Source organism: Biostraticola tofi, assembly GCF_004343195.1.
GTDB classification, from domain to species: domain Bacteria; phylum Pseudomonadota; class Gammaproteobacteria; order Enterobacterales; family Enterobacteriaceae; genus Biostraticola; species Biostraticola tofi.
Genome location: NZ_SMCR01000013.1, coordinates 1 through 88,706 on the forward strand (window position 1 = coordinate 1; position 88,706 = coordinate 88,706).

The following is an 88,706-nucleotide window of genomic DNA, read 5'->3' on the forward strand; positions in this document are numbered from 1 at the left end:
TATCTGTTCAGAACACTGTCAGAAGTCCGCGTGCTAACAGAAGACTGGCGCACAGAATATAACGAAGAACGCCCGCATAGCTCACTGGGTGATATCCCACCTGTTATCTATGCGAGGGAAAAACTGGCCGGAGATCCTCATTGGCGGTGGTACTAAAAACCGGAGGGACTACAGGGGTAAGTAAGGCAATGCTTTGGCTTACAATAGATTTTCAGATAAATAGGAGAAAATTATGTCAATTATAATGGATATTATTTCCGTTGTTGGTTCTGGAGTTTCGATATCGGGTATAACTCTCAAAGATCTAATCAAAAAAAATCCTAACAAAATTGAAATTGAAAGATACATAAAATTTCTTGAGCCAAAAAAAGTTTTAACATCACCATTTGATGATGAGATTCTTCCCGCAGTAATTAAAAGTTTAGAGGAAATAAAGAAAGAAACGGAAGGTTTTCGTCTGAAATGCAATGATGACTCAGTTTCATTAGTTCTTTTACATTTAATTTTGATTATGAGTGAAGAACTTATGAATCTGTATAAGCTTTCCAGCCTTAGTGATGGTAATGTAAAAATGTATAAAAGTTTGCAAAGGGTTAGGGTCAAGTTTGCGCAAGCACTTGCTATGCTCTGCAGCGCATATGATATCGATATAACTCATTCTGCACTTTCAACATTCATATTGGATTTGGGCTACAAACATCGTAGCTAATCAGCTAAGGAGGCACTATAAATGGAAACTTATAGTGCCTCCTTAGAGAGATTTTTTAGATTGTTCTATCGGTTTTCTAATTGAAATGGATTAATCCGTAATCGCCTCTAAGTTCATTATCAACAAGCTTGAAGTTCTCCATTTCTCTTTCAAGCCAGTAAGACTCCTCTATATGTTCGAGTAATATTATTTGAAAACCACCATGAGATTTCATTTTTTCAATAAAGGAATTAATCTCATTGAGAGCTGCATCAAGGCTTGCAAAATCATCAGTTTTTCTCCCACCAGTGCTGAAATATGGGGTGCTTGGTTGATCTATTACTAAAAATCTTGGAACCCATCGTACATTTCTTTCTCTTACTAACTCATGGAGTGCAAGAAAATAAGCTACATGTACATACATGTAGTTAGAGGCACTCCCTATATCGATCATTTTCTCTACTTGATTTTTATTGACTAAGTCTAGAGTTTTTTTCCCTTTATTAACTATTGGAGTTGCATCCTCAAATCCTTTAAGAGGCATCCTTGAAAGGGTTTGTTTAATTTTGTCATTAAGTAAACTCAGCGTATATTCTTTAAATATATTATTGTCTTTTACTTTACCCTCTAATTCATCTATTTTACTTGTTATACTCTCTATGCTTTCAGTGTAGTCATGCTTAGGTATAACATCAACTCTTTTGACTTCAGAACTTAGCTCACCAATGAAACGATATAAAGCACTTGGGGTTATGTTTTCATTACTGAGCAAGCTTAGTTTTTTACTTAGCAATGATATTTTTGATTCTATTTCTTTTTTCTTTTCATGAGTCTTAGAGATAAGCGAGTTTTTACCTTTCTGTGCTATAGCCTTTTTTATTTCTAAACTTTGATTCAAAAGTGATTTTACAATAGAATAAATGTTTTCTGTATATATAATATTATTGTAATTATCATCTAAATATTTGGCGATCAATAATGAGTCTTGGTTTTCTTTCAAGAATTTTTTATATTCTGTGCTTGTTTCAATATAGTCATTGATATCTGAAAGTTCTTTATTTAAAGTGAAATATTCTTTTTCTAATCTTATTCTTTCGTTAATCTCCGGGATTTCATTTATATCTTTGTAACTAATAATCGTTTTTAAATGATCAAGTTTATCACCTACCGTAGGCTCTTGATTATTACTTCTCGCTAAACCAAGATGATATGCTCTATCATAAAGAGATTCTATTTCATTCTCAAAGTTAACATAGGAATCCTTACTTGCTGATTGTTTATATTCAATTCGCGCAAGGTTTCTTTGTAGTTCCTCCAGCCGAGTTCTCATTATCATTGTTTCGGCATGTTCACTCCCCAGTGCCATATCAAAAGTTCGGTCAATGCGTTCTCTTGTTTTTAAATCGGAAATTTTCGAGTAAAGGTGCTCAGAAGATGTCAGTGTGGTTTGATCTATGAAGCAATGGGGAATGAAGTATCTATATGAGATCTTTGAACCTTGTTGAATAAATCTACCACCATATGGGATTTTTAGAGAGCTATTAATACCAAATTCATAATTTAAATGTTCTTTCAAAACGTTTTTCTTTAAATTATTAATCGGAGTTTCAGGAATTTCTCCATTTTTATCAAAATAAACGAAATCGTCTTCTTCATAGTGTGTGGCTTTTCTACAAATAGTATGATATTTACCATTTAAATTGAATCTAATGCCATACCAGTTGACAAAATTGTCTACATTTGTTTTAGATATTCCATCAGATGACGAAGATAATAAACAGTAATCAATAATAGACAATATTGATGATTTTCCTTTACCTGAGTCACCAGTTATAACATTTACTTTGTTTTCTTCAAGTTCAAAATTTCGTAAGGTTTTATTTGTTTGCCATATTAATATATTTGTAATCTGCATTATAATCTCACTCCACAAATATCGTATATATTGTGTGGTTCATCTAACATTAAATGTGCAATATTTAAAGATGCGGCCTGTATCTTTACAGCTCTCTTTCCAATAACAGTGACTGCATCATCAGAGATCAATTTTTTTCTAAAAATTAAGTGACCTTCAACTAATTCTGCTATACCATTTTCTATACATAGAGAAACACAGTTTATCGAAGATGGTAAGAAGTTATAATATCTTTTATTTGCAGCTACTAATAGTTCGGGTTTTGTTAATAATATATCTTGAAGAGATGTAATATTAGTTCTCTTGTGTGCTAAGTAATCTAAACTTCTTTTATGAAAAATTATTGGCAAAACTATCATGGCTTTACTTAATGCCATTTCATGTGTTATTGATAACACTTCTTGTATGGAAAAAACACCCAATAACTCATTATTATATATTTTCATTTATAGATAGACTCCCAATGTTGAAGCCATCCAATTGTTGGTTTATCTGACAATAGCAAAAATGTTCCAGTAGCCATAGACCTTGGCAATTTGTTATTTTCAAGTAAAATATCACATTTAACTGCCAATCCAGCATAAAGAGATAGAGCTATATTTTGATGTTCCTCATTTATTTCTGTATAACAAGTTCTCATATATGCTGTTAAATGCTGAGATTGCCATTCATCAAACGCTTTTTGATATATTAATTTTTCTTCATGTGCAGTCAAGTCACCAATACTCTGTAATTCTTGAATGAAAGCATCAGTTTTCGCCATTTCATTGATGTATTTGACGATTGCATCAACATTCAAATCCAAATCTTGAAGCTGTTTATAGGAGATTTTAGACTCAACATTGGTTGGATATGCGGATTCAAATTCATAGTATTGATCAAAGTTGTTGATGCAGTTTCTGGATATTTGGATGATTCTATCTACCGCAAGTTTATTTCGTAAATCATCATAGCTTATATTTATTTTAGTGTGATTTTTTACCAATGTATATTTGTATTCAAAAAATGCCCCTGATATATCATGAAAAACATCTGATATTTTATCTTCAGGAATAGCAAATGTTTTGAGCAAGGTCTTTATTTGTTCTATTATGCGATCTTCACCATGCTGAAAACTTATGCTATTAAATAATAGTTTTAAAATACCCTCGGGGACGGCGTTAATAGTAGAGATATATTTGTAAAGATCATCATTATGATTTTTGTGCTCTTGAAATATTATTTTTATTTCATCTATTATCTTCTGTATATTCTTAGTGTCGCTGGCTAAGAGTTGAACTAAACCACTTTCTAAGGTAATCCCTTTATTAGTATAAAAAATAAGACTAATATCTTTGTCGTCTATTATTTTTATCGCCTCTGACCAATTATATAAGGTTTTCCATAAATCAATATCTTTATTTGTTATGTTAGACTTGTTAATTGAATGCTTGACTTGGATAAAGGTTTTTTGTCCTTCAATATTCTCCAGATGGAGATCGTCATAGACTTCTATTCCTATGTTTTCCCCTGGTTTAAGTTCTAAGGCATGTTTTAGAGCAACATAATCTTGATAGGTAAAACCTATCGAATTTTTATCGGCATTTGTTTTTTCAAAGAAATCCATATGATAGCCCACTGAGGAAACAAGCAAAGAATGAATAAAAAAACATCAGTAAATTATTTTCACCATATCAAACACTAAAAGCATATGGAAGCACCCGTATCATAGTTTAGTTATATAACTTTATGTTTTTATACTGGTTTTATATACATATCATGCTTTGCATAACAGAAGGAGGGTATAGCTACTAAGCATTCTGATGTAACATCGGAATTTAAAAATGATATAAGGGGCACAATAAGGATACGGGCAATTTCAAGCCATCCCTGGCTTTCTTGCTAACTCCCAATGTTAGTCAGGCAGCAATAGCTTTAAATTTTTGAGCAGTGACGTAATCACCCCACCACTGCATAAGAACCATTCGTTCAGCAAGATACTCCGCACGATTATACGCTGCGATGATTTCATCTTTTTTCGAGTGGGCAAGAGCTGCTTCAAGAACTTCGGTTCTGAACTTACCGGACTCTTCTGCTGCTGTTCTTGCAATGGAACGCATACCGTGCGCTACCAGTTCGCCACCAAACCCCATACGGATGATCGCTGCATTAGCTGTTTGTTCATGCATATGGCTAAGAGGAGCTTTTATGCTGGGGAAAATCCACTCCCCGTGCCTACTGATTGGTTCCATTGATTTGAGTATTCGTATGGCCTCTTTGCTCAGTGGAACCTTATGGGGATTTTTCATCTTCATGAACTCTGCGGGAATGTTCCACATACCATTATCAATATCTATATCCACCCATCTGACACGAACAGCTTCGCCCGGACGAACCCAGGTCAACAATTGCCATTCTATCAGCATACGTGTTTCCAGACGGACTGAGGCATTAGCTAAGGAAGCCATAAATCTTGGCAGTTCGCTGGGGGGAAGGGCAGGCATATTTTGCTTTTTGGGCTTACTGAAACGTTGACCGAGATTGTCAGCAGGGTTGAACTCAATGAGTTCCTCAGTAGCTGCATAGCGGAAAATTTCATTTAGTCGTGAAATAATTCGCCGTAGGGTTTCCAGAACACCACGCTGCTCAATAGGATCAAGATGCTGCTTTAGTAGCTTAGGGCGTATTTCTTTGATTGGGACGTTCCCTAGACCGGGAAAGATGTTCCGTTCAAGGCTACGCCAGATATCTTCGGCATGGTCTTTTGAGATGCCAGAGGTCTTTACCTTCTCATCTAACCACTTCCGAGCAACGGCTTGTAGCGTATGTTCAGTAGCATCCTTTAATGCATTAGCTTTATAGCTGTTATGGACTTGTGGATCGATGCCGTTGGCAAGCAAGTATAGATATTCATCACGTAAAGCTCTTGATCTTGCCAATGTAAGGTGCGGATAGGTCCCAAGACTCATTTCTGTGCGCTTTTTAGTCACTGGCACTGCATACCTGAAATACCAGTTTTTCTTGCCACCCTTAGAGAGGGGAGCAATTCGTAGAGTCAAGCCCTCACCGTCAAATAAGTTGATTTCTTTGTCCGAAGGTTTGGTGCTTTTGATTTCAGTATCCGTGAGTTTTTTGCGAGTTTTGCCATTTTGGGACCCTCAAGTTTTGGACCCTTTGCGTTGGGTCCCAAAAAGGGTGCCATAACGAGTAGCTTCTAGCAATTCTCGGTAGACTAATATAGACGTAAAAAAGCCCGCAAGGCTGGTTCCAAGCGGGCTTAGTAGATTTTACTAGACTTCGGTAAAACAGAATTTGGTGGAGCTGGCGGGATTTGAACCCGCGTCCGGAATTTCTACATCCTCGGTACTACATGCTTAGTCCAATCATTACATTCGCCTGGCAGCTGCGGATGGACACGCTACTGACAAACTAGCCTGATTGAGTTTAACGCTTCAGCCCCAGGCAGGACATCCACGCGATCTCTTTTGGGTTTGACCTCTCTTGATCCCCGTCCTAAGAGCGGAGGCTAGGGAGAGAGGGAGCGTTCAGTTTCTTAGGCTGATTAAGCTGCTAAAGCAGCACGTTCGAATTGCGAGTCGTTTGCAATTATTTTTTTTGAGGCTTTTTACGAGGCCAGCCTCACCTCGGCATGCACCTTGGGTTTCGTCAATCCCGTCGAATCCAGAATCAGCCCCAAGTTGTTAATTTCATTATAGCAAACTAAGCACATCACGGCAAATGCTAACGGTTGGCGTGTTTCATGATGCGTTCTTTGCTGACCTGCCATTCCCGATCTTTGATGTCGGTACGTTTGTCGAACTCTTTCTTACCTTTGGCTACGCCAATTTTGACCTTGACCCAGGCATTTTTCCAGTAAAGCGACAGGGCAACGACGGTATAGCCGTCACGGTTGACGCGACCAAACAGCGTAGCCAGCTCACGCTGGTTAAGCAGCAATTTGCGGGTCCGCATGGGTTCGCAGACAACATGTGATGATGCCACGGTCAGCGGCTGGAAAGTGGCGCCGAACAGATAGGCCTCACCGTCTTTGAGCACCACGTAGCTGTCACTGATGTTGGCTTTGCCAGCACGGAGTGATTTGACTTCCCATCCCTGCAAAGAGAGTCCGGCTTCATACTCTTGCTCGATGAAATATTCATGCCGGGCACGTTTGTTTTGAGCAATGGTGGCCGAACCGGGTTTGTGTGCTTTTTTCTTTGTCATAATGCGAAATATTATACAGTTATGTGGTGGAAATTAAATGGTTTCATCACTTAGTCGGTCAAATTTCGGCAGTTATGCGCCAAACAGCACAGAACAGCATTTTTATCTCAACACATATAAATGATAATATTAGTCAGTACAGACAAGACAGGACAGCTTATGCCCCATATTAATCGCTCCGCATTGGTACCTTACAGTTCGGAGCAAATGTTCGCTTTGGTCAATGACATTGGTTCCTACCCTGAATTTATACCTGGCTGCACTGCCAGCCGGGTGCTGGGCAAGGAGGGCAATGAACTGACCGCCCAGATGGCGGTGTCCAAGGCGGGCATCAGTAAAACGTTTACTACCCGCAATGTCATCACTGACAACCAAAGTATTGTCATGCGACTGGTAGAAGGCCCATTTCAATCTTTTGCCGGCGGCTGGCGTTTTACCACCCTAAGCCCTGAAGCCTGCAAGGTTGAATTCGATTTAACCTTCGAATTTAAAAATAAACTGATTGAGCTAGCCTTCGGGCACATCTTCAAAGAAATGGCCAACAGCATGGTCCAGGCGTTTACCCAACGGGCCAAAGAGGTCTACAGTGCCTGAGATCCACGTTGAGGTGGTCTATGCCTTGCCCGAGAAACAGTATTTACGCAAAGTGGTGCTGGAGGAGGGGAGTACGCTGGAACAGGCTATCAAAGCCTCAGGGCTGCTAACTCAACGCCGCGACATCAGTTTGGCAACCAATAAGGTCGGGATCTTCAGTCGCCCGGCCAAACTCGAAGACCAGGTGAATGACGGTGACCGGGTGGAAATTTATCGCCCGCTGCTGGTCGATCCCAAAGAGCTTCGACGTCAGCGCGCCGAGCGCACCAAAAAATAAGGCTGTGAAGCGAAATCTACCGCTGTCGGTATGTTTCCCTGCTTTTCAGTTGGTGCAGCGGGCCTGCACCCCAGTTAAGGCCTTCGCTGAGTTAAAACGATACCATGCTGCGTACACACCATATCGTTTTTCCTGCCTCATCGACCGGCATACCGCTTGGTTAAACCGTCAATCAGCTGTCAGACTTGGCGTTTAGCGCACCTTTATTATCGATATGAATCAAAGTATCACTGCTGTCAAAGGTCAACGTAAGGGTCTGCTGGGAAATGGCTTCGTGGCCCGGTTGGCGGCGGAAAACGTAATACCAGGTATTTGAGCCAAAGGGATCCTGCAGCATTGACGTGCCGAGTGTATAGGCCACCTGTTGCTTATTCATGCCCGTATGGATCTTGGATACGTCAGCGGCGGTAAGGTAGTTGCCCTGATTAATATCCGGACGATAGACCACTCTTTCAAACATAGAACAACCGGCAGTCAGCATAAGTAGAACGGCAGCAGCAGCAGTCAACGTCTTACAGCTCATAATAATCACATTCCTTTTAGGCATAGGATGCCGATGATAATAGACCTTGCGGGCGTTTGGAACCTCTACAAGGCTGATCTATGACCTCAGGAAGGTAAAAAAGTTGGCCTTTTTTATGCGGCAAGCAAATCCCGGGCGTTTGCCAGGGTGTTTCTGGTCACCTCAGATCCGCCCAACAGCCGCGCCAGCTCTTGCAGGCGCGCTTTTCTGTCCAGCGGATGCATTTCGGTTTCGGTCACATTGCCGTCGGTATTTTTACTGACAAAAAAATGATGATGACCTGAACCGGCTACCTGGGGTAAATGGGTGACACACATCACCTGAGTGGATTCGCCCAACTGGCGCAGCATCCTTCCCACAGTGGCTGCAGTCGGGCCGCTGATACCCACATCCACTTCATCGAATATCAACGCCGGGGTGTCCATTTTTCGCGCGGTGATCATCTGTATCGCCAGCGCAATACGTGAAAGTTCACCCCCTGAGGCCACCTTCGCCAACGGCTGTAGCGGTTGGCCGGGGTTGGTGGTGACCAGGAACTCAACACGACTGGCGCCTTCTGCATTCAGCTGATCGGGCGTAAAGCGGGTATTAATCGCCAATTGTCCATGAGGCAGAGAGAGTTCGTGCATGCTGCGGGTAATAAGGCTCGCCAGCTCATTACCGTGTTCCACGCGTTTGTCATGAAGTTCGCGGGCGACCGACATCGCCTCAAGGCGATAGCGCTCTACCGCTTGGGAAAGCGAGTCAGAGTCTGTGTCGTGCTTATCAAGCAGTTGCTGTTCGGCCAGCAGTTGCTGATGGAACTGGTGCAATTCTTCAGGGCGCACGTGGTGCTTGCGCGCCAGGCTGATATGGCGCGACAGCCGCTGCTCCAGTTCGGATAACCGCACGGGGTCCAGATCAATGCCGTCGCTGTAGTGGCGTAATTCGTCACTGGCCTCGCTGAGCTGAATGGAGGCTTCCTCAAGCAGGGCCATGATGCCGGACAAGCCCGGGTCCAGGCTGACCAGCTCGGTGACGCGCGATTTAAGGGCATGAGTCAGGCTGAGCAGGTTGTGGTCGTCACCCTCGCTGAGCATGTCCATGGCCTGGCGGGTCATAGAGATAAGTTGTCCGCTGTTGGCCAGGCGTTTATATTCCAGGTCGACCTGCTCGTATTCCTCCGCCACCGGGGCAAACTCGTTCAGTTCTTTGAGCTGATACTGCAGCAATTCCCGGCGAGCTTCACGCTCTGCGGCATGCTGACGAAATGAGGCCAGTTCAACGCAGCTCTGATGCCATTGGCTGTAGGAGGCAGCCATTTTCGCCAGCAGCGGTTTTTCGTCGGCATAGGCATCCAGCAGGTTTTTCTGGTGATCGGGCCGCAACAGCATCTGATGGGCGTGCTGACCGTGAATCTGGATAAGGAACTGGCCCAGTTCACGCAACTGGGATAATGGGACCGGCGTGCCGTTAATAAAACCGCGGGAGCGGCCGTCATGGCCGACCACCCGCCTTAGCAGGCATTCCTGTCCGTTATCAAGCTCATTTTCAACCAGCCATTGGCCGGCCAGCGGAGCGTCATTAAGGGCGAAACGCGCACAGATATCGGCCCTCGCTGCGCCAGGCCTGACCATGCTGGCTTCAGCCCGGCTGCCAAGGCACAGCCCGAGCGCATCGATGGCGATGGATTTGCCCGCGCCGGTTTCGCCGGTGATAACGCTCATACCCGTCTGAAAATCGATGATTAACTCGCGTACAATAGCAAAATTCGCAATGGTAAGTTGAGCCAGCATGATGAGTTTCCTGTATATAAAAACAGAGGTGTTCTTATCACCAGTATAAACTGGTTTTTTATACAGTAAAGCGGCTCGGCCCGATTTTCAGAATAATTTTTTCGACCATCCCAGTTTTGAACTTAAGGTATTGAAATAGTTGTAATCATGGGGGTGTACCAGCTCAAGATGATAATCACTGCGGCGAATGAATATTTCCTCACCTTCCTGAATAGGCAGCGCGATCTGGCTGTCGCAGCTGATTTCGAGGTCGGCGGTCACCTGGGAAAACCTGAGCCGGATGGTGCTGTTGCCGCTTATCACCAAGGGCCTGGAGGAGAGGGTATGGGGAAACATCGGCACCAGGGCGATGGCATCTATGGTTGGCATCAGTATCGGACCACCCGCTGACAATGAATATGCCGTCGAGCCGGTGGGCGTGGCGATAATCAGTCCATCCGAACGCTGGGAAAAGGCGAACCGATCGTCGATATAGACCTCGAATTCGATCATATGAGCCACTTTGCCCGGATGCAGCACCACTTCATTAATCGCCGTACTGAGCCTGCCGCAGACGCCTTCACGGCAGACTTGCGCTTCCAGCAGGAAGCGCTGTTCGCAGCGGTATTCGCCGTTGAGCACGTCAGAAAGCTGCTGCAGGGCCGAGTCCGGGTCCAGGTCGGTCAGAAAACCGAGATTGCCGCGGTTAATGCCGATGACTTTAATATTGTAGCGCGCCAGAATACGCGCCGCTCCCAGCATATTTCCGTCACCGCCGACCACCACCGCCAGATCGGCACGCTGGCCGATATCCGCCAGGCTGCCGGTGTTGGCCTCGGTCAGGTCCAGATCACGTGCTATTTGATGCTCCAGAATGACTGTATGCCCTTTCTCGCTAAGCCAGTGAAAGAGCATTTCATGGGTGGCCAGTGCATTAGGGTGGCGTGGATGCCCAACGATGCCGATAGTTTGAAAGGGTTTATTCATTGATTGTGGATCCTCGCCATGTTTTGCAGGCTTCATTATGTGCCATCCCTTGAATCCCTGCCATTGATCCCCATAATAAGCGGACTAGCAAGAATAATGCTAAACCGCGGAGATAACTCATGATGAGTAGTAAAGAACAGAAGTCCCCTGACGAGCAAGTCTCAACTGAGAATGAAATGGAACGAGGGCAGCAAGCGGAAGCCGCACCTGAGACGGCAGAAGTCGTGGATCCTCGTGATGAGCGTATCGCTGAACTAGAAGCTTCCTTGGCCGAGCTGCAGCAGCGCGAACGTGACAGTTTGTTGCGCGCCAAGGCCGAGATGGAAAATGTTCGCCGCCGTGCTGAACTGGATCGTGAGAAAGCCCACAAGTTCGCGTTGGAAAAATTTGCCGGAGAACTGTTACCGGTCATTGATAACCTGGAGCGTGGTCTGGAAATGGCGGACCGTGCGAATAGCGAATTGACCGGCACTATTGAAGGGATTGAGCTGACGCTTAAATCATTGCTGGATGCAGTACGCAAATTTGGTATTGAAGTGGTCGGGGATATTAATGTGCCTTTCAATCCTGAAGTCCACCAGGCCATGACCATGCTGGAATCTGATGAACATCAGCCTAATCATGTCATGATGGTGATGCAAAAGGGCTATACCCTTAACGGCAGGTTGTTGCGCCCTGCCATGGTTGCGGTATCCAAAGCCAAATCCTGACGGATGTTTTAAAGCCATTTTTTTGCGCCGGGAACCCCCTTCCCGGCGCTTTTTAGCCAGTCCGCCCCTAGCGTGCTCATCAAACCAGGTTGGGCGTCAAGTAATAGCTCTGCTGGCGTGATGTTGACTGTTAAGCCTGACCATAACCACGACTTGAAACCAAAGCATGCGACCATGCTGAGACTCTCGCCAGACTTCTGCAGGGTTCACACTGCCGATGCTCTCACTAGGACCGCAGCACCGGCTGCCAGTCTATCGGCATTTTGCCCTGCTGCGTCAGTAACTGATTAGTCTGGGAAAAATGCTTACAGCCTAAAAAGCCGCGATGCGCCGATAAGGGCGACGGGTGCGGGGCCTTGAGTACATGGTGACGATTGGCGTCAATGATGCTGCCCTTTTTCTGGGCATGCGATCCCCACAGCAGGAACACCACCCCCTCTTGGCGCCGGTTAATCACCTCTATCACTTTATCGGTAAATTTTTCCCAGCCCAGACTGGCATGGGAATGGGCGGCACCCGCCTCGACGGTTAACACGGTATTGAGCAGTAGCACGCCCTGTTCGGCCCAGCTTTGCAGGCAACCATGGCTAGGGCGGGTAAAACCGTCAATATCACTGGCAAGCTCTTTATAGATATTGGCCAGCGAAGGAGGGGCGGGAATACCGGGTCGCACCGAAAAAGACAATCCATGGGCCTGATTAGGACCGTGATAGGGATCCTGACCAAGAATAACCACATTGACGTTGCCCAGCTCAGTATAGCGGAACGCATTGAACACCTCTTTTTGCGGCGGATAGACCGTTTTTCCTGCTGCGCGTTCTGCCGCCACAAAGGCCAGCGTATCCTGAAAATAGGGCTGTTGTTTCTCTTCAGCCAGGGCATCGCGCCAGGTAAGGCTCTGCGTCATGATTCACGCTCCATGTTTGTATTTAAAGTATAAGCTTACTTGCATCGACGGCCAGACGAAACGATTTCCGACGTGATAGTCGAATGTAAAATATTTTGATATTTTCAAAAAAAAGTAGATTTACGTGATCTGACTTATATTTATAAAATTGATGTAAAACAAAAAGATGCTGTCTTAAGTCTGTTATAGACCTTCTGTTTATTGATTTTAATCAAGGAATGCTGGCCCGTTGGCTGGTATATAAACAAGTAAGCACAATGGTTTTACCAACTATCCAGTCTGCTGCCATACAGTCAGCTCACGGTACTGGACTAGTGATGGACGTCATTTTAACGGAGGCATTTATGATTATCGGTACTCAAATCACCAAAGCAGACAACAGTGCGCTGGTTAATTCTTTCTGGCTGCTGGACAAGAGCAAAGAAGAAGCTCGTTGCCTGTGCGCTGTTGCCGGTTACGCGGATGACCAGATTGTTTCGCTGCGCGATCTGGGCAATATCGAATACCGTGAAATCCCGCTTGAGCAGAAAGAAGTGGTTCGGGTTGAAGGTGGCCAGCATTTGAATGTCAATGTGCTCAGCCGTGAAACGCTGGAAGACGCTGTCGCCAATCCGGAAAAATACCCGCAATTGACCATCCGCGTCTCAGGTTATGCAGTGCGCTTCAACTCGCTGACCCCAGAACAGCAACGCGATGTGATTACCCGTACTTTCACTGAAAGCATGTAATTCATCGTTTTGAAACGCTGGATAGCGAAAAGGGAGCCTGGGCTCCCTTTTTTTTATTGGCTAATCTCAAAAGCAGCGGCAAATCCAGCTGCTCTGGTTTGGCTCACCGGCTGCCAGATTGTGCAATGCTCAAGCGCTGAATGAAATTAAGCCATATTCCTTATCGTGCCATTACCCCTTCACCACGAAGATAAAGTCAAATAAATCAATGCTTAAAAAGCATCCATTCTTTCTTGATGCTGCTATCCGCCGGAATCCAGACAAAGACGTACTGGGAAATAAGCCTTTGACATGGTTTGCATTCCTAGATGCCTATAATTCCCAAAAAAGTCACGTGGTCATCCCTCTTTAGGCACAATAATAGCGTGTCACTGCTGTTTTAATCATCACCCTTGCCTGAGGGGGGTGCCGCCGAAGTTGCGACCGCCGCCGTTTTGCCTGTGCGGCGCTTACCGATATTTTTCTTGTCGCGCAGACGCACCTTAACCTTCGGCTTATCTTTATCGAGTTTCTCTTCTTTTTTCTCTTTACGCTTGGCCAGTACTTTCTTCGATGGCTTGCCGGTGACTTTGGCGGATGGAGCACGGGTTTCCGGGCGCAGGGTATCGATGACGCGCGGTTTCAGCGGTTCGTTCAGATAACGGCTGATTTTTCCCAGCAACAGATGGTCATGGGATTCGACCAGAGAAATAGCCGACCCTTTTCTGCCGGCGCGGGCAGTACGCCCGATACGGTGCAGGTAAACATCAGCGGTGGTCGGCAGGTCATAGTTGATGACGTGGCTGACATCATCGATATCCAGACCGCGGGCGGCGACGTCGGTTGCGACCAGCACGTTCATTCGCCCATCATTCATGCGCTTGATGGCTTCGTTACGCTTCGCCTGGACCATTTCTCCCTCCAGGTAGCAGGAATTGATCCCTGCTTCGCGCAGCCAGCCTACCAGTTCATGGACGCGCTCGCGCTTGCGCACGAAGACGATGGTTTTGGTGACGTCCGTTTGCTTGAGTAAATGGCAAAGCAGCGCCGTTTTATGAGCCAGGTCATCGGCACGGTAATACCACTGGACGATTTTTTTACGTTCTCGGCGAGAAGGGGTAGCATCAATCTCAACCGGATCATTGAGCAGGCGCTCTGAGAAATCCTTGACCGCATTCCCTTCCAGGGTGGCAGAAAACAGCAGCGTCTGCTTGCGCCAGCGAGTTTCGGCGGCGATCTGCTCAACATCCTGAGCAAAGCCCATATCCAGCATACGGTCAGCTTCATCAAGAATCAGCGTTTCGACCGCCCGGCAGTCAAAGTTTTCTTCTTTGATGTATTGCAGTAAGCGGCCAGTGGTGGCGACGACAATATCCTGATTATCGCTGAATACCACCGCATGGTTCATGTAAGCCACACCGCCGGTAATGGTCGCGATATCCAGATGGGTATGCGCGGCCAGTTCTTTAGCTTGCTCTGCGACCTGCATAGCCAGTTCACGCGTCGGGGTAACGATCAGCACGCGTGGCGGGCCTGATTTCTTGCGCGGGAAATCGAGCAGGTGCTGGAGCACCGGCAGCAGATAGGCTGCGGTCTTGCCGGTACCGGTAGGTGCCGAACCCAACACGTCACGTCCTTCCATCGCCGGCGGGATGGCCTCGGCCTGAATGGCGGTAGGTCGTTCGTAGCCTTTGTCGCGCAGCGCGTCGAGCAGGCTTTCGTGTAGATCAAGTTCGGTGAAAAGGGTTACAGTCATGGGCTACCTCTGGTTGGGGCGCAGATTATAGACGGATCCGCCACATTGTTCATCTGTTTCCGTCTTTGGGCTGGCTTTCGTCCGGCGGTGGTTTGACATAAAGTACCGCGATCATACCAGGAGATGCTAATGCCGATGGATACACCGCTCGATAAAAGCCGGATGCGCGCCGGCGGATTTACCTTCAGGAAATTCTTTGTCGCCCATGATCGCTGTGCAATGAAAGTGGGAACCGATGGCGTTTTGCTCGGAGCCTGGGCACCGATAAACGGTGTCTCGCGTGTTCTGGATATAGGTACCGGCAGCGGTCTGGTGGCGCTAATGCTTGCTCAGCGACTTGCCGAGGCAACCGTCGAGCATGCCCGGCGCAAGTCACTATCTGCTGATGTTGACCCGCCAACCGCCGCAGAAAATAGGGATTCAACCGGCGCTGGCCTGCCGCTCCAGCCGCGGGTAGTCATTCATGGGGTGGAACTGGTCCAGGCCGCTGCCGCCCAGGCGGCGGAAAACATCAAGGCCAGTCCCTGGTCGTCTTCCATGAGAATAATCAACCAAGACATCGTCGCCTATGCGCGGGACGTGGCGGCCCGCTATGATCTGATTGTCTGCAATCCGCCCTATTTCCCGCCTGGCGTGCCCTGTGGTACAGAACAACGCGACCAGGCCCGCTACACTGCCAGTCTGGACCACCAGAGCCTGCTGGCCGCCGCCTGGCGCCTACTGACGCCGGCCGGCCATCTGGCGCTGGTGCTGCCGGAGGCGATTGCTGACCGCATAATCAGTCTGGCCGCCCGTCAGGGTCTGCACCTGCGCGCCCGCTGTCGGGTGAGCGAGAATCAGCGCAAGCCTGCCCACCGAGCGCTATTGCTGTTTTCCCGCGCCCCAGGTGAGATGACTGAAACCAGCCTGGTACTGCGCGATAGCGATAATCGCTATTCGGCGGACTTTCGTCGCTTGACCGGAATGTTCTATCTGGCGCACTAGCCAGAAAACAGAGCGTGCAGGCTTTGCCCAGAGAGCAGAGCGTACAGGCTTTGCCCAGAGAGCACAGCGTACAGGCTTTGCCCAGAGAGAGCACAGCGTGCCGGCTTTGCCCAGACAGCAGAGCTACAGGCTCTGCATTCAACCACTGGCGTTAAGTGCCTAACGGGCCTGCCTGCCGATAGGCGACGGCTTTATGGCGCCAGAATGGTCGGGGTCGGATTCTGCAGCATACCCGGATAGTCCAGAGTGTAGTGCAGTCCGCGGCTCTCTTTGCGCTGCATTGCACTTTTGACGATCAGTTCGGCTACCAGGGTCAGGTTGCGCACCTCTAGCAGGTTATTGGAAATCCGGAAATTTGAGTAATACTCATTGATTTCCTTCTGCAACAGATTGATGCGGCCAAGCGCGCGCTCCAGGCGCTTGGTGGTACGGACAATGCCGACATAGTCCCACATGAATAACCGCAGTTCATGCCAGTTATGTTGCAGAACCACTTCTTCGTCTGAATCTTCAACCCGACTTTCGTCCCAGGCGGGCAGGCAAGGGACTGAATCGACCGATGGCAGCCTGGCGACGATATCCTCTGCTGCCGACCAGCCATAGACCAGGCATTCGAGCAGGGAATTCGACGCCAGCCGATTGGCGCCGTGCAGGCCGGTATAGCTGACCTCGCCAATCGCATAGAGGCCGGCCAGATCGGTCCGACCCTGCTGGTCGACCATCACGCCGCCACAGGTGTAATGAGCCGCCGGCACTATCGGAATGGGCTGGCGGGTCAGATCAATATCCAGTGTGAGCAATTTCTGGTAAATGGTGGGAAAGTGATGGCGGATAAAATCCGCCGGCTTGTGGCTGATATCCAGATACATACAGTCAGCCCCGAGCCGCTTCATTTCATGGTCAATAGCGCGGGCAACGATGTCACGGGGGGCCAGCTCGCCGCGTTCATCGAAGTCCGGCATAAAACGGCTGCCGTCAGGCCGTTTAAGATGGGCGCCTTCACCGCGCAGCGCTTCGGTCAGCAGAAAGTTGCGAGCCTGGGGATGGAAAAGGCAAGTCGGATGAAACTGATTGAATTCAAGATTGGCAACCCTGCAGCCGGCTCTCCAGGCCATGGCGATACCATCGCCTGATGAAATATCCGGGTTAGTGGTGTACTGGTAGACTTTTGAACTGCCGCCTGTGGCGATAACCACCGATTTTGCCCGGCAGGTTTCGACCCGTTCCTTTTCGCGATTCCAGATATAGGCGCCGACCACACGTCGGGGACCACTGCGACCGATTTTATCAGAGGTAATCAGGTCTACCGCATTACAGCGCTCCATGACAGAGATAGCGGGATGACGGGCGATCTGGCTTACCAGGGTGGTTTCTACTTCACGACCGGTGGCATCAGCCGCATGCAGGATCCGTCGATGGCTGTGCCCTCCCTCGCGAGTCAGGTGATAACGATCATCAGAAGCTACACCGCTTTCGGTATCAAACAGCACCCCTTGATCGATAAGCCATTGGACACAGTGGCGGGCATTGCCGGCGATAAATTCGACCGCCTGGCGATCGCAAAGGCCGGCGCCGGCCACCAGAGTATCGTCAACATGGGAGGCAATGCTGTCTCCCTCGTCGAATACCGCGGCAATGCCGCCCTGGGCATAAAACGTAGAACCTTCGTTAAGAGGACCTTTGCTCAAAACCATAACGCTGCAGTGGCCGGCCAGGCGAAGCGCCAATGACAGACCGGCCGCACCGCTGCCGATGACCAGCACATCGGTGACGTATTCGGTAGACGTTTGCATAGAAAAGGGCGTTTTCCGGCAAATTGGGAAGTGTTTTTCGATATTAACACCCTATTATTTATGACTGAAACATTAATTAGTGATTTTCCGGCTGCGGTATTTACGCTTGTTTACTGACATTAGCCCTGATTCACGCTACCCTGCCCACATTATCCGGAAAGTAAGATAATCGTGGGCCGGCACGCATTTGAAAGCATTTTGCACCATTATTATGTGTTTATACGATAGTCTGACAGCCGCCTGGCTCTGATGCCGGGAAGCGCCCGTGATCGTTATCTACCCCCATAACAAAAAAAGAGGCGGTACGGAACTGTATGGTTAGCGCGAAGTCGAATCGGGAGCTTGCTCAAGATAGTGGAGTAGTGGCTGGCGGTACTATTTTTTGCATGGAGTTTGATTTGAGGAGAATTTACCTCGGATGAGCGAGCAGTTAACGGATCAGGTGCTGGTTGAACGTGTCCAGAAAGGTGACCAGAAAGCTTTCAACTTACTGGTTGTCCGTTACCAGCACAAAGTGGCGAGCCTGGTATCGCGCTACGTTCCTCAAGGGGACGTTCCGGATGTGGTCCAGGAGTCCTTTATAAAAGCCTATCGCGCTTTGGCGTCCTTTCGAGGAGACAGCGCGTTTTATACCTGGCTTTATCGTATTGCGGTCAATACGGCGAAAAATTATCTGGTGGCTCAGGGGCGACGCCCTCCATCCAGCGATGTTGACGCCAATGACGCAGAAAACTACGAAAGTGCAGGGGCATTGAAAGAAATTTCGAACCCTGAGAATTTAATGTTGTCTGAAGAGTTGCGACAGGTAGTGTTCCGCACTATTGAAGGGCTCCCTGAGGATTTGCGTATGGCAATTACGCTTCGGGAGCTTGATGGTTTAAGCTATGAAGAGATAGCGGCCATTATGGATTGCCCTGTGGGAACGGTGAGGTCACGTATCTTCCGTGCGCGAGAAGCTATTGACTCTAAAATTCAACCGCTTATTCAGAGATGACCAAGCGGCAGGAGAAGGTATCCAGGCATGTATAATGAAAAGCTTTCCGCTCTGATGGACGGCGAGTCGTTCGATAACGAACTGCTCAACCATTTATCCAGAGATGCTGATTTGCAGCAAAGCTGGCAAAGTTATCACCTTATCCGCGACACGATGCGCGGAGATATCGGTGAAACTCTCCATCTCAATATTGCCGATCGTGTCGCCGCAGCCATAGCTCAGGAACCGGTTCGTCTGGTCCCCGGCTCGGTTAAGGAATCTCAGCCGCAACCCGAAACCTGGCAAAAATTGCCGTTCTGGCACCGGGCGCGCCCTTTCGCGGCTCACCTGACTCAGATTGGCGTTGCGGCTTGCGTATCGCTGGCGGTGATTGTGGGCGTTCAGCATTATAATCAGCCGGTATCCAACGGTAGCGAACAGCCGGAGTCGCCGGTGTTTAACACGCTGCCGATGATGGGCCAGGCTTCCCCGGTCAGTTTGGGGATCCCCTCCGCCAATACCGGTGTTGACAACGGATTGCAGCAGCAGCAGGTTCAGGAACAGCGTAAACGTATCAACGCCATTCTCCAGGATTACGAACTGCAGCGACGTCTACATTCGGACCAGCTACAGTTCGATAGCCATGAAACTCAACAGGCTGCTGTTCAGGTACCCGGAACCCAATCATTGGGGACACAGCCGCAGTAATGAAGCCTAATTGGTATGCTGTATGCTTGATGGCGGGCAGCCTGCTGTATTCAGCGGCAGTGCCTGCCAAGACCACCGCCTCTGGCGTGCTGCTCCAACAGATGGGCCATGCCACTCAGACGCTCAATTATGAACTGTCGTTCATAAGCCTGACCCGACAGGGTGTTGATTCGCTGCGCTACCGCCATGTGATGCTTGATAAGCTTAAGCTGGCCCAGTTGCTGCAGATGGATGGCCCGCGCCGTGAAATAGTCCAGCGCAATAATGAAATCAGCTATTTTGAAGCAGGCATCGAACCCTTCACGCTCTCAGGCGACCATATCGTTGATTCTCTCCCATCCGTTGTATATGCCGATTTTGAGCGCCTGGCCGACTATTACGATTTTATTCCGGTGGGGCGCACCCGCATATCCGATCGTCTGTGCGATGTCGTCAGGATCGTCTCCCGGGATGGCACGCGGTATGGCTATATTGTGTGGATTGATGCCGCCTCCAGGCTGCCCTTACGGGTGGATTTACTGGATCGCGACGGTGAATCGCTGGAGCAGTTCAGGGTCATTTCATTCAGTGTCGATAATCAGGTGCAGGCTCAGATGCAGGGGCTGGAAAATGTCGGTCTGCCCCCGTTGCTCAGCGTGCCGACTTCGACGGTGGCGAACTTCGACTGGACCGTTGGCTGGCTGCCGGCGGGCGTGACCGAGGCCTCGCGCAGTCAGCGTACGCTGCCTGGCATAAATGTACCTATCGAAGCCAGGCTGTATACCGATGGTTTATTCAGTTTTTCCGTGAATATCAGCCAGTCCGGCAGCAGCGTCGGTGAGCGATTTATCCGCACCGGAAGACGTACCATCCATACCGAAACGCGTAACGACAAGGAAATTACCGTCGTTGGCGAACTGCCGCCGGCGACCGCCAAGCGTATCGCCGACAGTATCGTCTTCAAGGCGTCGCGATGATAAAGGAATGGGCAACCGTCATCTCCTGGCACCAGGGGATTGCAGAATTGCGCTGCGAAAAGCCCGCAGGCGGTTGCGGCAGCTGTTCCCAACGTGATGGATGCGGGTCTCGGGTTTTAAATGACATGGGATCGGACACGCAGCATCTGTTAAGGGTTAAATGCCCTCAGCCATTGGCACCGGGCCAACGGGTTGAGGTGGGCATACCCGAAGCCAGCCTGATTCGCTCGGCATTGCTGGTTTATATGCTGCCGCTGGTCTGTATGCTGTTGCTAGCCGCAGTGATGCAAGGGATCTACAGCACTGACTCCGCAGCCATCACCGGAGGCCTGGCTGGCGTTGTGGGTGGCTTCCTGCTGGCGCATCTGGCCGCCGCACAACTTGCCCATAAACCGGCTTATCAGCCGGTAATCCTCCAAATAGCCATCACCTCCTGCTGATAAACTCACTATCGAACAAGCTGACTTAACGGTTTCTGCCACTCCCTGGGTGCTGCGGTTGTTGATTCGATAGTAGGCTTACGCTGCGTTACATAAAGCCAAGCCGATGAAATACCGCCCACGCAGCCATCAGGCGGGGGATCCGTTAATAATAATCGGTTGCCTTTCTCATGTAATCAGACGTTTTTATAAGGATGCAGTCTTCTGTGGACTATTCCTTGGTAGTAAGAACACCATCTCCAACGACGGTAACATTCATTAGTTTATTGATTTTTATTTGTTCAGCCATGCCCTTTACCGACCATGGCGTTGCCAAAGAGATATTGCCGACTTCATCGAAGCGCTGTGTTTTTGTGAAGGCGTAATATGCAGCGTCGGTAAGGGACGCTGATGCTCCCGAAAAGGCCCTGGTTGACCACTCAACGGTGAGAACATCAGAGATGTTTGCATGATTCAGCAGGCAACGCTGCGTAAAAAGTGATGAGGGTCAGCGCAAAGGATAGGCAATGGCGGCGGTCGGCTTTACCCAGACGGCAATCCCTCAATATTACCCGATCTTACAAAACGGAGTTATGTGCTGACTTTCACGCGGCGCGCAGACAGTGTAAGATGCGCCCCATGCTATGTGGGTAGTTTTGGTTTTATGTCCATTACGATTTCCACCGATTAAAACGCAAGCGCTTGATCCGAGAAAAAATAATTAAATGAAACACATAAGAAATTTTTCTATTATTGCCCATATCGACCACGGTAAGTCGACTCTCTCTGATCGGCTGATTCAGACCTGCGGTGGCCTCAGCGAACGTGAAATGGCGGCTCAGGTTCTGGACTCGATGGATCTTGAACGCGAACGTGGCATTACCATCAAGGCCCAGAGCGTGACCCTGGACTATAAAGCCAATGACGGCCAGGTCTATCAGCTGAATTTCATCGACACCCCCGGTCATGTGGACTTCTCCTATGAGGTTTCGCGCTCGCTGGCGGCCTGTGAAGGCGCGCTGCTGGTGGTGGATGCCGGGCAGGGCGTGGAAGCCCAGACGCTGGCCAACTGCTACACCGCCATGGAAATGAATCTGGAAGTGGTGCCGGTACTGAATAAAATCGATTTACCGGCGGCGGAGCCCGATCGGGTTGCCGAGGAAATCGAAGACATCGTCGGCATTGACGCCACCGATGCAGTGCGTTGCTCTGCCAAGACCGGCGTAGGCGTACCAGAGGTGCTTGAACGCCTGGTTCGTGATATTCCACCGCCCGCCGGTGACCCCGCGGCGCCACTGCAGGCGCTGATTATTGATTCCTGGTTCGATAATTATCTCGGCGTGGTCTCACTCATCCGCGTCAAGAATGGCACCTTGCGTAAAGGTGACAAAGTAAAAGTAATGAGTACCGGGCAGAGCTATAACGCCGACCGTCTGGGGATCTTCACCCCCAAGCGTGTCGATCGCGATATCCTCAACTGCGGCGAAGTCGGCTGGCTGGTCTGCGCCATCAAGGATATCCTCGGTGCCCCGGTAGGCGATACCTTGACGCTGCTGCGTCAGCCGGCTGAAAAAGCCTTACCCGGTTTCAAAAAGGTCAAACCGCAGGTATACGCTGGCCTGTTTCCGGTAAGCTCAGATGATTATGAGGCATTTCGCGATGCGCTTGGCAAACTGAGCCTTAATGACGCTTCGCTGTTCTATGAACCGGAAAGCTCGACCGCGCTGGGCTTTGGTTTTCGCTGCGGCTTCCTCGGCCTGCTGCACATGGAAATCATTCAGGAGCGGCTGGAGCGTGAATACGATCTGGACCTTATTACCACAGCGCCTACGGTTATCTATGAAGTGCAGACCACCGACAATGAGGTCATTCATGTCGACAGCCCGTCCAAATTGCCGGCGCTGAACAACATTGAAGAGCTGCGCGAACCGATCGCCGAATGCCATATGCTGCTGCCGCAAGAGTTCCTGGGCAACGTGATTACCCTATGTATCGAAAAACGCGGCGTTCAGACCAATATGGTCTATCACGGCAATCAGGTGGCGCTGACCTATGATATTCCGATGGCGGAAGTGGTACTTGATTTCTTCGATCGCTTGAAATCAACTTCACGCGGCTATGCCTCGCTCGATTACAGCTTTAAGCGTTTTCAGGCATCCGACATGGTGCGGGTAGACATTCTTATCAATGGCGACCGGGTCGATGCCTTGGCACTGATTACCCACCGGGACAACTCGCAGACGCGCGGACGTGAAATCGTCGAGAAAATGCAGGAGCTGATTCCTCGCCAGCAGTTTGATATCGCTATTCAGGCGGCGATCGGCAACCATATCATTGCCCGTTCCACCGTAAAGCAATTGCGCAAAAATGTGTTGGCCAAATGCTATGGTGGTGATGTCAGTCGTAAGAAAAAACTGTTGCAGAAACAGAAAGATGGTAAGAAACGCATGAAGCAGGTAGGCAACGTCGAGCTCCCTCAGGAAGCGTTCCTGGCTATTCTGCACGTCGGTAAAGACAGCAAATAAGTCTGAGGAGTTTGCATGGCTAATATGTTTGCCCTGATCCTGGCAATAGCTACCTTGGTCACCGGTATAATCTGGTGCCTGGATCGATTTAAACTGGCTCCCGCCCGCCGAGCCAGACTGGCGCAGTCTGCTGCAGCCGATGGCACACCAGCCAAGGCCGGACAGCCTGGTTGGGTGGAAACCGGCGCCTCGATTTTCCCGGTATTGGCACTGGTATTCATCGTACGCTCGTTTATTTACGAGCCGTTCCAGATCCCATCGGGATCGATGATGCCGACACTGCTGGTCGGTGATTTTATTCTGGTGGAGAAATTCGCTTATGGCATCAAGGATCCGATCACCCAGACAACGCTGATTGAAACCGGCCATCCCAAGCGTGGCGATGTGGTAGTATTCAAATATCCGCCCAATCCGAAGCTTGATTATATCAAGCGCGTCGTAGGTCTGCCGGGGGATCGGGTAAGCTATGATCCGGTCGCCAAGCGGGTTACGGTGCAGCCAGGCTGCAGCAATGGACAGGATTGCTCGACAGCGTTGCCGATCACTTACAGCGACATTATGCCGGGCGAGTTCGTTCAGACCTTCAACTCTACCGGCAACGGTGAAGCCACCAGCGGTTTCCTCCAGGTCGCACCAGGCGTCAGCATCGATGGCGGCACCCGCCTGCTTGAGCGTCGTGAAAACCTGGGCAGTGTGGCCCATCGTATTCTGATGGTTCCTGGTCAGCAGGATCAGATTGGCATCTATTATCAGCAGCCGGATCAACAGCTGGCTGAATGGATTGTGCCTCAGGGGGAGTATTTCATGATGGGCGATAACCGGGATAACAGCGCGGACAGTCGCTACTGGGGATTTGTGCCCGAAAGAAACCTGGTGGGCAAAGCGACCGCTATATGGATGAGCTTTGAGAAGCAGGAAGGCGAATGGCCGACCGGCGTTCGTTTAAGCAGAATTGGTGGAATACATTAATTCGTTTTTAAAGCGAAGCATTATTATGTTTCCCGTTGTAGAATATCATTATTGGCAAAAAGACAGGCTCCCGCATCGGGAGCCACTGCACACGAAACGGTGCTGGGCGACACTATAACGCCTCAGTTCTGTTCCGTATGCTGCAGTTATTTTGACGCACGGTTAAGTTATTGGTAACGCATGAATCCCATCTTAATTACTAGGCTCCAGAAAAAACTGGGCTACACTTTTCAGCAGCATGAGCTTCTGTTACAGGCGCTGACACACCGAAGCGCCAGCAGTAAACATAATGAAAGGCTGGAATTCCTGGGTGATTCAATACTAAGTTATGTGATCGCCAATGCCCTGTACCAGCGGTTCCCCAAAGTCGATGAAGGTGATATGAGCCGGATGCGCGCCACCCTGGTCCGTGGAAATACTCTGGCGGAAATGGCCAGGGAATTTGAACTGGGCGAATGTCTGCGACTTGGGCCGGGCGAGTTGAAGAGCGGTGGTTTTCGCCGTGAGTCGATTCTGGCTGACACCGTGGAAGCATTGATAGGCGGTATCTTTCTGGACAGCAGTATCGACAATGTCGAGCGGCTGATCCTCAATTGGTATCGCAGCCGCCTGGATGAAATCAGTCCCGGGGACAAACAAAAGGATCCTAAAACCCGTCTGCAGGAGTATCTGCAGGGGCGTCATTTGCCGCTACCCACCTACCTGGTCGTACAGGTTCGGGGTGAGGCTCATGATCAGGAATTTACTATTCACTGCCAGGTTAGTGGCTTTCCGGAACCCGTACTGGGCAATGGTTCAAGCCGTCGCAAAGCCGAACAGGCAGCCGCCGAACAGGCGCTGAAAATTCTGGAGCTTGAATGAGCGAAGAAATCACCTATTGCGGGTTTGTGGCGATAGTTGGACGCCCGAATGTTGGAAAGTCCACTTTACTGAACCAGTTTCTGGGGCAGAAAATTTCCATTACCTCGCGTAAGCCGCAAACCACGCGTCACCGCATTATGGGAATCCATACTGAAGGCCCTTACCAGGCTATTTATGTAGACACCCCTGGACTGCATATAGAAGAAAAGCGGGCAATTAACCGCTTGATGAACCGTGCAGCCAGTAGCTCAATCGGCGATGTGGAACTGGTGATCTTCGTCGTGGAAGGTACCCACTGGACCGATGACGATGAGATGGTGGTGAATAAACTGCGTGATCTCAAGTGTCCGGTAGTATTGGCAATCAATAAAGTCGATAACGTAACCGATAAAAGTATCCTGCTGCCGCATATCAATTTTCTTAGCAAGCAGATGGATTTCTTTGATGTGGTGCCGATCTGCGCTGAAACCGGCATGAATGTCGATACGCTGGCGGGTATAGTGCGTAAATGCATGCCCGCAGCCATTCATCATTTCCCGGAAGATTACATTACCGATCGCTCCCAGCGCTTTATGGCATCGGAAATCATCCGCGAGAAGCTGATGCGTTTTCTCGGCGACGAGCTGCCGTATTCCGTTACGGTTGAAATCGAACGCTTCGTCACCAACGAGCGCGGCGGTTATGACATCCATGGCTTGATCCTGGTTGAACGTGATGGTCAAAAGAAAATGGTCATAGGCAATAAAGGCTCAAAGATAAAAACCATCGGTATCGAAGCGCGCCAGGACATGGAAGCCATGTTTGAAGCCAAGGTGCATCTTGAGCTGTGGGTCAAGGTGAAATCTGGCTGGGCCGATGACGAGCGCGCCCTGCGCAGTCTTGGTTACGTGGACGATCTCTGAGAAGCAGCGCCGTGGAAGGCTGGCAACGCGCGTTTGTGCTGCATGGGCGGCACTACAGCGAAACCAGCCTGATGCTGGATCTCTTTACTGAAAATGACGGTCGGGTTACGGTGCTTGCCAAAGGCGCCCGCTCCCGCCGCTCCTCTCTGAAAGGGGTTCTGCAACCCTTTACTCCCTTGCTGGTTCGCTGGAGCGGACGTGGCGAAGTCAAAACCCTGCGCAATGCTGAAGCGGTCTCGCTTGGTTTGCCGCTGAGCGGCCTGATGCTGTACAGCGGTCTTTATGTCAATGAACTATTGTCCCGGGTGCTGGCCGCCGAAACGGACTATGCCAGTCTTTTTTTTGATTACCTGCATTGTCTGCAGTGGCTTGCTGGTGCGACAGGTTCACCGGAACCCGCGTTAAGACGCTTTGAGCTGGCGTTGCTGGAACATTTGGGCTACGGGGTGGATTTTCTGCACTGCGCCGGCAGCGGTGAACCGATTGACGATAATATGACTTACCGCTACCGCGAGGAAAAAGGATTTATTGCCAGCCTGGTGGTAGACCATCAAAGCTTTACCGGTCGCGAGTTGCAATCGCTAGCCAGCAGAGCCTTTACCAGTGTGGATCAGCTACGGGCCGCAAAACGCTTTACGCGTATGGCTTTGAAGCCCTACCTCGGAGGCAAGCCGCTAAAAAGCCGGGAATTATTTAAACAGTTTATGCAGGGTAAACCGCCTAACAAACCTAAGGTCAACAAAACCCCGGAAGAGTGATTATCTGGCCTGATGGCATACCGCCTGCGGTTGGCTAGCCCTACTGGGCTGGTTTACACTGGAGCTATGTTGTCAAAATATGGAGCTAGACATGTCTGACCTGCTGCTGGGTGTCAATATCGATCACATCGCCACGCTGCGCAATGCGCGCGGCACCTGCTATCCTTCCCCGGTACAGGCGGCTTTTATTGCCGAGCAGTCCGGGGCTGATGGGATTACTGTGCATCTGCGCGAGGATCGTCGACATATCACCGACCGGGATGTCAGACTGTTGCGTCAGACGCTGCACACCCGCATGAACCTTGAAATGGCGGTGACTGAGGAAATGCTGGCGATCGCCTGTGAACTCAGGCCGCATTTTTGTTGCCTGGTGCCGGAGAAACGGCAGGAGGTGACCACCGAAGGCGGCTTGAATGTTACCGCCCAGCAGGAAACCCTGACGGCTGCCGTACAGCGATTGACTGCGGCTGGTATTCAGGTATCTCTGTTCATTGATGCCGATGAAGCGCAGATCACGGCCGCAGCGCTAACCGGCGCCGCCTATATCGAATTGCACACCGGCGCCTATGCCGAGGCCGCTGCCGGCGCGGATAGCGAAGCCGAGCTTGCGCGTATTCGCCAGGGCGCCCTGCTGGCGGCCGGACTCGGCTTGAAAGTCAATGCCGGCCATGGTTTGACTTATCATAATGTCCAGCCGGTGGCGATGTTGCCGCAAATCCACGAATTGAATATTGGCCATGCGATAATCGGTCGGGCGGTGATGACCGGACTGAGTGAGGCGGTAGCTGAAATGAAACGATTGATGCGGGAAGTGCGTTGCTGATGACTATTCTAGGGTTGGGTACCGATATTGTAGAGATCGGCCGTATCGAGGCGGTGGTCGCGCGCAGTGGCGACCGTTTTGCCCGGCGCATCCTCAGCGACGGCGAATGGGCGCTGTTCTGTCGGCATCAGCAGCCCGTGCGCTTTCTGGCTAAAAGGTTTGCCGTGAAAGAAGCGGCTGCCAAGGCATTTGGCACCGGTATCCGCAATGGACTGGCCTTTGCGCAGTTTGAAGTGGTTAATGACAGTCTGGGCAAACCGGGGCTGAGATTTCATGCCCGGGCGGCCGAATTGGCGATTGAGCTTGGCGTGAAAAGCGTTCACGTCACCCTGGCCGACGAACGGCACTACGCCTGTGCAACGGTAATCATTGAGGATTAATGTGCCTGGCGCAATTTAATTAATATGCCTGACGCAATTTAACGGATGTCGCCTAATAGGCTGGAGCAAACCCTTGTTTACAGTCTATCGCTGTGATACATCACCACGAATTTTTCCCACAACTGCTCATTGGTTTCGGCATGTGCCGGATCGGCCAGAATAGTACTGTCAATCGGACAGACTTTCTGGCAGGTAGGCTGGTCATAATGCCCCACGCACTCGGTGCAGCGATAGGCATCTATTTCATAGATCTCATCACCCATGCGAATCGCCTGGTTGGGGCACTCTGGTTCGCACATATCGCAGTTGATGCACCGCTTTGTAATAAATAAAGCCATATCAATCGATTACATCTCTAATCAAAAAAGTCACGTGCTTGTGCACATAAATTACCGCGCACTGTAACATAAAAGCAGGATAACCCCAATAATGATAAGCGCTTGAGCATTTAAGCCTGAGTATTCTTCACTATAACAACGCTATAAAACGGGTATCTCGACTTTTTATTCCTCCGTTATGTGTAAGCTATAACACGATGCCAGTTCTAATAAAGAATATATCTACCGCCATCGAACCTTCAAAACTACTATTTTACTGATCACATGATATTACCCAAAGCTGTGTTTTTTTTAATTTATCCCAATATTAATTTTAGAACTCATACAATAACTAAGGTCAGTTCATTTTTTTGGTTCATTTATACAATTTTGAAATTAATGAAGTGTCGATACATTATCAAGATAAATCATCTTAGCGGAAAAGGCATCCTCGCTAAAATAGGGTGATTGTCTGGTCCTTTTTTTTCGGCCAGCGAGCTGTCAATTAATATTTATGCTTTCCATGTTATGACTAACGCGCCCGCACTATCAGTGCAGCAATATCCGGTCATCAGTTTTATCAGCAGGAAGAAACTTCAACATGTTAAAGGAATGCATTACTGCATTCCTGGGTTGTGTTTATTCTATAGGGGATCCCGTTGCGGTAGGAGTCCATAAGCAATAGAGTAACAGGATAAGCCTTTCTCTCACGGCAGGGGCTACGACTTGGCGCAGCTCGATTTATCGGCAATGAAATTGCCTGCAGCAGTCAGACCGGTCAGAAACATTAAGGGTAACACGGCAATAGCTGCAATTCCGGATGAGGGAATGCACATTATCGTTGTCAATGCTGAAATGTATAATGAGCACTTGGGGTGACGATGGGTAAATTTGCTTAGCACTGTAAACAGCTTGAGGGGCACGTTAGCCACTTTCTTCAATGTAGCGACCATCGTCGAGCCGCGTTTTTTACAGGTGTCACACTCGGTGGTAGGGGCGGGAGGGAGGACACTGACTGATGCAGCCGTGTTATTCGTAGTTATAGTCATATTTATTACCCCTTTTTCTTTTCTTAGGCGCCAAATTCTCAATAGCCGACCAAATCAACTACAGAGGTAGGGTAACAAATTAACTTATATGCTGGATAAACCAGGTAACAAAGGAACCCGATACAGTCGTTACCGTCTGCAGGCATTAGTCAGGCAAGGCACTGTTCAGGCCAGTTTTCTGACTAATTCTTCACTATGCCGGATGCGGCCGGGCGCATTTTCCAAATCTCGTTGTACCAGCCCCATAAACAGCAGGTCGGTCAACGCGGATTGGGCAATGTTGGATGAGATAGCTCCGCTGTGCTGGCTTTGGTCTTCTGATACGGTGTACAGCGCCACATCGGCATGCTGTTGAAGTTCATTAGGTGAAAAATTGGTGATAGCCATTACCCGGGCGCCTACGCGATGCGCCTCTTGGGAGGCCAGGTTGATTTCTCGGCGGGATCCGCTGAATGAGATGGCAAACAGCACATCCTCAGCGCTGAGCGCCTGGACGGTAGCCAACAAGACGTGCATATCCGTTTCGGCGATGGCCATCATGCCGATTTTGCGCAGCTTATAGGAAACATCACGCGCGACCAGCCCGGACGCGCCAATGCCGACGATGATAATCCGTCTGGCCTGTTGCAGTAGTGCTACCCCCTCTTTGAGTTTTTCTTCGCTGTTGATATCCAGAGTAGCGCGCAGAGCTGCGACCTTTTCCGCCAGTAGTTTTTCGCCGACGGTTTTCATCGGGTCATCGCTAAGAATCTTGTTATGCACCGGTATGGAAGGGACTTCATGGGCCGAAGCCAAGGCTTCACTCAGCGCCAGTTTGAGGGCCGTAAATCCTTTGTAACCCAGCTTTTGCGCAAATTTGACCACGCTTGACTGGCTGACCCCGGCCATTTCAGCCACCCTTTGTGAACTGAGATGACGAGCGTCATCGGTTTGAGTCAGCAGAAAATCAGCCAGTTTTCGGTCATTCTGGGATAAAGAACGATAAAGCTGACGTATGCGAAGCAGACTACTCATTGATTATTCCTCGGCCCGAATGCCTTAATAGGTTAAACAGATGGCAAACAGGATATCGCTGGTTAATGCTACGCCAGATTTTACTCGCCTGTTAGAATTAAATATTCCATAATATTTTTTATTATTTGAATTAAAAATTCAATGGTGTATTCATGAATTTAGGTGCATTGGTTTCTGAAACACGTAATCAGGATTCTATGGATCTTGATAGCCTGTCATCACTCGAAATGGCTATCCTGTTTAATCGGGAGGACCAAAAAGTTCCACAGGCCATTGCCAGCCAGCTTCCGGCGATTGCCCGCGCAATAGACGCTGCCTCTGATGCGCTCAAGGCCGGCGGACGCATTATTTATATCGGCGCCGGCACCAGCGGCCGGCTCGGTGTACTTGATGCTGCAGAATGTCCGCCGACTTTCGGCGTCCCGGCATCCCGCGTTATCGGTCTGATCGCCGGCGGTCCCGGTGCGCTGCTCCAAGCCGTTGAAGGCGCTGAAGACAGCCTGACGCTGGCTGAAGAGGATCTGCGGGCAGCCAGCCTCGGAACTCATGATATCGTCATTGGCCTGGCGGCTTCCGGGCGGACGCCTTACGTCATCGGCGGCCTGCAGTTTGCCAGACGGTCAGGTTGCGTTACCGTCGCCATCTCATGCAACCCGGCATCCCCGATTGCCGAAGAAGCGCAGATTGCCATATCGCCGGTAGTCGGACCGGAGGTACTTACCGGTTCCACCAGGATGAAATCAGGAACCGCGCAAAAGCTTATCCTCAATATGATCTCGACCGGCGCGATGGTTAAGCTTGGGAAAGTGTATCAAAACCTGATGGTTGACGTAAAAGCCACCAATGTAAAACTGGTTGACCGCGCTTGCCGTATTGTCAGCGATGCGACCGGAGCCCGGCTTATTGAGGCACGAGCGGCTCTTGAACAAACTTCTTTTGAGGTCAAGCCGGCAATCCTGATGATATTGACCGGCATTACAGCAGATGAGGCGTTAGACTTACTGACTGTACATCAAGGTTATCTGCGTGATGCAATCACTGCATTCCATCAACCTGGTTGAGACGGCGTCATGGGAAGGGGGGATGGCTCCACTGTGACCGGCAAGGTAGTGCTTTATCTGGCAGGGGTGGCATACGCACTGTTGGCAGGATGTGTTTTAACGAGGATAATTGGATTTGATGATCCGGAGGTATAGCTTTTGAGCAGCTCAACAGCCCAGCGTGTGGTTTTTTTTGATCTGGACGGCACCCTGCACCAGCAAGATATGTTTGGCACGTTTCTGCGTTTCCTGCTTCGCCACTTGCCGCTCAATATCCTGTTGGTTCTCCCGCTATTGCCGGTGATAGGAATAGGTCTGCTGGTTAAAGGGCGCAATGCCCGCTGGCCGATGAGTCTGCTGCTCTGGGCGATAACTTTTGGCCATAGCGAGACCAAGCTGCTGGCGCTGCAGGAAAAATTTATCGTCTGGTTCAGGCTTCATGTCACGGGATTCCCGGTGGTATTGCAACGGCTGAGCGATTATCTTGAGAGTCACGATGCCCAGGTATGGCTGATTACCGGTTCGCCGGAACCGCTGGTCGAGGGGGTATATCATGACGCGGTTTTTCTGCCGCAGGTGAAGCTCATCGGCAGCCGTATGGAGCGCCGAAATGGCGGCTGGGTACTCACGTTGCGCTGTCTTGGTCATGAAAAGGTTGCTCAGCTTGAGCGTGAACTCGGCATACCGTTAAAGCTTTACAGCGGTTACAGTGACAGTCTGCACGACAGCCCCTTGCTTTACTTCTGCGAGCACCGCTGGCGGGTAACGCCTGACGGTAATTTAAAACCACTGGATTAAGGCTTCAGGCGGGCAGGCTGCAGGCGCATCCGGCTGCTACCGCAGCCTGAATTTCCCCTTATCTCTGTGTTGACCGAAAGGTCCCTATTTGAGATGGTTGTTACATAAAAAGGTCGCCTGTTTGAGATGATTTTTAACACAATAACAGCTGAGCGTTTTTTTACCGCCGAGCGAGGGCTGACGGTGCCTGGGCAAACTAACTCTGCTGATACTGCTCAACTGCTGGATGACGAAGGACATCCGGTGAAGGAGGCGGTGATTAATGAGACGGGTGAAACGAATACATGTCTGGTTATCAGTGATACTCAGGCTTTGGAGCAAATGACGTCTGGTCATGGGGACGAACAGGATCAGCAGGACAGCGTCTGGATGCGCCATGCCTTGGCCTTGGCCGATCGCGCCGAAAGTGAAGGTGAGGTGCCGGTTGGCGCGGTGCTGGTGCTCAATGGCGCAATCATTGGTGAAGGCTGGAATCGCTCTATCGCCGGTCATGATCCCACTGCCCATGCTGAGGTAATGGCGCTGCGTGAGGCGGGTGCCCGTCTGGGCAACTACCGCCTGCTGGAGGCGACGCTCTATGTTACGCTCGAGCCCTGCGTCATGTGTGCCGGGGCTATTATTCATGGACGCGTCAAACGGGTGGTGTACGGTGCCAGCGATTTCAAAACCGGTGCCGCCGGCTCACTGCTGGATATATTAGCACACCCGGGGATGAACCACCGGCCCTGCGTCACCGCGGGGGTGCTGGGTGACGCATGCGCTGACCAGCTGAGCAGTTTCTTCAAACGCCGGCGGGCCCAGCACAAGGCTGAGCGTCAGCGCGGAATGTTATCCAGCCGATAGGGCGATGTAACGACAGGCAGTTCAGCCGCGTTCACCACCGGATAGGCATTTGCCGGATCTGCATGCCAGGCCGCCAGCTCGGCGGCTTTTTTCTGCTTTTCCTCCAGGTAGCCCACCAGGCTCATTTCATAGCGTCTGATGTTCTCCACATAGTTGTAAGCCTGCTGCCCGCGGGCAAACCCATAGCGGGTCTGGCGATAATAATGTGGCTGGCTCAACATCGGCAGACGCAGTTTGACGTCGACCCAGCTGTCGGGATTTCCTTTCTGAATCGCCGTCAGGGCACGGGCATCCAGCATATGGGCATAACCCATATTGTAGGCCGTCAGCGCAAACCAGATCCTTTCGTCCTTGGGAATGCTGTCGGGTACTTTTTGCATCATGCTGGCTAAATACTGAGCGCCGCCGCGAATACTCTGTTCCGGATCCAGCCGGTCTTCAATACCCAGACTGGCGGCAGTAACGCGGGTCAGCATCATCAGCCCACGTACGCCGGTGGCTGAAATAGCCTCGGGATCCCAGTGTGACTCCTGGTAGGAAATGGCTGCCAGCAGTCTCCAGTCCAGTTCACTGGCATATTTTTCGAACAGGTGGCGAAAGGCGGGCAGGGTACCGTCGATGGCATTGAGGAAAGTTTTGGTATCGACATAGTCAAACCCTCCCACATGACCAAGATATTTTTCTTCCAGTCGGGCGGTAAGCCCATCGTCGCCAAACCGATTAAAAAAATCCAGCAATGCGGCAGACAGGTCATCGCCGTGGCTGCGTTTCATATACCAGGTCACCGGCTCTTCATCACTGACGTCAAACGCCACCGCTAACTGAGGATGAATGCGCTGCAGCAGATCAACCGTGGCGGAGTCTGCCAGGGTGTAATCCAGTTTACCTGCGGCAACCTGCTCCAACAGTGCCCGGCTGCTGAGATCAGACGAGACCTCCCATTTAAGCTCAGGGTATTTGTTTTTTTTCAGAGAACGCAACAGAGTGATATGGGCTGAACCTGATGTCACCGCTAACCGTCCTTTCAGGTTACCGGGGTTGGTCGGCCTGGGTTGCCCGAGCCGGTAGACCAGTTGCTGGGATACATAATAATACGCAGGGCCGGTAGTAAAACGCGCCAGGCGCTCTTTATTGTATATCAGGCCGGCGGCCAGCAGATCGGCGTCATCTCGATCGAGATCGTCGAAAAGCTGATTGAGGCTGGCGCGCTCCCTCACCTCTAATTTCACACCCAGATAATCGGCGAAGGCGCTTGCCAGTTCATAATCGAAGCCGCTTTTCAGTCCATTACTCCCGATATAATAGCTAAGCGGCCCCTGGACTGTGCTGATACGCAGAATACCGCGTGCCTTAATTCTGCTGAGCTGGTCTTCTCCCTGCTGATGCCAGGGTAAGTTCAACCACAGCGCCCATGTCAGTAAAATCGTGATGATCCCAATGGCGACATAATTTAACTTAAACTTTTTCAAATAGTTATCTTGCGCAGTAGCGCAGGCCTCGCTGTCTTTAACGGCAGTGTTATTTGCTTTTTATGCCGAAGTCGAGGGCATTTTGCGCAACAAATCGTCAACAAGCAACTATTTAGAGGAAGCCCATAAAAGCTGTAGGGTTTATGTTATTCGCAAGAATAACCACGCAAACGGTTTCGTCTGAAGCCGGGATTCTTTATAATAACGCGCGTTTCCCCCCTGTTGTTGCGCCCCTAAGAAGCGGCCAGCCGCCAATGGCGGTTCGCCTTTCAAAGACGAGAGATCTTTTATTATGGAAATACTGCGTGGTTCGCCCGCTTTGTCAGCTTTTCGTATCAACAAACTGTTGTCCCGCTGTCGTGAAGCACAGCTGCCGGTCGATAATATCTATGCTGAATTTGTTCACTTTGCCGATCTCAACTCATACCTGTCAGAAGAAGAGCGCGGCAGGTTGCAACGGTTACTCAAATACGGTCCCTCTCTCGCCGAACATACGCCTCAGGGGCGCTTATTGCTGGTAACGCCGCGGCCGGGAACGCGCTCACCCTGGTCATCAAAAGCGACGGACATTGCCCATAATTGTGGCCTGCAGCAGGTTGATCGCCTGGAGCGTGGATTGGCTTTTTATATCTCCGGCCCCACTCTCGCCCCCGCTCAGTGGACACACCTGGGTGAACTCCTTCACGACCGCATGATGGAAACGGTGTTTGAGCAGTTTGAACAGGCCAGTGCGCTGTTTGCCCATCATCAGCCTGCGCCGGTAAGCCGTATCCCAGTGCTCGAGCAGGGACGACCTGCGCTGGAAGCGGCCAATCAATCATTAGGCCTGGCACTGGCTGCGGATGAAATTGACTATCTGCTCGACGCTTTTGTCCGCCTCAACCGTTGTCCGACCGATGTCGAACTCTATATGTTCGCGCAGGCCAACTCAGAGCATTGCCGACATAAGATTTTCAATGCCGACTGGATTATTGACGGTCAGCCGCAGCCTAAATCGCTGTTCAAAATGATCAAAAACACCTATGAACAGACGCCTGAATTTGTCCTGTCGGCGTATAAAGATAACGCGGCGGTGATGGAGGGTTCGGCGGTTGGCCGTTTCTTCCCGGATGCCGCTACCGGTCACTATGATTATCATCAGGAACCGGCACATATTCTGATGAAGGTGGAGACCCATAACCACCCCACGGCGATTTCGCCCTGGCCGGGTGCGGCCACCGGATCTGGGGGGGAAATCCGTGATGAAGGCGCCACCGGACGCGGGGCCAAGCCCAAAGCTGGACTGGTCGGTTTCTCGGTCTCCAACCTGCGGATCCCGGGTTTTGAGCAACCCTGGGAAGAAGATTTCGGTAAACCGGATCGCATCGTCAGTGCGCTGGATATCATGACCGATGGCCCCTTGGGCGGCGCGGCTTTCAATAACGAATTCGGTCGTCCGGCATTGACCGGCTACTTCCGCACTTATGAAGAGCGTGTCCAAAGCCATAACGGACGGGAATTGCGCGGATACCATAAACCGATAATGCTGGCCGGTGGTATCGGGAATATCCGCGACAGCCACGTACAGAAGGGCGAAATCAGCATCGGCGCCAAACTTATCGTGCTGGGCGGACCGGCGATGAATATCGGCCTCGGCGGCGGCGCCGCCTCTTCAATGGCCTCCGGTCAATCTGATGCCGACCTGGATTTTGCCTCGGTTCAACGTGATAACCCTGAAATGGAACGCCGTTGCCAGGAAGTGATCGACAGCTGCTGGCAACTGGGCGATGACAACCCGATACTCTTTATCCACGACGTTGGCGCCGGCGGACTGTCAAACGCCATGCCGGAATTAGTCAGCGATGGCGAACGCGGCGGCCGATTCAGTCTGCGAGATATTCCGAATGATGAGCCAGGCATGAGCCCGATGGAAGTCTGGTGTAATGAGTCCCAGGAACGCTATGTCATGGCGGTGGCACCTGAAAAACTGGCGGCATTTGAGGCCATTTGCCGCCGGGAACGGGCACCCTTCGCCGTTATTGGTGACGCGACCGAAGAGCTGCATCTCAGTCTGGCCGACAGCCACTTCAATGACCAGCCCATTGATTTGCCCCTTGACGTATTACTCGGCAAAACACCGAAGATGACGCGGGATGTGGCACGGATTCAGGCTGCCGGTGAAACCCTCTCCTTTAGCGGCATAACCCTGGCGGATGCAGTTAACCGCGTTCTGCACTTACCGGCGGTAGCGGAAAAAACCTTCCTTATCACCATCGGCGATCGCAGCGTTACCGGCATGGTAGCGCGAGACCAGATGGTCGGTCCTTGGCAGATTCCGGTGGCCGACTGTGCGGTGACCACGGCCAGCCTGGACAGTTATTATGGCGAAGCGATGTCTCTGGGCGAGCGAGCGCCGGTTGCATTACTGAATTTTGCCGCCTCTGCGCGTCTGGCAGTGGGTGAAGCCCTTACTAACCTGGCGGCGACACGGATTGGTGATATCAAGCGAATCAAATTATCCGCCAACTGGATGGCCGCAGCTGGCCATCCCGGTGAAGATGCCGGTCTTTATGAGGCCGTAAGGGCGGTGGGAGAAGAATTATGCCCGGCGCTTGGGTTGACCATCCCGGTAGGCAAAGACTCAATGTCGATGAAAACCCGTTGGCAGCAAGGGCATGAAACGCGCGAAATGACGTCACCGCTGTCGCTGGTGATCACCGCATTTGCCCGGGTAGAGGATGTCCGCTCAACCGTAACGCCTGAGCTTTCCACCCGCGAGGGTAACCGGCTGCTGCTCATCGATCTGGGCAACGGCAATCAGGCTTTGGGCGCTACCGCCCTGGCCCAGGTTTATCGACAGTTGGGCAGCGAGACGGCTGACGTGCGCAGCCCTGAACAGCTGGCCGGTTTTTACCGCGCGCTTCAGCAATTGGTCACAGAAGAATTACTGTTGGCTTACCACGACAAATCAGACGGCGGCCTGCTGGTTACGCTCGCTGAAATGGCGTTTGCCGGTCACTGCGGCCTCGAGGCGGACATTGCCGATCTTGGCGGCGAGCCGCTGGCGGCACTGTTCAACGAAGAACTGGGCGCAGTGATTCAGATTGCTTCAGCCGATGAGGCCCGGGTAAATGAGATTTTCGCCGGCGAAGGTTTAGGCGCCTGCCTGCATACTTTGGGCAGCGCGGCCAGCGGGGATCGTTTTATTATCCGCTCGGCGGACCAGGTACTTTATAGCGAGAGCCGTACCATGCTGCGAACCTGGTGGGCTGAGACCACCTGGCAGATGCAGCGACTGCGTGATAATCCCGAGTGTGCTGATGAGGAGCATGCTGCCAAACAGGACGACAGCGATCCCGGCCTCAATGTGCAATTGACCTTTGATCCGGCCGATGACATTGCTGCTCCTTTCATTGCTCGCCAGACCAGGCCAAAAGTAGCTGTGCTGCGGGAGCAAGGGGTAAATTCCCAGGTAGAAATGGCGGCGGCGTTCCATCGCGCCGGTTTTGACGCGGTAGATGTACATATGAGCGACCTGCTCGGCGGTGTACGTGACCTGAGGGAGTTTCATGCCCTGGTCGCCTGCGGTGGGTTTTCCTATGGCGACGTCTTAGGCGCTGGTGAAGGATGGGCGAAGTCGATTCTTTTCAATACCCGGGTGCGTGACGAATTCGAGGCTTTCTTCCTGCGACCTCAGACGCTGGCTTTGGGGGTGTGCAACGGTTGCCAAATGATGTCAAACTTACGCGAGTTGATTCCTGGCGCTGAGCTATGGCCACGGTTTGTCCGCAATCGTTCAGAACGGTTTGAGGCCCGATTCAGCCTGGTTGAAGTTACCCGGAGTCCCTCTCTGCTGCTGGATGGCATGGTGGGATCCCGATTGCCCATTGCGGTTTCCCATGGCGAAGGTTTGGTCGAGGTACGTGACGGCGCGCATCTGGCGGCGCTTGAACGCGCCGGTCTGGTGGCACTGCGTTATGTGGACAATAGTGGCAAGGTAACTGAAACTTACCCGGCTAACCCTAACGGTTCAGCCCATGGTATCACTGCCGTGACCAGCGCCAATGGGCGGGTCACTATTACTATGCCTCATCCAGAACGCGTGTTCCGTACCGTCAGTAATTCGTGGCATCCGAAAGAATGGGGCGAAGATGGGCCATGGATGCGTATTTTCCGTAATGCCCGAAAACAACTGGGTTGAGGAGCCGGTAGACCCATGACGGCTCGCAGGCAGTGGCTTACTTGGCTGCTGCTTGCGGCCCAGATAAGCCGAGTGTCGCTTTTTTTAAAAGGTTAAAGTGAATTATGTCTCTTTTTGGAGACATTTAGGTTACTGAATTAACGTGTTTTTTTTACATTGTAGTAAAACTGTCTGGTAAAAGAGACAGTTCAAGCTTAATCGGAGCAGCAAGAAAAATAATATCATTATTAATGTATTAATTTTTCTTTTTTTAACAGCGAGTTAAAGAAATAATTCCTTAGTTGGCATAAGTTATGCATAATAGACGACAGTTGCTCATTCAACCAGATATGACAGGGCTTCAGGGTAGGAAGCCAGAAACTTCATAACGCCAGAATGACGCCAAAAACGGTGCCTATCGTCCAACATAACCGATAATGTCCTAAGGGACATTAACAAGCATAGGGCGACACGTTGAGTGAGGCACCTCCTTACCCCTGTACTTAAAAAAAGCACTTGGCCAGCCGGCCAGGTGTTTTTTTTTATGCTTTATTAAGCAGAGTGACTCGGTTAGCATCAAGCGGGGCAGGCTCTGGGATAACAGGATGACGGTAATGTACAGATGGCGCGTGTTTCCGCGTTCATTGCGACAACTGGTAATACTGGCTTTTACGCTGGTGCTGCTGCCCTTACTGCTACTGGCTTTTCAAGCCTGGCAAAGTCTGGATAATCTCAGCGAGCAGGCGGCAGAGATCAATCGGACCACTCTTACCGATGTACGTCAAACCGAATCCATGGTCGCCATCGCCTTGGAAATGGAACGTAGTTATCGTCAATTTTGTGTTCTTGATGATAAAGGTCTCATTCAGCTTTATCAAAAACAGCGACGTCAATACCATCAGATCCTCAGCACGCGCTTGGGCAAGTTGCCGGATAAGCGTTATGACCAGCGGCTGAACCAGCTGCTGGCCAGGTTGGCACAGCTTAACTGTACCGATAGCCGGCCAAGTGGTGACGCTTCCGCCAGCCTGGAAGCTTTTTCTCACGCCAATGCCGAAATGGTGCAAGCCACTCGCGATAATATTTATGCCCGTGGCCAACTGCTGGGACAGGCTATCGCTCGGCGCGGTCACTTTTTCGGCTGGCAGGCGCTGCTGCTTTTTATGTTCAGTCTGGTGCTGGTGATGTTATTCACCCGTATGATCATCGGCCCGGTCAAGGTCCTGGAAAAAATGATCAATCGATTAGGTGAGGGTAAGTCACTCAATAGGGGGGAATCTTTCCGCGGCCCGCGGGAGATACAATCCCTGGCGCAACGCATCATGTGGCTCAATGAGCGACTTTCATGGCTTGAGTCTCAGCGCCATGAATTTTTGCGACATATTTCCCATGAGCTCAAAACCCCCCTTGCCAGCCTGCGCGAAGGAACTGAACTGCTGGCGGATGAAATCGCCGGCCCATTAACGACCGATCAGCGGGAGGTCGTGTCAATCCTGGACAGCAGCAGTCGGCATTTGCAGCAGCTTATTGAACAATTACTGGATTATAACCGCAACCTCGCCGAGATCCCGGCCGAACCTGAAGATATCAACCTGGCGGCAATGCTGGGGATGATCATTGATGCCCACAGCTTGCCGGCACGGGCCAAACATCTCACCACCGAGCTGGATCTGCAGGTTGAGCATTGCCATGCGGAGTCGATTCTACTGATGCGCGTGCTGGATAATCTCTATTCCAATGCGGTGCACTATGGTGAGGAATCCGGTAACATCTGGATCCGCAGTCGCAAAGCCGGGCAACGCCTGTATCTTGAAATAGCCAACAGCGGAGACCCCATAGCCAAAGCGGATCAAGCCCTTATTTTTGAACCGTTTTACCAGGGGAAAATACAGCGTAAAGGTGCGGTCAAAGGCAGTGGCCTGGGGCTGAGTATAGCTCGAGACTGTATTCAAAGGATGAACGGCGAGCTCTCTCTGCAAGCCGCTGATTATGCTGCGGTCTGCTTTGTCATTGATCTACCGCTACTTGCCGGAAATAAATAATATGAATTATGCGCTTTTATCGTCCTCCGGCAGTGCGGCTCCCCGGCTGGCGACAATTTTTCCTTTACCGGTGACCAGACAGATACTGCTATTGGCAGTATTGATGCTGGCGGGGTGCCAATATCACGCTGACACGCCTGCAGAGACCCAGCCGGCAACATCGCAATCTTTGCCTCTCACTCAACCGCTGATGGCGATGGCTGAATGCGAAGAACTATGGCATACCACCGACCAGAACAAGCTGGCTGATGTGTCGCTATGGCTGCGCACTTCCGAATGCGCCGAGCGCATGACGCTGGCTGAGGCACGCAGACAGGCGAAAGATCATCAGGGTGCTAGTTGGTATGAAGCTTTCAGGCAAAGCATTCTGCTCAACGTGGATGGCAGTGGATTCCAGGAGCGCCGCCAGGCCTATCAGCGTCTGGTGCATTATCGGACTCAGGTGCCGGCCAGTGTCTACCCGCTGTACAAAATCTGGCGTCAGCAGCAGTCCCTGCGTCTGAATCTTATGGAGGAGCGCAGCCGAGGAGAGCGCGAGCTGGCCGACAATATTATTCAGCAAGAGATCATGCAGGAGCAACTGCGTCATTTACAGCATCAACTGACGGTGACCACGCAGAAATTACAGAACCTGACTGACATTGAGCGTCGCTTGTCTTCACGCAAGCAAATTACCCCTGACATGCCAAACGAACAGAGCGATGACTCCACCGCCGAGGGTAAAAACGCGTTGAGCGACGGTGAGACAGAAGGGAATACCCTGGTGCCGACGAAAAGTAAGGACCGGCCATGACCGTGCGCAAAACCGCCGCCAATCTGCTGCTGGTCGACGATGATCCCAGCCTGCTTAAGCTGCTGGGCATGCGTCTGACCAGCGAAGGTTTCACTGTCACCACCGCTGAGAGCGGCGAGCAAGCACTGCGGCTGCTGATGCGCAACCGGGTGGATCTGGTGATAAGCGATCTGCGGATGGATGAGATGGACGGCATTGCCCTGTTCGGTGAAATACAAAAGCTGCAGCCGGGCATGCCGGTTATCATCCTCACCGCCCATGGTTCGATCCCGGATGCGGTCTCGGCAACACAGCAAGGTGTGTTCAGTTTTCTGACCAAGCCGGTGGACAGGGACGCACTTTATAAGGCCATTGACGAAGCGCTGAGCCTGTCGATGCCGGGCAGTGATGAAAAGTGGCGCGAATCGATAGTCACCCGCAGTCCCGTCATGCTGCGTCTGCTGGAGCAGGCAAAAATGGTGGCGCAAGCTGATGTCAGCGTATTGATTACCGGCCAGAGCGGTACCGGCAAGGAAGTGCTGGCCCAGGCGATTCATGCCGCCAGTCCCCGTGCTGCGAAAAATTTTATCGCCATCAATTGCGGCGCTCTGCCCGAGCAATTGCTGGAATCCGAGCTGTTCGGCCATGCCAGGGGGGCATTCACCGGAGCGGTAAGCCAGCGTGAAGGTCTGTTTCAGGCAGCGGCGGGCGGCACACTGTTCCTTGATGAAATCGGCGATATGCCGCTGTCATTGCAAGTGAAACTGCTACGGGTGCTGCAGGAGCGCAAAGTGCGGCCGCTTGGCAGCAACAAGGATCTGGAAATCGATGTCAGGATCATTTCTGCGACCCACCGCGATTTACCGAAAGTGATGGCGGCGGGGGAATTTCGCGAAGATCTTTACTATCGTTTGAACGTCCTGAGCCTCAAGCTGCCGGCGCTGCACGAACGCGCCGAGGATATCCAACTGCTGGCACGGCATTTCCTGCGAGCAGCGGCTGAACGACATAAACCCTTTGTACGCAGCTTTTCTTCAGACGCAATGAAAAGGCTGATGGCGGCCAGCTGGCCTGGTAATGTACGTCAGCTGGTTAACGTGGTAGAACAGTGTGTTGCCTTGACGACCGCACCAGTAATAAGCGAGGCACTCGTCAGTCAGGCACTGGAAGGTGAAAACAGTGCTCTGCCCACGTTTGTCGAAGCCCGTTTACAGTTCGAAGTGGTTTACCTGCGCAAACTGCTGCAGATTGCCAAAGGGAATGTCACGCAGGCGGCACGCATGGCTGGCCGAAACCGTACTGAATTTTATAAACTCTTGTCCCGCCATCAGCTGGACGCGAACGACTTTAAGCAATAAGTTGGCTCTTTTTTCGAACCAGGATTAGCAGCGCTAGCCGTTAATCTGCCTGAGTTAAGGTATTATGATGAAAAAAATAGATGCAATAATCAAACCGTTCAAACTGGATGATGTCCGCGAAGCCTTGGCGGAAGTCGGCATAACCGGCATGACGGTCACTGAAGTTAAAGGGTTTGGCCGCCAGAAGGGCCATACTGAACTTTACCGCGGTGCCGAATACATGGTCGACTTCCTGCCGAAAGTGAAAATCGAACTGGTGGTACCGGATGATATCGTCGACAGCTGTGTTGAAACCATAATGCAGACTGCTCAGACCGGTAAAATCGGCGACGGTAAAATCTTCGTTTTTGATGTCGCAAGAGTGGTGCGTATTCGCACCGGCGAGCAGGACGAAGAAGCCATTTAAGACTGTGTCTGCTGATACCTGCCCGCAGCATGCCGGCGTTGACACGCCGGATATGCTTATCCATCATGAGAATCACCGCTGCCAAAAATGAAAAAAACGCCCGATTCGCTGCCACCCCCGGCACTGAATGGTTATGTATGCGACTCTGCGTAATCGATTGCGTAAAAAGCGTCGGGCGGCCCTATCGGAACAAGGGTAAAAAAGTTTACACTAAGTCTCATAAACCCCCCTGATTTAAATCGCCGACGAGTTAGCTTAGCCAGGAGAAGCGGATGTTAAAGCGTGAAATGAACATTGCAGATTATGATGCCGAATTATGGCAGGCAATGGAGCAAGAAGTGGTGCGCCAGGAAGAGCACATCGAGCTGATTGCCTCTGAGAACTACACCAGCCCCAGAGTGATGCAGGCTCAGGGATCACAACTGACCAATAAATACGCTGAAGGCTATCCAGGTAAGCGCTATTATGGCGGATGTGAATTTGTCGATGTGGTTGAGCAGTTGGCGATAGACCGCGCCAAAGAGCTGTTTGGCGCTGATTATGCCAATGTGCAGCCGCATTCCGGTTCTCAAGCCAACTTTGCGGTATACACTACACTGCTACAGCCGGGTGATACCGTTCTGGGCATGAATCTGGCCCATGGCGGGCATCTGACCCACGGTTCTCCGGTCAATTTCTCCGGCAAACTCTACAATATCGTGCCTTATGGTATCGATAAGGCCGGCCATATTGACTATGACGAACTGGCTAATCTGGCCAAGACGCACCAGCCGAAAATGATCATCGGCGGTTTTTCCGCCTATTCCGGTATCGTGGACTGGGCAAAAATGCGTGAAATCGCTGATGCGGTCGGCGCTTACCTGTTTGTCGATATGGCTCACGTGGCTGGCCTGGTTGCGGGCGGTGTTTACCCTAACCCGGTACCTCATGCCCATGTGGTCACCACTACCACGCATAAAACTCTGGCCGGTCCCCGTGGCGGGCTGATTCTGGCGAACGGCGGCAGCGAAGATTTATATAAGAAATTGAATTCAGCCGTATTCCCTGGCGCCCAGGGCGGCCCACTGATGCATGTGATCGCCGGTAAAGCGGTCGCGCTGAAAGAAGCCATGGAGCCAGAATTCAGAACTTACCAGCAGCAGGTAGCTCGCAATGCCAAGGCCATGGTAGCGGTATTCCTTGAGCGTGGCTATAAAGTGGTTTCCGGTGCGACCGACAACCATCTGTTCCTGCTGGATCTGGTTGATAAAAACCTGACAGGTAAAGAAGCGGATGCCGCGCTTGGCCGTGCCAACATCACCGTCAATAAAAACAGCGTGCCAAACGATCCCAAGAGCCCGTTTGTGACTTCCGGCATTCGTATCGGTACGCCGGCAGTGACCCGTCGCGGTTTCAAGGAAGCTGATGTACGTGAACTGGCCGGCTGGATGTGCGATGTGCTCGACAGCATTAACGATGAATCTGTTATCGAGGCAACCCGTAAAAAAGTGCTGGCAATTTGTGCCCGTTATCCGGTATATGCCTGAACCAAAAAGGTAAAAGGTAAGCCGAGTCGGGATTGAACATCGCTGACCCAAAGGGTGTGGGTCAGCTGAACCCAAAGGCTTTACTGGGTGATATCAATAAACCGGCCAGCCATTGCCGGCCGGTTTTTTTTCAGTATGCCGTTACTCAGGATCAGCCTCAGCTTCCCGCTTGGGCACTCAGTTTTCGAGTAACTGACGGATCCGTTGCTGCTGGGCCTGTCCCAACGGCAGGCGAACATGCACCAGCGGCGGTGAGAACAGCGGCAGCGGCAGCGCAAAAGTGGTTATCACCAGCCGGGTATTCTTCGGCGCCCCAGCTGACTGAAAGTCTTCTACCGACTGAAAGCGGATGTTGAGCGGCAGCAGCGTCAATTCGCGTATCTGCAGTTCCAGTTTTTTCTCTTGCACACCCTGGCTGCGAGTCAAAATCAGCAGCTGCTTCTCTTGTATATCGCTTTCCTGCATCAGCCAGGCGCCAAAAATCACGGCTATAAGCCCCATTTCCTCACGGGAAAACCGAATGCGGTATTCTGCTTCAAGGGGCAGCACCGCTGCTCGGGTAGTCCTCAGCAGCCGGGGATATTTTTCCTCTACTTCCTCTTGCAGGCTGCTATCGATGCCAACTTGAAAATGACAGCGTTCCAGTGCCGCACTGAGGTGTGAAAACAACTGGCTGACCAACATCTCATGCTGCCTGAATGCCATTGATGCCAGGCCTTCGAATCGATGAACCACCTGTTCTACCGCCCGATTTAGTCTACCATCACTATCAGAAGACGAGTGCAGATGATGGGGCGTATTCGACAGGCTGACCAACAGCGTCAATGCATAGAGTTCTGCCTGCGGCAAAGGCCAGTCTGAGAACAGCCGAGCCACGATCTGCTGCTCGTGTTTTTGCGTCAGCCATTTGAGCTGATGCTGATTAAAGTCGGGATGTTGCTGTTCAGCGCACTCTATCAGCAGTACGCGCAGAAACAGGCCAAGAAACAGTTTATCGGCACCGGCGTTATTGGGCTTAAGCAGTCGACTCAGTTCATCGACGGTGTCATCGATCCTATTGGCCGGCAACTGCAGGGCAGGGGGAAGACGCTGCAGACTGTTTTCCAGCCAACCGGTAAATTCATCGGTGATTTTCTCGGGGCATAGGCGAATTGCCCGACGCATGCCCTCAATCAGGCAAATGCGTTTATTCAGCACGGTGCCTTTGAGGTAGTAACGGGAATCACTATCTGATACCAGGTGGAGACGGTGAATGTGGTTCAGTTCATCTTTCAGGCAGCCAATATCCCGCAGGGTGTCTTCCAGGCTGGCGCGCGTTGCGGCTGCCAGGGTTTCTAACGATAATGGGTGTGAGGGTGCAAACAGCATGACCAGCAGAAGACTGCGCCGTTGCGGTCCAGAGAGCGTCGACTCCCCAGAACTGGGCAGGCTCATGTTCATCAATGCCTTACCAATAGCAATTAGTCGTTATGATCAGGATAGCCAATAATTTTAGCTGCTTGAAACACAGCACGGTTTTTGTTGCCGAGTTCTGGCCCAGATCACGTTTTATGTTGGAGTAAAGCGCCGCTACCGACGATAGCTTATGAGAACGTCTCATTTTCGCCGGCGATTTTCACCGGTATCCCGCTTAGGATGTATGATGAGGAGTCAACTGTGTTATATTATAACAATAATGCCTGTGCCGCGGAGCTCTGGCGCTTGAACCACATCCGGCTGGCGGTAGCCGCATTGGTGCTGGTTCTGAGTTCCCCGGCGATCGCACATCCACACAGTTTTATCGATATGCAAACCGAGATACAAAGCCAGGGTGCCACGCTTAGCGGCTTCAAGATGAGTTGGACGATGGACGAAATCACCTCGGCAGATCTGCTATATGATGCAGGAGATGCTCCTGAAGACGCTGAAATCTGGAAAAAACTGGCGGCCGAAGTGATGGCCAATGTCCTGGGGCAACATTATTTCAGTGAGCTTTATCAAAACGGTAAACCCTTGAAGTTTGAGAATCGTCCCTCGGAATACCGGCTTTATCGTGAAGGAAATAAAGTCAGGCTGGTATTTGTGCTGCCCCTGGCTCATCCGGCGGCACTCAATGACGGTTCGGTAACGCTGAGTACGTTTGATCCTACCTATTACGTCGATATGGCTTATCCGGATAAAAATTCAATTACTTTGCCTGACTCGCTGAAGGGGCAATGCGAGACTCGTCTGATGACGCCTAATCCCAATGCATCATTGAAGAGCTATGCCCTTTCTCTGGATAAGGAAGACTCCCCTGGCGAAGACGAAGATTTAGGTCAACAGTTTGCACAAAAGGTTACTTTAGAATGTCGCTGAATTTTCACGAAAATACAGTCCACTCCCAAAACAGCCGCTGGCTGATACAGCTCTGGCCTTTTTGGCTGCTGCTGATAATACTGGGCATAACTATCAAGGCAGCTTTCGCTTATTGGCCGGAGATTGTTTATCAGTCCGCTCAGTGGCAAAAACAGATGCATCTGCAATTGACGCAATTGTTGCAGCAGGTGGAGCGCCATCCTCAGCAGGCCGGCGGCCCGCTGCTGCTGTTCAGCCTGGTTTACGGTATTCTGCATGCGGTAGGGCCCGGTCATGGCAAAATCATCATCACCACCTACCTGGCGACCCATCGCTCTCGACTGCAAAGCAGTCTGCTGTTGACGCTTACGGCCTCACTGCTACAAGGGCTGGTGGCGATCGTACTGGTGACAATGATGTTAGTGGTCTGGCAACTGTCGTCCCGCAGTCTGCATCAAGGCGAGTTCTGGCTGGAAAAGGGCAGCTATATGCTGCTGGCGTTGCTAGGATGCATGATTTGCTGGCGAGCCCTGAAGTTGCTTTGGCAAGTCATCTCCCGGTGGCGAAGACCTCAGGCGCCTCCTTCGCTGGTCATCCGTTCTGCAGTTCCTTTGCCTGCGCACCATGTGCATCACGACCAGTGCGGCTGTGGTCACCGTCATCTGCCTGATGACGGTGAATTGAGCGCAGCCAACGACTGGCGTACCCGGCTTGGCGTTGTGCTATCCATGGGTATTCGGCCGTGTTCGGGGGCCATTTTGGTATTACTTTTTTCCAAAGTGATCGGTGTATATTGGTGGGGAGTGATGTCGGCGCTGGTGATGGCCGCGGGCACTTCGATTACTTTGTTGGCACTGGCATTGATTGTTTATTACTGCCGCGGGCTGGCTGCGAGCATGGCCAAACCGCATACTCCACCACTCTGGCGCAGTATCGCCGCTGGCTGTCTGGTGCTGGCGGGAGGATTGATGCTGGCCGGGGCGGGGACGGTTATGTATATCAGCCTTCAACCGACATTGGGCGGCAGTATCGGTCCATTTGGACGATAGCAGGTAGCGTGGACGCTGCGATGAAACACGCAGCGTCCCGATGTCATTAACGTTTCAGCGCTTCACTCAGTTCTTCGCGCATCACCGCCAGCATGGTTTTCACTACCCGCGGATTTCCCGCAACGATATTGCCTGAGTTCAGGTAGTTATGGGCGCCGACAAAATCGGTTACCACACCGCCCGCCTCACGCACCAGCAATTCACCGGCGGCATAATCCCAAGGTTTCAGGCCAATCTCAAAGAAACCGTCCACCCGGCCAGCGGCCAGATAGGCCAGATCCAGGGCGGCGGATCCGCTGCGGCGGAAATCCGCGCAATGGACGAACAATTTGGTCATGACGTTCATGTAGCTGGCGGAGTGTTGCTTTTGCTTGAACGGGAAACCGGTGGCGATAATGGTGCCTTCCAGATCGCGAGAGGTGCTGCCACGCAGACGATAACCGTTAAGCTGAGTGCCCTGGCCGCGCGTGGAGGTAAACAGCTCATTACGCATCGGATCATACACTACCGCGACTTCGGTGCGGCCTTTCAGGCGCACAGCGATGGAAACAGCAAAATGAGGGAGACGCTTAATGAAGTTGGTGGTGCCATCCAGCGGGTCGATAATCCATTGTACGTCTTGATCTTCACCGGTTAGCTCACCGCATTCTTCACTGATAATCGTGTGTTGCGGGTAAGATTTACGGATGACTTCAATTATCAAACGTTCCGCTTCGCGGTCAACGTTGGTGACAAAGTCATTGTTGCCTTTCTGACTGGCTTCTACAGCATCGGGAGTTTCGTAATGTTTGGCAATTAAATTACCCGCCTTTCGCGCAGCGCGAATGGCGATGTTGAGCATCGGATGCATGGATATCGTCCACTAAGATGTTAAAGAACTAAAACGGCGCGGATTATATCAGAGCTCCAGCAAAAAACATATGCTTGTGATAATATATTGCTCACTTCTCCTTTGCCTTAAAAGATTATGCTGCACAATATCCGCATTGTACTGGTTGAAACATCCCACACAGGAAACATCGGCTCAGCAGCCCGAGCCATGAAAACCATGGGCCTGAGCAGTCTTTATCTGGTTAATCCGCTGACAAAACCCGATTCTCAGGCTATCGCCCTGTCGGCCGGCGCCAGTGATATTATCGGCAATGCGACCTTGGTGGATACCCTCGACCAAGCCATTGCCGGTTGCAGTCTGGTGGTTGGCACCAGTGCGCGATCCCGCACGCTTCCCTGGCCGATGCTTGAACCACGCGAATGCGGCGTTAAAGCCGTCAGCGAGGGTAAAGAAGCGCCGGTGGCGCTGCTGTTCGGCCGTGAACGTGTCGGGCTGACCAATGATGAACTACAGAAGTGCCATTACCACGTCGCCATTCCCGCCAATCCGGAATACAGTTCGCTGAACCTGGCGATGGCGGTGCAGATCCTGGCTTATGAAGCGCGCGTTGCCTGGCTGGACAGTCTCCATGCCAGCGAGGTGCAGCATGCCGAATCGCCTTATCCATTAGTAGACGATCTGGAGCGGTTCTACCTGCACCTTGAAAAGGTCTTGCTGCAGACCGGTTTTATCCGAAAAGCCCACCCCGGGCAGGTGATGAATAAACTCCGCCGCCTTTTTGCGCGCGCCCGACCCGAAACCCAGGAGCTGAATATCCTGCGCGGTATTCTGACATCAATTGACAAGCCCGGTGACAAACAGGATTAATCCCTCGAATTCATAGGGAAAAGGCGGGCGTTTCCCCCGACATATCCGCTCATAATACTTGAGTGAAATGGTGGGGTAAATAGTTGACTAAATTAGTCGGGAATGGCAGACTTTCTGCACGATTCAACAACTCGGTATACCATTATGAGACTGACTTCCAAAGGCCGTTATGCGGTCACCGCCATGCTTGACGTCGCATTGCATTCCCAGCAGGGGCCGGTTCCGCTGGCAGAAATTTCCGAGCGCCAGGGCATTTCCCTTTCCTATCTCGAACAGCTTTTTTCCCGCCTGCGCAAGCATGAACTGGTCGCAAGCGTTCGTGGACCTGGCGGTGGCTACCTGCTGGGCAAAGATGCCAATCAAATCGCTGTTGGCGCGATCATTACCGCTGTTGACGAATCGGTCGATGCAACCCGTTGCCAGGGGAAAGAAAGCTGCCAGGGCGGCGATCGTTGCCTTACCCATACCCTGTGGCGCGACCTGAGCGTTCGCATCAGCGATTTCCTTAACAACATTACGCTGGCTGAGCTGGTAGACAACCAGGAAGTGCTTGAAGTGGCGGATCGCCAGGACATCGAAACCCGCCGACTGCCGCATGGACGGGTGCAGGAAACCATTGACGTTAATCTGCGCGCATAAGCAGAAATCACGTCAGCAGCAAGATTTGGAAGTAATGTGATGCACGGAGTATTTGAGCAATGAAATTACCGATTTACCTGGATTATTCCGCCACTACCCCGGTAGACCCAAGGGTGGCCGAAAAGATGATGGGCTGCCTGACGCTGGAGGGTACGTTCGGTAATCCCGCTTCCCGTTCCCATCGCTTTGGCTGGCAGGCGGAAGAGGCGGTAGACGTTGCGCGTAATCACATTGCCGGGCTGGTCAACGCTGATCCTCGGGAAATTGTGTTTACCTCCGGAGCCACTGAATCAGATAATCTGGCGATCAAAGGCACTGCCCATTTCCATCAGGACCGAGGCAGGCACATCATTACCAGCCGAACAGAACATAAAGCCGTACTGGATAGCTGTCTGCAGTTGGCAAAGGAAGGCTTCGAAATAACCTGGCTTACGCCACAGCCCAATGGCATTATTGAACTGCAGCAGTTGGAAGACGCCATGCGCGCTGACACTATTCTGGTGTCGCTGATGCACGTCAATAATGAAATTGGTATTATTCAGGATATTGCTGCAATCGGCGAGCTATGCCGCAGCCGGCATATTCTGTTTCATGTGGATGCGACCCAGAGTGTCGGTAAGCTGCCTATCGATTTGGCGGCCTTGAAAGTTGATTTGATGTCATTTAGCGGCCATAAATTGTATGGGCCTAAAGGCATTGGCGCGCTCTACGTCAGCCGCAAGCCGATGGTACGTATCAGCGCCGAGATGCATGGCGGTGGCCATGAACGCGGCATGCGTTCTGGCACGCTGCCGGTACATCAGATTGTCGGCATGGGTGAGGCGTATCGAATTGCTGGCGAAGAAATGGCTGCTGAAATTCCACGTCTGCGCGGTCTGCGCGACCGTTTATGGCAAGGACTGCGCACTGTCGAGGCCGTCCGACTGAATGGATCGCTTGAACGGGGCGTGGCGACCATCCTCAATGTGGGATTCTCGCATGTGGATGGCGAGTCGCTTATCATGGCGCTGAAAGACCTGGCTATTTCCTCAGGATCGGCCTGTACTTCCGCCAGTATGGAACCCTCATATGTGCTGCGCGCGTTGGGGGTTGATGAACAACTGGCCCACAGCTCACTGCGTTTCTCACTGGGCCGTTATACCACCATCGAACAGATCGATTACGCAATCGACCTGGTGTGCAAAGCGGTGGCCAACATGCGTAAAGTTTCAGCTCAGCATTAATCCTGCCTGCCGATGTTATCGCTGATTATCTGCCTGGTCGGGGCAATCAGCGCTTCCTCAACGCCGTATCTTCCGTTTAACCACAATGTGTAATACGCCGTATAGCCATGATCGGGCACTATATCAGCCTGATGAGGCACTATATCAGCCTGATGGCGCTGGCTAATACCCGGGCGGCTGTCGCCAGTGACTGACCTGGGGGCTATTGCAGCCTATTGTTACCGTTAGATGTCATCTTTTTGTCACTATGATAAAAGAATATTTCCCCCGTGAGTGCCGATTCTGGCACAAAAAGAGATGGCAGCCGTGCAGAGCGTCTGGTTAGATGGCAAGATATCGGCTAACGCCGGGTCGTCAGGGAACGACCCAATACCATGTGACTGCACAGGACGTGTGCAGTATTGCATCATAGAACAACATATTATCGGAGCAAGGTTATGACAACCGAAGCGATGCAGGTCATGCTATCCAGCGTGCCGGCAGATGCCCGCTGGGGCGACAAGGCACTATTAAGCGTAAACGATCTTGGGATCTCCATCCATCTGACCAGCGATAATTCGCTGGATGATGTACAGCGCGCGGCGCGTAAAATCGACGGACAGGGCGTCAAACACGTCAGTCTCAGCGGGGACGGATGGGACCTGGAGCATTGCTGGTCTTTCTGGCAGGGCTATCGGGGGCCCAAAGGCAGCCGTGAGGTTAACTGGCCTGAACTGTCTGCCGCCGACCGCAAAGAACTGGATGACCGGTTGAAAATCATCGACTGGGTTCGTCATACCATCAATACCCCTGCCGAAGAACTGGGGCCTGAACAGTTGGCGATGCGCGCGGTTGACATCATGCATACCGTAGCGGATGAAGCGATAAGCTACCGTATTACCAAGGCAGAAGACCTGCGCGAAAAGAATTACATGGGCCTGCACACCGTTGGCCGGGGCTCTGACCGCCAACCGGTGATGTTGTCTTTGGACTACAACCCCAGCGGCAACCCTGATGAGCCGGTACTCGCCTGCCTGGTGGGTAAAGGGATAACTTTCGATACCGGTGGCTATAGCCTGAAGGGCAGCAGTTCAATGGACTCCATGAAGTCCGATATGGGCGGCGCCGCGACAGTGACCGGTGCTCTGGCCCTGGCCATCGCCCGGGGACTTAATCAGCGGGTAAGGCTGTACCTTTGCTGTGCCGACAACATGGTCAGCGGTAATGCATTCAAGCTGGGCGATATTATCCGCTATCGCAACGGTAAAAGCGTCGAGGTGATGAATACCGATGCGGAAGGCCGTCTGGTGCTGGCTGATGGCTTGATTGACGCCGCCGCTCGGCAACCGCGTATTATCATTGACTGCGCTACCCTTACCGGCGCGGCAAAAACCGCCTTGGGTAATGATTTTCATGCGTTGTTCAGTTTTGATGATGCACTGTCCGGTGCGCTGCTCGAAAGCGCAGAGCAAGAAAATGAGCCATTCTGGCGTTTGCCGCTGGCCGAATTCCACCGCCGCCAACTGCCGTCCAGTTTTGCCGACCTGAGCAATGTGGCCGGGGCGGCGAATACCGCCGGAGCTAGCACAGCGGCGGCCTTCCTGTCGCATTTTGTTGAAAACTACCGCCAGGGCTGGCTGCATATCGATTGTTCAGCCACCTATCGCAAAGGCGCGGTTGAACAGTGGTCCGCCGGCGCGACCGGGCTGGGCGTGCGCACCCTGGCTAATCTGTTACTGGCACAGGCAGGGAAATAAACAGATGGGTACGCAACAGGGTAACGCACTGGAGAACGCCCTGCAAAACGCAGCGAATGAGCCGGCTCACCGTCCGGCTTTCTTCAAGCTGCTGATGGAGTCGACAGTGTATGTACTGGGGGATGATGGCAACGCCGAACAATGGATTGCCGGGGCGCAGCGGATTGACGAACAACAGCCGGTCAATCTGCGACACTGGAAAAAACAGGATGGCAGTTCAACCATTCCTTTTTTTACCTCGGTCGAAGCGCTGCAGAAAGCCGTCAGTGATAAGCAGCCCTTTCTGGCCATGCCGACGCGCCATCTGTTCGCCATGACGGCGGGTGCCGAGCTGTATCTCAATCCTGAACTGCCTTATGGCAAGGAATTTGGCCCTGATGAAGTCAGCGCGTTGCTGATGAACGATGGCGACGCCCTGACGGAACGAGTGATCCTGGAGGGTGATAGTCGTATCACATTGACTGATAGCGCCGACAAGCCGGCACAGATGGTGGATTCGCTGACCCAGCTGTTTGCTCAGTATCGCCAGGTGCGCCGGGCATTTATGGTGTTAATTCGCGAAGACAGGGATGCGGCGCCGCACTGGCTTATCGGGCTTGACTGCGATGGCGATGAAGACGCTGCCATCCAGGCGGCGGGACGGGTCGCGACCGATACCGCGCCTGATGATCAGCCGGTCGATCTCTGCCTGATCAGTCAGGATGAACCGGGCATCAGTCATTATTTCGACAAACATATCAACCCGTTCTATGAACGACGCTGGGGTAGCTGGTTACGTTCGCTGAAAACCGAGGGCCAGGCCTGAAGGCAAGCCCTGGTCCGTATTCATGGGGCTACCGGTAAATCATTCCGGCTGCCCCATTCTCCCCACGAACCATCATACAGCGCCAGGTTGTTGGCGCCCAGTTCCGTCAGCGCCAATAACAGCACCGCAGCGGTAACGCCGGACCCGCAACTGGCTACAATCGGCCGCTCCAGATCAACACCCGCCTGCTCAAATCTGGCTTGCAATTCTGCGGCCGGCTTAAGACAACCCTCTCGCACCAGTTCATTCCACGGCAGGTTAAGGCTACCGGGGATATGGCCGCGGCGCAGTCCTGGCCGCGGTTCCGGGGCTTGTGCCGTAAAGCGTTCTGCCGAGCGGGCATCCACAATCTGCGCTGTGCCCTGTTCAACGATCCTCTGCATCTCCTGCAGGCTTCTGACCTGGCTTTGATCCGGCGAGGATTCGAAATGTTGACGCAGCGGGGTCACGGCGCCCTGTTCCAGCGGGCGGCCTTCACGCTGCCAGGCGGCAAGACCGCCGGCCAGCAGAGAAACCCGTTCTACTCCGGCGTTGCGCAGCATCCACCAGGCTCTGGGAGCGGAGAAAAGAGTACCTTCATCATAAATAATCACCTGCTGGCGATGGTTGACGCCGAGTTCACTCATAGCGCCGGCAAATTCAGCCGGAGGCAGCAGCATGTGGGGATAAGGACTGCGGGTATCGGATAATGCTTCGATATTAAAAAAAGCCGCGTTGGGAAGATGGGCCGCGCTGAACTCCTGTTCAATGTTGCGGGGGCCGCTGTAACCTGGCGGCAGCATACGAGCATCGAGGATACACAGGTCCGGTTTTTTCAGATTCGCTGCTAACCAGTGACGGGTGACAAACAGGGATTCGGCCATTCATGACTCCGGTGCGGAAAGGGCGGGCAGGGCTCGCCTCATATCGGGTGAATAAATCATTTTCAATGATTTCATCGCAGCGAACAAGCGTGCAAGGGCTGTTTCGATCCCATTCCGCAGGAAGGGCAGCGAGAAAACGCTACATTTATTTTACCTAATTGTCATTATTCATATAGGCAAGTACGAGATACACTTCTATAATCTGCGCCACTGAAACCGGCTGGTATAACAAACGATTAGCCCGGCTAATCCAAACCTTGCAACCTAGAGGCTACTATGACGATAGAACGCACGTTTTCAATTATCAAACCTAATGCCGTTGCCAAAAATGCCATCGGCGCCATTTATGCGCGTTTTGAAACTGCCGGTCTTAAGATCGTGGCCGCCAAGATGGTACAGCTCACCCGCGAGCAGGCCGAAGGTTTTTATGCTGAGCACCTGGGCAAGCCGTTTTTTGACGGCCTGGTCGGCTTTATGACTTCCGGCCCGGTAATGGTACAGGCCCTGGAAGGGGAAGAGGCGGTTCGCCGTCATCGTGAAATCATGGGCGCCACCAACCCTGACAATGCACTGGCCGGTACCCTGCGCGCCGATTACGCCGACAGCCTGACTGAGAATGCCGTGCATGGATCGGATTCGACCGAATCCGCTGCCCGTGAAATCGCTTATTTCTTCACCGAAAGCGAAATCTGCCCGCGTACACGTTAATCCACGCCGCAAAACAATAAAAAAGCGTGGCTTCACCTTTTAAGCCTGGCTGCACTGCGCTAAAATCACTACTCAACACGCCCCGGATGAGGTGGATATCCGCACTCGGCCGGGGCATTTCTTTATGTTTTCGCGCCATAACGTGTAACAACGAGGCCTTCAAATACTACTATGTCTGAACACATTATTTCTATCGCGTCCCCTGAGTCGGTGAACGTAGCCAAAACCACGCCTGCAGCTCCTCAAAAACTGAATCTGCTAGATATGAACCGTCAACAGATGCGGGAGTTCTTTGCCGACATGGGTGAGAAGCCCTTTCGCGCCGATCAGGTGATGAAATGGATGTATCACTACTGCTGTGATGACTTTGATGAGATGACGGACATCAACAAACATCTTCGCGCCAAGCTTAAAGCGGTGGCTGAAATCCGTGCACCGGAAGTCGCAGAAGAGCAACGCTCTTCTGACGGCACCATCAAATGGGCTATCAAGGTGGGCGACCAGCAGGTTGAAACGGTGTACATTCCCGAAGATGACCGCGCTACCCTGTGCGTATCTTCCCAGGTAGGCTGTGCGCTGCAATGCACCTTCTGTTCCACTGCCCAGCAGGGCTTCAACCGCAACCTGCGGGTATCCGAAATCATCGGCCAGGTATGGCGGGCTGCCAAGATAATCGGTGCCGCCAAGGTCACCGGCCAGCGTCCGATCACCAATGTGGTGATGATGGGAATGGGCGAGCCGCTGCTGAACCTGACCAACGTCGTGCCGGCCATGGAAATCATGCTGGACGATTTCGGCTTCGGTCTCTCCAAGCGCCGGGTGACGCTGTCTACCTCAGGTGTGGTGCCGGCGCTGGATAAGCTCGGCGACATGATTGACGTGGCCCTGGCCATTTCGCTGCATGCGCCCAACGATACCATTCGCGACGAAATCGTTCCGATCAACAGGAAATACAATATCGAGACTTTCCTGAGTTCGGTTCGTCGCTATCTGGCCAAGTCGAATGCCAATCAGGGGCGGGTTACCGTAGAGTACGTTATGCTTGATCACATCAACGACGGAACCGAGCATGCCCATGAACTGGCTGAATGCCTGAAGGATACCCCCTGCAAGATTAATCTTATCCCCTGGAACCCCTTCCCGGGCGCGCCTTATGGCCGCAGCTCCAATAGCCGGGTGGATCGCTTTTCCAAGGTACTGATGGGCTATGGTTTCACCACCATCGTGCGCAAGACGCGCGGAGATGATATCGACGCCGCCTGCGGGCAACTGGCAGGCGACGTCATCGATCGCACCAAGCGCACCCTGCGTAAACAGGCGGCCGGAGAACCTATCCAGGTGAAGTCGGTTTGACCAACACTCAACGGGAACCCGGCATGATGTGTCTTCGTACAGGGAGTCTTATATTGGTTACGGTCCTGCTTGCCGGCTGCGCCGGCGGCCAGGGAAAAACTGAAACCGGTGTCACATCAGAATCAGCCCAGACGCGTCTGCAGCTGGGTCTGGAGTACCTTGCAACAGGGAAGCTCGACGCCGCCAGGCAGAATCTGGACAAAGCGGTTCAGGCGGCGCCTGGCGACTACCGGATGCAATTGGGGATGGCGATGTACGAGCAGCGGGTAGGGGAAAACGCTGCTGCGCAGAATCGCTATCAACTGGCCCTTAAACTGGCGCCGCAAAATGGCACTGTTCTGAATAATTACGGTGCGTTTTTATGTGGTTTAGGGCAGTATGTACCGGCACAACAGCAGTTTGCCGCCGCCGCGCAAGCGGCGGATTACGGCCAGGTGGCCGACAGCCTGGAAAATGCGGGCTACTGCTTTTTCAAAGCAGGACAATACGCAGAGGCCCGTCCCTTGCTCAGCCGTGCGCTGAAGTATAATCCGGACAAGGGAACGACCTTGGTCGGTGAGGCGGGCAGGCAACTTGATGATGGACAGCCAGACCAAGCAAAACTATTAATTGACGTTTATCAGCATGTTCTTCCGGCGAGTGCCGAAAGTTTATGGTTACAGATTCGTTTCGCGCAGCAGGCGGGACGCCAGAACGATGTACAACGTTATGGCACACGGCTGTCGCGGAGTTTCCCACAATCTAAACAGTACCAGCAGTTCCTAGCTAATGAATACTGAAGACCTTCAAGAAAATACAGCTTCAACCACCGGCGGACGTCTGCGTCTGGCCCGGGAACAAATGGGATTGAGCCAACAGGCGGTCGCCGAACGCCTGTGCCTCAAGGTGTCTACCGTTCGTGACATCGAAGAGGACAAGGCCAATCCCAATCTGGCCTCTACCTTCCTGCGCGGCTATATCCGCTCTTACGCGCGACTGGTACATGTCTCTGAAGACGAACTGCTGCCGATGATGGCCAAGCAGGCGCCGGTCAAGGCGGCCAAAGTGGCGCCGATGCAAAGCTTTTCCCTGGGGAAAACCCGCAAGAAGCGTGACGGCTGGCTGATGGGCTTTACCTGGCTAATTCTGTTTGTGGTCATCGGGCTTACCGGCGCATGGTGGTGGCAAAATCACCAGGCTCAGCAGCGGGATATCGCCGATATGGCCGATCAGTCCTCCGCCCAGCTCTCACGCAATGGCGGCGACGGTCAGTCAACACCCATCAGCGTCGGCGGTAGCCTCGGCAATGATGACGTTGGACAGCCGCCGGCAGATGAAACACCGCAGGCTGTCGATGGCGCTTCGGCAAACCAGCCCCTAACCCCGTCGCAACCCGCCGCGGTAAGCCAGGCGCAACCCACTGCCCAGGCAGTGCCGGCATCGGCACCTGAAATAGTGGCCGAGCAGCCTGCCGCTGCCGAAACCGACAGCAATGCGCTGGTGATGAATTTTTCCGGCGACTGTTGGCTGGAAGTTATCGATGCGGGCGGCAAAAAACTTTTCAGCGGTATTCAGCGTAAAGGCGCCTCGCTCAATCTTAATGGCCAGGCCCCTTATAAACTGAAAATCGGTGCGCCATCAGCCGTTCAAATCGAATATCAAGGCAAACCGGTGGATCTCAGCCGTTTCGTCAAGTCTAACCAGGTTGCACGACTGACAGTAACAGCGCAGTAACGGCGCTGTACATCGGCAATTATGGAGAGTAAGTAATGCATAATTCCGCACCCATCAACCGTCGTAAATCGACCAGGATTTACGTCGGGAAGGTGCCAATTGGTGACGGCGCCCCTATCGCCGTGCAGTCAATGACCAACACCCGCACCACCGATGTCGACGCTACCGTGAATCAGATACAGGCACTTGAACGCGTCGGTGTCGATATTGTGCGTGTATCCGTCCCGACAATGGAGGCGGCAGAAGCATTCAGGCTCATCAAGCAGCGAGTCAATGTTCCGCTGGTCGCCGACATTCATTTTGATTACCGCATAGCGCTGAAAGTAGCTGAATACGGCGTCGATTGCCTGCGTATCAATCCCGGCAACATCGGCAATGAAGCTCGTATCCGTTCGGTAGTCGACTGTGCCCGCGATAAAAACATTCCGATTCGTATCGGTGTCAACGCCGGTTCGCTTGAGCGCGATCTGCAGGAAAAATATGGCGAGCCAACTCCCCAGGCCCTGCTCGAATCCGCCATGCGGCATGTGGATATTCTCGACCGTCTCAATTTCGACCAGTTCAAAGTCAGTGTCAAAGCCTCGGATGTGTTCCTGGCGGTTGAGTCATATCGTTTGCTGGCATCCCGTATCGATCAACCACTGCACCTTGGTATTACCGAAGCCGGCGGGGCCCGTAGCGGCTCAGTCAAATCAGCTATCGGGCTCGGCCTGCTGCTGAGTGAGGGGATCGGCGACACGCTGCGTATCTCCCTGGCGGCGGATCCGGTTGAGGAAGTCAAGGTCGGCTTCGATATCCTCAAGTCGTTGCGTATTCGCGCACGCGGTATCAACTTTATCGCCTGCCCGACCTGCTCCCGTCAGGAGTTTGACGTCATTGGCACAGTGAATGCCCTGGAGCAACGTCTGGAAGACATCGTCACGCCGATGGATATCTCCATTATCGGCTGCGTGGTCAACGGACCGGGCGAGGCGCTGGTATCGACGATAGGCGTCACTGGCGGCCATAATAAAAGCGGTTTCTATGAAGACGGGGTCCGTCAGCGGGAACGCTTCGACAATGAAAATATGATCGATCAGCTTGAAGCGAAGATACGCGCTAAAGCGGCGATGCTTGATGAAAGCAAGCGCATTACGGTTAATCTGATTGAAAATTAAAAATTTTACCGGGAAGTAACATGGCGAAGAATATCCAGGCCATCCGTGGCATGAACGACTATTTGCCCGCCGATACCGCGTTTTGGCAACGTATTGAAGACACGCTCAAGCAGGTGCTGGCAGGCTATGGCTACAGCGAAATCCGTTTGCCCATCGTTGAGCAGACTCCGCTGTTCAAGCGTGCCATCGGCGAAGTCACCGATGTGGTCGAAAAAGAGATGTATACCTTCGAGGATCGCAATGGGGATAGCCTCACGCTGCGGCCGGAAGGCACTGCGGGCTGCGTGCGTGCCGGCATAGAGCATGGTCTGTTGTATAATCAGGAACAACGGCTCTGGTACACCGGCCCGATGTTTCGCCATGAGCGCCCGCAAAAAGGACGCTATCGTCAGTTTCACCAGCTCGGTGCCGAGGTCTTCGGCCTGCAGGGACCGGATATCGACGCCGAACTGATTCTGCTGAACGCTCGCTGGTGGCGTGCCCTGGGCATCTCCGCGCACGTCAGGCTGGAGCTTAATTCGATTGGTTCGCTCGAGGCCCGCGCCAACTATCGCGAAGCCCTCACCGCGTTTCTGGAACAACGCAAAGAAAGTCTGGACGAAGACTGCAGGCGCCGCATGTATACTAATCCGCTGCGGGTGCTGGATACCAAGAATGCCGATATCCAATTGCTGTTAAACGATGCGCCGGTGCTGACCGACTATCTTGATGAAGAGTCTCGTGAACACTTTAACGGCTTATGTGAACTTTTAGAGCAGTCCGGCATCCCATATACGGTAAATCCGCGTTTGGTTCGTGGTCTGGACTATTACAATCGTACCGTCTTCGAGTGGGTGACCGAGAGTCTGGGTTCACAAGGCACTGTCTGCGCCGGCGGGCGTTACGACGGCCTGGTGGAACAGCTTGGCGGCAGGTCCACTCCTGCTGTCGGTTTTGCAATGGGGCTGGAACGTCTGGTATTGCTGGTTCAGGCGGTTAATCCCGATTTCAGGCCGATACCGGCGGTCGACGTTTACGTTATTTCATCCGGGGCCGGCACCCAGATCGCGGCGGTCAATCTGGCCGAGGGTATCAGGGATGCGTTGCCCCAGGCCCGTATCATGACCAACCATGGCGGCGGCAATTTCAAGAAACAGTTTGCCCGCGCAGACAAATGGGGCGCTCGAGTCGCTCTGGTGCTGGGTGAAAGTGAAGTAGCGGCCGGTCAGGTAGTGGTTAAAATTCTGGCTACCGGTAGTCAGGAAACGCTGGCGCAAGATGATGTCGCGGTACGACTGGCATCGATTCTAAGTTAAGGAGAAGGGCTCTGTGGAAATCTATAGCTCTGAGAACGAACAGCGGGAAGTGCTCCGTCGGTTCTTTGCCGATAACGGTAAAGCGCTGGTCATTGGCGTGGTGATCGGCATCGGGGCATTGGTCGGCTGGCGCGTATGGCACAGTCATCAAAACGACGTCATGATGAATGCCTCGGCTTCGTGGCAGCAGGTCAATGCCGGCCTGGCACAGGACGGCAGCCAGAAGAGCGTGGATGCTGCCGAGGCTTTCGCCCGGGAGCACGACAATAATTACGGGGCGTTGACTTCAATGTCTCTGGCGCGACATTTTGTCGACAAAGGGGATTTCAAGGCGGCTGAGCAGCAGTTGCAGAAAGCCTTGACCCAGACCAAAGAGGATAATCTGCAGACGCTGATTAACCTGCGTCTGGCGAGAGTGCAGTTGCAGACAAAAAATACCGACGCTGCGCTTAAAACCCTGGACAGCGTAAAGCATGAAGGGTGGCTGGCATTGGCCGAAGATATTCGCGGCGATGCCGAGGCGCTTAAAGGTAATAATCAGGCCGCCCGCGCAGCCTATGAAAAGGCCTTGAAAGCCAATCCGCCGCAGGCGCTGGTCGCTTTGCTTCGCATGAAACTGAATAACCTGTCCAGCTAAGAGGGACCCCATGCAATTGCGTAAAACATTTGTGGTAGGACTGATTTCTGTTGCCTTGCTGAGCGGTTGTTCCTTATTCAGCGGCGAAGAAGATGTGGTGACCATGTCGCCACTGCCGAAGGTGGAAAACCAGTTCCAGCCTACCGAAGTATGGAATCGCTCAGTAGGCAACGGTACCGGTGAAATTTACTCGAACCTGCGGCCAGCCTGGCAGGACAATAAGGTATTCGCCGCCGACAGGCACGGTATCGTCAAAGCGATCGATGCCGACAGCGGCAAGGAAATCTGGACGGCCTCTTTGGCAGAAAAGACCAGTTTCTTCCGGCCTAATCGTTCCGCGTTGCTTTCCGGCGGCCTGAGTGTTGATGGCGGACATGTTTATGTCGGCAGTGAGCTTGCCAAGGTATTTGCCCTTAACACTGAAGACGGCACCGTTGCCTGGGAAACGCAGGTTGCCGGCGAAGCCGTTTCCACACCGGTTGCCAGCGATGGCGTGGTGCTGGTGCATACCAGTAATGGTATGCTGCAGGCGCTGGATCAAACCAACGGCGTAGTAAAATGGACGGTCAATTTGGACGTGCCGCCCCTGTCGTTGCGCGGTGAATCGTCTCCGACCGCCGCATTTGGCGCTGCCATTGTCGGTGGTGACAATGGCCGGGTCAGCGCCGTGCTTATTAACCAGGGCCAGTTGGTTTGGCAGCAGCGTATTTCCCAGCCCAGCGGTGCGACGGAAATCGACCGCCTGAGCGACGTCAATACCACGCCGGTCGTGAACAACAATGTTGTCTATGCAATGGCATATAACGGTAATCTGGCGGCACTGGATCTTCGTTCAGGCCAGATTATCTGGAAGCGTGAGATCGGGTCGGTTAACGATCTTATCGTTGACGGCAGCCGCCTGTATCTTGTCGATCAAGACGATCGCATTGTGGCCCTCGATACCCAGGGCGGCGTTACGCTGTGGCGCCAAAGCGAACTGCTGCACCGCAATCTGACGTCGCCGGTATTGTATAATGGCTATATCGTGGCCGGTGATAGCGAAGGCTATCTGCACTGGATCAACACGGAAGATGGTCGCTTCGTGGCTCAGCAGAAAGTGGACAGTTCAGGTCTGTTGAGCAAGCCAGTGGTTGCCAGCGATAAACTGCTGGTGCAGGCTAAAAACGGTGAGGTTTACGCGTTTACTCGCTGATATCCTGCCCATCCGCTGCGTAATCATCACCCAGCGGGTCTTAAACGGCTCCTGACATGTTCAGGAGCCGTTTTGTCTTATATAATCAGCATGAGTGCATGCTGAATGATTTAATTATCTGATGAGGTTGTAACAATGATACCTGTCGTCGCGCTGGTCGGGCGCCCGAATGTAGGAAAATCCACCTTGTTTAATCGGTTAACGCGTACCCGCGACGCGTTGGTGGCGGATTTTCCGGGGCTGACGCGTGACCGCAAGTATGGTCGTGCCGAGTGGGAAGGCCATGAATTTATCTGTATTGATACCGGTGGTATCGATGGCACCGAAGAGGGTGTAGAAACCAAAATGGCCGGTCAGTCACTGGTCGCAATTGAAGAAGCCGATGTGGTGCTGTTCCTGGTTGATGGTCGCGCCGGGCTTATGCCGGCGGACCAGGGCATTGCCAAGCATCTGCGCAGCCGCAAAAAAACCACGGTGGTGGTGGCCAATAAAACCGATGGTATTGATGCCGACAGCGCCACCGGGGACTTCTACTCTCTGGGGCTGGGCGAGGTTTTCCCGATTGCGGCCTCTCACGGACGCGGCGTTAACGGCTTGATGGAGCAGGTGCTGCGGCCATTGGTGGGCGAAGACATCATCATCGAAGAGGATGAATTCGCTCCATGGCCGGAAGAAGGGGACGACATCCCCGAGGATGAGGAAGAAGAAGCCTTCGATCCCCAGTCGCTGCCGATTAAATTGGCTATCGTAGGCCGTCCTAACGTGGGTAAATCGACGCTGACCAACCGTATTCTGGGTGAAGACCGGGTGGTGGTTTATGACATGCCCGGCACCACCCGGGACAGCATTTATATTCCGATGGTTCGCGATGAGCGTGAATATGTGCTCATCGATACCGCCGGGGTGCGCAAGCGCGGCAAAGTCACCGAGACCGTTGAAAAATTTTCGGTTATCAAGGCGCTACAGGCGATTGAAGATGCCAATGTGGTATTGCTGGTGATCGATGCCCGGGAAGGCATTTCTGACCAGGACTTGTCCTTGCTCGGCTTTATCCTCAACAGCGGTCGTTCCCTGGTGATTGCAGTCAATAAATGGGATGGCTTGAGCACTGAGATAAGGGATGAGGTCAAGGAGACGCTGGATATGCGCCTGGGCTTTATCGATTTTGCCCGCGTGCATTTTATTTCCGCCCTGCACGGCAGTGGCGTAGGCAACCTGTTCGAATCGGTCAATGAGGCCTATCGGTGTTCCACCAAACGCATCAGTACCTCGATGTTGACGCGCATTATGCGGATGGCGGTTGAAGAGCATCAGCCTCCTCTGGTGCGCGGTCGTCGGGTTAAGCCGAAATATGCCCATGCCGGCGGCTACAATCCGCCCATCGTAGTTATCCACGGCACCCAGGTCAAAGATTTACCCGATTCTTACAAGCGTTATCTGATGAACTATTTCCGTAAGTCATTAGAGATCATGGGAACGCCGATCAGGATCCAGTTCAACGAAGCGGCCAACCCGTTCGCTGGGCGTCGTAATAAGCTTACGCCAAACCAGCTGCGAAAGCGCAAACGGCTGATGAGCCATATCAAAAAAAGTAAGTAATATCATCAAGCCCGCATCAAGCCCGCATCAAGCGGGCTTTTTTATTGAGAGCCCATAGGCCTGCCGAAGCTATTTTACTTTAATAAATTTGATTTTATAAAAAACTAGCAGCGATCATTTCTGCTATTATGCTAAACAATATATTTAATTATAATTGAATATATATTATGTAAATAAATTTTATCACATATATTAAATGCTAAGTAACGCTCTGGCGGATAGTCGTCAGTCGCAGGTGGGTTAATAATGAATTTTGATTTATTTAATTTATAATGCTTCGTCCACGGTAAAGCCAGGTAGGATTAATTAATAGCTCCAACATAAGTTCGTTTCTTCGTATTAATCATTAATGGAAGGGTACGGAAGCGAGGTATTGATCGTTTTTAGGTAACTATTAACTCTTTAATAAATGAAAAATATAATATGACTAATGATACAAATATAGCAGGGTTTATTGCGGTTATTTTTTCGTTCGGCAGCACCGGCTGTTCTAGCCATATTCCAATCATGTCATCAAGCGTAACTATCGATGAGAAAGGAAAGAAATATCTCCAACATTATGAGCTGGGGGATGCTGTTTTATCCCCGAATGATGAATTTCAACCTGAATCGATGTTCTTGTCCCAGTCCAATAAATCCATTGTTGATACGAACACCATGCCTTCGTACATTACTACGCCGGATATCGCGCTCAGAGCCAATTTGGCCGTCACTGATGAAGGGAGAAAAGAAAACTCGCTCATACTGCTAAGTTCACATGCAGATAGCCATGTCGGGCTAATATTTAACCAGCTTGGCCTCCATCAGCATGATCATAATAAGACGCTGAGTATAGGGGTGGGTCATCGCATTCTTCAACAAAACCACGCCTTTGGCTATAATGTGTTTTGGGATAACGAATTCAGTGGCATTAATTACCAGCGGATGGGAATGGGGGTCGAATATTTCAGGGATTACCTGCATTTATCTGTTAATGGATATACTCCGCTACGCGGTTGGCATTCGTCTGCTGAACCTCGCCAGTTCAAGGTCAGGCCCGCCAGCGGCTATGATATACAGGCCATGGCCTGGCTACCCAACTTCCCCCAACTCAGCGGGCAGATGAAATTTGCCCACTACCTGGGGGGGGATATTTCAATTTCCGATCGCCAGTATCAAGGTAATGATCCCTATGCGCTATCAGTCGGCGTAAATTACCGACCGATAGCTATGTTAAGTCTGGGCATCAAAAAGAGCTTTATGTCACATCAGCCAGATGAAACTTCGTTTGATATCTCAGTAAACTATCTAATTGGAACCCCGCTTAACCAGCAAATCACTCAGTATTGGCTACCTGCAGGTAATTTAAAAAGGTTAAGTCAGCATTTTGTTGAACGCAGTAATATCATCGCGCTACAGCAGATCAAACCGAGTACCCCGTTTTCTGCCCCCAATGTGCTTGAAGAGCAATGGGGACAGGGAGAGGATAATGTGGAAACGAATCAACAAACGGGTCAAGAAACTGAAAATGACAGCTTTATAGAGAGGGAGTACTCTATTGCTGATGGTGAGATCTTGCCTCGAGAAGGAATGAGTGCTGGAGATATTACCTTAAATCATGAGGATATTAATGATAGTCGGGGTGAGCAAATTGATAGTATAAACGATGAAAATATAGATTTTAGAGAAGTTCATGCTTCTCTATTGCCTATAGGTGAAATTAACGCTGATAGCGTTTTAAGACAGCATAATGAGACGGAGTACGCCTCAACCAGTGAAACAGGCGTCCATAGCCACGATGTTGCTTCCCCGTCTGGGCAACCAGGTGAAACCGAACTTAGCAATGATGAGTATTTTGAAGATATTGATTATGATGATCATAATCGATACATGCCAAGAACATTTGATGGCAATTTGCAGCTTGATGAAAGCGTCAGCCGGTTTATTTTTTCGGATGACCACAACGTTACGGCAGACACCGATGCTAAAAATGCCACCGCTAATTCAGCGATGCGGTTAGTCGGAAGCCAAGCTGACGCTATTGCAGGTCACACGGTTAAATCAGCTAATGAATTTGTCGCTACGGGTGGAGAGATAGCTGCCTCCGGTTCATTACGAGCAGATCCGGGCTGCATCACGCCTTCAAAGAGCGAGGCAAGCAAAGTGAACTCGCTGAATCAAAACGCTCGCCCACGGCCGAACATGAAACCAACCGACACCGTATATTATACCAACAACATTGACGTTAATGCTTCTTTACAGAACAACGTAGAGTTAGCAGATGGCCCAAAGGAAATTGCGTCTCTTACCGATGATTATTCTTATGACTTTAGCTTTAATAAAGGTTCTCATAGTCTGTATTATACCCTTCTACCCGGCATGAGTAATGATTTTGGCTCTGAAAATTCATTGATTACTGCAGAAAACCGCTCATCACATCACCCGGAGAAAAATACCCCTACTCTAGGCAGTAGCCAGAATGCGGCACCTATTCTCATTACCAAAGTCGATAATGTACTTTTCCCGAGTGACCTTGAAACGAAGGGGGGTCGATCACCCGTCAGTAACGACCTGATTATTGACAAAACACCACCCGTCCTGCTGCGCCAGGTTTCTCAACAAAGCGCTAAGCAACCCTCGTCATCACTGATACCTTTTGAAAATTATAAGCCAAGGATTGTTGGTTATAAGAAAAAGGGGTAATAACACTGGCTATAGATTGTTATAGACAACAATCTTGTCAGTTTCTGACGCGTAATAAATATAATATTAATTAATCTTCATGGATGTATTAAATGTTGAGTAACGACTTGGTAAATAATAAAGAATTGCACGTGAGTTCAGAATAAATTCCGATTTTTTACTCTATAATGCTTCGCTCCAGGCCATTGATCAGATTTTAACATTAAATTGATGATATGCGAATTTTTATCAGGAGAAGAGTATGTAGGGTGAAAAGGTGATTACTTCTATTTTTGTTATCATTAACTTTTTTCATTAAACGAATTCGAATCTATGACTATCAATGTGAATATAACGCGATTAATCGCTGTCATCTTTTCTTTTGCCAGCACCGGCTGTTATAACCAAAATCCGCTCGCATCATCACGTTTAGCCGTTGATGAGGAAAAGAAAAATGCGCTCAAGCGTGACGAAGCCACCAATAGTGATGCTATAAATGAGTATGATGACGACGTCCCGGAGTCTATCTATCCATCACCGGCCAATACACCGATTTTAGATAATAGCATCGTGCCGTTTGATGACCCTGACCATGGTATTACGCTTAAAGCTCATTTTGGAGCAACCGATGGGGGTAAAAATGAAAACTCCTTCGAGCTGCTAAATTCCAGGTCCAATAGAGAGGGCGCAATATTTTTTAACCAGTTGGGCATCCATCAACGTGATCACAAAAACACGTTAAGCATAGGCGTCGGACATAGATTTGCTCACAAAAAAAATACCTTTGGATATAATGTATTTTGGGATAATGAATTCAATGGGATAAATAGCCAGCGTGCGGGTATGGGCGTGGAGTATTTTAACGATTATCTGCATTTATCTGCCAATGGCTATACTCCCCTGAGTGGCTGGCATCTGTCGCGTGAAGGTCAACATTTCAAGGTCCGGCCGGCCAGCGGTTATGATGTTCAGGCCAAAGCATGGCTGCCAGACTACCCACAGCTCGATGGAAAGCTGAAGTTTGCCCAGTACCTGGGTGATGATATATCCATTTCCAATCGACAATATCGGGGCAAGGATCCTTTTGAAATCACTGTTGGCGTCAATTACCGGCCGATCTCTATGTTAAGCCTGGGTATTGAAAAGAGCTTCATGTCGCGCCAGCCGGATGAGACCAAGTTTAATATTTCAGTAAAATATATGCTTGGTACACCTTTGTCTCAACAACTTGCTCAACATCCGGAGCCGATAGGAAATCTCAAAACTTTGAGCCAGCAGTTTGTCGAGCGCAGCAATGTCATGGCGCTTAGCCAGCAGCTGGTAAAACAGAAGGGCGCTTTAACCCCGCAGTTTGTGGTCGAAGAGCTGCCTGGGCAGGAAGCCGACAATGTGGATGACGCTGTGGATTTAGACCGGCAGGGTGAAAATGACAGTCTTGCTCAGGCCGTGGAAAACGCAAATGATAATGCTGCTGAGCCACATGAGACAGTTCTTGAAAGTTACAGCAGTCGAGAGCCATCGAGTTCTGAGCCTGCTTTAACAGATGCGATTCCCAACACCCATGATATCTCTTTAGCGCAACAGGCCAGCGATGGGCCTGCAGATATGCAGTCATCCAGCCGGAGTCATGAGTCTTATCAACCTGCGGAAAATGCGGTAGCTCCGCGCCTTGAACCACCAGGCTCGACAATACAGCTGAATCCAGTTGATGAATCTGCTGGTGGGGTGGATGCATCAGTTCAACCTCCCTCTGAACACACCCAATTCGATTTAGGAGGGGATCTAAGCAGTGAGCTAAATCAACCATCCTTGACTTTAGTTTCAAGCCCTGCGGTTTCACAGAATAATGTGGTTTCAGTTGCCACAGTTGATCAGGCGTCAACATCTTATGATCAGGCGTCAATATATAATCAATCTTTTACCCAGACTGATAATAGCCAGGATGTCGCGGGCAGTTCTTTTGTACAGCCGACTCCATCTATAAGTGGTGACAGGCCAGTGGATAATGCCGAGGGAAACAGAACGATGAATTTGGCATCCGCAGGCGGCGCTGATATACAAAGCATTCCTTCGCATGATACAGCAAACAACATTGATAGCGTGCCAGTGGAACCTATTACACTTAACAGTTTCTCTGGCAATATTGTTGAAGAAGAACCATATTCCTCGATATCAGTCCCGATATCAGCAACGTATGATGACTCGATAGTGAGCGGTAGCCGGGAGAAAAATTCTATCGATTTTTTCCGCTATTCTGAAATCCCAACAGAAAATGTAGCTGCTCATTCAGAATTGTTTACTACTGAAGTGACAAATAGACCGTCGCCACCGTCACCCCCTACACCCCCTACACCCCCTACACCCTCTTTGCTATCACACGCGTCATCACAGTCATCGGTCTCAACATCTGATTCAACTGGGTCGGTGATTAATACTATCAATTTAACCAACTTTAATCATAAAAAAGTTATGGAGAAATCTGACGAAAGGCATGAAATTTCCCCGAGCGAAATAAATAATGCCCGTAAAAATCTAAAGCCCCCCTCACTAGATATACCTAATAATAGAATTCGGCCAATAATCGACAAAACGCAGAATCCACCATCTACATCCGCACAGACCATTGATATTAAGAACGTTTTATTAAAAGGAATGAATAACATATCTGGCGCTGGTAACACGGCCCCTTCCCCGTTGGGTAAAGATAATATACGTTCATCGGACAGCGATAAAGGATCAACGTTGCCTCAGCACGGTGAAAGTGAGATCAGAAAACCTGAACTGCTGCATAAACAAAATATACCATCAAATAATGAACGTGCACCAAATATCATAAGCCAAACTAACCCAGCCCATTCAGGGCCGCCTGATAGTCACTCAACTGGTGCCAAACCCAAAATTTACATTGCAACTGATAATCATAAAGCGAGCATAGCGAGTAGTAAACCTTTGGTTGGGGAAGGTGGGTCTAATAACAGAGAAAAAAGAACTCTTCATAAAAAGAAAAATGTGAGATCAAGAAGCTCTAGCCATAATATATCCTTAGATGATAATAGCGACTCAACTTCTAACAATAACATTGAAGATACTCAGTCCCTTATAAATAAGAGAGTAACAAGCATTAGAAAGGCGCAAGGTTATTCCGAGACTTCAGGTGCTGATACCAGTCAGGATTTGTCCGATAACTAATGGCCCACTGAGAGAGTGACCAAATGTGATATATTCAACATATTAAATGGCTTAGGGTACAAAAAATTGGCTGAATACAACGTTTTTCCTACCGCCAATGCAGCGCTTGGCGTTGGCGATAGAGTGCTGCTGTGTGCCGTTTGCCTGAATCCGCTGCAGCCTGAGAAAGGGGAGTTGATATGTGCCAACTGCAGTCGCCATTACCAGCCTGTGGCCCTGTGTCCTGATTGTGGCAAGCCGCTTGAAGTAATGACAGCCTGCGGGGCAATAGACTATTTTTGTCAGCTTGGGCATGGCCTGATTTCCCGCCGCCGCCTGGTGTATGGCTATCAGGAGTGATGGTTGTGTCAGTCAAGCTACTGCTGGCCGGCATATCAGCGCTGCTGAATGTCTTGGATTGATTGAACATTTCTGCTTTTTTTGTGTGTTAACCGCTGAAATACGTTAGGTTGTAAAATGCCAATACGTTATCAGCTATCTACTCCACCCTGCCATAGCTAACCAGGGTTTCCAACTCTGGCGGGGCGCTGCTTTCTGGCACCCGCCATTCCAGCTGGGCAATATCCCGGTTGCCGCTATCATTCCGGTGATAAACTTGAATACGGTAATAGCGCTCGTCCCCGCGTCCTACAGAATAATCATCTCCATCCGCACGCGGTGCCAGCCCGACCACCCATCGGATAAGCCGGCAGAGAGATTCCCGCTGCGGGGCAGGCAGGTCGCGCAGGGTAAACAGCTGCCGCCGCTGAAGACCGGGTATATAGGCTACCCCCCTTCCCGGGACAGCTCGATAATGCTGTCATTATCGAATTCTGGCATTTCGGTCATTACCTCGCCCCGCGATGGCTACCCGAACACACTGCCTGCCTGACGCCTGACGCCTGACGCCTGACGCCTGACGCCTGACGCCTGACACCTGACGCCTGACACCTGACACCTGACGCCTACTAATTTACTGTCCTAGATAGCGATATACCACCGCTATATCGCTCTTGCCCAGACCGTCGTCAACCGCATTTTGCCAAATTTCACTGATACGTTTCAGGCCTGGCAAATTGCGGGTATCGGCGGCTTTCAGCGCCAGTCTGGCATCTTTCAGCCCCCATTCCAGGGCCATCTGGGCGTCGTAATGATCATTGGCGATCATAGCCAGTTTCCCTTTGATATAGGGTGCCGCCAGCGGACCGCCTTCGAGTACGCCCCAAAGATCATCCGGCGTAAAGCCCAGCGCTTTGGCCAACTGCGCAGTTTCAGCAATACCTTCCATCATGGCGATAAGCCAGGCGTTGACGATAAGTTTCATGCGGCTGCCGGCTCCGGCCTCGCCCAGCCATTTAGCGCTTTTGGCAATGGCGGCGAATACCGGCTCGATTGCCGCCGCCGCCTGGCGATCGCCGCTGGCAAGTACCACTACCTGGCCGTTTTCCGCCGGTGCTTTGGTGCCGGATACGGGCGCATCGATAAACACTACGTCGGGCCGCGACCGTTTTATCCCATCGATAAGCGAGCGGGTGGCGTCTATTCCCAACGTACCCATTTGGGCGATGATGCCGTGCTGCCTGAGGCTGTTGAGAACGCCATCATCGCCATACATTACGGCATCAGTACTGGTGCCATCGGGCAGCATGGTAATGACGACATCGGCCTGTCTGGCCGCTTCTGCCGGCGTAGCACACTGTATGGCGCCGGCAGCGGCCAGACTGTCTCCTCTAGCTCTGGTGCGATTCCAGACGCGGGTTGGAAAGCCTTTTTTCACTAAATTAGCGGCAAATGCATGGCCCATGGCTCCCAGACCGATAACGGCAACTGTTGTTTGATGACTCTTCATTAGCTCTCCTGAAATACGTAATGGAACGACTCTCAGCGTTGGTATTTAATAAAATCCGTCTTGATGGCGAGGCTGTCATAAAGCTTCATGGCCGAGTGATTATTGCTCTGGGTCAGCCAATAAACGCTGGCCTTGCCGGTATCGTCAGCGTAACGGTAAACCTGCTCAATCAACTGGCGGCCAATGCCTTGGCCGCGGGCTTTTTCATCCACAAACAGATCCTGCAGATAAATCACCGGCTGCTGATGCCAGCCATGTTCATGAATGATGCAGTTTACCAGTCCCCGCAGCTGTCCCTGCTGTTCGGCCACATAGCCGAACATGGAGCTATGCGCTGGGTCGGCCAGGCGCTGAAAGGTAAAGTCATACAATGCGTCTTCACGGATGGAGGAATAAAAGCGGAGGTAATTCCGCCACACGTGTTTCCAGCCCTCTTTATCAGTCAACCGCAAGGGGCGGATAACGATAGCGGTGTCAGCTCGCACAGGCATACCCTCGCCGTTCAGGTTAAAATGCGATCTCGTCAGCCGGCAGGGCGCGAATGGCAACGCCAAAACTGCTGATGGATGACAGGGTGGCATTGTGATGGGCGCGAATCGCTGCAGCAGCGCTGTGAGATTTATCATGGGTGGTATGCGCATCGGCGGCAAGGGTCACCTGATAGCCTAAGCCGGCTGCGCGGCGGGCGGTAGTGTCCACGCAAAATTCACTGGCATAACCACAGATAATCAGGTGATTGACCTCAAGGCTGTCCAGCAGTGCAGCCAGCGGCGTACAGAGAAATGAATCCGGCGTGGTTTTGGTTATCCGCTTATCGCCTGCGTCTGTTACCAAGGTGTGATAAAGCTGCCAGGGCGCCGAGTCGACGGGGAGTTCTTCATCCTGGTGCTGGATGTAAATTACCGGCACCCCGGCCTGTCGCGCCCGCACAGCGAGGGAATTGATCCTGGCAATCACTGTATCGGCATCGCCCGGCATTGGCTGCGGACTGAACAAACCTTCCTGGACATCAATCACCAGCAGTGCAAATGACATACTTCATCCTTAACGGTTGGTTAAAGAATGACGTTATCGATAAAGTCATAAAGATGTCAATGATTGCTGCCGCTATTGGCCTGCCATCGCTTGCAAAAATCGAACGTAACAGGCTGTCGGGGGTCCTGAAAAGCGACGGTAAGGTATGCATATGATGGTCTTGCAGGTACCGGTTGAGACGCCACGGCAAGGCATTAATATGATGGTCTTGCCGGTAACGGCTGAGACGCCACGGTAAGGCGTCATATGACTATTTTGCCGGTGCCGCCCGACAACGAGCGCGGCACCCACCCCCGGCCGGCTATGATCAGGCAATCTGCCGATCTTTTTCCCCCGGCACCTGCCGGATTTTTTTGCTGTTGCTCAGCAGGAAAGCAGACAGCAGGGTAAATGACAGCGTAATAAGCCCCAACACCAAATAAGCCTGATGAAATCCGACAGTATCGTACATGCGGCCCACCCAGGCGGACAGCACCACACCGGATAGCTGCTTGGACAGGTTGAATCCAATCAGGAATAGCGTGGCGGAAAGGCGCGGATCGAATACCGAAGAGATATATTTGAAGGCACCGACCAACAGGAAAGGCAGTTCAAACATATGCAGCGTCTTCAGGAAAATCACTTCCACACCGGTGGTGGCAAACGACGAACCCAGGATCCGCACCGACATGATTAAGCCTGCGACCAATAGCGCATTTTTACTGCCGATACGGTTGACGATGGCCGGAGTGAAAAACATCACCAGCGCATTGAGTAATTCGCCGCCGGTGGTCACAAAGCCGAATATTTCGGTCCCACGCTGGGGGCTGGAAAAAAACGATTTAAAAAAGTTGGCGAACTGCTGATCGAATACGTCATAGATGCTGGCAACGCCGACCACATAGACGATAAACGCCCAGAACTTGGGCATTTTCAACAGTTCTGCCGCCAGTTTAAGCGAAAATGCCCGTTGATTGGCACCGAGTTTATCCATCACCACTGCGCTGGCATTAGCCTCCGGACGGGATAGGAACAGCAATATCGCCAGTACGACGGCAAAACCGGAGGCAATCCAGAAGGTGATATTGGGATCGATACTGAACAGAATACCGGTGATTGAGGCGCAGATAGCCCAGCCGATACAGCCTGATACCCGCACCTTGCCATATTCAAAATGGTTGGCCCGGCTGACCTTTTCGATAAATGCCTCTACCGCTCCTGATCCGCTTGAGAACACAAATCCCAGATACAGCCCGCCGGCCAATGCGCCGGCGAAAATATTAAACTGCAGCAGGGGCGACAGGACAAATATAAAAAAGGGCGCAAACAGGATCAGCAGTATGGTAATGGTCCATAACAAGTGTTTACGCAGGCCCAGTTTATCGGAGATCAGTCCGAAAACCGGTTGGAATACGATGGCGAAAAATGAAATGGAAGAAAACACCAATCCAGTTTCTGTTTTTGTCAGGTGATTGACATCTGCCAGCCAGATGGGGAAAAACGGAAAGTAGGCTGACATGATGAAATAGTAGAAAAAGAAAAACAACATGAAATAGATGAAGTTATGTTTTTCTCTTGGGGTTAGCGCTGATTGAGTCATCTCTTCCACCACAGGGGTTATCTGGCCATAAATCGTCAATAAAAGGGGCGCTGGCCCCTTATCCGCGCTTCAGGCTGAAGCGATAATGGTACTCGCTCGCCGTCAGCAGAAATTCCTGATGGACACTGGGACTCCATGAATCATCCCCGCCGATCCCCATATGAAAGGCATCCAGCGTCAGCCACAAACCGGGCTCCGGCTTCATCAGGTGCCAATGGGTGGTTTCGGTTAACTGATGGGTACTGTAAGGAATCAGCGAAAAATGGAATTTCCCTTTAGCATGCCACTCGCCGACCGACAGATGGCGGGTATGACAGCGCAGACCGTTTTCCGTCGGGAATATATAGGGCGTCGCCATCTGCTCGACGGGCAGCGTCCAGCGTGAAAACCGGGCGGAGGTGGCACGGTCAGGATAGTTTTCATGGGGTCCCTGGCCAAGCCAGCTGACTTCTTTGGCGCGAGTGTCCAACTGACAAACCACCCCGATGCGCGGCAATGGCGGCACCGCAGAAGACACGACTACCCGGATATCGCTCTCCAGCTCACCGCTTTGGGTGATAGTGGTCAGCCAGTCAGTTTTCAGCAGCAGGGCCTGCTGGTGAAAGTAGCCGTGCACCGCCCGGATTATCACCCGGTCTGCTAGCTGCTCGGCATTGAGCGACAGGCAGCGATGTTCAAGAGAATAAAGCCCGGCACTGCGCCAGCGTTCTACCCAGGCGTTGGGATCGATGCGCTCAACTTCACTGACGCCGATATCGTTATCCAACGGCGCACGGATAAACTGATCGGCCAGTGGGCTCAGCAGGCCACTTCTCTCCGCCTGATACCATTGAGTCAGGCGGCCGCTCTGTTTGTTGATAATCCAACGCTGCTGCTCATGGCACACCACAAAATCATGCTCATTTTCATTCAGTTTCGGCACCTCTCGGCCCGGATCGGCGTTCTGTTCCAGCGCCAGCGACCGAGCCCCCGGCAGATCCCATTGAGCCCAGGCCACTTGATGACCGGCGGGCGACCACCGGGTTCCATCAGGCTGGATGACGCTGACATAGAGGGTCAGCCTGCCGTCGTGCAGAGGCTGCTCCAGCACTTCTACCAGCGTTAACCGCTGTTGCTGTTCGGCCTGCAGGCTGAGCCTGCACTCGCCAGCCTGGATTTCAGCCCCATCGAGCTCGACTGACCAGCGCAGCAGTTCATTGTCGGTGGCGCGAAACAGATACTCGCTGGTGATATCGATAACCAGCGGGTGGGCACAGACCAGGTTGAACTGGAAAAACTGCTGCTGCTTTTTCACCTCAAACAGAGAAGGGTGGGGGGTACGGTCCGGAAATACCAGACCATTGAGGCAAAACTGACGATCGTTGGGTTTGTCGCCAAAATCACCACCGTAGGCCCACCAGGTTCGGCCTTGCTCATCGGTGCGATTCAAGGCTTGATCGGCCCAGTCCCAGATAAAACCGCCCTGCAGGCGAGGATATTGACGGAATGCCTGCCAGTAATCGGCAAAACTGCCGAGACTGTTGCCCATTGCATGGGCGTATTCGCACAATATCAGCGGGCGATTTTCACCCGGCTGGCCAATCCATTTCTTGATTGACCATTTGGGCACGGCAGGAATCAGCAGGTCGTCATCCACCCGGGCATACATCGGACAAATGATATCCGTTGCCCGACTGTTGGCACCGCCGCCTTCATATTGTACCGGCCGGTCAGGATCGGCACTTTTGATCCACTGATAGAGTGCGTCATGAGTCGATCCATGTCCTGACTCATTACCCAGCGACCAGATGATGATGCTGGGATGATTCCGGTTGCATTGCACCATCCGGGTAACCCGCTCGCTAAAAGCGGCAAACCACGCCGGATCGTCAGACAGGCGGCTCATCGGCTCCATGCCGTGGGTTTCGATATTGGCTTCGTCGACAACGTACAGGCCATACTGATCACACAACCGATACCACAATGGATTATTCGGGTAATGAGAACAGCGTACTGCGTTGATGTTATTCTGCTTCATCAGCAGGATATCCTGCACCATGGTGTCGGCATCCATCACCTGTCCATTGGCCGGATGGTGTTCATGGCGGTTTACGCCACGAATCAGCAATGGTTTGCCATTGAGCCGTAACAGACCGTCCTTGATTTCAACCCGGCGGAAGCCGACATCATAGGCTTCGGCTTCAAGCGTAGCGCCAGCCCCATTGCGTAACGCCACCACCACTCGATAAAGATGCGGGCATTCCGCGCTCCACAGATGAGGATCGCTCACCGAAAGCGTAGCGGTGACCCGCTCCGGATAATGGCCACGCTCATCAATCGCCTCCGAGCCCAGCGGTACTTCGCGTTGTGCCACCGCCTGATTGCCGTGCCACAGCGAAATAGCCAGTCGATAATCGGCCAGCGGAGCGGATAACGGGCCGATGGCGGCGTTGACTTCCAGCGTGCCATCGCGGTAGAGCGCATCCAACTGGGTGCGCAGGTGAATATCGGTAAAGCTGACCTGCGGTTTATGCAGTAATGACACCGAGCGGAAAATGCCGCTCATACGCCACATATCCTGATCTTCCAGATAGCTGCCGTCACTCCAGCGCACGACCAGTACGCAAAGACGATTGCGGCCCGTCGTTAGAAAGCCGGATAAATCAAATTCAGCCGGCAACCGGCTGTCTTTGGAGAAGCCGACCCAGCGGCCATTACACCATAGATAAAATGCGGAATTGACGCCGCCAAAAATGACGCGGGTCCGCCCTTCGGCCAGCCAGTCGGCGGATATATCAATGTTTAGCGAATAACAACCGGTCGGATTTTCATCCGGCACCCAGGGCGGATTGACCGGTATAGGGTATTTCACGTTGGTATAAATCGGTGCGTCATAGCCGGCCAACTGCCAGTTGGCCGGCACCTGTATGGCGCGAGCATCAGACAGATCAGCACTGAGCCACTCTTCAGGTACCGCCTCAGGTCGTGTGAAATAATTGAATTGCCACTCGCCATCCAGACTCTGCACACGTTCCGAGGGACTATCTAGACGGGCGCTCTGTTCATCTCTCCAGCTGTTGAAAGGCGGATGGGCATTAAGCTTTCGGCTATGGGGTACTGCCGGGTTTTGCCAGTCTTTGCGAGACAGCACCGTGGCCAGCGAATGGCAGGGATCCGATTCCGTGAAGCCTGAATGGGGCAGAGTCATAGAGAACCTTTTGAACTTGAGAGAGACGAGAAGAGCGATGATAATTATGTTATCCGCTCACATGACGAATTTAGTTAAACGTGTTTTGTCTGAATCGATCAATTACGCAACGGTAAAAAAGTGATCTCTTTCAAATAAATAATCACGATAAGCTCTTTAAGAATGGAATTTGTTGTTGTCTCAGCGCCATCGTCGGTCTGGGAAAGCAGCAGAGTAGATTGACTAGCCGGTCAAAACCAACACCTCTTGGCGATAGCTCAGTCAGCCCTAATCGGGGTGAAAGGCCTAAATATGTCAATAAATTGTGAGCGCATAACCAAATGGTTTACACATCAGGCTGGCGACGGCAGGGTCGCATACGTAGCCTGTTTGACTTATCATTTAAACGGTTCAATTATCATGTAAACGGTTCAATTATCATGGCATCAGCCGAGCCGCAAACGGACGCTATTAAGGGAATCGAAGCCACATGAAGCCAAAAAATGCCACCTTGGACGATGTGGCCCGCCATGCCGGTGTTTCATATCAGACCGTATCACGCGTGCTTAACCGCTCGAGAAATGTGGCTCCCGCTACCCGGCTTAAAGTCGAGCAGTCCATTAGCGCCCTTAATTATGTGCCTAACCGGATGGCCCAGCAGTTGGCAGGCAAAAGCAGCGCCACACTCGGTTTGGTGACCACGTCGCTTGGCTTTCATGCGCCATCGCAAATCGCCGCAGCGATAAAAATCCATGCCCAGCAGGCGGGCTATAATGTCCTGATCGCCATGGTTAACGAAGATTTGCCGGATGGCCTGCAGGCAGCGGTAAACGAGCTCCAGGCCCAGCGGGTGGACGGTATCATTATCAATCTGCCACTGGATGGACCCCAGGCCGAAGCGCTGTCGGCAAACAATGGCGATATGGCCTGCCTGTTCCTTGATGTGCCCCCCGATGCCGGGGTGTTCTATGTGATGTTCAACCCGGATGACGGTACCCGTGAGAGTGTGGATCACCTTTTTTTGCAGGGGCATCGGCAGTTCGCCTTGTTATCCGGTCCTATGGCGTCGGTATCGGCGCGACTGCGTCTGCAGAGCTGGCAGCGGGCGCTGCAAGAACGGGGCCTGACGGCGGCGGTTATCGGCCAAGGTGACTGGACTGCGCAGAGTGGTTACCTGCGCACCCTGGAGATGCGCCATCAATGTGCGCACTTTACCGCTATTCTGGTCGGCAATGACCAAATGTCGTTGGGGGTAATTAGCGCACTGCAGCAGCAAAATGTGGCGGTACCGGCCCAGGTATCGGTTATTGGTTACGATGATACCCGCGACAGCGCCTTTTTCCTGCCTGCATTGACCACCGTTTCTCAGGATTTTAATCAACTCGGGCAAGAGGCGGTGACTCGTCTGGTGTCGATGCTCGGTAACCCAGCCCAACCGCATTCTGCATCGGTCATGCTGCCTACCCATCTGGTGGTGCGTCATTCTACCGCTGCGCCAATAAAGGGCGCCGATTTGCATCATATCGCAGACTCCCTCCAGCAGATCGTTACTGCCTTGCGGGGAATATAGGCAAACTATCGGCAGCATGCCGAGCAACCCATTTGGCTGCCGACGATACGCTGGCTGCGTGCTGGATAACGCTTTAGTGATTAGGCATCACCAGCAGCGGCTTATCAGTCCTGCCTGGCGTTCCGAAGTAGGCGAGGGCATCGCGCCAGCGGTCCAGCGGAAACCGGTTCAGGCCGCCCAAGCGGGTGTGGCAAAGCAGGGGCCAGAGCGTCTGAAACCAATGCTGCCAGGTTTCAGGCGTCACGCCGACCAGTTGGTCGCGCAAATGAAAGCGCCTGGGCAGGCAGCCGCCGGGGGCAATGCGCAGCGGCCGGCCCGACAGCAGTCCGTAAGATACAAACACCGTCGCTGGACTTGCCGCCGCCAGCATGGCCGTCCCCTGAGGGCCTCCGACCGCGTCGAACACCACCTGACTGCCGGCGGCGGCGGCATTAATTCCGTCGATATCCATGCTGGCCACCGGGGTGATGCCCAGTTGTACCAATCCACTGCGGTGTATCGGTGAACGATAGATGCCGACCACTTCCCTGGCGCCCTGCATCAGCGCCCATTGGGCAATCAGACCGGCGCATTGAGATCCGGCGCCGCTGACCAGTACTTTCGCCCCTCTGACCGCTACCTGTTTCAGCATCAACATCGCCGCCAGGGGGTTGATGTACCCTCGCGCCGCAATATCATCCGTAACGTCCTCCGGCACCCAGACCAGCCAGCGGGGGTCGATATCCAGAAATCGCTGCCAGGTGCCGTCGGCGCGCAGCGGCAATACCCGGCGGCCATTGAACGCTTTCCAGGCGCCGGTGGTGCTGATGACGCGGCCCAGTCCTTCATAGCCGGCAACCAGCGGCGGCTGAAGCCGATGGCGGTAAGCGCCGGTAATGGGGATAAGATCGGAAGGATTGATCGGCGTGGAGATCATGGCGATGCGGATTTTGTCAGCAGCCGCAACCGGCATTGGCGCGTTTTCAAGCGTCAGAACCTCGGCAGGAGCACCGAACTGGTGGTACCACAGGGCAGAGTTGATCATTTCAGCGGCGTGCAAGAACGCTGAAACAGCGCTCTTGCAGCAAGGTTAAATCGCTTTGGGCAGCGAATCCCACTGGCCCTCGGCGCAGTGATCACCAGGATGCTCCCGGGCTTCGGTGTAGGTCAACTGCAGCAGTTCGCTGGTATGGGCACGGATGCTGTTGGTCAATGCCAGATTGCCATTCAGCTCTTGTCCATAGGACGGAATAATCTGCCGCAGCTTTTCCTGCCATTCAGTTGACGCCATGTGCTCCTTGAACATGGTGCCAAGCAGACCGAGCATAATCGGTGCGGCGGTCGACGCGCCCGGAGAGGCGCCCAGCAATGCCGACAGCGATCCATCGGCCGCACTGACCACTTCGGTGCCAAATTGCAATACGCCGCCTTTTTTGGCGTCTTTTTTGATGATCTGCACCCGCTGGCCGGCATCGATAAGCGACCAGTCTTCAAGCCGCGCTTCAGGATAATACTCACGCAACGCATCCAAGCGGGTTTTGTCGGACATCACCAACTGACTGATGAGATATTTGAGCAGGTCAAAGTTGTCCAGTCCGACATGCATCATCGGTAGTATATTCTGCCGGGTCAGCGTACGGAACAGATCCAGCCAGGATCCCTGTTTAAGGAATTTACTGCTGAAGGTCGCAAACGGGCCAAACAGCAGGGTGCGCTGGCCATCCAGCACGCGAGTATCGATATGGGGTACTGACATCGGCGGCGCGCCGACCGAGGCTTTGCCATAGACTTTTGCCAGATGCCCACTGACCACCTGTGGATTGGAGGACACCAGGAATTTTCCGCCCACCGGGAAACCGGCGTAGCCGCGAGCCTCCGGAATGCCGGAAAGCTGCAGTAATTTCAGTGAAGCGCCGCCGGCGCCGATAAAGATAAAGCGGGTCCGCACCTGGCTCTGCCTGCCGCCGTTATCCTTATCAGCGACGATAACCGTCCAGGTTTGGTCAGCATTGCGTTTGATATCGACCACATCATGCCGCAGATGCAGGTTGAATTTGTCGCGTCCCTTCAGCGATGTCATCATCTGCTGCGTCATTTCGCCGAAATTGACGTCGGTTCCCATTGCCATACGCGTGGCCGCCACCTTCTGAAAAGGTTTGCGGCCCTCCATGACGATCGGCGCCCATGCACGAATTTGATTGCTGTCTTCGGAATATTCCATTCCCCGGAACAGGGTGCTGCTCTGCAGAGCGGTATACCGTTTACGCAGGAAATTGATATCTTCGTCGCCCCAGACAAAACTCATATGGGGGACGTTATTGATAAAGCTGGGCGGATTAACCAGGATGTTCTGCTTGACCAGATAGGCCCAGAACTGGCGAGAAATTTCAAAAGATTCGTTGACCGACACCGCTTTGGAAATATCAATAGAGCCATCCGCCTGCTCAGGGGCGTAGTTAAGCTCACAAAAGGCAGCGTGTCCGGTACCGGCGTTATTCCAGCCATTAGAGCTTTCTTCGGCGATGTTGCCCAGACGTTCATACATATTGATCGTCCAGTTGGGCTCAAGTTCCTTCAGGTACGTCCCAAGCGTCGCACTCATCACCCCGCCACCGATCAGCACAACATCCACCGGGGCGTTATTCGCAGCCGTGTTCAGCTTGGATGACGCACCGAGGGTCATGCCAAGGGCTGCGCTAAAATGCTTTTTCATGCGCAGTGTCTCTATTTAAGAAAATAAGTATACCGCAGGGCAATATCTTAAGGTCGTTTGCGCCCAATACTGTCTGCAAATCTCTTTGATTCTATTAGCCGGTACCGGCTAAGTAAACCCGAAAGTTCATGGTCGACAACATCACGATAGCAAAAACTTATGGGACCTAACTCACTGATATAAGTCTTTTTATTATCGATGAGTCTGTTTTATTTCACATTTACTTTACATCTGTTTACCTTCTTTTTTTGTGGAAATCAAATAATTTTTATTAGAGAGTTGCGGCCAATCACAGTTACTTATGTATTTGGCACAATTAACCTCTGCTATTGTCATGGCGTTATTATTTCTTGATGAAATTACAGCCTAGGCCCAGGTTAAATAAGGGGTCGGGATGAGAATTATCAACATGGTTTAATAGGGGGCGATTGCGTTATTCCGACCACAGGCAGCAGGCAACATGCCGCGCAAAGGCGGTATCGATAACTGAGGGTTGCCAAGGTAGGCAAGCAGGTGCAAGGGAGACTCTCGCCAGCGATGAAACACCAAATCAGGTTGCTTTCCGGCGGCGTTGCTGCGGTTTGGGGGCTGCGGGGACCAAGGCGGTGACCTGACTTTCTACCCAGCCATCCATAACACGGGTGGTCAATTGACTGCCGATGCCGACATCAGCAGTATGGCTGACCAGTTTACCCTGGGAAGTGGTCGTTACGCTGAATCCGCGGGCCAGGGTCTTCAGGGGGCTGACCGCTTCAAGCTGTGAGCAGAGCATACCAAAGGTGCGCTGCTGTTGGCTCAGTTGACGCGTCGCCTGCTGCGTCAACTGGAACCGCAATGATTGCAGCCGCTGCTGCGCCCGGTGAATTCGCGGCAGTGGCGTCTGCTGCTGTAATTGCTGCTGCAGACGTTCATGCCGACGCTGCGCCCGGCGCAGCTGCGCCTGCAGGCTGTCATCCAGACGACGACGCAACCTGATGAGCGCCGTCTGCTGACGAGCCAGGCGTAAATGAGGATGCTGCTGGTCCAGGCGATGCTGCAAGCGAGTTGCTTGCTGCTGGCGCTGGGCAATAAAATAGTCCATTGCCATCTCCAGGCGCTGCAGCTGGCCCTGTAGCTGACGCAGCAGCTCCAGCTGATTACGGCTGACCAACTCCGCAGCGGCCGAAGGAGTAGGTGCGCGTAAATCAGCGACGAAATCGGCGATGGTCACGTCGGTTTCGTGACCCACGGCACTGACCACCGGCAGCCTACTGGCGGCAATCGCCCGGGCTACCCGCTCGTCATTAAAGCTCCACAGATCTTCCAGTGACCCACCGCCACGGCCGATGATAAGCACATCGCATTCAGCCCGGCGGTTGGCGGCCTCGATAGCCCGCACAATCTGCATTGGCGCATCCTGGCCCTGAACCGGGGTTGGATAGATAACCACTGGCAGCGACGGATCACGGCGTTTGAGTACGTTAAGGATATCGTGCAGGGCGGCGCCGCTGGCGGAAGTAATTACCCCGACTCGGCGGGCAGGGCTGGGCAATGGCTGCTTGAGGGCGATATCGAAAAGCCCTTCTGCGGCCAATTGCTGTTTAAGTTGCTCAAATTGCTGCTGCAGCAAGCCATCACCGGCAGGCTGCATACTTTCGGCAATCAACTGGTAATCGCCACGCGGCTCGTAAAGCGTCAGCGTGGCTCGCACCACCACTTGCTGGCCATTGCGTGGCAGCAGATTGACCCGGCGATTGCTGTTGCGAAACATGGCGCAGCGAACCTGGGCCCGGTCATCCTTCAGGGTAAAATACCAGTGGCCTGATGCCGGTTGCGAAAAGTTGGAGATCTCCCCGGACAGCCATACTTGCCCGATCTCGCCTTCTAGCAGTTCTCGTACCGTTTTATTCAGACGGCTGACGGTAAAAATCAGGTTAGCGGGTGGGGTAGCCATGTGATCGGGATCAAGCTCCATTAATACCGGTTAATCGGTTGATATTACGTATCGTGGACCGCTAATCAAGTATTTTTTAAAAAAAATGCTGGAGGCAATCGATTACGTTCTGTATAATGCCACGGCAATATTTTATCTGTTTCACATCCACCTTGGTGAGATATTGCATATGCTACGTATTGCTAAAGAAGCCCTGACTTTCGACGACGTTCTCCTGCTGCCTGCCCACTCTACCGTTCTGCCCAACACGGCTGATCTCGGTACCCAACTGACGAAAACCATCCGTCTAAACATACCGATGCTGTCCGCTGCGATGGACACCGTAACCGAATCCGGCCTGGCCATTGCCCTGGCTCAAGAAGGCGGTATAGGTTTTATCCACAAAAACATGTCCATCGAACGCCAGGCTGAAGAAGTCAGCCGCGTGAAAAAACATGAAAGTGGCGTGGTCAGCGACCCTAAAACCGTGACCCCCTCTACCACCCTTTCCGAGGTCAAAGAACTGACTGCCCGTAACGGCTTTGCCGGCTATCCGGTGGTGACCGACGATAACGAACTGGTCGGCATCATCACCGGCCGCGACGTGCGTTTTGTTACCGATCTGAGTCAGCCGGTAACCGCGGTGATGACGCCTAAAGAGCGTCTGGTCACCGTCAAGGAAGGCGAGGCCCGCGAAGTGGTGCTGCAAAAAATGCATGAAAAGCGCGTGGAAAAAGCTCTGGTAGTGGACGCCCAGTTCCACCTCATCGGAATGATTACGGTTAAGGATTTCCAGAAAGCGGAACGCAAACCCAACGCCTGTAAAGATGAGCACGGTCGTCTTCGCGTGGGTGCCGCGGTGGGTGCCGGTGCCGGTAACGAAGAACGTGTTGATGCGCTGGTGGCGGCCGGTGTCGACGTCCTGCTGATTGACTCCTCGCACGGACATTCGGAAGGCGTGCTGCAGCGCATTCGCGAAACTCGCCGGCGCTATCCTGATCTGCCGATTATCGGCGGCAACGTTGCCACCGCTTCCGGTGCCCTGGCGCTGGTTGATGCCGGCGTCAGCGCCGTCAAGGTCGGCATCGGCCCAGGCTCCATCTGTACCACCCGTATCGTCACCGGCGTCGGTGTACCGCAAATCACCGCCATCTCTGATGCGGTAGAAGCCCTTGAAGGCACCGGCATCCCGGTAATTGCCGACGGCGGCATCCGTTTCTCGGGCGACATCGCCAAAGCCATTGCTGCCGGCGCGGCCTGCGTGATGGTCGGTTCCATGCTGGCCGGTACTGAAGAATCCCCGGGTGAAATCGAACTTTACCAGGGCCGTTCGTTCAAGTCCTATCGCGGCATGGGTTCATTGGGCGCGATGTCCAAAGGCTCCTCGGATCGCTATTTTCAGACCGACAACGCTGCGGATAAACTGGTGCCGGAAGGTATCGAGGGCCGTGTCGCCTATAAAGGCCGCCTGAAGGAGATCGTTCATCAGCAAATGGGCGGTCTGCGATCCTGTATGGGGCTTACCGGGTGTGCTACTATCGACGACCTGCGGACCAAGGCTGAATTCGTTCGTATCAGCGGTGCCGGCATCCAGGAAAGCCATGTTCACGATGTGGCCATCACCAAGGAATCGCCGAACTACCGCATGGGTTAATCGCCCATTCAGCCCGCGTAGGGTTGCATTACCCCATGCGGTGAAGATAAGCCCGATATGACGTCGGGCCATTTTTGTTATTATTTTGATATCCGTTCCTGGAATACGCCACCTATGACCGACAACATTCACAAGCACCGCATTCTGATTCTGGATTTTGGTTCGCAGTATACTCAGCTCATTGCCCGCCGGGTGCGTGAACTGGGCGTATATTGCGAACTCTGGGCCTGGGACGTGACTGAAGCGCAAATCCGCCAATTCAATCCGAGCGGTATCATCCTTTCCGGCGGCCCGGAAAGCACCACTGAGCAGAACAGCCCGCGCGCGGCCGAGTTCATCTTCCAGGCGGGTTTCCCGGTATTGGGCGTGTGCTATGGCCTGCAGACCATGGCGCTGCAGCTGGGCGGTAAAGTTGACGGTTCCAGCCATCGTGAATTTGGTTATGCCCAGGTTCAGGTGGTTGCCGACAACGCCCTGGTGCGCAATATCCAGGATTCCCTCGACCCGCACGGCAGACCGTTGCTGGATGTATGGATGAGTCACGGCGATAAAGTGACGGCGATTCCTGAAGGCTTTGTGACCATCGCCAGTACTGAAACCTGCCCTTACGCCATTATCGCCAACGAAGAAAAGCGCCTTTACGGCGTACAGTTCCATCCGGAAGTCACCCATACCCGTCAGGGCCTACGGATCCTTGAACGTTTTGTCCTGGATATCTGCCAGTGCGAAGCCTTGTGGACCCCGGCCAAAATCATTGAGGATGCGGTTGCCCGCCTGCGTGAGCAAATCGGTGATGATCACGTCATTCTTGGCTTATCCGGCGGGGTGGACTCTTCGGTGACCGCCATGCTGCTGCATCGCGCCATCGGCGATCGCCTGACCTGCGTGTTTGTCGATAACGGTCTGCTGCGATTGAATGAAGCCAGCCAGGTGCTGGACATGTTTGGCGAACAGTTCGGCCTTAATATCGTCCATGTGCCGGCCGAAGACCAGTTCCTCGCCGCCCTGGCCGGTATTGACGAACCTGAAGCCAAGCGCAAGACCATCGGCCGGGTGTTCATCGAGGTGTTTGACGACCAGGCCAGCCGTCGGCCGCACGTTAAGTGGCTTGCTCAGGGCACTATTTACCCTGATGTTATCGAGTCTGCCGCTTCCGCCACCGGTAAAGCCCATGTCATCAAATCCCATCATAACGTTGGCGGCCTGCCCAAAGAAATGAAACTGGGCCTGGTTGAGCCGCTCAAAGAGCTGTTCAAAGATGAAGTGCGCAAGATCGGTCTGGAGCTCGGCCTGCCATACGATATGCTCTACCGACACCCGTTCCCGGGACCGGGCCTGGGCGTGCGCGTGCTGGGTGAAGTGAAGAAGGAATATTGCGATCTGCTGCGCCGCGCCGATGCCATCTTTATCGAAGAGCTGCACAAGGCCGAGCTTTACCATAAGGTCAGCCAGGCATTTACCGTTTTCTTACCGGTTAAATCGGTGGGTGTGATGGGAGACGGCCGCAAGTATGACTGGGTGGTTTCGCTGCGTGCGGTCGAAACTATCGATTTCATGACCGCGCACTGGGCGCATCTGCCTTACGAGTTCCTGGGACGCGTGTCGAACCGGATTATTAATGAGATCGATGGGATTTCACGAGTGGTTTATGATATTTCGGGTAAACCGCCGGCGACGATCGAGTGGGAATGATTTCGCGTCTGGCAACAGCCTGCACGTAAAAGCAGTAAAGTACCTCTAAGCCCGCGTAACTGCGGGCTTTTTTGTTTTTATGTCTGGCACTTTCTGGCAGCTGTTAGCAACGGGAAGCACGGTTTTTTCAATGGAATTTTTGATGGTACTCTCTGGTTTTGAATTCAGGTTTGAAAAAGTACCATGTGATAAATTTCGGTTGAGTTATGGTATTTGTTTTTTATAACTCCATTAAAAACAGATAGTTAAATAACTTTTCTGAATTTTTTACAACATGGTATTTTTTGATAAAGGAAAACAATAAACCATGTTGACTGACACCAGGCTGCGTCACCTTAAGCCGAAGGAGAAACTCTATAAAGTTAATGACCGTGATGGTCTGTATGTTGCGGTCACTCCGGCTGGAACGATCTCATTTCGTTATAACTATTCAATAAACGGAAGACAGGAGACCGTTACTTTTGGCCGCTATGGTGTGGGAGGGATCACGCTTGCAGAAGCGCGTGAACGGCTCAATGAAGCTAAAAAAATGGTTGTCGGTGGAAGATCGCCAGCGAGGGAAAAAGCTAGAGATAAAGCGCGTATCAAAGATGCGGAGACTTTTGGTGCATGGGCTGAGAAATGGTTACGCGGCTATCAAATGGCTGAATCGACGCGTGATATGCGGCGTTCGGTATATCAAAGGGAGTTGAAGTCAAAATTTGCCCAGCAGAAACTGAGTGAGATTACACATGAAGACTTACGCGCATTAACCGATAACATTGTCGAGAGAGGGGCACCGGCGACTGTAATGGTCAACTAAAACCGGACACGGATTTAGGCACATTGTTGTAATCGGCGTTCATATTCATCCGGCGATATATTTCCCAGCCGATAATG

Annotated in this window: 74 protein-coding genes, 1 other RNA gene and 2 pseudogenes; 50 read left to right on the top strand and 27 right to left on the bottom strand. The window is 52.0% G+C overall.

The genetic code is table 11. The features are described from left to right. The coding region (locus EDC52_RS17835; RefSeq protein WP_165911750.1) for an integrase core domain-containing protein at positions 1-156 on the top strand (156 nt) is incomplete at its 5' end. A gap of 76 nt (positions 157-232) precedes the next feature. Then, positions 233-709 carry a hypothetical protein gene (locus tag EDC52_RS17840; protein ID WP_011815739.1) on the top strand — a complete coding sequence of 159 codons (477 nt, stop codon included), beginning with the start codon at positions 233-235 and terminating at the stop codon, positions 707-709. Between the two features lie 76 nt (positions 710-785). On the opposite strand, the gene EDC52_RS17845 is transcribed toward EDC52_RS17840, so the two are convergent. From EDC52_RS17845 to smpB, 6 genes and pseudogenes are all read right to left on the bottom strand, one after another. Then, positions 786-2,603, bottom strand: a complete 1,818-nt coding sequence (locus tag EDC52_RS17845; RefSeq protein WP_165911751.1) for a DUF3732 domain-containing protein — start codon at positions 2,601-2,603, stop codon at positions 786-788. Next, complete coding sequence (locus tag EDC52_RS17850; protein WP_042661335.1) at positions 2,603-3,049, bottom strand: three component ABC system middle component; 447 nt, start codon at positions 3,047-3,049, stop codon at positions 2,603-2,605. Before EDC52_RS17850 ends, EDC52_RS17845 begins: the two co-directional genes overlap by 1 nt. Further along, positions 3,046-4,209, bottom strand: a complete 1,164-nt coding sequence (locus tag EDC52_RS17855; RefSeq protein WP_230468093.1) for a hypothetical protein — start codon at positions 4,207-4,209, stop codon at positions 3,046-3,048. Before EDC52_RS17855 ends, EDC52_RS17850 begins: the two co-directional genes overlap by 4 nt. 292 nt (positions 4,210-4,501) lie before the next feature. Continuing rightward, positions 4,502-5,725, bottom strand: a pseudogene (locus EDC52_RS17860) (phage integrase central domain-containing protein); the annotation flags it as partial. A gap of 170 nt (positions 5,726-5,895) precedes the next feature. Then, positions 5,896-6,277: a transfer-messenger RNA gene (gene ssrA / locus EDC52_RS17865) on the bottom strand. Between the two features lie 46 nt (positions 6,278-6,323). Further along, positions 6,324-6,806 carry an SsrA-binding protein SmpB gene (smpB, locus tag EDC52_RS17870; protein WP_131867399.1) on the bottom strand — a complete coding sequence of 161 codons (483 nt, stop codon included), beginning with the start codon at positions 6,804-6,806 and terminating at the stop codon, positions 6,324-6,326. A gap of 159 nt (positions 6,807-6,965) precedes the next feature. On the opposite strand from smpB, the gene EDC52_RS17875 reads away from it, so the two are divergent. Together EDC52_RS17875 and EDC52_RS17880 are read left to right on the top strand one after the other, a co-directional pair. Then, entirely contained in the window at positions 6,966-7,400 is a 435-nt protein-coding gene (locus tag EDC52_RS17875; RefSeq protein ID WP_131867401.1) for an SRPBCC family protein, read from the top strand. Continuing rightward, complete coding sequence (locus tag EDC52_RS17880) at positions 7,393-7,677, top strand: RnfH family protein (protein ID WP_131867403.1); 285 nt, start codon at positions 7,393-7,395, stop codon at positions 7,675-7,677. Before EDC52_RS17875 ends, EDC52_RS17880 begins: the two co-directional genes overlap by 8 nt. Positions 7,678-7,849: 172 nt before the next feature. Here EDC52_RS17880 and bamE read toward each other — a convergent pair whose 3' ends face one another. From bamE to nadK, 3 genes are all read right to left on the bottom strand, one after another. Then, positions 7,850-8,200 (bottom strand): outer membrane protein assembly factor BamE, encoded by a 351-nt coding sequence (gene bamE, locus EDC52_RS17885; protein WP_131867405.1) that lies wholly within the window; start codon positions 8,198-8,200, stop codon positions 7,850-7,852. A 113-nt stretch (positions 8,201-8,313) separates the two neighbouring features. After that, positions 8,314-9,975, bottom strand: a complete 1,662-nt coding sequence (gene recN / locus EDC52_RS17890) for a DNA repair protein RecN (protein WP_131867407.1) — start codon at positions 9,973-9,975, stop codon at positions 8,314-8,316. A gap of 87 nt (positions 9,976-10,062) precedes the next feature. After that, positions 10,063-10,941: an NAD(+) kinase gene (nadK, locus tag EDC52_RS17895; RefSeq protein WP_131867409.1), complete on the bottom strand. Its 879-nt coding sequence runs from the start codon at positions 10,939-10,941 to the stop codon at positions 10,063-10,065. Positions 10,942-11,063: 122 nt separating this feature from the next. Between nadK and grpE the strand changes: the two genes are divergently transcribed. Then, positions 11,064-11,651, top strand: coding sequence for a nucleotide exchange factor GrpE (grpE, locus tag EDC52_RS17900; RefSeq protein ID WP_131867519.1), 588 nt, complete (start codon positions 11,064-11,066; stop codon positions 11,649-11,651). 226 nt (positions 11,652-11,877) lie between these two features. Here grpE and ung read toward each other — a convergent pair whose 3' ends face one another. Beyond that, positions 11,878-12,558 carry a uracil-DNA glycosylase gene (gene ung, locus EDC52_RS17905; RefSeq protein WP_131867411.1) on the bottom strand — a complete coding sequence of 227 codons (681 nt, stop codon included), beginning with the start codon at positions 12,556-12,558 and terminating at the stop codon, positions 11,878-11,880. Between the two features lie 344 nt (positions 12,559-12,902). On the opposite strand from ung, the gene grcA reads away from it, so the two are divergent. Next, positions 12,903-13,286: an autonomous glycyl radical cofactor GrcA gene (grcA, locus tag EDC52_RS17910; RefSeq protein ID WP_131867413.1), complete on the top strand. Its 384-nt coding sequence runs from the start codon at positions 12,903-12,905 to the stop codon at positions 13,284-13,286. 379 nt (positions 13,287-13,665) lie between these two features. On the opposite strand, the gene srmB is transcribed toward grcA, so the two are convergent. Then, positions 13,666-15,021 (bottom strand): ATP-dependent RNA helicase SrmB, encoded by a 1,356-nt coding sequence (srmB, locus tag EDC52_RS17915; RefSeq protein ID WP_131867415.1) that lies wholly within the window; start codon positions 15,019-15,021, stop codon positions 13,666-13,668. A 135-nt stretch (positions 15,022-15,156) separates the two neighbouring features. On the opposite strand from srmB, the gene EDC52_RS17920 reads away from it, so the two are divergent. Further along, positions 15,157-16,005 (top strand): tRNA1(Val) (adenine(37)-N6)-methyltransferase, encoded by an 849-nt coding sequence (locus EDC52_RS17920; protein WP_131867521.1) that lies wholly within the window; start codon positions 15,157-15,159, stop codon positions 16,003-16,005. 191 nt (positions 16,006-16,196) lie between these two features. Here EDC52_RS17920 and nadB read toward each other — a convergent pair whose 3' ends face one another. Beyond that, a complete protein-coding gene (nadB, locus tag EDC52_RS17925) occupies positions 16,197-17,798 on the bottom strand; it encodes an L-aspartate oxidase (RefSeq protein ID WP_131867417.1) in 1,602 nt (533 codons plus the stop codon). A gap of 418 nt (positions 17,799-18,216) precedes the next feature. Between nadB and rpoE the strand changes: the two genes are divergently transcribed. The 11 genes from rpoE to acpS all read left to right on the top strand — a co-directional run bounded on the left by rpoE (position 18,217) and on the right by acpS (position 28,072). Beyond that, a complete protein-coding gene (gene rpoE, locus EDC52_RS17930) occupies positions 18,217-18,792 on the top strand; it encodes an RNA polymerase sigma factor RpoE (protein WP_131867419.1) in 576 nt (191 codons plus the stop codon). 27 nt (positions 18,793-18,819) lie between these two features. Next, positions 18,820-19,479: an anti-sigma-E factor RseA gene (gene rseA / locus EDC52_RS17935; RefSeq protein WP_131867421.1), complete on the top strand. Its 660-nt coding sequence runs from the start codon at positions 18,820-18,822 to the stop codon at positions 19,477-19,479. Then, positions 19,479-20,435, top strand: coding sequence for a sigma-E factor regulatory protein RseB (gene rseB, locus EDC52_RS17940; protein WP_131867423.1), 957 nt, complete (start codon positions 19,479-19,481; stop codon positions 20,433-20,435). The genes rseA and rseB overlap by 1 nt, the downstream gene beginning before the upstream one ends. Then, on the top strand, positions 20,432-20,875 hold the full coding sequence (gene rseC / locus EDC52_RS17945) for a SoxR-reducing system protein RseC (protein WP_131867425.1): 444 nt from the start codon (positions 20,432-20,434) through the stop codon (positions 20,873-20,875). The genes rseB and rseC overlap by 4 nt, the downstream gene beginning before the upstream one ends. 704 nt (positions 20,876-21,579) lie before the next feature. Beyond that, positions 21,580-23,379 (top strand): translation elongation factor 4, encoded by a 1,800-nt coding sequence (lepA, locus tag EDC52_RS17950; RefSeq protein WP_131867427.1) that lies wholly within the window; start codon positions 21,580-21,582, stop codon positions 23,377-23,379. Between the two features lie 15 nt (positions 23,380-23,394). Continuing rightward, complete coding sequence (gene lepB / locus EDC52_RS17955) at positions 23,395-24,348, top strand: signal peptidase I (protein WP_131867429.1); 954 nt, start codon at positions 23,395-23,397, stop codon at positions 24,346-24,348. 180 nt (positions 24,349-24,528) lie between these two features. Next, on the top strand, positions 24,529-25,209 hold the full coding sequence (gene rnc / locus EDC52_RS17960; RefSeq protein ID WP_131867431.1) for a ribonuclease III: 681 nt from the start codon (positions 24,529-24,531) through the stop codon (positions 25,207-25,209). Continuing rightward, the gene (era, locus tag EDC52_RS17965) at positions 25,206-26,111 is read left to right on the top strand and encodes a GTPase Era (RefSeq protein WP_131867433.1); all 906 of its coding nucleotides are present in this window, start codon (positions 25,206-25,208) and stop codon (positions 26,109-26,111) included. The genes rnc and era overlap by 4 nt, the downstream gene beginning before the upstream one ends. An 11-nt stretch (positions 26,112-26,122) precedes the next feature. Continuing rightward, on the top strand, positions 26,123-26,869 hold the full coding sequence (gene recO, locus EDC52_RS17970; RefSeq protein ID WP_131867435.1) for a DNA repair protein RecO: 747 nt from the start codon (positions 26,123-26,125) through the stop codon (positions 26,867-26,869). 91 nt (positions 26,870-26,960) lie between these two features. Continuing rightward, complete coding sequence (gene pdxJ, locus EDC52_RS17975; protein WP_131867437.1) at positions 26,961-27,692, top strand: pyridoxine 5'-phosphate synthase; 732 nt, start codon at positions 26,961-26,963, stop codon at positions 27,690-27,692. Beyond that, positions 27,692-28,072: a holo-ACP synthase gene (gene acpS, locus EDC52_RS17980; RefSeq protein WP_131867439.1), complete on the top strand. Its 381-nt coding sequence runs from the start codon at positions 27,692-27,694 to the stop codon at positions 28,070-28,072. Before pdxJ ends, acpS begins: the two co-directional genes overlap by 1 nt. A 77-nt stretch (positions 28,073-28,149) precedes the next feature. On the opposite strand, the gene EDC52_RS17985 is transcribed toward acpS, so the two are convergent. Further along, positions 28,150-28,410, bottom strand: a complete 261-nt coding sequence (locus tag EDC52_RS17985; protein ID WP_131867441.1) for a YfhL family 4Fe-4S dicluster ferredoxin — start codon at positions 28,408-28,410, stop codon at positions 28,150-28,152. A 1,193-nt stretch (positions 28,411-29,603) separates the two neighbouring features. Further along, complete coding sequence (locus EDC52_RS17990) at positions 29,604-30,452, bottom strand: MurR/RpiR family transcriptional regulator (protein WP_131867443.1); 849 nt, start codon at positions 30,450-30,452, stop codon at positions 29,604-29,606. Between the two features lie 152 nt (positions 30,453-30,604). On the opposite strand from EDC52_RS17990, the gene murQ reads away from it, so the two are divergent. From murQ to tadA, 3 genes are all read left to right on the top strand, one after another. Beyond that, positions 30,605-31,513, top strand: a complete 909-nt coding sequence (murQ, locus tag EDC52_RS17995; RefSeq protein ID WP_131867445.1) for an N-acetylmuramic acid 6-phosphate etherase — start codon at positions 30,605-30,607, stop codon at positions 31,511-31,513. Between the two features lie 138 nt (positions 31,514-31,651). Continuing rightward, positions 31,652-32,290: a phosphatidylglycerophosphatase C gene (yfhb, locus tag EDC52_RS18000; protein ID WP_131867447.1), complete on the top strand. Its 639-nt coding sequence runs from the start codon at positions 31,652-31,654 to the stop codon at positions 32,288-32,290. A gap of 321 nt (positions 32,291-32,611) precedes the next feature. After that, on the top strand, positions 32,612-33,133 hold the full coding sequence (gene tadA / locus EDC52_RS18005) for a tRNA adenosine(34) deaminase TadA (protein WP_131867523.1): 522 nt from the start codon (positions 32,612-32,614) through the stop codon (positions 33,131-33,133). Here the strand turns inward: tadA and mltF are convergent. After that, positions 33,106-34,602, bottom strand: coding sequence for a membrane-bound lytic murein transglycosylase MltF (mltF, locus tag EDC52_RS18010; RefSeq protein WP_131867449.1), 1,497 nt, complete (start codon positions 34,600-34,602; stop codon positions 33,106-33,108). The genes tadA and mltF overlap by 28 nt on opposite strands. A 289-nt stretch (positions 34,603-34,891) precedes the next feature. Here mltF and purL point away from each other — a divergent pair, with 289 nt between their 5' ends. The 6 genes from purL to glyA all read left to right on the top strand — a co-directional run bounded on the left by purL (position 34,892) and on the right by glyA (position 44,865). Next, a complete protein-coding gene (gene purL / locus EDC52_RS18015) occupies positions 34,892-38,782 on the top strand; it encodes a phosphoribosylformylglycinamidine synthase (RefSeq protein ID WP_131867451.1) in 3,891 nt (1,296 codons plus the stop codon). 584 nt (positions 38,783-39,366) lie between these two features. Beyond that, entirely contained in the window at positions 39,367-40,803 is a 1,437-nt protein-coding gene (locus EDC52_RS18020) for a sensor histidine kinase (protein WP_165911752.1), read from the top strand. Between the two features lies 1 nt (position 40,804). After that, complete coding sequence (locus tag EDC52_RS18025; RefSeq protein ID WP_165911753.1) at positions 40,805-41,596, top strand: hypothetical protein; 792 nt, start codon at positions 40,805-40,807, stop codon at positions 41,594-41,596. Continuing rightward, positions 41,593-42,933 (top strand): two-component system response regulator GlrR, encoded by a 1,341-nt coding sequence (gene glrR / locus EDC52_RS18030; RefSeq protein WP_131867457.1) that lies wholly within the window; start codon positions 41,593-41,595, stop codon positions 42,931-42,933. The genes EDC52_RS18025 and glrR overlap by 4 nt, the downstream gene beginning before the upstream one ends. Before the next feature lie 67 nt (positions 42,934-43,000). Next, positions 43,001-43,339, top strand: a complete 339-nt coding sequence (glnB, locus tag EDC52_RS18035; protein ID WP_131867525.1) for a nitrogen regulatory protein P-II — start codon at positions 43,001-43,003, stop codon at positions 43,337-43,339. Positions 43,340-43,611: 272 nt separating this feature from the next. Continuing rightward, complete coding sequence (glyA, locus tag EDC52_RS18040) at positions 43,612-44,865, top strand: serine hydroxymethyltransferase (protein ID WP_131867459.1); 1,254 nt, start codon at positions 43,612-43,614, stop codon at positions 44,863-44,865. 177 nt (positions 44,866-45,042) lie between these two features. Here the strand turns inward: glyA and csiE are convergent, their stop codons facing one another. Then, a complete protein-coding gene (gene csiE, locus EDC52_RS18045) occupies positions 45,043-46,299 on the bottom strand; it encodes a stationary phase inducible protein CsiE (RefSeq protein ID WP_165911754.1) in 1,257 nt (418 codons plus the stop codon). A 222-nt stretch (positions 46,300-46,521) separates the two neighbouring features. On the opposite strand from csiE, the gene EDC52_RS18050 reads away from it, so the two are divergent. After that, entirely contained in the window at positions 46,522-47,202 is a 681-nt protein-coding gene (locus EDC52_RS18050; protein WP_407924234.1) for a DUF1007 family protein, read from the top strand. Continuing rightward, on the top strand, positions 47,193-48,230 hold the full coding sequence (locus EDC52_RS18055; protein WP_131867465.1) for a nickel/cobalt transporter: 1,038 nt from the start codon (positions 47,193-47,195) through the stop codon (positions 48,228-48,230). Before EDC52_RS18050 ends, EDC52_RS18055 begins: the two co-directional genes overlap by 10 nt. A 46-nt stretch (positions 48,231-48,276) precedes the next feature. Here EDC52_RS18055 and suhB read toward each other — a convergent pair whose 3' ends face one another. Next, entirely contained in the window at positions 48,277-49,080 is an 804-nt protein-coding gene (gene suhB, locus EDC52_RS18060; RefSeq protein WP_131867467.1) for an inositol-1-monophosphatase, read from the bottom strand. 117 nt (positions 49,081-49,197) lie between these two features. Here suhB and trmJ point away from each other — a divergent pair, with 117 nt between their 5' ends. The 5 genes from trmJ (at position 49,198) to sseB (ending at position 54,332) form a co-directional block, all read left to right on the top strand. Further along, entirely contained in the window at positions 49,198-49,929 is a 732-nt protein-coding gene (gene trmJ / locus EDC52_RS18065) for a tRNA (cytosine(32)/uridine(32)-2'-O)-methyltransferase TrmJ (RefSeq protein WP_131867469.1), read from the top strand. A gap of 144 nt (positions 49,930-50,073) precedes the next feature. Next, positions 50,074-50,568, top strand: coding sequence for a Fe-S cluster assembly transcriptional regulator IscR (gene iscR, locus EDC52_RS18070; RefSeq protein ID WP_131867471.1), 495 nt, complete (start codon positions 50,074-50,076; stop codon positions 50,566-50,568). Positions 50,569-50,627: 59 nt separating this feature from the next. Next, positions 50,628-51,791 carry an IscS subfamily cysteine desulfurase gene (locus EDC52_RS18075; RefSeq protein ID WP_131867473.1) on the top strand — a complete coding sequence of 388 codons (1,164 nt, stop codon included), beginning with the start codon at positions 50,628-50,630 and terminating at the stop codon, positions 51,789-51,791. A 437-nt stretch (positions 51,792-52,228) separates the two neighbouring features. Further along, a complete protein-coding gene (pepB, locus tag EDC52_RS18080; RefSeq protein WP_131867474.1) occupies positions 52,229-53,527 on the top strand; it encodes an aminopeptidase PepB in 1,299 nt (432 codons plus the stop codon). A gap of 4 nt (positions 53,528-53,531) precedes the next feature. Beyond that, positions 53,532-54,332, top strand: a complete 801-nt coding sequence (sseB, locus tag EDC52_RS18085) for an enhanced serine sensitivity protein SseB (protein WP_131867475.1) — start codon at positions 53,532-53,534, stop codon at positions 54,330-54,332. A gap of 20 nt (positions 54,333-54,352) precedes the next feature. On the opposite strand, the gene sseA is transcribed toward sseB, so the two are convergent. After that, the gene (sseA, locus tag EDC52_RS18090; RefSeq protein ID WP_131867476.1) at positions 54,353-55,195 is read right to left on the bottom strand and encodes a 3-mercaptopyruvate sulfurtransferase; all 843 of its coding nucleotides are present in this window, start codon (positions 55,193-55,195) and stop codon (positions 54,353-54,355) included. Positions 55,196-55,471: 276 nt separating this feature from the next. Here sseA and ndk point away from each other — a divergent pair, with 276 nt between their 5' ends. The 12 genes from ndk to EDC52_RS18150 all read left to right on the top strand — a co-directional run bounded on the left by ndk (position 55,472) and on the right by EDC52_RS18150 (position 71,038). Next, positions 55,472-55,903 carry a nucleoside-diphosphate kinase gene (gene ndk / locus EDC52_RS18095; protein ID WP_131867477.1) on the top strand — a complete coding sequence of 144 codons (432 nt, stop codon included), beginning with the start codon at positions 55,472-55,474 and terminating at the stop codon, positions 55,901-55,903. A gap of 171 nt (positions 55,904-56,074) precedes the next feature. After that, a complete protein-coding gene (locus EDC52_RS18100) occupies positions 56,075-57,256 on the top strand; it encodes a bifunctional tRNA (adenosine(37)-C2)-methyltransferase TrmG/ribosomal RNA large subunit methyltransferase RlmN (RefSeq protein WP_131867479.1) in 1,182 nt (393 codons plus the stop codon). Between the two features lie 23 nt (positions 57,257-57,279). Further along, positions 57,280-58,035: a type IV pilus biogenesis/stability protein PilW gene (pilW, locus tag EDC52_RS18105; protein ID WP_407924235.1), complete on the top strand. Its 756-nt coding sequence runs from the start codon at positions 57,280-57,282 to the stop codon at positions 58,033-58,035. After that, complete coding sequence (rodZ, locus tag EDC52_RS18110; RefSeq protein WP_131867481.1) at positions 58,025-58,969, top strand: cytoskeleton protein RodZ; 945 nt, start codon at positions 58,025-58,027, stop codon at positions 58,967-58,969. Before pilW ends, rodZ begins: the two co-directional genes overlap by 11 nt. A 35-nt stretch (positions 58,970-59,004) precedes the next feature. Next, positions 59,005-60,126: a flavodoxin-dependent (E)-4-hydroxy-3-methylbut-2-enyl-diphosphate synthase gene (gene ispG, locus EDC52_RS18115; protein WP_131867483.1), complete on the top strand. Its 1,122-nt coding sequence runs from the start codon at positions 59,005-59,007 to the stop codon at positions 60,124-60,126. Positions 60,127-60,146: 20 nt separating this feature from the next. After that, complete coding sequence (hisS, locus tag EDC52_RS18120) at positions 60,147-61,421, top strand: histidine--tRNA ligase (RefSeq protein WP_131867485.1); 1,275 nt, start codon at positions 60,147-60,149, stop codon at positions 61,419-61,421. Positions 61,422-61,434: 13 nt separating this feature from the next. Then, positions 61,435-62,058, top strand: coding sequence for a YfgM family protein (locus tag EDC52_RS18125; protein ID WP_131867487.1), 624 nt, complete (start codon positions 61,435-61,437; stop codon positions 62,056-62,058). 10 nt (positions 62,059-62,068) lie between these two features. Further along, positions 62,069-63,250 carry an outer membrane protein assembly factor BamB gene (gene bamB, locus EDC52_RS18130; protein ID WP_131867489.1) on the top strand — a complete coding sequence of 394 codons (1,182 nt, stop codon included), beginning with the start codon at positions 62,069-62,071 and terminating at the stop codon, positions 63,248-63,250. 135 nt (positions 63,251-63,385) lie between these two features. Continuing rightward, on the top strand, positions 63,386-64,849 hold the full coding sequence (der, locus tag EDC52_RS18135) for a ribosome biogenesis GTPase Der (RefSeq protein WP_131867491.1): 1,464 nt from the start codon (positions 63,386-63,388) through the stop codon (positions 64,847-64,849). Between the two features lie 423 nt (positions 64,850-65,272). Continuing rightward, entirely contained in the window at positions 65,273-67,531 is a 2,259-nt protein-coding gene (locus EDC52_RS18140; RefSeq protein ID WP_131867493.1) for an inverse autotransporter beta domain-containing protein, read from the top strand. 312 nt (positions 67,532-67,843) lie between these two features. Beyond that, a complete protein-coding gene (locus EDC52_RS18145) occupies positions 67,844-70,699 on the top strand; it encodes an inverse autotransporter beta domain-containing protein (protein WP_131867495.1) in 2,856 nt (951 codons plus the stop codon). Positions 70,700-70,822: 123 nt separating this feature from the next. Next, the gene (locus EDC52_RS18150) at positions 70,823-71,038 is read left to right on the top strand and encodes a zinc ribbon domain-containing protein (RefSeq protein ID WP_131867529.1); all 216 of its coding nucleotides are present in this window, start codon (positions 70,823-70,825) and stop codon (positions 71,036-71,038) included. A gap of 139 nt (positions 71,039-71,177) precedes the next feature. On the opposite strand, the gene EDC52_RS20470 is transcribed toward EDC52_RS18150, so the two are convergent. From EDC52_RS20470 to EDC52_RS18175, 6 genes are all read right to left on the bottom strand, one after another. Further along, a complete protein-coding gene (locus EDC52_RS20470; protein ID WP_407924236.1) occupies positions 71,178-71,459 on the bottom strand; it encodes a protealysin inhibitor emfourin in 282 nt (93 codons plus the stop codon). Positions 71,460-71,651: 192 nt separating this feature from the next. Next, positions 71,652-72,527, bottom strand: coding sequence for an NAD(P)-dependent oxidoreductase (locus tag EDC52_RS18155; RefSeq protein ID WP_131867497.1), 876 nt, complete (start codon positions 72,525-72,527; stop codon positions 71,652-71,654). Between the two features lie 32 nt (positions 72,528-72,559). Continuing rightward, entirely contained in the window at positions 72,560-73,012 is a 453-nt protein-coding gene (locus EDC52_RS18160) for a GNAT family N-acetyltransferase (protein WP_230468094.1), read from the bottom strand. A gap of 22 nt (positions 73,013-73,034) precedes the next feature. After that, positions 73,035-73,562 carry a cysteine hydrolase family protein gene (locus tag EDC52_RS18165; RefSeq protein ID WP_131867501.1) on the bottom strand — a complete coding sequence of 176 codons (528 nt, stop codon included), beginning with the start codon at positions 73,560-73,562 and terminating at the stop codon, positions 73,035-73,037. A gap of 307 nt (positions 73,563-73,869) precedes the next feature. Next, on the bottom strand, positions 73,870-75,141 hold the full coding sequence (locus tag EDC52_RS18170) for an oligosaccharide MFS transporter (protein WP_131867503.1): 1,272 nt from the start codon (positions 75,139-75,141) through the stop codon (positions 73,870-73,872). A gap of 58 nt (positions 75,142-75,199) precedes the next feature. Further along, positions 75,200-78,328 carry a beta-galactosidase gene (locus EDC52_RS18175; protein WP_131867505.1) on the bottom strand — a complete coding sequence of 1,043 codons (3,129 nt, stop codon included), beginning with the start codon at positions 78,326-78,328 and terminating at the stop codon, positions 75,200-75,202. 469 nt (positions 78,329-78,797) lie between these two features. Between EDC52_RS18175 and EDC52_RS18180 the strand changes: the two genes are divergently transcribed. Then, positions 78,798-79,877: a LacI family DNA-binding transcriptional regulator gene (locus EDC52_RS18180; RefSeq protein ID WP_131867507.1), complete on the top strand. Its 1,080-nt coding sequence runs from the start codon at positions 78,798-78,800 to the stop codon at positions 79,875-79,877. 73 nt (positions 79,878-79,950) lie between these two features. Here EDC52_RS18180 and EDC52_RS18185 read toward each other — a convergent pair whose 3' ends face one another. The 3 genes from EDC52_RS18185 to xseA all read right to left on the bottom strand — a co-directional run bounded on the left by EDC52_RS18185 (position 79,951) and on the right by xseA (position 84,502). Then, positions 79,951-80,901 (bottom strand): MDR/zinc-dependent alcohol dehydrogenase-like family protein, encoded by a 951-nt coding sequence (locus EDC52_RS18185; RefSeq protein ID WP_131867509.1) that lies wholly within the window; start codon positions 80,899-80,901, stop codon positions 79,951-79,953. Between the two features lie 45 nt (positions 80,902-80,946). Then, the gene (gene mqo, locus EDC52_RS18190; protein ID WP_131867511.1) at positions 80,947-82,569 is read right to left on the bottom strand and encodes a malate dehydrogenase (quinone); all 1,623 of its coding nucleotides are present in this window, start codon (positions 82,567-82,569) and stop codon (positions 80,947-80,949) included. A gap of 550 nt (positions 82,570-83,119) precedes the next feature. Beyond that, positions 83,120-84,502: an exodeoxyribonuclease VII large subunit gene (gene xseA, locus EDC52_RS18195; RefSeq protein WP_131867513.1), complete on the bottom strand. Its 1,383-nt coding sequence runs from the start codon at positions 84,500-84,502 to the stop codon at positions 83,120-83,122. 169 nt (positions 84,503-84,671) lie between these two features. On the opposite strand from xseA, the gene guaB reads away from it, so the two are divergent. From guaB to EDC52_RS18210, 3 genes and pseudogenes are all read left to right on the top strand, one after another. Then, on the top strand, positions 84,672-86,135 hold the full coding sequence (guaB, locus tag EDC52_RS18200) for an IMP dehydrogenase (protein WP_165911755.1): 1,464 nt from the start codon (positions 84,672-84,674) through the stop codon (positions 86,133-86,135). A 114-nt stretch (positions 86,136-86,249) separates the two neighbouring features. After that, positions 86,250-87,827: a glutamine-hydrolyzing GMP synthase gene (gene guaA / locus EDC52_RS18205; protein ID WP_131867517.1), complete on the top strand. Its 1,578-nt coding sequence runs from the start codon at positions 86,250-86,252 to the stop codon at positions 87,825-87,827. 307 nt (positions 87,828-88,134) lie between these two features. Then, positions 88,135-88,620, top strand: a pseudogene (locus EDC52_RS18210) (tyrosine-type recombinase/integrase); the annotation flags it as partial. Positions 88,621-88,706 lie beyond the last annotated feature (86 nt).

What these genes read in the sequence shown, in the direction of transcription:
- EDC52_RS17840 (WP_011815739.1), top strand. Translation starts at nt 233, where the DNA reads ATGTCAATTATAATGGATATTATTTCCGTTGTTGGTTCTGGAGTTTCG.
- EDC52_RS17845 (WP_165911751.1), bottom strand. Translation starts at nt 2,603, where the DNA reads ATGCAGATTACAAATATATTAATATGGCAAACAAATAAAACCTTACGA.
- EDC52_RS17850 (WP_042661335.1), bottom strand. Translation starts at nt 3,049, where the DNA reads ATGAAAATATATAATAATGAGTTATTGGGTGTTTTTTCCATACAAGAA.
- EDC52_RS17855 (WP_230468093.1), bottom strand. Translation starts at nt 4,209, where the DNA reads ATGGATTTCTTTGAAAAAACAAATGCCGATAAAAATTCGATAGGTTTT.
- smpB (WP_131867399.1), bottom strand. Translation starts at nt 6,806, where the DNA reads ATGACAAAGAAAAAAGCACACAAACCCGGTTCGGCCACCATTGCTCAA.
- EDC52_RS17875 (WP_131867401.1), top strand. Translation starts at nt 6,966, where the DNA reads ATGCCCCATATTAATCGCTCCGCATTGGTACCTTACAGTTCGGAGCAA.
- bamE (WP_131867405.1), bottom strand. Translation starts at nt 8,200, where the DNA reads ATGAGCTGTAAGACGTTGACTGCTGCTGCTGCCGTTCTACTTATGCTG.
- recN (WP_131867407.1), bottom strand. Translation starts at nt 9,975, where the DNA reads ATGCTGGCTCAACTTACCATTGCGAATTTTGCTATTGTACGCGAGTTA.
- nadK (WP_131867409.1), bottom strand. Translation starts at nt 10,941, where the DNA reads ATGAATAAACCCTTTCAAACTATCGGCATCGTTGGGCATCCACGCCAC.
- grpE (WP_131867519.1), top strand. Translation starts at nt 11,064, where the DNA reads ATGAGTAGTAAAGAACAGAAGTCCCCTGACGAGCAAGTCTCAACTGAG.
- ung (WP_131867411.1), bottom strand. Translation starts at nt 12,558, where the DNA reads ATGACGCAGAGCCTTACCTGGCGCGATGCCCTGGCTGAAGAGAAACAA.
- grcA (WP_131867413.1), top strand. Translation starts at nt 12,903, where the DNA reads ATGATTATCGGTACTCAAATCACCAAAGCAGACAACAGTGCGCTGGTT.
- srmB (WP_131867415.1), bottom strand. Translation starts at nt 15,021, where the DNA reads ATGACTGTAACCCTTTTCACCGAACTTGATCTACACGAAAGCCTGCTC.
- EDC52_RS17920 (WP_131867521.1), top strand. Translation starts at nt 15,157, where the DNA reads ATGGATACACCGCTCGATAAAAGCCGGATGCGCGCCGGCGGATTTACC.
- nadB (WP_131867417.1), bottom strand. Translation starts at nt 17,798, where the DNA reads ATGCAAACGTCTACCGAATACGTCACCGATGTGCTGGTCATCGGCAGC.
- rpoE (WP_131867419.1), top strand. Translation starts at nt 18,217, where the DNA reads ATGAGCGAGCAGTTAACGGATCAGGTGCTGGTTGAACGTGTCCAGAAA.
- rseA (WP_131867421.1), top strand. Translation starts at nt 18,820, where the DNA reads ATGTATAATGAAAAGCTTTCCGCTCTGATGGACGGCGAGTCGTTCGAT.
- rseB (WP_131867423.1), top strand. Translation starts at nt 19,479, where the DNA reads ATGAAGCCTAATTGGTATGCTGTATGCTTGATGGCGGGCAGCCTGCTG.
- rseC (WP_131867425.1), top strand. Translation starts at nt 20,432, where the DNA reads ATGATAAAGGAATGGGCAACCGTCATCTCCTGGCACCAGGGGATTGCA.
- lepA (WP_131867427.1), top strand. Translation starts at nt 21,580, where the DNA reads ATGAAACACATAAGAAATTTTTCTATTATTGCCCATATCGACCACGGT.
- lepB (WP_131867429.1), top strand. Translation starts at nt 23,395, where the DNA reads ATGGCTAATATGTTTGCCCTGATCCTGGCAATAGCTACCTTGGTCACC.
- rnc (WP_131867431.1), top strand. Translation starts at nt 24,529, where the DNA reads ATGAATCCCATCTTAATTACTAGGCTCCAGAAAAAACTGGGCTACACT.
- era (WP_131867433.1), top strand. Translation starts at nt 25,206, where the DNA reads ATGAGCGAAGAAATCACCTATTGCGGGTTTGTGGCGATAGTTGGACGC.
- pdxJ (WP_131867437.1), top strand. Translation starts at nt 26,961, where the DNA reads ATGTCTGACCTGCTGCTGGGTGTCAATATCGATCACATCGCCACGCTG.
- acpS (WP_131867439.1), top strand. Translation starts at nt 27,692, where the DNA reads ATGACTATTCTAGGGTTGGGTACCGATATTGTAGAGATCGGCCGTATC.
- EDC52_RS17985 (WP_131867441.1), bottom strand. Translation starts at nt 28,410, where the DNA reads ATGGCTTTATTTATTACAAAGCGGTGCATCAACTGCGATATGTGCGAA.
- EDC52_RS17990 (WP_131867443.1), bottom strand. Translation starts at nt 30,452, where the DNA reads ATGAGTAGTCTGCTTCGCATACGTCAGCTTTATCGTTCTTTATCCCAG.
- murQ (WP_131867445.1), top strand. Translation starts at nt 30,605, where the DNA reads ATGAATTTAGGTGCATTGGTTTCTGAAACACGTAATCAGGATTCTATG.
- tadA (WP_131867523.1), top strand. Translation starts at nt 32,612, where the DNA reads ATGACGTCTGGTCATGGGGACGAACAGGATCAGCAGGACAGCGTCTGG.
- EDC52_RS18020 (WP_165911752.1), top strand. Translation starts at nt 39,367, where the DNA reads ATGACGGTAATGTACAGATGGCGCGTGTTTCCGCGTTCATTGCGACAA.
- EDC52_RS18025 (WP_165911753.1), top strand. Translation starts at nt 40,805, where the DNA reads ATGAATTATGCGCTTTTATCGTCCTCCGGCAGTGCGGCTCCCCGGCTG.
- glrR (WP_131867457.1), top strand. Translation starts at nt 41,593, where the DNA reads ATGACCGTGCGCAAAACCGCCGCCAATCTGCTGCTGGTCGACGATGAT.
- glnB (WP_131867525.1), top strand. Translation starts at nt 43,001, where the DNA reads ATGAAAAAAATAGATGCAATAATCAAACCGTTCAAACTGGATGATGTC.
- glyA (WP_131867459.1), top strand. Translation starts at nt 43,612, where the DNA reads ATGTTAAAGCGTGAAATGAACATTGCAGATTATGATGCCGAATTATGG.
- csiE (WP_165911754.1), bottom strand. Translation starts at nt 46,299, where the DNA reads ATGAGCCTGCCCAGTTCTGGGGAGTCGACGCTCTCTGGACCGCAACGG.
- EDC52_RS18055 (WP_131867465.1), top strand. Translation starts at nt 47,193, where the DNA reads ATGTCGCTGAATTTTCACGAAAATACAGTCCACTCCCAAAACAGCCGC.
- suhB (WP_131867467.1), bottom strand. Translation starts at nt 49,080, where the DNA reads ATGCATCCGATGCTCAACATCGCCATTCGCGCTGCGCGAAAGGCGGGT.
- trmJ (WP_131867469.1), top strand. Translation starts at nt 49,198, where the DNA reads ATGCTGCACAATATCCGCATTGTACTGGTTGAAACATCCCACACAGGA.
- iscR (WP_131867471.1), top strand. Translation starts at nt 50,074, where the DNA reads ATGAGACTGACTTCCAAAGGCCGTTATGCGGTCACCGCCATGCTTGAC.
- EDC52_RS18075 (WP_131867473.1), top strand. Translation starts at nt 50,628, where the DNA reads ATGAAATTACCGATTTACCTGGATTATTCCGCCACTACCCCGGTAGAC.
- pepB (WP_131867474.1), top strand. Translation starts at nt 52,229, where the DNA reads ATGACAACCGAAGCGATGCAGGTCATGCTATCCAGCGTGCCGGCAGAT.
- sseB (WP_131867475.1), top strand. Translation starts at nt 53,532, where the DNA reads ATGGGTACGCAACAGGGTAACGCACTGGAGAACGCCCTGCAAAACGCA.
- sseA (WP_131867476.1), bottom strand. Translation starts at nt 55,195, where the DNA reads ATGGCCGAATCCCTGTTTGTCACCCGTCACTGGTTAGCAGCGAATCTG.
- ndk (WP_131867477.1), top strand. Translation starts at nt 55,472, where the DNA reads ATGACGATAGAACGCACGTTTTCAATTATCAAACCTAATGCCGTTGCC.
- EDC52_RS18100 (WP_131867479.1), top strand. Translation starts at nt 56,075, where the DNA reads ATGTCTGAACACATTATTTCTATCGCGTCCCCTGAGTCGGTGAACGTA.
- pilW (WP_407924235.1), top strand. Translation starts at nt 57,280, where the DNA reads ATGATGTGTCTTCGTACAGGGAGTCTTATATTGGTTACGGTCCTGCTT.
- rodZ (WP_131867481.1), top strand. Translation starts at nt 58,025, where the DNA reads ATGAATACTGAAGACCTTCAAGAAAATACAGCTTCAACCACCGGCGGA.
- ispG (WP_131867483.1), top strand. Translation starts at nt 59,005, where the DNA reads ATGCATAATTCCGCACCCATCAACCGTCGTAAATCGACCAGGATTTAC.
- hisS (WP_131867485.1), top strand. Translation starts at nt 60,147, where the DNA reads ATGGCGAAGAATATCCAGGCCATCCGTGGCATGAACGACTATTTGCCC.
- bamB (WP_131867489.1), top strand. Translation starts at nt 62,069, where the DNA reads ATGCAATTGCGTAAAACATTTGTGGTAGGACTGATTTCTGTTGCCTTG.
- der (WP_131867491.1), top strand. Translation starts at nt 63,386, where the DNA reads ATGATACCTGTCGTCGCGCTGGTCGGGCGCCCGAATGTAGGAAAATCC.
- EDC52_RS18140 (WP_131867493.1), top strand. Translation starts at nt 65,273, where the DNA reads ATGACTAATGATACAAATATAGCAGGGTTTATTGCGGTTATTTTTTCG.
- EDC52_RS18145 (WP_131867495.1), top strand. Translation starts at nt 67,844, where the DNA reads ATGACTATCAATGTGAATATAACGCGATTAATCGCTGTCATCTTTTCT.
- EDC52_RS18155 (WP_131867497.1), bottom strand. Translation starts at nt 72,527, where the DNA reads ATGAAGAGTCATCAAACAACAGTTGCCGTTATCGGTCTGGGAGCCATG.
- EDC52_RS18165 (WP_131867501.1), bottom strand. Translation starts at nt 73,562, where the DNA reads ATGTCATTTGCACTGCTGGTGATTGATGTCCAGGAAGGTTTGTTCAGT.
- EDC52_RS18170 (WP_131867503.1), bottom strand. Translation starts at nt 75,141, where the DNA reads ATGACTCAATCAGCGCTAACCCCAAGAGAAAAACATAACTTCATCTAT.
- EDC52_RS18175 (WP_131867505.1), bottom strand. Translation starts at nt 78,328, where the DNA reads ATGACTCTGCCCCATTCAGGCTTCACGGAATCGGATCCCTGCCATTCG.
- EDC52_RS18180 (WP_131867507.1), top strand. Translation starts at nt 78,798, where the DNA reads ATGAAGCCAAAAAATGCCACCTTGGACGATGTGGCCCGCCATGCCGGT.
- EDC52_RS18185 (WP_131867509.1), bottom strand. Translation starts at nt 80,901, where the DNA reads ATGATCAACTCTGCCCTGTGGTACCACCAGTTCGGTGCTCCTGCCGAG.
- mqo (WP_131867511.1), bottom strand. Translation starts at nt 82,569, where the DNA reads ATGAAAAAGCATTTTAGCGCAGCCCTTGGCATGACCCTCGGTGCGTCA.
- xseA (WP_131867513.1), bottom strand. Translation starts at nt 84,502, where the DNA reads ATGGCTACCCCACCCGCTAACCTGATTTTTACCGTCAGCCGTCTGAAT.
- guaB (WP_165911755.1), top strand. Translation starts at nt 84,672, where the DNA reads ATGCTACGTATTGCTAAAGAAGCCCTGACTTTCGACGACGTTCTCCTG.
- guaA (WP_131867517.1), top strand. Translation starts at nt 86,250, where the DNA reads ATGACCGACAACATTCACAAGCACCGCATTCTGATTCTGGATTTTGGT.